Source organism: Chryseobacterium sp. BGA-UO-ETr-SB22 (assembly GCF_059567885.1).
Genome location: NZ_JCAQOV010000005.1, coordinates 1,210,968 through 1,326,310, shown reverse-complemented (window position 1 = coordinate 1,326,310; position 115,343 = coordinate 1,210,968). Strand labels below are relative to the sequence as shown.

Annotated in this window: 105 protein-coding genes, 1 tRNA gene and 1 riboswitch (2 of these 107 cut by a window edge); of the genes, 55 read left to right on the top strand and 51 right to left on the bottom strand. The window is 36.3% G+C overall.

The window, feature by feature from the left end; genetic code table 11:
* The 6 genes from AC57AW_RS13305 to AC57AW_RS13280 form a co-directional block, all read right to left on the bottom strand.
* Window positions 1-1,144, bottom strand: partial view of a glycosyltransferase family 87 protein gene (locus AC57AW_RS13305; protein ID WP_496352263.1) — the 5' portion only. Its footprint begins 26 nt before the window's first position; the window shows 1,144 of its 1,170 coding nt (coding positions 1-1,144); the start codon lies at window positions 1,142-1,144; the stop codon falls past the left edge of the window.
* 29 nt (window positions 1,145-1,173) lie between these two features.
* The gene (locus AC57AW_RS13300; RefSeq protein WP_345200933.1) at window positions 1,174-1,986 is read right to left on the bottom strand and encodes a 2,3,4,5-tetrahydropyridine-2,6-dicarboxylate N-succinyltransferase; all 813 of its coding nucleotides are present in this window, start codon (window positions 1,984-1,986) and stop codon (window positions 1,174-1,176) included.
* Window positions 1,987-2,069: 83 nt separating this feature from the next.
* A complete protein-coding gene (locus AC57AW_RS13295) occupies window positions 2,070-2,792 on the bottom strand; it encodes a methyltransferase family protein (protein ID WP_496352262.1) in 723 nt (240 codons plus the stop codon).
* Window positions 2,793-2,861: 69 nt separating this feature from the next.
* On the bottom strand, window positions 2,862-3,242 hold the full coding sequence (locus tag AC57AW_RS13290) for a DUF2255 family protein (RefSeq protein ID WP_496352261.1): 381 nt from the start codon (window positions 3,240-3,242) through the stop codon (window positions 2,862-2,864).
* A gap of 108 nt (window positions 3,243-3,350) precedes the next feature.
* Window positions 3,351-3,680: a LytR/AlgR family response regulator transcription factor gene (locus tag AC57AW_RS13285; RefSeq protein WP_496352260.1), complete on the bottom strand. Its 330-nt coding sequence runs from the start codon at window positions 3,678-3,680 to the stop codon at window positions 3,351-3,353.
* Between the two features lie 12 nt (window positions 3,681-3,692).
* A complete protein-coding gene (locus tag AC57AW_RS13280) occupies window positions 3,693-4,265 on the bottom strand; it encodes a C40 family peptidase (protein WP_496352259.1) in 573 nt (190 codons plus the stop codon).
* Window positions 4,266-4,362: 97 nt separating this feature from the next.
* Here AC57AW_RS13280 and AC57AW_RS13275 point away from each other — a divergent pair, with 97 nt between their 5' ends.
* The gene (locus AC57AW_RS13275) at window positions 4,363-5,058 is read left to right on the top strand and encodes a hypothetical protein (RefSeq protein WP_496352258.1); all 696 of its coding nucleotides are present in this window, start codon (window positions 4,363-4,365) and stop codon (window positions 5,056-5,058) included.
* A 37-nt stretch (window positions 5,059-5,095) separates the two neighbouring features.
* Here the strand turns inward: AC57AW_RS13275 and AC57AW_RS13270 are convergent, their stop codons facing one another.
* Window positions 5,096-5,464 (bottom strand): hypothetical protein, encoded by a 369-nt coding sequence (locus tag AC57AW_RS13270; RefSeq protein WP_496352257.1) that lies wholly within the window; start codon window positions 5,462-5,464, stop codon window positions 5,096-5,098.
* A 387-nt stretch (window positions 5,465-5,851) separates the two neighbouring features.
* Here AC57AW_RS13270 and AC57AW_RS13265 point away from each other — a divergent pair, with 387 nt between their 5' ends.
* Both AC57AW_RS13265 and AC57AW_RS13260 read left to right on the top strand, forming a co-directional pair.
* Complete coding sequence (locus tag AC57AW_RS13265) at window positions 5,852-6,535, top strand: hypothetical protein (RefSeq protein WP_318845949.1); 684 nt, start codon at window positions 5,852-5,854, stop codon at window positions 6,533-6,535.
* A 132-nt stretch (window positions 6,536-6,667) separates the two neighbouring features.
* The gene (locus tag AC57AW_RS13260) at window positions 6,668-7,132 is read left to right on the top strand and encodes a hypothetical protein (protein WP_496352256.1); all 465 of its coding nucleotides are present in this window, start codon (window positions 6,668-6,670) and stop codon (window positions 7,130-7,132) included.
* Between the two features lie 178 nt (window positions 7,133-7,310).
* Here AC57AW_RS13260 and arr read toward each other — a convergent pair whose 3' ends face one another.
* Window positions 7,311-7,745 (bottom strand): NAD(+)--rifampin ADP-ribosyltransferase, encoded by a 435-nt coding sequence (gene arr / locus AC57AW_RS13255; protein WP_496353885.1) that lies wholly within the window; start codon window positions 7,743-7,745, stop codon window positions 7,311-7,313.
* 603 nt (window positions 7,746-8,348) lie between these two features.
* Here arr and AC57AW_RS13250 point away from each other — a divergent pair.
* The 11 genes from AC57AW_RS13250 to AC57AW_RS13200 all read left to right on the top strand — a co-directional run bounded on the left by AC57AW_RS13250 (window position 8,349) and on the right by AC57AW_RS13200 (window position 18,228).
* Window positions 8,349-8,822 (top strand): Dps family protein, encoded by a 474-nt coding sequence (locus AC57AW_RS13250; protein WP_496352255.1) that lies wholly within the window; start codon window positions 8,349-8,351, stop codon window positions 8,820-8,822.
* Window positions 8,823-8,853: 31 nt separating this feature from the next.
* Window positions 8,854-9,621 (top strand): alpha/beta fold hydrolase, encoded by a 768-nt coding sequence (locus AC57AW_RS13245; RefSeq protein ID WP_496352254.1) that lies wholly within the window; start codon window positions 8,854-8,856, stop codon window positions 9,619-9,621.
* A gap of 106 nt (window positions 9,622-9,727) precedes the next feature.
* The gene (locus AC57AW_RS13240; protein WP_318845954.1) at window positions 9,728-10,423 is read left to right on the top strand and encodes a LytR/AlgR family response regulator transcription factor; all 696 of its coding nucleotides are present in this window, start codon (window positions 9,728-9,730) and stop codon (window positions 10,421-10,423) included.
* A gap of 132 nt (window positions 10,424-10,555) precedes the next feature.
* Window positions 10,556-12,742 (top strand): ATP-binding protein, encoded by a 2,187-nt coding sequence (locus tag AC57AW_RS13235; RefSeq protein ID WP_496352253.1) that lies wholly within the window; start codon window positions 10,556-10,558, stop codon window positions 12,740-12,742.
* Between the two features lie 12 nt (window positions 12,743-12,754).
* Window positions 12,755-13,813 carry an NADH:flavin oxidoreductase/NADH oxidase gene (locus AC57AW_RS13230; RefSeq protein ID WP_496352252.1) on the top strand — a complete coding sequence of 353 codons (1,059 nt, stop codon included), beginning with the start codon at window positions 12,755-12,757 and terminating at the stop codon, window positions 13,811-13,813.
* A gap of 23 nt (window positions 13,814-13,836) precedes the next feature.
* Window positions 13,837-14,388 (top strand): antibiotic biosynthesis monooxygenase, encoded by a 552-nt coding sequence (locus tag AC57AW_RS13225; RefSeq protein ID WP_496352251.1) that lies wholly within the window; start codon window positions 13,837-13,839, stop codon window positions 14,386-14,388.
* A 233-nt stretch (window positions 14,389-14,621) separates the two neighbouring features.
* Window positions 14,622-15,668 carry a cupin domain-containing protein gene (locus AC57AW_RS13220; protein WP_496352250.1) on the top strand — a complete coding sequence of 349 codons (1,047 nt, stop codon included), beginning with the start codon at window positions 14,622-14,624 and terminating at the stop codon, window positions 15,666-15,668.
* Window positions 15,669-15,673: 5 nt separating this feature from the next.
* Window positions 15,674-16,366 carry a YoaK family protein gene (locus AC57AW_RS13215; protein ID WP_496352249.1) on the top strand — a complete coding sequence of 231 codons (693 nt, stop codon included), beginning with the start codon at window positions 15,674-15,676 and terminating at the stop codon, window positions 16,364-16,366.
* A gap of 4 nt (window positions 16,367-16,370) precedes the next feature.
* Window positions 16,371-16,832: a redoxin domain-containing protein gene (locus AC57AW_RS13210; protein WP_496352248.1), complete on the top strand. Its 462-nt coding sequence runs from the start codon at window positions 16,371-16,373 to the stop codon at window positions 16,830-16,832.
* 2 nt (window positions 16,833-16,834) lie between these two features.
* Window positions 16,835-17,353, top strand: a complete 519-nt coding sequence (locus AC57AW_RS13205; RefSeq protein WP_496352247.1) for a DsbA family protein — start codon at window positions 16,835-16,837, stop codon at window positions 17,351-17,353.
* A 53-nt stretch (window positions 17,354-17,406) separates the two neighbouring features.
* Window positions 17,407-18,228, top strand: coding sequence for an alpha/beta fold hydrolase (locus tag AC57AW_RS13200; RefSeq protein ID WP_318845962.1), 822 nt, complete (start codon window positions 17,407-17,409; stop codon window positions 18,226-18,228).
* A gap of 116 nt (window positions 18,229-18,344) precedes the next feature.
* Here AC57AW_RS13200 and AC57AW_RS13195 read toward each other — a convergent pair whose 3' ends face one another.
* On the bottom strand, window positions 18,345-19,142 hold the full coding sequence (locus AC57AW_RS13195; RefSeq protein ID WP_496352246.1) for an HAD family hydrolase: 798 nt from the start codon (window positions 19,140-19,142) through the stop codon (window positions 18,345-18,347).
* A 326-nt stretch (window positions 19,143-19,468) separates the two neighbouring features.
* On the opposite strand from AC57AW_RS13195, the gene AC57AW_RS13190 reads away from it, so the two are divergent.
* Window positions 19,469-19,542, top strand: a tRNA-Ala gene (locus AC57AW_RS13190).
* 226 nt (window positions 19,543-19,768) lie between these two features.
* On the opposite strand, the gene AC57AW_RS13185 is transcribed toward AC57AW_RS13190, so the two are convergent.
* On the bottom strand, window positions 19,769-22,144 hold the full coding sequence (locus AC57AW_RS13185; protein WP_496352245.1) for a TonB-dependent receptor: 2,376 nt from the start codon (window positions 22,142-22,144) through the stop codon (window positions 19,769-19,771).
* Between the two features lie 110 nt (window positions 22,145-22,254).
* On the opposite strand from AC57AW_RS13185, the gene AC57AW_RS13180 reads away from it, so the two are divergent.
* Complete coding sequence (locus AC57AW_RS13180; protein ID WP_496352244.1) at window positions 22,255-23,922, top strand: histidine kinase; 1,668 nt, start codon at window positions 22,255-22,257, stop codon at window positions 23,920-23,922.
* On the top strand, window positions 23,919-24,617 hold the full coding sequence (locus AC57AW_RS13175) for a LytR/AlgR family response regulator transcription factor (protein WP_496352243.1): 699 nt from the start codon (window positions 23,919-23,921) through the stop codon (window positions 24,615-24,617). The genes AC57AW_RS13180 and AC57AW_RS13175 overlap by 4 nt, the downstream gene beginning before the upstream one ends.
* A 341-nt stretch (window positions 24,618-24,958) precedes the next feature.
* Here AC57AW_RS13175 and ccoN read toward each other — a convergent pair whose 3' ends face one another.
* Window positions 24,959-27,220, bottom strand: a complete 2,262-nt coding sequence (ccoN, locus tag AC57AW_RS13170; protein ID WP_496352242.1) for a cytochrome-c oxidase, cbb3-type subunit I — start codon at window positions 27,218-27,220, stop codon at window positions 24,959-24,961.
* 435 nt (window positions 27,221-27,655) lie between these two features.
* On the opposite strand from ccoN, the gene AC57AW_RS13165 reads away from it, so the two are divergent.
* Entirely contained in the window at window positions 27,656-28,540 is an 885-nt protein-coding gene (locus AC57AW_RS13165) for an AraC family transcriptional regulator (RefSeq protein ID WP_496352241.1), read from the top strand.
* Between the two features lie 714 nt (window positions 28,541-29,254).
* Window positions 29,255-29,848: a Crp/Fnr family transcriptional regulator gene (locus tag AC57AW_RS13160; RefSeq protein WP_496352240.1), complete on the top strand. Its 594-nt coding sequence runs from the start codon at window positions 29,255-29,257 to the stop codon at window positions 29,846-29,848.
* A gap of 116 nt (window positions 29,849-29,964) precedes the next feature.
* Here AC57AW_RS13160 and AC57AW_RS13155 read toward each other — a convergent pair whose 3' ends face one another.
* The 4 genes from AC57AW_RS13155 to AC57AW_RS13140 all read right to left on the bottom strand — a co-directional run bounded on the left by AC57AW_RS13155 (window position 29,965) and on the right by AC57AW_RS13140 (window position 33,483).
* Window positions 29,965-30,876 (bottom strand): complement C1q domain-containing protein, encoded by a 912-nt coding sequence (locus AC57AW_RS13155; RefSeq protein ID WP_496352239.1) that lies wholly within the window; start codon window positions 30,874-30,876, stop codon window positions 29,965-29,967.
* 7 nt (window positions 30,877-30,883) lie between these two features.
* On the bottom strand, window positions 30,884-31,738 hold the full coding sequence (locus tag AC57AW_RS13150) for a hypothetical protein (RefSeq protein WP_496352238.1): 855 nt from the start codon (window positions 31,736-31,738) through the stop codon (window positions 30,884-30,886).
* A gap of 10 nt (window positions 31,739-31,748) precedes the next feature.
* A complete protein-coding gene (locus AC57AW_RS13145; RefSeq protein ID WP_496352237.1) occupies window positions 31,749-32,636 on the bottom strand; it encodes a hypothetical protein in 888 nt (295 codons plus the stop codon).
* A gap of 409 nt (window positions 32,637-33,045) precedes the next feature.
* Window positions 33,046-33,483, bottom strand: a complete 438-nt coding sequence (locus AC57AW_RS13140) for a helix-turn-helix domain-containing protein (protein WP_496352236.1) — start codon at window positions 33,481-33,483, stop codon at window positions 33,046-33,048.
* A gap of 608 nt (window positions 33,484-34,091) precedes the next feature.
* Here AC57AW_RS13140 and AC57AW_RS13135 point away from each other — a divergent pair.
* The 3 genes from AC57AW_RS13135 to AC57AW_RS13125 all read left to right on the top strand — a co-directional run bounded on the left by AC57AW_RS13135 (window position 34,092) and on the right by AC57AW_RS13125 (window position 37,596).
* Window positions 34,092-35,714: an AraC family transcriptional regulator gene (locus tag AC57AW_RS13135; protein WP_496352235.1), complete on the top strand. Its 1,623-nt coding sequence runs from the start codon at window positions 34,092-34,094 to the stop codon at window positions 35,712-35,714.
* A gap of 66 nt (window positions 35,715-35,780) precedes the next feature.
* Window positions 35,781-36,569, top strand: coding sequence for a PhzF family phenazine biosynthesis protein (locus AC57AW_RS13130; protein WP_496352234.1), 789 nt, complete (start codon window positions 35,781-35,783; stop codon window positions 36,567-36,569).
* 205 nt (window positions 36,570-36,774) lie between these two features.
* Window positions 36,775-37,596 carry an alpha/beta fold hydrolase gene (locus AC57AW_RS13125; RefSeq protein ID WP_496352233.1) on the top strand — a complete coding sequence of 274 codons (822 nt, stop codon included), beginning with the start codon at window positions 36,775-36,777 and terminating at the stop codon, window positions 37,594-37,596.
* A gap of 83 nt (window positions 37,597-37,679) precedes the next feature.
* Here AC57AW_RS13125 and AC57AW_RS13120 read toward each other — a convergent pair whose 3' ends face one another.
* From AC57AW_RS13120 to pnuC, 7 genes are all read right to left on the bottom strand, one after another.
* Window positions 37,680-38,558, bottom strand: coding sequence for a glycerophosphodiester phosphodiesterase family protein (locus AC57AW_RS13120; RefSeq protein WP_496352232.1), 879 nt, complete (start codon window positions 38,556-38,558; stop codon window positions 37,680-37,682).
* Between the two features lie 16 nt (window positions 38,559-38,574).
* A complete protein-coding gene (locus tag AC57AW_RS13115) occupies window positions 38,575-39,978 on the bottom strand; it encodes a RagB/SusD family nutrient uptake outer membrane protein (protein ID WP_496352231.1) in 1,404 nt (467 codons plus the stop codon).
* Window positions 39,979-39,982: 4 nt separating this feature from the next.
* A complete protein-coding gene (locus AC57AW_RS13110; protein WP_496352230.1) occupies window positions 39,983-43,207 on the bottom strand; it encodes a SusC/RagA family TonB-linked outer membrane protein in 3,225 nt (1,074 codons plus the stop codon).
* Window positions 43,208-43,278: 71 nt separating this feature from the next.
* Window positions 43,279-44,091, bottom strand: coding sequence for a FecR family protein (locus AC57AW_RS13105; RefSeq protein ID WP_496352229.1), 813 nt, complete (start codon window positions 44,089-44,091; stop codon window positions 43,279-43,281).
* 317 nt (window positions 44,092-44,408) lie between these two features.
* On the bottom strand, window positions 44,409-44,903 hold the full coding sequence (locus AC57AW_RS13100) for an RNA polymerase sigma factor (RefSeq protein ID WP_496352228.1): 495 nt from the start codon (window positions 44,901-44,903) through the stop codon (window positions 44,409-44,411).
* 134 nt (window positions 44,904-45,037) lie between these two features.
* Window positions 45,038-46,069: an acyl-CoA dehydrogenase family protein gene (locus AC57AW_RS13095; RefSeq protein ID WP_496352227.1), complete on the bottom strand. Its 1,032-nt coding sequence runs from the start codon at window positions 46,067-46,069 to the stop codon at window positions 45,038-45,040.
* Window positions 46,056-46,652 carry a nicotinamide riboside transporter PnuC gene (gene pnuC, locus AC57AW_RS13090; protein WP_496352226.1) on the bottom strand — a complete coding sequence of 199 codons (597 nt, stop codon included), beginning with the start codon at window positions 46,650-46,652 and terminating at the stop codon, window positions 46,056-46,058. The genes AC57AW_RS13095 and pnuC overlap by 14 nt, the downstream gene beginning before the upstream one ends.
* A gap of 25 nt (window positions 46,653-46,677) precedes the next feature.
* A riboswitch (TPP riboswitch) is annotated at window positions 46,678-46,784 on the bottom strand.
* 157 nt (window positions 46,785-46,941) lie between these two features.
* On the opposite strand from pnuC, the gene AC57AW_RS13085 reads away from it, so the two are divergent.
* The gene (locus tag AC57AW_RS13085; RefSeq protein WP_496352225.1) at window positions 46,942-47,532 is read left to right on the top strand and encodes a hypothetical protein; all 591 of its coding nucleotides are present in this window, start codon (window positions 46,942-46,944) and stop codon (window positions 47,530-47,532) included.
* 21 nt (window positions 47,533-47,553) lie between these two features.
* On the opposite strand, the gene AC57AW_RS13080 is transcribed toward AC57AW_RS13085, so the two are convergent.
* From AC57AW_RS13080 to AC57AW_RS13070, 3 genes are all read right to left on the bottom strand, one after another.
* Window positions 47,554-48,165 carry an alpha-ketoglutarate-dependent dioxygenase AlkB family protein gene (locus tag AC57AW_RS13080; protein ID WP_496352224.1) on the bottom strand — a complete coding sequence of 204 codons (612 nt, stop codon included), beginning with the start codon at window positions 48,163-48,165 and terminating at the stop codon, window positions 47,554-47,556.
* 266 nt (window positions 48,166-48,431) lie between these two features.
* On the bottom strand, window positions 48,432-49,004 hold the full coding sequence (locus AC57AW_RS13075; protein ID WP_318845985.1) for a YciE/YciF ferroxidase family protein: 573 nt from the start codon (window positions 49,002-49,004) through the stop codon (window positions 48,432-48,434).
* Between the two features lie 204 nt (window positions 49,005-49,208).
* Window positions 49,209-49,619, bottom strand: coding sequence for a low affinity iron permease family protein (locus AC57AW_RS13070; RefSeq protein WP_496352223.1), 411 nt, complete (start codon window positions 49,617-49,619; stop codon window positions 49,209-49,211).
* 384 nt (window positions 49,620-50,003) lie between these two features.
* Between AC57AW_RS13070 and AC57AW_RS13065 the strand changes: the two genes are divergently transcribed.
* The gene (locus tag AC57AW_RS13065) at window positions 50,004-52,613 is read left to right on the top strand and encodes a TonB-dependent receptor (RefSeq protein ID WP_496352222.1); all 2,610 of its coding nucleotides are present in this window, start codon (window positions 50,004-50,006) and stop codon (window positions 52,611-52,613) included.
* Window positions 52,614-52,727: 114 nt separating this feature from the next.
* Here AC57AW_RS13065 and AC57AW_RS13060 read toward each other — a convergent pair whose 3' ends face one another.
* On the bottom strand, window positions 52,728-53,309 hold the full coding sequence (locus AC57AW_RS13060) for a YdeI/OmpD-associated family protein (RefSeq protein WP_496352221.1): 582 nt from the start codon (window positions 53,307-53,309) through the stop codon (window positions 52,728-52,730).
* A gap of 205 nt (window positions 53,310-53,514) precedes the next feature.
* On the opposite strand from AC57AW_RS13060, the gene AC57AW_RS13055 reads away from it, so the two are divergent.
* Window positions 53,515-54,144 carry a hypothetical protein gene (locus AC57AW_RS13055; RefSeq protein ID WP_496352220.1) on the top strand — a complete coding sequence of 210 codons (630 nt, stop codon included), beginning with the start codon at window positions 53,515-53,517 and terminating at the stop codon, window positions 54,142-54,144.
* A gap of 48 nt (window positions 54,145-54,192) precedes the next feature.
* On the opposite strand, the gene AC57AW_RS13050 is transcribed toward AC57AW_RS13055, so the two are convergent.
* From AC57AW_RS13050 to amaB, 10 genes are all read right to left on the bottom strand, one after another.
* Complete coding sequence (locus tag AC57AW_RS13050; protein ID WP_496352219.1) at window positions 54,193-54,672, bottom strand: MarR family winged helix-turn-helix transcriptional regulator; 480 nt, start codon at window positions 54,670-54,672, stop codon at window positions 54,193-54,195.
* A gap of 2 nt (window positions 54,673-54,674) precedes the next feature.
* The gene (locus tag AC57AW_RS13045) at window positions 54,675-55,163 is read right to left on the bottom strand and encodes a GNAT family N-acetyltransferase (protein ID WP_496352218.1); all 489 of its coding nucleotides are present in this window, start codon (window positions 55,161-55,163) and stop codon (window positions 54,675-54,677) included.
* A gap of 147 nt (window positions 55,164-55,310) precedes the next feature.
* Window positions 55,311-56,726, bottom strand: coding sequence for an efflux transporter outer membrane subunit (locus AC57AW_RS13040; protein WP_496352217.1), 1,416 nt, complete (start codon window positions 56,724-56,726; stop codon window positions 55,311-55,313).
* Between the two features lie 95 nt (window positions 56,727-56,821).
* Window positions 56,822-59,968, bottom strand: a complete 3,147-nt coding sequence (locus AC57AW_RS13035; protein WP_496352216.1) for an efflux RND transporter permease subunit — start codon at window positions 59,966-59,968, stop codon at window positions 56,822-56,824.
* Window positions 59,968-61,155 carry an efflux RND transporter periplasmic adaptor subunit gene (locus AC57AW_RS13030; protein WP_318845993.1) on the bottom strand — a complete coding sequence of 396 codons (1,188 nt, stop codon included), beginning with the start codon at window positions 61,153-61,155 and terminating at the stop codon, window positions 59,968-59,970. The genes AC57AW_RS13035 and AC57AW_RS13030 overlap by 1 nt, the downstream gene beginning before the upstream one ends.
* 1 nt (window position 61,156) lies before the next feature.
* On the bottom strand, window positions 61,157-61,612 hold the full coding sequence (locus AC57AW_RS13025; protein WP_318845994.1) for a transcriptional regulator: 456 nt from the start codon (window positions 61,610-61,612) through the stop codon (window positions 61,157-61,159).
* A gap of 115 nt (window positions 61,613-61,727) precedes the next feature.
* Window positions 61,728-62,240, bottom strand: coding sequence for a GNAT family N-acetyltransferase (locus AC57AW_RS13020; protein WP_496352215.1), 513 nt, complete (start codon window positions 62,238-62,240; stop codon window positions 61,728-61,730).
* A gap of 146 nt (window positions 62,241-62,386) precedes the next feature.
* Window positions 62,387-62,617 carry a DUF2007 domain-containing protein gene (locus AC57AW_RS13015; RefSeq protein ID WP_047422808.1) on the bottom strand — a complete coding sequence of 77 codons (231 nt, stop codon included), beginning with the start codon at window positions 62,615-62,617 and terminating at the stop codon, window positions 62,387-62,389.
* 61 nt (window positions 62,618-62,678) lie between these two features.
* The gene (gene lat / locus AC57AW_RS13010; protein ID WP_496352214.1) at window positions 62,679-64,004 is read right to left on the bottom strand and encodes an L-lysine 6-transaminase; all 1,326 of its coding nucleotides are present in this window, start codon (window positions 64,002-64,004) and stop codon (window positions 62,679-62,681) included.
* A gap of 114 nt (window positions 64,005-64,118) precedes the next feature.
* On the bottom strand, window positions 64,119-65,669 hold the full coding sequence (amaB, locus tag AC57AW_RS13005; RefSeq protein WP_318845997.1) for an L-piperidine-6-carboxylate dehydrogenase: 1,551 nt from the start codon (window positions 65,667-65,669) through the stop codon (window positions 64,119-64,121).
* Window positions 65,670-65,804: 135 nt separating this feature from the next.
* On the opposite strand from amaB, the gene AC57AW_RS13000 reads away from it, so the two are divergent.
* The gene (locus tag AC57AW_RS13000; RefSeq protein WP_047375093.1) at window positions 65,805-65,954 is read left to right on the top strand and encodes an FAM210 family protein; all 150 of its coding nucleotides are present in this window, start codon (window positions 65,805-65,807) and stop codon (window positions 65,952-65,954) included.
* Window positions 65,955-66,145: 191 nt separating this feature from the next.
* On the opposite strand, the gene AC57AW_RS12995 is transcribed toward AC57AW_RS13000, so the two are convergent.
* From AC57AW_RS12995 to AC57AW_RS12975, 5 genes are all read right to left on the bottom strand, one after another.
* The gene (locus AC57AW_RS12995) at window positions 66,146-66,334 is read right to left on the bottom strand and encodes a type II toxin-antitoxin system antitoxin (protein ID WP_496352212.1); all 189 of its coding nucleotides are present in this window, start codon (window positions 66,332-66,334) and stop codon (window positions 66,146-66,148) included.
* Window positions 66,335-66,418: 84 nt separating this feature from the next.
* The gene (locus tag AC57AW_RS12990; protein WP_318845999.1) at window positions 66,419-67,285 is read right to left on the bottom strand and encodes an SPFH domain-containing protein; all 867 of its coding nucleotides are present in this window, start codon (window positions 67,283-67,285) and stop codon (window positions 66,419-66,421) included.
* A 336-nt stretch (window positions 67,286-67,621) separates the two neighbouring features.
* Window positions 67,622-70,897 carry a cytochrome c biogenesis protein CcsA gene (gene ccsA / locus AC57AW_RS12985; RefSeq protein WP_496352211.1) on the bottom strand — a complete coding sequence of 1,092 codons (3,276 nt, stop codon included), beginning with the start codon at window positions 70,895-70,897 and terminating at the stop codon, window positions 67,622-67,624.
* A gap of 275 nt (window positions 70,898-71,172) precedes the next feature.
* Window positions 71,173-71,754 (bottom strand): Crp/Fnr family transcriptional regulator, encoded by a 582-nt coding sequence (locus AC57AW_RS12980; protein WP_496352210.1) that lies wholly within the window; start codon window positions 71,752-71,754, stop codon window positions 71,173-71,175.
* A 278-nt stretch (window positions 71,755-72,032) separates the two neighbouring features.
* Window positions 72,033-72,671: a cysteine hydrolase family protein gene (locus tag AC57AW_RS12975; RefSeq protein WP_318846002.1), complete on the bottom strand. Its 639-nt coding sequence runs from the start codon at window positions 72,669-72,671 to the stop codon at window positions 72,033-72,035.
* Between the two features lie 374 nt (window positions 72,672-73,045).
* Between AC57AW_RS12975 and AC57AW_RS12970 the strand changes: the two genes are divergently transcribed.
* The 4 genes from AC57AW_RS12970 (at window position 73,046) to AC57AW_RS12955 (ending at window position 78,805) form a co-directional block, all read left to right on the top strand.
* Window positions 73,046-75,625 (top strand): FtsK/SpoIIIE family DNA translocase, encoded by a 2,580-nt coding sequence (locus tag AC57AW_RS12970; RefSeq protein WP_496352209.1) that lies wholly within the window; start codon window positions 73,046-73,048, stop codon window positions 75,623-75,625.
* Between the two features lie 63 nt (window positions 75,626-75,688).
* Window positions 75,689-76,336: an outer membrane lipoprotein periplasmic chaperone LolA1 gene (lolA1, locus tag AC57AW_RS12965; RefSeq protein WP_318846004.1), complete on the top strand. Its 648-nt coding sequence runs from the start codon at window positions 75,689-75,691 to the stop codon at window positions 76,334-76,336.
* Window positions 76,337-76,446: 110 nt separating this feature from the next.
* The gene (locus tag AC57AW_RS12960) at window positions 76,447-77,904 is read left to right on the top strand and encodes an LptF/LptG family permease (RefSeq protein WP_496352208.1); all 1,458 of its coding nucleotides are present in this window, start codon (window positions 76,447-76,449) and stop codon (window positions 77,902-77,904) included.
* Window positions 77,905-78,013: 109 nt separating this feature from the next.
* A complete protein-coding gene (locus tag AC57AW_RS12955; RefSeq protein WP_496352207.1) occupies window positions 78,014-78,805 on the top strand; it encodes a hypothetical protein in 792 nt (263 codons plus the stop codon).
* A gap of 90 nt (window positions 78,806-78,895) precedes the next feature.
* Here AC57AW_RS12955 and AC57AW_RS12950 read toward each other — a convergent pair whose 3' ends face one another.
* Entirely contained in the window at window positions 78,896-79,957 is a 1,062-nt protein-coding gene (locus AC57AW_RS12950; RefSeq protein ID WP_318846007.1) for a 3-oxoacyl-ACP synthase III family protein, read from the bottom strand.
* Window positions 79,958-80,187: 230 nt separating this feature from the next.
* Window positions 80,188-80,742: a ribosome recycling factor gene (gene frr / locus AC57AW_RS12945; protein WP_318846008.1), complete on the bottom strand. Its 555-nt coding sequence runs from the start codon at window positions 80,740-80,742 to the stop codon at window positions 80,188-80,190.
* A gap of 681 nt (window positions 80,743-81,423) precedes the next feature.
* On the opposite strand from frr, the gene AC57AW_RS12940 reads away from it, so the two are divergent.
* Window positions 81,424-81,681 (top strand): hypothetical protein, encoded by a 258-nt coding sequence (locus AC57AW_RS12940; RefSeq protein WP_496352206.1) that lies wholly within the window; start codon window positions 81,424-81,426, stop codon window positions 81,679-81,681.
* A gap of 26 nt (window positions 81,682-81,707) precedes the next feature.
* Here the strand turns inward: AC57AW_RS12940 and AC57AW_RS12935 are convergent, their stop codons facing one another.
* Complete coding sequence (locus AC57AW_RS12935) at window positions 81,708-82,070, bottom strand: hypothetical protein (protein ID WP_496352205.1); 363 nt, start codon at window positions 82,068-82,070, stop codon at window positions 81,708-81,710.
* 691 nt (window positions 82,071-82,761) lie between these two features.
* Between AC57AW_RS12935 and AC57AW_RS12930 the strand changes: the two genes are divergently transcribed.
* Complete coding sequence (locus tag AC57AW_RS12930) at window positions 82,762-84,099, top strand: lipase family protein (RefSeq protein WP_496352204.1); 1,338 nt, start codon at window positions 82,762-82,764, stop codon at window positions 84,097-84,099.
* Between the two features lie 79 nt (window positions 84,100-84,178).
* Here AC57AW_RS12930 and pyrH read toward each other — a convergent pair whose 3' ends face one another.
* The gene (pyrH, locus tag AC57AW_RS12925) at window positions 84,179-84,886 is read right to left on the bottom strand and encodes a UMP kinase (protein ID WP_318846010.1); all 708 of its coding nucleotides are present in this window, start codon (window positions 84,884-84,886) and stop codon (window positions 84,179-84,181) included.
* Window positions 84,887-85,052: 166 nt separating this feature from the next.
* On the opposite strand from pyrH, the gene porQ reads away from it, so the two are divergent.
* The 5 genes from porQ (at window position 85,053) to AC57AW_RS12900 (ending at window position 88,143) form a co-directional block, all read left to right on the top strand.
* Window positions 85,053-86,045 (top strand): type IX secretion system protein PorQ, encoded by a 993-nt coding sequence (porQ, locus tag AC57AW_RS12920; RefSeq protein ID WP_496352203.1) that lies wholly within the window; start codon window positions 85,053-85,055, stop codon window positions 86,043-86,045.
* An 84-nt stretch (window positions 86,046-86,129) separates the two neighbouring features.
* The gene (gene cmk / locus AC57AW_RS12915; protein WP_496352202.1) at window positions 86,130-86,804 is read left to right on the top strand and encodes a (d)CMP kinase; all 675 of its coding nucleotides are present in this window, start codon (window positions 86,130-86,132) and stop codon (window positions 86,802-86,804) included.
* Window positions 86,805-86,899: 95 nt separating this feature from the next.
* Window positions 86,900-87,247: a YtxH domain-containing protein gene (locus AC57AW_RS12910; RefSeq protein ID WP_318846013.1), complete on the top strand. Its 348-nt coding sequence runs from the start codon at window positions 86,900-86,902 to the stop codon at window positions 87,245-87,247.
* Window positions 87,248-87,330: 83 nt separating this feature from the next.
* A complete protein-coding gene (locus AC57AW_RS12905) occupies window positions 87,331-87,639 on the top strand; it encodes a phage holin family protein (RefSeq protein ID WP_318846014.1) in 309 nt (102 codons plus the stop codon).
* A 3-nt stretch (window positions 87,640-87,642) separates the two neighbouring features.
* Window positions 87,643-88,143, top strand: a complete 501-nt coding sequence (locus AC57AW_RS12900) for a phosphoribosyl-ATP pyrophosphatase (RefSeq protein ID WP_318846015.1) — start codon at window positions 87,643-87,645, stop codon at window positions 88,141-88,143.
* Between the two features lie 56 nt (window positions 88,144-88,199).
* Here the strand turns inward: AC57AW_RS12900 and AC57AW_RS12895 are convergent, their stop codons facing one another.
* Window positions 88,200-88,925 (bottom strand): TrmH family RNA methyltransferase, encoded by a 726-nt coding sequence (locus AC57AW_RS12895; protein ID WP_496352201.1) that lies wholly within the window; start codon window positions 88,923-88,925, stop codon window positions 88,200-88,202.
* Between AC57AW_RS12895 and tamL the strand changes: the two genes are divergently transcribed.
* Complete coding sequence (gene tamL / locus AC57AW_RS12890; protein WP_318846017.1) at window positions 88,911-91,520, top strand: translocation and assembly module lipoprotein TamL; 2,610 nt, start codon at window positions 88,911-88,913, stop codon at window positions 91,518-91,520. The genes AC57AW_RS12895 and tamL overlap by 15 nt on opposite strands.
* Here tamL and AC57AW_RS12885 read toward each other — a convergent pair.
* Complete coding sequence (locus tag AC57AW_RS12885; RefSeq protein WP_370647742.1) at window positions 91,517-92,074, bottom strand: SanA/YdcF family protein; 558 nt, start codon at window positions 92,072-92,074, stop codon at window positions 91,517-91,519. The two genes, tamL and AC57AW_RS12885, sit on opposite strands and share 4 nt — an antisense overlap.
* Window positions 92,075-92,130: 56 nt before the next feature.
* Window positions 92,131-93,255 carry a 2Fe-2S iron-sulfur cluster-binding protein gene (locus AC57AW_RS12880; RefSeq protein WP_496352200.1) on the bottom strand — a complete coding sequence of 375 codons (1,125 nt, stop codon included), beginning with the start codon at window positions 93,253-93,255 and terminating at the stop codon, window positions 92,131-92,133.
* Between the two features lie 33 nt (window positions 93,256-93,288).
* Between AC57AW_RS12880 and AC57AW_RS12875 the strand changes: the two genes are divergently transcribed.
* The 15 genes from AC57AW_RS12875 to AC57AW_RS12805 all read left to right on the top strand — a co-directional run bounded on the left by AC57AW_RS12875 (window position 93,289) and on the right by AC57AW_RS12805 (window position 107,669).
* A complete protein-coding gene (locus tag AC57AW_RS12875) occupies window positions 93,289-93,849 on the top strand; it encodes a TlpA family protein disulfide reductase (RefSeq protein ID WP_496352199.1) in 561 nt (186 codons plus the stop codon).
* Between the two features lie 25 nt (window positions 93,850-93,874).
* Window positions 93,875-94,846 (top strand): FecCD family ABC transporter permease, encoded by a 972-nt coding sequence (locus AC57AW_RS12870; protein ID WP_318846020.1) that lies wholly within the window; start codon window positions 93,875-93,877, stop codon window positions 94,844-94,846.
* 252 nt (window positions 94,847-95,098) lie between these two features.
* Window positions 95,099-95,476, top strand: a complete 378-nt coding sequence (locus tag AC57AW_RS12865; protein WP_496352198.1) for a GxxExxY protein — start codon at window positions 95,099-95,101, stop codon at window positions 95,474-95,476.
* A 100-nt stretch (window positions 95,477-95,576) separates the two neighbouring features.
* On the top strand, window positions 95,577-96,500 hold the full coding sequence (locus AC57AW_RS12860) for an ABC transporter ATP-binding protein (protein WP_496352197.1): 924 nt from the start codon (window positions 95,577-95,579) through the stop codon (window positions 96,498-96,500).
* Window positions 96,501-96,665: 165 nt separating this feature from the next.
* The gene (locus AC57AW_RS12855) at window positions 96,666-97,118 is read left to right on the top strand and encodes a MarR family winged helix-turn-helix transcriptional regulator (RefSeq protein ID WP_034694513.1); all 453 of its coding nucleotides are present in this window, start codon (window positions 96,666-96,668) and stop codon (window positions 97,116-97,118) included.
* Between the two features lie 54 nt (window positions 97,119-97,172).
* Window positions 97,173-99,566, top strand: coding sequence for a 3-hydroxyacyl-CoA dehydrogenase/enoyl-CoA hydratase family protein (locus AC57AW_RS12850; protein ID WP_496352196.1), 2,394 nt, complete (start codon window positions 97,173-97,175; stop codon window positions 99,564-99,566).
* A gap of 82 nt (window positions 99,567-99,648) precedes the next feature.
* Complete coding sequence (gene tnpA / locus AC57AW_RS12845) at window positions 99,649-100,113, top strand: IS200/IS605 family transposase (RefSeq protein ID WP_496352195.1); 465 nt, start codon at window positions 99,649-99,651, stop codon at window positions 100,111-100,113.
* Between the two features lie 107 nt (window positions 100,114-100,220).
* On the top strand, window positions 100,221-101,399 hold the full coding sequence (locus AC57AW_RS12840) for a thiolase family protein (RefSeq protein ID WP_318846024.1): 1,179 nt from the start codon (window positions 100,221-100,223) through the stop codon (window positions 101,397-101,399).
* Window positions 101,400-101,455: 56 nt separating this feature from the next.
* Window positions 101,456-101,824, top strand: coding sequence for a four helix bundle protein (locus AC57AW_RS12835; RefSeq protein ID WP_496352194.1), 369 nt, complete (start codon window positions 101,456-101,458; stop codon window positions 101,822-101,824).
* Window positions 101,825-101,932: 108 nt separating this feature from the next.
* A complete protein-coding gene (locus AC57AW_RS12830; protein ID WP_496352193.1) occupies window positions 101,933-103,708 on the top strand; it encodes an acyl-CoA dehydrogenase FadE in 1,776 nt (591 codons plus the stop codon).
* Window positions 103,709-103,784: 76 nt separating this feature from the next.
* Window positions 103,785-104,348 carry a hypothetical protein gene (locus AC57AW_RS12825; protein WP_496352192.1) on the top strand — a complete coding sequence of 188 codons (564 nt, stop codon included), beginning with the start codon at window positions 103,785-103,787 and terminating at the stop codon, window positions 104,346-104,348.
* A gap of 59 nt (window positions 104,349-104,407) precedes the next feature.
* Window positions 104,408-104,719, top strand: coding sequence for a hypothetical protein (locus tag AC57AW_RS12820; RefSeq protein WP_496352191.1), 312 nt, complete (start codon window positions 104,408-104,410; stop codon window positions 104,717-104,719).
* 28 nt (window positions 104,720-104,747) lie between these two features.
* On the top strand, window positions 104,748-105,083 hold the full coding sequence (locus AC57AW_RS12815) for a YegP family protein (protein ID WP_496352190.1): 336 nt from the start codon (window positions 104,748-104,750) through the stop codon (window positions 105,081-105,083).
* Window positions 105,084-105,163: 80 nt separating this feature from the next.
* Entirely contained in the window at window positions 105,164-105,610 is a 447-nt protein-coding gene (locus tag AC57AW_RS12810; RefSeq protein ID WP_047375800.1) for a phosphohydrolase, read from the top strand.
* A 10-nt stretch (window positions 105,611-105,620) separates the two neighbouring features.
* Window positions 105,621-107,669, top strand: a complete 2,049-nt coding sequence (locus AC57AW_RS12805) for a M48 family metallopeptidase (protein WP_496352189.1) — start codon at window positions 105,621-105,623, stop codon at window positions 107,667-107,669.
* On the opposite strand, the gene AC57AW_RS12800 is transcribed toward AC57AW_RS12805, so the two are convergent.
* Both AC57AW_RS12800 and AC57AW_RS12795 read right to left on the bottom strand, forming a co-directional pair.
* Entirely contained in the window at window positions 107,666-108,382 is a 717-nt protein-coding gene (locus AC57AW_RS12800; protein ID WP_318846031.1) for a DUF2490 domain-containing protein, read from the bottom strand. The two genes, AC57AW_RS12805 and AC57AW_RS12800, sit on opposite strands and share 4 nt — an antisense overlap.
* A gap of 71 nt (window positions 108,383-108,453) precedes the next feature.
* A complete protein-coding gene (locus tag AC57AW_RS12795; protein ID WP_496352188.1) occupies window positions 108,454-110,265 on the bottom strand; it encodes a TonB-dependent receptor plug domain-containing protein in 1,812 nt (603 codons plus the stop codon).
* 646 nt (window positions 110,266-110,911) lie between these two features.
* Between AC57AW_RS12795 and uvrA the strand changes: the two genes are divergently transcribed.
* On the top strand, window positions 110,912-113,704 hold the full coding sequence (uvrA, locus tag AC57AW_RS12790) for an excinuclease ABC subunit UvrA (protein WP_496352187.1): 2,793 nt from the start codon (window positions 110,912-110,914) through the stop codon (window positions 113,702-113,704).
* A 127-nt stretch (window positions 113,705-113,831) separates the two neighbouring features.
* A complete protein-coding gene (locus tag AC57AW_RS12785; protein ID WP_496352186.1) occupies window positions 113,832-114,599 on the top strand; it encodes a methyltransferase domain-containing protein in 768 nt (255 codons plus the stop codon).
* A 191-nt stretch (window positions 114,600-114,790) separates the two neighbouring features.
* Here AC57AW_RS12785 and AC57AW_RS12780 read toward each other — a convergent pair whose 3' ends face one another.
* A protein-coding gene (locus AC57AW_RS12780; protein ID WP_496352185.1) for an NAD(P)-dependent oxidoreductase crosses the window boundary here: on the bottom strand, window positions 114,791-115,343 show its 3' portion. Its footprint extends 89 nt past the window's final position; only the last 553 of its 642 coding nucleotides appear in the window; its start codon lies off the right edge, out of view — the gene reads right to left on this strand; it ends in the stop codon at window positions 114,791-114,793.

Genomic DNA, 115,343 nt, shown 5'->3' with positions numbered 1-115,343 from the left:
AATCTTTAGTCAGAAGCTCATAAGTCACTCTCAACCAGATTACAATACAAGGTACAGCTTTTAATGAATATTTGATGATATAGTTTTCTTTTACAAATTTCGGGAATAGATCCGAAGTTGAAAAACAAGTGAAAATAATGACAAAAACCAACAGTCCAATAATCAACGGTGTTCTTTCTTTCTGAAGGAAAAACCATATCAATACTCCTACAACTGCAATAATGTAAGTTGGAGATTCTGAACTGGAACTGAACAATACTAAAAACAGTAAGGTTGAAGCCAGAATCATCAATTGGAAAGCATAGTGTTTGTATTGTTTAATTCTGATATAAGGTAAAGCAAAAAGCGGTAATCCACCTGCTAAAAAAACAAGGTTGGAAATAGATGCATCTCCTAAAACTCTTCTTACAAAGCCCATCAACGAGATATCCTGCATATTTCCTAATACCTGATTTTCACTGTTCTTTTCTACAATAGACTGAAACCAGTCCGAATAACACTGAATGACAAACTGCGGGCTTGAATATGCCATCGGAAGCACGAAAAATAAAACTGCAATGGCAACTCCCGAAAGAATAAATTTGGTTTTGTTTTTAATAAAGAAAAACTGTGTCAATCCTACAATTCCGTAGATTTTCACAAATATTCCTATTAAAATTGCGGTTACAGACTTTACTTCTTTTCTTTCGTAAATATAGACTGCGGATAACAGCAAAAGGCCTGTCAATGCTACATTAAACTGCAAACTTAAAGCTGCTGTAATATATTCCTGAAGGCAAAGCAGTCCGAAAATTGCTTTTTTACTGTCTGAAAACGGCAGTTTATAAATTCCGTAGATAAAGATAAAAGTATTGGCAACATTCCAAAGTGAGATTCCCAGCCAATCCGGCATCATGGCAAACGGAACAATTAATGCACTGAAAAATACGCCATAATGGTTTAAATCAAAATAAAGATCTGGATAATGGATGAATAAGTTTTTCTGATGAATGGTATTAAAGAATACATTTTTAAAAATCAGATAATTATTAATCGCATAATCTCCTCTCAGATATTTGGAAATTGCTGTAACAACCGATATAATAAGATAAACCCCAAATATATATTTAGGGTTTAATAGTATTTTAAGAAATTTTTCTTTCAAGATTGTGGTATTAGCTTACAATATTAATCTTATACTGCTACATTATTATCTCTCAATGCATCATTCAGAGATGTTTTCTTGTCTGTAGATTCTTTTCTCTGACCAATGATCAATGCACATGGAACCTGATATTCTCCAGCTGGATATTGTTTTGTATAGCTTCCAGGGATTACTACTGAACGTGCAGGAACTCTTCCTTTGATTTCAATAGGAGTATCTCCTGTAACATCAATAATTTTTGTAGAAGCTGTCAATACTACGTTTGCCCCCAATACTGCTTCTTTTTCTACGTGAACTCCTTCTACAACAATACATCTTGAACCGATAAAACAGTCATCTTCAATGATTACCGGAGCAGCCTGTAACGGTTCCAATACTCCACCAATACCAACACCACCACTCAGGTGAACATTTTTACCGATCTGTGCACAGCTTCCTACAGTCGCCCATGTATCTACCATTGTTCCGGAATCTACATAAGCACCAATATTAACGTAAGAAGGCATCAAAATCACTCCAGGAGCAATATAAGCACCTTCTCTAGCAATCGCATGCGGTACAACTCTCACCCCTTTTTCAGCATAATTTCTCTTTAAAGGCATTTTGTCATGAAATTCAAACGGACCTACTTCAATAGTTTCCATTTTCTGGATCGGAAAATACATTACCACTGCTTTTTTCACCCATTCATTTACCTGCCATCCGTTTTCAGTAGGCTCTGCTGTACGAAGTTCACCTTTATCAACCAAAGAAATAACCTCTCTAATTGCCTTTTGGCTGTCTTCATTCTGCAATAAATCTCTGTTGTCCCAGATATTTTCAATAGTTTGTTGTAACGACATGTTTCTTATTTAAATTAGTTTGAAAAATTATACCGGCCAAAGATACAAAAAAGTTCAGCAAAACGGTTTTTAACGTTATGCTTTTAATAAAGGCTCAGCATACGCTTAACCCTATTTTTATAGGCCAGGTAAATTTGTCCGTGCTCTTTCATCAAATACTCTTCTTCAAGCCGTATCTGAATCTGTATCAAAATACTTCCCATCAAAAAGAAAGTCAGGGCAATTACAGTGGGGATAACAAGAAAAAAACCAATAAGACTTATTGTCATTCCCAGAAAGATAGGGTTTCTGGAAAATCTGAATAATCCTTGGGTTATCAATTCTGTTTTTGTTGTATTATCAATCCCGATCCGCCAGGAGTTTTTCATCTGAATCTGAGCTGTGATGACCCAAATCAAAGCCACAATCATTAAAATAAACCCAACACACTGAAAAACAGCTTTATTGAGAAATGAAATTTTAAAAACGGATAAAATATGTGGAAAAATTGAAAGAAGCATTACATAGATAAACAATGTAAAAAGTATCAGTTTAAAATAAAATCCTACAAGACCATATGTAGAATCGTCTCTGGGGAGCACATTAGGGTTTTTACCAATCCGTTTTGCGACTCTGTAACTGATCCCGATAAACGAGATGGCAAAGAAGAGAATGAAGTATAAAGGAATAAAGAATCTGGTGAAATCTGTCATATGGAATAGTTTTGGACAAATTTCCGGAGTTTCAGAATGCAATGCTATTGCAATGACAGGAACTTCATTAGGTTTGCAGAAATTCCCCTCCTTTGGAGGGGTGCGAAAATTCAAAGAATTTTTGACGGGGTGGTTAAAGAATATGATTATATAAATTTTGGCTAAAAACCCGTTCCTATTAAATTACAAATAGTAATCTCCGATTATAAACTCCATTGTTCTGGCAATATGTTTGTCCTGAGTAATCCCTTGCGAATATGGGATATTGTGGCCTGTATTGTATTTTGTCAGATATGCCTGATTAATTTCTTCAGTAAGTTCGTTGATGTCATCAGGAATGACAGCTTGTATAGGATAAATGGCTTCGCCACATTGAATTTCTCCTGCTGAATTTTCTAAAAAGGCAGTATACCAGCTTCTTTGGGCAAGTCCCCAGGATCTAGCAAATACTCTGTTCCGGACAACAACCATCCATATTTCAAGAAACTCAGGTCTTTGCTGTCCTGCTTTTATTCCAATAATATTATTGGTTTTGATGTAATGCAATGCATTGTCTTTATTCATTCTGTAAGTTTTTGGTAAAACTAGAATAAGAAAACAGGAATAAAAACTTTTTTATGTACAGGGTAAGAAATAGAATGCAGATGAATCTTTTTCTGATGTTGATAAGATTTAAAGCATCATTTTACTGAGAACGGAATGGAGACAGTCTTTATAGCTTTTGGCCACTGTAATTTTTAATTCACCACATATGAGGTGATTGTCTTCAAAAGATTCTATATTGGTAAGATTGACAATGTATGAATTGTGAACCCGCATAAATTCGTCCGGAAGGCTTTCAATGAGGTCTTTAAGTGTTTTGTAGTAAATATATCTTTTATGATCTATGGTATGAACTTCTACATAATTCCCGAGCCCTTTGATAACATTAATATCTTTAAAGAAAAGCTTGATCAGCTTTTTATCTGTTTTAATGAAGGCAAATGTTCGGTTTTCTATCATGTTGAAAGATATTTACAGCACTCTTTGGGCATGCAGGTATGCCTTATTCCAGTATCTTTCGTTCAGGGATGAAATCATCACTCCTTTTGAGGTAGAGGCATGGATGAACTTCACTTCTCCGTCAGGACCAATATCATGTACAATTCCTACATGAGAGACTCTGCTTCCTCCTGCTGTTGCAAAAAACAAAAGATCACCAGGTTTTACTTCTTTGATATCAATATTTTTTCCGGCTTCAGCCTGATCAGAAGATCTTCTTGGAAGGTTGAAATCATTTTCCTCAAACACTTTTACGGTAAATCCGGAACAGTCAAATCCTGATGACGTATTTCCTCCGAATTTATAAGGAGTTCCGATGTATTTTTCAGCATCTTTCAGAACATCATTGATTGATCTGGATACACTCCCATCAAATTTTGAATCCAGTTTTCTGAGATTTTCAGACTTGGCAACAGTTTTCGTATTTGACTTTTTACTGCCGGAAACACTTTTCGATGATCCGCAGGAAACTACAAAAGCAGATGCAATCAGTAAAACAGACCACTGCTTTATTCTCATTTTTTGTTCAAATAATCCCAATCCCATATTCATCTGATTTATACTTGATTAAGTAATTCTTCAACAAATATACATTTTATATTTTAATTATAATATAACTATACTACAACTATATGATAAATATATGTTAAAATTTTGTTTTCAGGTATTTATTGGTATATTTGATTTCTATTTAGAAGATATGGCAACCTATGAAAGTCTCATCAAGATCACAGGCGCTGTAGGCGACCTGGTATTTTATAATCTGAACGGTAAGAATGTGGTTCGGAAGAAAAGCGGGTTCAATAAAGCTGCTTTTAAAAAGAGTCCGTCGTACGAGAAAGTACGGCAGAACAGTTCGGAATTCGGGCACTGCTCCAAAATCGGAAAGATTATCAGAAATACGCTGGAGCTATACATTAAAGAAGCAGGTGATCCCCTCCTCTACCAGAAATTCGCAAAGCTTATGACAATGATCAAAGATCTGGATAAGGTTTCCGAAAAGGGAAAACGAACGGTTGAAAATGGGTTAAAGACTGAAGAAGGAAGAAAGTTTTTGAGAGAATTTCAGATGGGTACGATCCCTAATGTTTTAGATTGTATCAGAATTCAGGATCAGCTCCTCTATAAAAATGATGAATGTATCGTTGATAAAGCTGTAATCATCACTATAAAGTTAGATTCGGAAAATTACAGCACAGAATATGCTGAAGAAATAATCAGCTGGAAGCAGCAACAGGAAGGTACTTTTAAAAAGTATTTTTCAGAAAATGATCTTCTCCTTTATTTTATGGTTCTGAAGAATGATCACGATGAGATTACCCATATGGGATTTGTTTAAATAAAAAAAGTCTGCAGAATCTGCAGACTTTCTTGTTTTATTTCTTTTCTCCTTTCCAGCTTCCTGACTGTGCTGGTGTTGGAAGTGTGTTGGACCAGTTTCCGTTTCCTTTTTTCTCCGTTGTTAACGTTCCCTTGAAATCTCCTTGTGAAGGAAGTCCCACTCTTGCGTTAAGATCTCCCGATTCACTTAAATTTCCGGTAATGCTGTAATTTTCATTATTAACATCGGAATGCATTGTTCCTACTACTTTACCACCCTCATCTACCACGAAGTTCCAAACTCCTTTATCATTTCCTTCATAAGAACCTGACCATGTTCCTACATAATCATAGATGGTATCATCATTAGAGCTGCAGCCGATAAATAAAAACGCCGTTAATAAAAGTAAAAAAAGTTTCTTCATAGTTTCAGTAGTTTTATAACCTAAAATCCTATTATTCCCGATGTACTTCCTTTTAAAAATTCCGTCACAGAGAATAGTGCTTAATATTTATTATTTTTTTTGTTCCGTGCAAATCTACTAATTTTTTCATTCAAATTATCTGAATTTTAATTAGCACCTAATATGTTTATTAAAAAACAACATATTTTGGCTAAAATACAAATATTTTTCAAACAAATACATAGTGTATAAACTTTGAGTTATTTTTAAAAAAGATATTTAAAATTTGATATTACTCTATTTAATATCCGTTTACAATTAGTTTATATGAGATTTCAGGCGATTTCTACAAACGTTTTAAAGTTATTTCCTATATTAGTGAAAAATTTAACCTTTTCAAAAAATAACATGAAAACAAAAACATTCTTTTTGGCAGCAATTGCTATTGGTGGGAGTTTAACAGCACAGGTTGGGATTAATACATCTACTCCTTCTCATACGTTGGATGTGAATGGTCTGGTAAGAGTAAGAGGACTGTCAAATGCTGAAAAAAAAATTGTTGCGGCGGATGCACAAGGAGTTTTAACCCTTATATCTCCTGAAGAAATTTTTGCTCCGAAAGCTTTATTGAACACTTCTACTTCTTCCAGTGAACAAAGGCTGACCATCTATGAAGGAAAATGCTTTCAACCTACTGATAATGCTTCTTCGTGTACGGTATCTGTAAACCACTATACTTCTTGCGCTGGTTTTACTAATCCTGTCGATACACAAATCATTGTAGGACAAGGCATTAATACAGGTAACGGACAGTTTTTAGGAACCTGGGCAGCCCGTTATGTTGATAATAAAGGATTCAGCGGAACAACTCCTATTGCCAATCAGACAGCTCCAGATTATCCAAGAATCTCCTATCCCGCTACTAATACTGTAAACTATTTAGGAAACGGTAATTTCGGTGGGCAATGCAATACTGATCTTGTAACAACGATCAACCAGACCACCGGAGACATAAAAGTAGAGTCTGTGAAACGAAACATGTTTGCACATCTTGTGTATCTTATCAACATTGCCCGTTCCAGATCTTTATAATACCAATATTTGATTTCAAAAAAGACAGCCACAATTGAATTGTGGCTGTTTTTTAGTAAGATTTCGTAAATAATCAATCTTTTTATTGAAAGGAAAAGAAATACATTACTTAAAAAATCGTACTATTATCATATGAAACAGATACCGACTGAAGAAACTTTTTCCTCCCCGAAATGGTTAAAAATAATTTGTTATTTTTTCGGACTACTCTTAATCTTGGCTGGATTTGGTCTTCTCATACAGAAAGACCTTCCACAAGAGATTATTTTCTTGGTGCCATTACTTTTGCTGATTGCTATAAGTATGTTGATGTATACCCGGCTAAGACTAATCATTTCAAATACGGATATCCGTTTTACAGGAGGTCTGAGACAACATCAATTTCTTTGGACTGATATTACAAGAATAGATATGAGAAAGGTTGGTAAATATCAGACCCCCATCTGCACTTTATTCTATGGCAAAAAATCACTGCCACTCCATAGAGGCTTTTATTTAAAAGGACAGTTTGATAGAATTTTATCCCTGTTGGAAATGAAGGCTGCACCGGAACTATTCTCTGAGCAATATCAAGCAATCCGTCATCAGATCAATTAATCAGTAAGATTATTCCAATAAAAAAAGCCCCCATCGGGAGCCTAAAACTATTGGATGAATGAAAAACTTATCCCAAATGTATGAAATATTCATTCCGCCTTTTATGCGTACAATCATAATCAAAGATTTTCCTTGTACTTATTATTTGATATCGAGTAGATGAAAGCGAATAATAGGGTTAATTGATAATCTCCCCTTTGCTGTCATCTAATTTTTCACGAAACCTTTGAAGATCTTCAGGATTAGGTTTTGTCCATTCTTTAGCCTCTCCAATAATTTTTAAAGCCATTTCGGAGCGATAAGAACGGGTGGGATTCCCTGGGAATTTCTTATCTGTTACATTGGGATCATTTTCATAAATTCCCGTGGGCTCTACAATATATACACGCTCTACTCCATCTCCTTTTGCTAAGGCTGCAGCAAGTCCAGCTCCATTAATCAAAGCTGTGAAGTAAATATGGTTCATTTTTAATTCTGACTTATAATTGGAGATTCCGCCTGCGGTCAAAACATCTCCAATATGCAGATCGGCTTTTGTTCCATGGTAAAAAGGGCCTTTATCAGAAGGATGATTTTTTAATAACAACGATCGTTCAGCGTTCTTTTTTGACATTTCAGTATCTCCCGAATCCTCATAGCATTTGGAAATATTCAAATAAAGAGCAGGCAACGCACTTTTAACCGTATCATCATTGACTTTTAAAGCAAAGTCCAAGGCTATTTCGAGCCATTTTAACCGATCAGCAGCTGTTTTTTGATGTCGTGAAATATAATGGGCTGCAAGAAACTTCTCATGGTCATCCGTAGCTTCTTCCCAGGCTTGTAAAAATAATCTTTCTGCCTCTTCTAGCATTTTATTCTCTTCCATGCTCATCCCTTGCAGACATAACTTAACTACATTATTAAAAGGTGAAAATTCCATACTTTATTTTTTACTTATTTCTGAATGCACTTTATCCTAATTGAGCAAATTTATACAAAATACAACAATGCTGGTCGCCAATGAACTGAAATTATATTAATGTTCTCTTGATAACAATATTACTATGATAAGCTTATTTATCCGAATTTCCAGCTATTAATAATCATTTGAGAAACGGAGCTTTTCAACGATTGCTTATGCCCGTTTATCGAAAACCGAGGCCGTTTTACTGTATTATGCAGGACCTTTACATCAGGAAAAGAGCAATAATGCTCAACTATAAATACCATTATTATGAAAACAAAAATCGGAATTACAGAAAAAAACACAGAGGCAGTCGCAGAACAATTGGCAAAATTATTAGCTGATGAGACACTGCTTTACATCAAAACAAGAAATGCACACTGGAATGTAACGGGAGACAACTTCCACGCCAACCATATTTTCTTTGAAGAACAGTACAAACAACTGGATGAACTGATTGACAGCGTTGCAGAACGTATGCGAAAAATAGGACATTATGCTCCGGCAACCATGAAAATCTATCTGGAACTTACTCATTTAACTGAATATAGTGAAAGAACCAATGACGGACTTGGCTTTATGAAAGACCTTTTGAGTGACCACGAAAGCATCATCGAATTTCTCCGTGGAAACATCACTCCTTTTGCAGAAAAATACAAAGATTACGGAACCAGTGATTTCATAACAGGATTGATGGAAACCCATGAAGAGATGGCCTGGATGATCCGTTCATATTTTAGATAAAAAATATATTTAATTTTAAAAAAAAACAGTTATGAAAACCGCATTGAAACAACTTATAGTCATTTTGTTTACCATTACAGGAGCCTTAGGGAATTTTATGTATGGACAAAAAATGCCTGTCAAAAACATTGTTTTGGTTCATGGAGCTTTTGTAGATGGCTCCGGCTGGGAAGGAGTATATAAAGAACTTGTCAAAAAGGGATATCATGTTTCTGTCACCCAACAGACTTTGCTATCTTTTGAAGATGATGTGAAGCAGGTAAACAGAATTATTGACCAGCAGGACGGTCCCTGTATTCTGGTAGGTCACAGCTATGGCGGCGCTATTATAACTACCGCAGGAAACAATCCAAAAGTTGCCGGACTGGTATATCTTGCTGCACATGCTCCTGATGAAGGCGAATCTGAGGCAGACAACGGAAAAAAATATCCGTCAGAATATAAATCTCTAATTAAAGGAAATGACGGATTTGATTATATAAATCCTTCTAACTTTCCGACAGACTTTGCAGGAGGTGTGGCAAAAGAAAAAGCTGATTTTATGGCCATATCACAAACGCCTACACAAGATTCTGTTTTTCACGCCATTATTCATAATCCGGCCTGGAAATCAAAACCAGTATGGTATATGGTTGCTAAAGCAGATAAAATTATAAATCCAGATTTGGAACGTCTCTATGCAAAACGAGCCAATAGCAAAAAAACAATAGAAATTGCAGGTGCAAGCCACTGTGTCTTCATGACCCATCCTAAAGAAGCTGCTGAACTGATTATTGATGCCGCTAATGGGAGTAAATAAAATTTGATACACATACGATCTTATTAATTTACAAATTCAAGCATAACGAAAGAATGTCCGAAAATAATTAAGTAGTATATTTGTGTAAACAGAAAGAATTATACCTATGAAAGCTTTAATTGTGGACGATAATGACATTGCAAGAACTACTTTAGCACATCTGGCAAAACAGATTCCGAATCTCACGGTTATTGATGAATTTTCCAATGCAATTAACGCTTACAATTACCTGCAGTCCAATCCGGTCGATTTAATTTTTCTGGATATAGAAATGCCTGAAATGACTGGAATTGAACTCACGAAAACCCTTTCAGGTAAAGATACTATTATCATTTTCACGACTTCCAAAAAAGAGTATGCACTTGAAGCTTTTGAACTCAATATTGCGGATTATCTTTTAAAACCTATTATGCCGGCAAGATTCCTGCAGGCGGTAAGCAAGGCACAAACTATTCTCGAAAGCAGAAAAGAAAATGTGGAAGTAACCAGGGATGAGTTCCTTTTCGTAAGAGATTCTAATGTTACCAGGCGCTTAAAGCTGGATGATATTTTTTACGCAGAAGCCATGGGCGATTATGTGAAGTTTTATACAAAAGAAAAAATGTTTGCCATTCATGGTAAAATGAAAACCGCTGAAGAACGTCTTCCTAAAGAGCATTTTATAAGAGTCCACCGCTCTTATATTGTTTCTGTAAGTAAGATTGATACCCTTCAGGATGGCGGGATTATGATCAACGGTAAATTCATTCCCGTAGCGGATGCCTATCGTAAAGCACTCAATACAAGAATGAACGTTTTTTAACAGCCAGAGATCGTTAAACCCCTTACCCCATCTTTTGATCCTAATCCTCAATAGGCTTAGGGCTATCCCCTTCTTTTACCAATACTTCCACCTTTAATCAGATCGTTATTTATGAAAAAAACATCTTCAGTAATGAATAGTAAACGATTCAGTTATTTCATTATTCTGGCATTTATTGCGGGCTCGCTTCTATTGATCATTGTTCAGATCAATTCAGCAAGAAATACCAAAGCTCTTATTCAAAATAACAATACCCTTCTGAATGAATTGCGCTCAAGCAACCATTTACGGGAGATTGACCGGGATATTTTGGGGGTAGAAAGCAGAATCAGGGCTTCAATTGCCACGAATGATACGTCACACCTGGAAGGCATTGATCAAAAAATCAATCAGATTGAAAATTTCCTGGACTCTCTCTCCAGAGACAATGTAAGTGCCTCAGAAGAAAAGCTCATCCACAGGTTAAGTGTTCTTGCCATGGAAAAAAAGACCACCAAAGACAAATTAATGCAGCGTTACAGGTCTTTGGGAAATATGGATGACAATACCTCAATCGCCAATCCACGCGCAAGAAATATTTCTAATGAAATCACCAGGATTACTGCCAAGATCTATGAGAGCCGAAAGCTGAATATGGTTGAACTCAGCCAAAAAAGTGGAAAAATGGGTCAAAAAGCAAGGTTCTATGATATTTCATTGCTGATTTTGCTCATATTAAGCGGTTCCATTGTAGGGTATCACATTCTTCGTCAGTTCAACCGCCAGAGATTATTGATCAGTGAACTAGATGTTGCCGAAAAAAAAGCGTTGATAGCCGCACAAACCAAAGAAAATTTCCTGGCCAATATGAGCCATGAAATCAGAACTCCTTTAAGCGGAATTCTGGGATTCACCAATCTGCTTCAAAAACGTCCACTGGATGAAACTTCAGCAGAGTTTGTCTCTTCCATACAGCGTTCCGGAGAAAATCTGATGACCATCATCAATGATATTCTTGATTTATCCAAAATAGAAGCAGGAATGATGCGCATCACACCGGGAATATTCAGTATCAATGGACTGGTTAACTCTGTTGAGACATTCTTTACAGAACGGGCAAAAGAAAAAGGGCTTACCATTGCCAGTAAAATTGACTCCTCCATTCCTGATACTTTGGTAGGAGATGCAACAAGATTAACCCAGATTCTGGTCAACCTGATCGGAAATGCTATAAAATTTACCCAGCAGGGAAATATTACCATTGAAATTTATAATAAACAGCAGACTGAAAAAGAAGCCATAGTCGGATTCAGAATTTCAGATACCGGAATCGGAATTGACAAAGAAAAACTCAGCGAAATTTTTGAAAGATTCAATCAGGGAGAAGATTCTACTACCAGAAATTACGGAGGAACCGGATTAGGATTATCTATCGTGAAAAGTTTAATTGTATTGCAGAATGGAAACATTGAAGTGACCAGCGAACAAGGCAAAGGCACAACATTTCATTTTTACATACCTTACGGGATTGCTGAAGAACAGCTCACAATAGTTCCTGCAACGGATCCAAATTATTTTAAAGATACATCCAATACTCCTTTGAAAGTTCTGGTTGTTGATGATAATACGATCAACCAGAGTCTGATGAAACATCTGCTTTCCCAGTGGAATATAGATTTTCATGTGGTATCAAACGGTCTTGAAGCAGTCGGTTATCTCACCAATAATGAATGTGATCTCATATTAATGGATATACAGATGCCGCAAATGGATGGATATGCTGCCACACAAAAAATAAGAGAGGAACTGAAACTGAATATTCCGATCATCGCAATGACTGCCCACGCTCTGCCAGGTGAAAGAGAAAAATGCCTGAGCCGTGGGATGAATGAATATATTCCGAAGCCTGTAAAGGAAGAAGAACTGTTTACATTGATTTCAAAATTAGGATTTAAAGAAAACAACAGATCCGAAAAGAAAGCCGAAGATACCCCATCTGATTATCAGTACATCAATTTAACTTATATGCACACTGTAAGCGGTGGCGACAAAAGCTTTGAAAAGCTGGTCACCCAACAGTTTATTGAGAATATACCCAATCATTTACAACAGCTGGCAACAGCATATAAAAATCAGGATTTTGCAGCCACGAAACTATGGGCTCATGACCTCAAATCAAGTATTTCAATAATGGGACTACACCCCTTACTAAAAGAAAAACTGGATATTCTGGAAACGGCTTCAGAAGAAAACCCTGAGCTTCAAAAAATATTGACAGAGGTACAGGAAATTCTGTTACAGGCTGTTTCCGAAGCTCAATCATTTTCAAAATCACTTTAAAAAACTAAAAAAATGAATTTATTTTCACCGATACACATCCGCAGTCTTACGTTAAAAAACAGGATTGTAGTATCTCCTATGCAGCAATACAGTGCAAAAAACGGAATTCCGGGCAACTGGCATCTCGTTCATCTGGGAAGCCGGGCTGTAGGCGGAGCCGGACTGATTCTTACAGAATGTACTGCTGTTTCAGAAGAAGGTCTGGCCACATTATCCGATGTAGGAATCTGGAATGATGAACAGCAAAATGCATGGACAAACATTGTGAATTTCGTTCACGAGCAGGATGCAAAAATAGGCATTCAGCTGTGGCATGCCGGAGGAAAAGGAAGCCTGAAGCATCCCAATGAAAGAATGAAACCTCTCACCCCAGAAGAAGGAAGCTGGACTGTAAAATCTTCTTCTGCCAGAGAATTTAACGGCGTTTTTGCAAAAGAGCTCACCATAGATGAAATCAGGGAGCTTACCGCTAAATTCGTAAAAGCAGCACTCCGCTCTGTTGAAGCTGGTTTTGATACTATTGAACTTCATGCGGGGCATGGTTACTTATTTCATCAGTTTTATTCCGCAGTGATCAATAAAAGACAGGATCAATATGGCGGAAGTTTTGAAAACAGAATCCGGTTTTTGATAGAAACCGTTCAGGAAATCAGAAAAGTGATTCCGGTTGAAATGCCTTTGTTCGTAAGAATTTCCTCAGTTGATTATATAGAATCAGATGAAGCGTGGACATTGGAAGACAGTATCAGACTTTCAAAAATACTCAAGGAAAATGGTGTAGACTTCATTACTGCATCCGGCGGCGGATTTACCAATGTAAGCAAGGACAAAGTGTTTCCCGGATATCAGGTTCCTTTTGCAAAATCAATTAAAGAACAAACGGATGTGATGACCGGAGCTGTTGGAATGATTACAGAAACTGAACAGGCTAATGATATTATCGCCAGCGGAAATGCAGATTTGGTTATTATTGCCAGAGAGCATTTGAGAGATCCATATTTTGCAATTCATTCTGCTAAAACATTGGGTATTGAAACAGAGATCCCATGGCAGTATAAAAGAGCGTATTAAATCAAACAGAAAAAATATCAGTTATGGAAAATCAGGGCGCTTCCGTTGTTATTACCCATCATATTCAGGATGGAAAACAAAGGGAATACGAAAAATGGCTGGACGAAATTGTTCCGGTTACCAAGCATTCAGAAGGATTTATTGATCTGCAGATTGTACGTCCTATTCCTGATCTGACTTTTGTATATACTGTTATTATCCGTTTTGATACCATTAAAAACCTTAGAAGCTGGATGGAGTCAGATGACCGGAGAAATCTCATTGAGCGAGCCAACCCGCTATTCACAAAAAATGATAATTACCAGATAAAATCCGGACTGGATTTCCTTTTTAATTCAGAAAATGAAGGCAATAAAGTTCCTGTCCGCTGGAAACAGTTTCTGGTTACCTGGTCTGCCATTTACCCGTTATCAATTCTTATTCCTATTGTCGTCCTACCCTTTTTAAGATTATGCTCTATTCCTGCTAATCATTATTCTGACGGATTTATCAATTCAGGGATCATCGTTTTTCTGATGGTATTCGCAGTAATGCCCAATTATACCCGGCTAATCAAAAAATGGCTGTATAAATAAATGGACATCATAGAATTCAACTATACCAAAATCACTGGAAAATTCCGGTGATTTTTTTATTGAATAAAATCCGCATCCTCCTCCCGGCCGCCCTATTCATCGATTATCGCATTGTTTTTTATTCTCAACGACTCATTTTGCCTTTTCACCGAATGACACCTAAAAAAAGAGCGGTTTCGAGGTAGCTTTACAATAGTAAAAACAAAGAAAATTAATCCCTAAAAAACAAGAATATGAACTCAACATCATTAAGTTTCAGATACGAATTAGAAAAAAAGGAACCGCGTACCAATGATGGCGGTACAACAAGAGGAGCTTCTGTAAAAGAATTTCCTGCGTCTATAGGTATTGCCGGAGTTTCCATGAGACTACAGCCCGGAAGCATGAGAGAACTTCACTGGCATGCCAATGCTGCAGAATGGGCTTATGTGATTTCAGGAACGGTACGTACAACGATCATTCATCCGGACGGTCACAGTTATACAGATAATTTTGAGCCTGGTGATGTTTGGTATTTTCCAAAAGGTTACGGTCATTCTATTCAGGCTACAGGAACGGAAGAATGTCATTTTATCCTGATTTTTGACAATGGTAATTTTTCGGAAGATCATACGTTCAGCGTCACAGACTTTGTTTCAAGCATGCCTCCGGAAATTGTTGCACAAAATCTTGGTCTGAGTCTTGAAGAAGTAGCAGCACTTCCTCAGAAAGAGGTGTACTTCGCGGCAGGAATTGTTCCGGACGAATTATCTGCTAATGCAGCAGCCCGTCCAGAAGAGTCAGATATTGAACTGACAAGTCTTCACCGCTACCCTTTGCATTCTCAACAGCCAAGAATTATTCCTGGTGGAGGTTTGCAGAGATTGGTTACCCGTAAAGAATTTCCTATCAGCACAACAATGGCCGGATCTATACTGGAACTTCAGCCCGGAGCATTAAGAGAAATGCACTGGCATCCCAATGCAGACGAGTGGCAGTATTTCATCTCAGGACAGGCAGAAATGTCGGTGTTTTTGGCAGAAGGTGTTTCTGTTACAGAGCAGTTCAATGCCGGGGATGTGGGTTATGTACCTATGGGAGCCGGACATTACATCAAAAATACGGGTGATACGGTCTGTAAAGTATTGATTGGATTTAATAACGGTACCTATGAATCTATTGATGTAAGCGAATGGCTTGCAGGAAACCCGAAAGATGTAGTCACAACTAATTTTGGACTGAAAGAAGGAGAAATAGAAAAGTTTCCGGAAAAGAAAGTATTCATCAAACCTGGAAAATAAACACCTTGCTTTCGGAAACACAATCTCTTATATCTGACGGCTCTGTCAGGCTACAGGAGAAACTTGCAATATTTCTGGCTTTTATCGCGGGATATACCGATGCTACAGGACTGATTCAATGGAAAACTTATGTTTCTTTTATGAGTGGAAATACCACGCAGCTGGGGGCGGCTTTTTTCAATGAAAAATCCGGCATAATCATTACTTCTGTTACAGTCATCTTATTTTTTCTGATCGGAATCTATACTGGTACCTGTTTATCATTATGGAAGAAATGCAAAATTAAAAATATTACCTTCTACATCGTTTCAGGAATAATGATCTTTTACAGTATAGCTGATTATTATGAACCTATTGCCAATGTGATATCTATCGCAGTGATTGGTTTTTCGATGGGACTTATGAATACGATTGTAACATCAGTCGGCAGCCAAAAGATCAACACTGATTTTGTTACAGGAACTTTAAACAGCCTCGCAAGAGCAGCAGCTATGTTTGTAATGAATGATCATAAAGACCAGCGCAATGAATATAAAGCGAATATCTTTCATTTATTATTCTTATGGCTGGGTTTTCTTTCCGGTGCTTCAGCTGCTCCTTTCCTACTCTCATTTTTAGGAAACTGGACACTGATTTTTCCGGCAGCTTTACTGCTGATTTGCGCATTAACAATACCTATTTCAACTATTAAAAACTAACCCAATGTTACAAAAAAATACAGTTGCTCCTGATTTTACATTATTTGCAACTCCGGATCAGAAAATCACCTTATCCGAATTCAGGGGCAAAAACGTCATTCTTGCCTTTTATCCCGCAGACTGGAGTCCGGTTTGTAGTGACCAGATGGCATTGTATAACGAAATGCTGAAATATTTCAAAAAGTATGATGCTGAGATTTTTGGAATTTCTGTAGACAGTAAATGGTGTCACCTGGCATTTTCACAATCCAGAAGCCTCCATTTTCCTTTGCTGGCAGATTTTGAAGCGAAGGGAGACACCGCAAAGAAATATGGGGTTTACAACGATGAGGAAGGAGAATGCAACAGAGCACTTTTTGTCATTGATAAAGACGGCATTATCCAATGGAGTTATCAGTCTCCCACGGCTATCAACCCAGGCGCGGACGGAATTTTAGAAGCATTAGAAACCCTTAACACAAAATAATTATGTCATTAAAACCAGCAGTCAGTAATGCTGACCATACCCAAGGCAGTTTAGATGCCGATTTAGTCATTGTAGAATACGGAGATTACCAGTGTCCTTATTGTGGAGCCGCCTATCCGGTTCTTAAAGAATTAATGAAAGAATTCGGAGATCAGATCAGATTTGTTTTCAGAAATTTTCCTCTGTCAGAAATGCATCAGTATGCAAGACCGGCAGCGTTGGCAGCAGAAGCGGCTGGATTACAAGGGAAATTCTGGGAAATGCATGATGCTATTTATGAAAATCAGGAATTTCTGAATGAAGATCTGTTACTAAAGCTTGCAGAAAAACTGAAATTAAACATTCCCGAATTCCAGGAAGATATTCAAAAACAGGCATTAGCAGAAAAAGTAGATACCGATTTTGAAAGCGGTATTATGAGCGGGGTAAACGGAACTCCTTCATTTTTCATTAATGGAAATAAATTCAATGGCAGCGCTGAAGATCTTTTTCAGCTGGTACGTGAAAATACCATTAACTAAACAAAATCATTTTTAAAATAAAATCAATTCATAACATTAAAAACATAACAACAATGAGCACATTAACATTAAAAGACGGAACAGAAATTTTTTACAAAGATCAGGGAGAAGGACCAGTACTGATGTTTCACCACGGATGGCCTTTATCATCCGATGACTGGGATGCACAGGTGATCTTTTTCTTACAGAAAGGCTACAGAGTTATTGCCCATGACAGAAGAGGACACGGACGTTCAAGCCAGAACATTTATAATCATACCATTGAACAATATGCTTCTGATGCAGCCGAACTGGTAGAATTTCTTGATTTGAAAGATGTGGTTCACATTGGGCACTCAACAGGCGGCGGTGAAGTGATCCGTTATGTGAATAAATATTCTAATGGAAGAGCTAAAAAAGCAGTTCTGATCAGTGCTATTCCACCAGTAATGGTAAAAAGTGAAAGCAATCCTGATGGTGTTCCGATTGAAGTTTTCGACAATATCAGAGACCAGACCCTCAACAACAGAAACCAGTTTTATATTGATTTAACATTTCCTTTCTACGGGTACAACAGAGAGGGTGCCAACATCAAAGAAGGTATTCAGAGAAACTGGTGGAGACAAGGCATGATGGGCGGTATTGTAGCACATTATGACGGTATCAAAGCTTTTTCTGAAACAGATTTAACCGAAGATTTAAAAGCTGTTGATATTCCTGTTTTAGTTCTTCACGGAGAAGATGACCAGATTGTCCCGATTGAAAACGCCGCTATAAAATCAGCGAAGTTATTAAAGAACGGAAAACTGATTACCTATCCCGGTTTCCCTCACGGAATGCCGACTACAGAGCATGAAACAATTAATAAAGATATTCTGGAGTTTATCAGATCTTAACCCCGATCTCTATTATCCCTATACCAAGATGAGCCTTTAGGGCTCATCTTTTTTATTATTTTCAGAAAATATGATAATATTTTTCACAAAAGACCAATGATACACAGAATGCAATATTAGTTCTGTAAGTAATCTTTAATCGCTTTCAATACACCAAAGCTGTCATTCGTAGAAGCCTCAAAATTGGCTACCTGCTTCACATTTGGGTGGGCATTTTTCATAGCATAGGAATATTTGGCATTCTTCAGCATTTCTATATCATTCATATAGTCTCCGAAAGCCATCGTATTTTCGGGAGAAATCCCCAGAGACTTCTGAAGTATTTTCAGGGCATTCCCTTTATTAATATCTTTATTCATGACATCCAGCCAATGTGCTCCAGAAATGACTATTTCCAGACCCAGATCTTCAAATTTTTTAAGAACAGGATAAAGATGCTTTTCAGAACCATCCGGATGATAAACTGCAATTTTAAAAGCTGTATCATCAATTTTTTCCGTCAGATCATCTTTCTTCATATTTTTGGTATAATACTTCGAGAAAAAATCCACGAACTGTTGATCATCAGTTTCATAATAAGCATATTTCTTGGCTGATAATACAGCTTTGGCTCCTGGTATTTCACGAACAGTCTTTATGATCTCAACAATATGTTTATATTCCAGGGTATCAGCAAAAAGTTCCTGATCTTTATAAACCACATAGCCGCCGTTTTCAGCAATAAAACCGATCTCGTTCTCTATATCTCCGAAATAATGGGTAATCCCCGGCATCTGCCTTCCGCTTGCCGGTACAAATAAAATATTTCTTTTTTTCAGTTCCTTGTAAACATCCGAAAATTCAGGGCTCATTTCATGACTGGAATTGAGGAAAGTCCCGTCCATGTCGGTAACAATTAATTTAATATGCTCCATAATTTTAGTGGGAAAAGCTACATTCTGAATGAATCAGAATCACAATTGGTTTATTCTTTTTCAAAGATATTGATTTTATTATTTTTTATTGCAGTGAATAGCTGGCAGACTTTCTAATATTTATTTTTATATTGTCTTTTACTATCCTTACATCATCCTTTTGCAACATCCTATCAGGGTAATAATGTTAAGCACCTAAATTTTGAATGCGTACAAAATGTAATTCTTTTCCATTTCAAATTTTTATTAAATAAAAAACTACAAAATAGTTGCATATATTATTTAAATACTTACTTTTGTACCCGCTTCACAACAAAAGAAGACAAGGGGGATTGGCGCAGTTGGCTAGCGCGTTTGACTGGCAGTCAAAAGGTCACGGGTTCGAATCCCGTATTCTCCACTTTGTGTAATTGATGAAATCCTCAAAATGCACTAAAAACTCATAATCCTGCAAAATTAAAATTTGCAGGATTTTTTTTGTTCAATGAAATCGCAGATTTTTCAGCAGAATAATTTCTGGACATTGGTAAGCGCATGTAATTCAATCGTTTTCGAACATAAAAATCACTATAAGAATCACGTTCACCCCTTAACTACTTGCTTTTTTATTTATAGGAAAATAAAAATTAATCACGGTTAACACTTTTTGCCTGCCGGACAGCCTGGTTATCTTTCAGATTAAGCTTATAGACCAATGTTAACCGATAGCGGGCTGCATTGGGAATACTGGTTTGGTTGATCTCATAATCTGAGCCTTTAGTCACGCTACTGGATTTTCTAAGCGCAAACAGGTTACTTACATCAAATGTCACCGTTACTTTATCCTTCAAAAAAGTCTTGCTGCAGCCAAAATCAATACTATGTAGAGCATTGTTACGGGTTTGCGCAGTGGCATTGGCTCCTCTCAGATTATAAACGGTCTGGAAAGCAAGTTTATTCTTCAGTTTCAGCTGGGCACTTAACCGTGCGGTAAGCGTATTACCTGAATAATCAAAGCTTTGAGCCTGATAAGTCCCTTGCTTGGCATAATGAAATAAATTAAGCTCTGTATTTACCTGCAGCCATTTAACAGGGTTATACAATAGTGATAATTCAAAGCCCTGTCGTATTTCTTTATCAATATTAACGGGCATACTGATAAACAGTCCATTGGTATTTCTGTAGGTATAATCTTCTATTACTCCCCTATTTTGCTGGTAATAGAATGCAGGATTAAAAGTGAGGGTTTTCCAGTTTCTAAGAAAAGCGACTTCAAATACATCAGCATAAGATGGGTTGAGATCAGGGTTACCAACATAACGAGTGCTCAGATCTGTTAATTCGTTAAAAGGATAAATCATGTATAGAGAAGGTCTGTTGATCCGTTTACTGTAACTGCCCTGCAAGGTTGTCCCTTCATTAAAATGATAGCTGATATTGAATGTTGGAAAAAGACGGTTGTAATTTTTATCATTGGTATAGCTCCCTTTGAGGTCTTTGATTCCGATATGGGTCAGCTCACCGCGTAAGCCTGCCTGATAGCTCAATTTTCCTGTCTTCCCGGAAAACTGTACATAAGCACTTCCAATCAATTCTTTATACAACAGATGATTGTCAATCTGATCAATGATTTCCCATTCTGTATTATTTTGTTGTTCGGCAATAAAATCACTGGTTACACTGCGATTCTCTGCTTTCAGTCCAAATTCCAGTACAGAAGTGCTGTCCAGAGGTTGTATCATATCTGTTTTAATCATAAAATCTTTACTTCCGCCCGTTGAATTTGTTCTGATTACAGGCAAAGTAGCAGCTACCGGTAAAAGCTTACTGGTTGCCAGATTCCAATCTTTACTGCTGTTCCAGAAATCATATTGCAGATCAATGGTAAATTTCTTTCCAACCCGTTCAAAAGTACGGGTATAATTAGCTTCCAGCTGATTGAAGCTTCGTTTTTCCCATGATTCACCTTTGCGGATAAGACTGCTGTCTATCATGTCATTCTTTCCTGAATACAGGTAATTTAAGCTGGTCTTGTCATGATCATTGGTTGCGTTTCTTAAAAATGCAACAGTAAGCGTATTATGGTCGTTGATCTGATAATCTGCCCCAAGATAAAGTAATCTGGCATCATCGTGTCTGTCTTCATCCTGTCGCTGGTTCAGGTAAACCGGTGTATCCAGAAGCCCGGTAGACTGCTGCATCGTGTACAAGCCTACATAATCTGACAATCTCAATCCATAAGTTCCAAATAAATTAAGCTTATTTGATTTATAATTAAGACTGGGGCTCAGACGGGTTTCATTGGGAATACCACCAACTACCCGAAGCTGGCCGCTAAATCCTGACTTCTTATTCTTTTTCAGGATAATATTAATTATTCCAGCCGAGCCTCCGGCATCAAACCTTGAAGAAGGATTGGTGATCACTTCCACCCGTTCCACCTGATCTGCAGGCACCTGCTCAAGGGCATTCCCTTGGGTTAATCCGGTACGTCGTCCGTCTATCAATACCAATACATTCGTATTTCCCCGAAGACTGACAGCGCCTATAGGACTTACACTCACCGAGGGAACCATATTCAACAGATCTGTGACAGCTCCCGATTGTGAGAGAACATCTTTCCCCACTTCGAAAACTTTTTTATCCAGTTTCAGACTGACAGATGCTCGTTGAGAAGTCAGTGATACTTCTTCCAACAATTTTGCATCAGGCTCTAAAAGGATTGTCCCAACCTTTACCGAAGTCCCAGAGCTGACCTGTATAGGCTGATTAATGGTTTTAAAACCCATAAGACTGTAACTGATATGGTAATTTCCTGCAGGGATATTTTCCATACGGAACATTCCTTTACTATCTGTGATAACAACGGCAAGTTGTTTTTCCTGATTTTCTTTAAGTATTACAGTTACATACGGTATAGGCAGAGCCGGTTTTTCATGCACTGTACCTATTATTTCTGATCCCTGTGCAAAGCCGTATTGAGCAGTAATCAGTATGACAAAGATTAATATTATCTGTTTCATAATGTAAATGTAAAGCGAGGAGCCAGGCACTTTACTTAAAAACATGTGAACGGCTCTATCAGCTTTTAAACAGTCATCAGATTTTGGGTATTCCGTTGTATATTTACATTATGCAGCATCTGTTATTTTTATTAACGTTTCTTGGTTTCCTGGTTCCGGCTGTTATCAGCAATGAAAATCCCATACCTGTCTACAAAACCGGTGACAATACGGCATGGGTAGCAAAAAACTTCAATGATAAAGACTGGTCAGAATCCCGGGGAAATACTTCGGACAAGATATTCTGGTCGCGAACGCATTTAGAACTTCGTAAAGTAGAAAAAGATGTCCTTCCTCTTGGCCTCCAGATACAATCCTTTGGTGCTTTTGAAGTCTATTGGGATGGAATATTAATCGGTAAAAACGGACAGGTTCCTCAAAATGGAAGACCTGAAGTACCCGGTACCGAGGGCAGCTATTACAGAATTCCGGATCATTTAGTTTCACCGGGTCTTCATACGGTTGCCTTGCGAAGTTCACAATCTTCGCTTCCCCATGTACAACGGAGCATTAGTTTTAGTATAGAAAACTATCCTACATTATTGACCAATCCATTGATTACCATGTCTTATATGAACTTAATGGCCGGAGCCTTCCTCACTGCAGCCATCTATTACTTTTTCCTTTATGTGAACAGCAAACGTAAACAATGGGATATCCTGATTTTCGGAACCATTTGCCTGCTTTTTTTTGCTTTACTAATAATGGAATACCTGAAGTTCCATGTGGTTATCCCTTATTCCAGATTTTTTATCCGGCTGGAAATCATCGGCTGGCTGACTTTTGCCAATGCACTACTCGTTCCCTTGTATTTTATCATCCAATTCAACTTTAAAAAAGGAGGCTGGCTCATGGCAGCTTTATTGGTAACTCTGCTGTTATTGTATGGGTTTAATTATGGGCATTATGACCTGACTGCCCGGCTCTACAGTCTTGCTATGCTTGTCACTGCTTTTATTGTGGTACTGAATAGTATTATCCAAAAAGAGAAAGGTAGTTTTATCGTACTGACCGGACTTTTACTCAGTGCTTTGGTCAACAGATATATGGTATATGATTTCGGACTGTTCGTGAGTTTTACCGTGATCGTCTTATGTATGCTTTACCTGCATTCCATCCGTACCAGTGTTATTGAGGCTGAGCATCAGAATTCTTTACTACTTTCTTCAAGACTGCAGCTGGAACTGATCAAAAAAAATATCCAACCCCATTTTTTAAGAAATACTCTTACTTCTATGATGGATTGGGTGGAAGAATCTCCCAAAGAAGGATCACGCTTCATCCAGGCATTAGCGGCAGAATTTGATATTATGAACGAAATCTCTGAGCAGACCCTGATCCCAATATCCAAAGAACTGGAACTCTGCAGACAGCATCTTTCTGTGATGGGATTCCGAAAGGAAATCAATTATATCTGGGAACAAACCGGGATTGACGAAACACAGTTTATACCGCCTGCCGTTATTCATACTTTACTGGAGAATGGTATTACTCATAGTGAACCGATGTCCGGAAATACTGTTAAATTCATCCTCCATTATTCGGTTACGAAAGAGGCTCATCAGTATGTTTTTGAAACTATCGCAAAAAATCGGCGGGTACTGACAGACCGTACGGGTGGTAACGGTTTTAAATATATCAGAGCGCGTTTAACGGAAAGCTATCAACAAAACTGGACCTTCAATTCGGGAGCTACAGAAAGCGGCTGGGCATCTACTATTCAAATTTTACGACCATGAATATACTCATCATAGAAGACGAAGCCCGTATTGCCAGACGTTTAGAACGAATGACCACTGAGTTTTTCGGGAATGAGCCTACCCGAATTACGATCTGTGATTCTCTACAAAAAGGGCTTGATGAAATTGCCAGTCAAACTCCGGATCTACTCCTTTTGGATCTTAATCTTAATGGTGATAACGGTTTTGAGATATTGGAGCAGATGGTTGCAGCTTCTTTTCATACAATTATTGTTTCCGCCAATATCGACAAAGCGATCCACGCATTTGCCTATGGTGTGCTTGATTTCGTTCCCAAACCTTTTGATCAGGACAGGCTTTTTCAGGCTTTGAACCGGTTTATCAGTCCGGCAATAAAACATGATGAAGCTATTAAATACCTAGCAGTAAAAAGGGCCGGACAGATTCGGCTGGTGAATATTGCTGAGGTCATCTACGTCAAAGGGGCCGGAATTTATACTGAACTGCATCTTAAAAACGGGCAGCAAGAATTACATGATAAATCACTTGAGCTTTTGCAGCAACTCCTTCCTGACCGGTTTGAACGTATTCATAAATCTTACCTTGTTAATCTTCAACAGGCTGAAAAGATATTGATTAATCCTGGTTCCCGGTATGAATTGCTGCTCCTGACAGGGGAAATCTTACCAATAGGACGTTCAAAATACAAGGAACTTAAAAAAAAGATAATCTGATGCATGATATAAGCTGAATCATCACCTTCAGAGTTCACTACCTGCCAAAAATTCCGTTTCTGTATTTTCATCATTAAAGTGCTACCCTGGATGAGATCGATACATTAAATAAATAGAAGAAAAACAGGGTAGCACAATTTTAAATAATAAGCCTTAGCTTACTCATCTTCTAATGGTAAACGTGATACTTTTATATAATCATTTTTAGATTTACTAAATACAACGATAATTAATAAGCTAAAGAAAAAGATAAAAAATAGCAGTGTTATACTTTGATATAATTCTTTGTTTTCAATATTGAACAAAAAATCTTTAAAATTTTGTGGTATCATTTTATGTTGTTAATTGTTACTAACAGTTTTTATTTCTGTTGTTTTTATATCTGTACCTAACCTTTGAAGGTATGAAATAAGTGCTACAATTTCTTTCTTCTCCAATTCTCCTTTAGGTTTTTTAGAATATGCTTCTTTTAAGTCATTCGCTTCAGAAAAAATATCTTTTACAATTTCAGATGCCTGATGATCTGCCCATACTTCAGCAGAGTCAATTTCAGCTTTACTATATGGAACATCATACATTTTTTTCATAAAAACAATCTTATCTACCATTTGAGACCTATCAAGATCATTCGTAATAAGCCATGGATATCTCGGCATTATTGAACCTGCAGAGGTAGATCTGGGATTATACATATGTTTATAATGCCATGAACTTGGATTCTTACCGCCTTCTCGATGTAAATCCGGGCCGGTTCTCTTTGAGCCCCACAAGAAAGGTCTGTCATAAACAAATTCTCCAGCTTTAGAATACTCCCCATTTTTCCCATTAAATCTTACTATTTCGTCTCTAAAAGGTCTTATCATTTGGGAATGACAAGCATTACATCCTTCACGAATATAAATATCACGCCCCTCTAACTCAAGTGGTGAATAGGGTTTTACTGCTGAAATAGGTGGAACACTCTGTTTTAGAGATAATGTTGGAATAATTTCAACGGCACCTCCTATAGATATTACAATAAAGGATAAAACACTTAATAAATAAGGCATCCTTTCGATCCATAAATGTACTCCCTCACCGTCTTTTCGGCGATTGCTTATAACTGCCAGTGCAGGGGCTTCAGCATGTACAACTTTTTGAAATGATCCTTTTCTAACGGTTGCAATAACATTTATAATCATAAGAATAGCTCCAGAAATATAAAAAGTTCCTCCAATGAATCTCATTTTATAATATGGAATAATAGCCGTCACTGTATCCAGCCAGTTTTTCCACATTAATGTTCCATCAGGATTGAATTGTTTCCACATCAAGCCTTGGGTAAACCCAGAAATATACATGGGAACTGCGTAAAAGATTATCCCTAATGTTCCTAACCAAAAATGCCAGTTGGCCAGTTTAGCAGACCATATTTTTGTTCTCCACATAATAGGAACTAAGTAATAAATCATCCCAAAAGCCATAAATCCGTTCCATCCCAGTGCTCCTAAATGGACATGACCAATAACCCAGTCTGTAAAATGTCCAATTTTATTAATATTCTTGGTAGCTAATAAGGGACCTTCAAAAGTTACCATTCCATAGCAGGTTACTGCAACGACAAAGAACTTTAATATCGGATTTTCTCTTACCTTATCCCAGGCACCTCTTAGTGTCAAGAGTCCGTTTAGCATTCCGCCCCAAGACGGAGCAATAAGCATAATGGAAAAACCAGTTCCCACTGCTTGAGCCCATGCAGGTAAAGCTGTATACTGCAGGTGATGCGGACCCGCCCATAAATAGACAAATATCAATGACCAAAAATGGATAATTGAAAGTTTATAGGAAAAAACAGGTCTTTCAGCAGCTTTAGGAAGAAAATAATACATTAACCCCAAAATAGGAGTTGTTAAAACAAATGCAACAGCATTATGACCATACCACCATTGTACTAAAGCATCTTTCACACCGGAATACATAGAATAAGACTTCCACCCTGTAAAAGATAAAGGAATCTCCAGGTTATTCAAAATATGGAGCATTGCCAACCCAATCCAGGTTCCTATATAAAACCATATTGCCACATAAAGATGCCTAACCCTTCTCCTGGCAATTGTCATAAACATATTAACGCCAAAAATAACCCATGAAAAAGTAATTAAAATATCAATTGGCCATTCATGTTCTGCATATTCTTTAGAAGTATTTATACCCATAAAAAAGGTGATAAATGTAGCTACAATCATTATTTGCCACGTCCAGAAGTGAATCCAGGATAATGTTGCACTTGCCATTGGTGTCTTTAAAAGCCTCGGTAGAGAATAATAAACTCCGGTATAAATACTATTGCAGACAAAGGCAAAAATAACCGTATTAGTATGCAGCATCCTGATTCTTCCAAAACCAAAAGCTCCGTGTGTATCAATTAAAGACTGAATTCCTCCTGTCTTTAAACTTTGAATTGTTGTATCATCTGTTCCAAATAAGAACTCAGGAAGTTCAGGATAAAAAAGCATTAATGCTGCTGTTAAACCAAACGTAAATCCTATTATCCCAAATATTATCGTAGCATATAAAAAAGCCCGGACAATATTGTTATCATAACTAAACTTTTGTGACTCCATATCAACTATCTATTTTATTTTCCACTTTTCAACCTTATCATACCGCTTTAGTGCGCTATTTCTTAGCCTTAAAATAATTTTCAAATTTATAAAGTCCACTGAGTCTATCTATGGTAATAATTATGGAAAATATTGCTTTAATGAAAGAATTAATGAAGTTATTATTCTAATTATATAGGGTAAAGATTTAGACTTTAGAAAAGATGATTGTTAACCAACACATCGTAAAACGCTCATTGTTATGAGTAATTTGTACAGTATTTTGTACAATTAGTCCTATTATTTCATTTAAAGATTGGCTTACATTTGATAAAATAATTAATCCTAACCATTGTTATAAAAAGTTCATAATAATTCTACGGTCTAAAAGAATAAACAATAACCTTGAACATTTTACTTTTAAACTATTGATGAAATAAAAACATAGAAAATTAGATGGAAAAACCATATCCAACATTTGATATTTGCCATTTGATAACTCATAAATTATCAAACGATCTTTTCAATGCAGACAGATTTGAAGGATATTTAGCAAAGAATCCCCCCATAAAAAACATTCACAAACACAATTTTTATCATCTGGTCTATTTTACGTCTGGTACAGGAAATCATACTATTGATTTTACAAATTATCCTATTGAAGCAGGCAGTATTTATTTTATGTCTCCCGGACAAGTTCATCATTGGGATTTTGAAACTGATGTTCAGGGATATGTTATTAATTTTTCCGGGATTTTTTTTGATCAATTATTTCTAAGCTCTTCCATTCTTGATCAGTTTGCATTTTTCAATGTATTTTCTCGTTGTCAAATGTTAAAGATCAACGAAACTAACCGATCAAAGGTTATTGATATTTTTGAAAACATTCTTGGAGAATTGACTAACGATGATCAATATATACCATTGATGATCGCTTCAAAAATGCTGCAACTTTTTATCATTGTGAGTAGAGAATTACAAATGGAGATCCCTGTTCTAGGTACAACCCATCATAATTCTATAATATTAAAGCAGTTCTTTTCTCTTATTGAGGACAATTTTAAGGATCTTAGGCTTCCAAAAGATTACGCTGCATTACTCTACATAACTTCAAATCACTTAAATTTTTTATGTAAAGAACACCTCAATATATCATCTGGGGAAATAATAAGAAACAGAATATTACTTGAAGCTAAAAGAATGCTTGTGAATTACAATGTATCAGTCGCCAATATAGCACTGGAATTAAACTTTTTTGATACTTCTTATTTTATAAAATTTTTCAAAAAATATACAGGGCTTACTCCTGAAGCATTTAGAAAACAACATTATACAGCGTAGTTTTTAATTCTTAAAAAACAGCTTTAAAATGATGAGCACAAGGTTTCCCTTTCAAGTATTAATCGTCTGAAATGCAAAGCCAATAAAGAAAAAACATAGTGGATGCAGCAAACTGAAAGTCAAAAAAATCTGCAAAGAAGATAACCTTCACTCTTCTTACAAATGAGCAATCTATAATACTGTATATTTTTCGTAAAATGGAGCAACCCTTGTTCTTACAATAATTAAAGTAACTAAATCATTATCTATTAAACAGGATATAATAATGGTCCTGTACCATTTTTTAATTGTAAAGGTAATCCAGTTACCCTTTTCGATCCATTGGTACATTTTTTTCTTAAAATACCGCATAATATGATCCTTCCTCTTCCCTTGTAATGAAAATAAGTCTTTCATAATCTTTGATAATCTTTGATAATTTTTAGTCTAACAAGTTTTTATGTTATCCTTATTTCATGGATTAGTTTTATTATTCCAAAAATAGTGAAATACGAGTCACAACATTATGATTAAAATCATAATATTCATGTTAAAATATATTAAATCCTTTCTGGCAGGGAATTTCCAATTGTAAACAACAGTGAAGGATTCAGAAAAAAGAGTAAAAAATGTGGTACTTTTTTTTACAAAATTTGATAAATATGGTTTGTTTTTTGTTTTGCGTTTGATGATTTTTTTAAAATAATTCATTATTAACTTATAAAATTTAAAGACATGATAATAAGTGAAGATTTATTATTAGCCTACGGTGCAAATTATGAAAGCTTTGAAGCTCATCAAACGATTTTTCATGAAGGAAATTTGCCAAAGTTTTATTATCAGATTATTAATGGTATTGTTGAACTAAACAATTATCACGAAGACGGCAAAGAATTTATTCAAAACATTTTGTATGACGGGGAAAGTTTTGGAGAATCTTTTCTCTTTGATGAAAAGGCCTACCCTACCAATGCTGCAGCTAAAACTTCCTGTACTGTCCTCAAACTATCCAAAACGGATTTCTTCAGATTACTGAATCAAAATCCTGAAGTGTCTTCCAAAATGTTCAAATGCCTGGCTGAGCGATTATACTACAAGTATGTCATGTTATTTAATGTTTCCTCACCTGATCCCTTAAATAAGCTCAAAACGGTAATGGATTATCTTAAGGGTGATAATAACCATAACAAATATTCATTCCAGATTCCCCTTACCAGACAACAGTTAGCTAATTTAACAGGGCTGCGCGTGGAAACAGTGATCAGAACAATAAAAAAAATGCATAATGCACATTTAATAAAAGTTCAGAACAGGAAGATATTTTATTAAAAATCAGAAATTCAGTAGTATCACATAAAAAAATGAGAGGCTCCCTGAACAAAGGAGCCTCCCAGCATATATTAAGACATTTGTGTATTGTATATATAAATCATGAATCAACAGCATTATTGTTCTACGATCGTCAGTGAATTGTATGCTCCGCTTCCTGATATATCAAATTGGCTTATTGTACCGTCAAATGCCACTGTAATCCAGGTAAAAGGTCTCAACCGATCTCCTTTATTCAAATAAACACTTACAGTACATGCGGAACCTACAGGTACAACATTGGGACTGGCTCCTGTATCAGAAGCATATCCATTATTTGTTTTTACCCTTTGAGTAATTGTACCTCCCGGATTTCTGACCTCCCATATGGCTTCTGTCTGGTTATTTCCTCCGGTATTTACCTGGCTTGGCTGCAGCGCAAAAGTAAAGGTTGCAAAGTATACTCCAGTTCGGGGAGCAATAAACTCTCCTGTTGCAGGATCAAAATTATTTGTAGCCACTCCTGAATCTGAGTCAAGTTTTTCTACCCAATTGGTTAAATAAGACGATCTACGCTGTACAATACCGGATTTAGTCCCTATTTCTGAAGGGGTTGCACTTTCAAACACATAGGTATCCTGAGTCATTTTATTGGCCATTACTACAATACGGGGCTTACCTTTAGGAAAAAAACTTACCCAGTTGGTACCATCAGAAAATTCTAAATAGCCTTTTACTCCGATGGCTGGACTTGCAACATACCGCAAAGCCCCTGCCCCTGCCTGGCTGGCTGTTTTATCCGTATTGCCTATCGCTACGGAACCATTATTTCCACTGCGTAAATCTACAGCAACCTTAGGACTGGGAACCAGTACTCCCAACCTGCCCGTATTGTCTATAACCACCTTACCTGCATCAGTATTGATTTCAACTGGATTTGTCGGGTTACCTACTCCGAATCCTATTTGTGCATTAACATGAAGAGTTCCCAAAAGCAGAAGAATGAAAACGAAGGGTGTATTTTTTGTTTTATATAGCTGTATCATCATTGTATTTTTATAGCTCACTAATACTTAAATTATTTAATTTTCCATCATTCAGGGTATTTCTTGCAGCCCCTAAATTATGTTTAACACTGAATTTAATCGTGTTCCCAGTCTTCAGGTTGAAAATGGCATTACAGTTTCCGCTTATAAAATTGCTTACTGCCCCTGCCTGAAATGCAGGATAAGAGTTTACTGTTTTAAATACGGGAATGTTTTCAGCATTTTGGTTACTTTCTATTGCCGTTTCTATAAAGGTATTTTTAGGAATATTACCATTGGCTAACGTAATATTAAATGACACCAGATAAAATCCGTCACGGGGAGCAGTAAACGTCCCGTTAGAAGGATCAAAATCACCATTCGGAACCGCTGTACCCAAATCAACAGTCTCATTCCATCCTGATATTGAAGTGGTTGTATTGTTTCCGATGCTTTGCGCTGATGTTTTATTGGCATTAACAAGTGCTTTGGTTGGAGCTTTAAGAGGAAGCGCAATCCATTGTTCTCCATCAGAGTATTCTAAAAATCCACCTGTATTGTAGCGTATAGCACCGGCACCCGCTTCTATTGCGACTTGTGTGCCTGTTCCTAATCCGATAATTCCTTTATTATCTGCAGAACGAAGATCAAGCTTGGTAACCGGATTCAGCAGACCAATTCCCATATTGCCTGTTGTGCTTACAACAATATCATTAGATAATTTCAAAGCATCTGGTGTATCACCATTGTCTTTGGCTGCATCTATGTGTAAAGTCTGTGCAGGGTTATGAGTAAAAATACCTACCTGCGCAAAAATGTTACCCGAGGAAAAACATAAAATATAGGCAAGCAGTATGTATGGTATATTCCTATTCTTTTTCATCATATTCATTTTTTTAATGTTCGATAATTGTTAAATTATTAAACCCATCATCCGGATTAGTGGGATCTGTAGAATTGCTTGTGACCCTGAGTGTAACGGCTCCGCTCGAAATGAGATTATGCCAAAGCCTCGTCACTACTTTTGTACCGGCACTCAACGTAAGGGTAACTGTACTTGATCCCCCGGCTTGGGTAGACCGGGTTGCATTAGCATCATCTGAAGTACCTGTCATAGATTGCCCGAAGGTTTTATACACACTTGCCAGCACAGTGTTTGTTGTTGTATTGTAAAATTGTGATTCAACTCTGGAACCGTCATTTATAACCACTCCATTAAAATTAAAGGTTAATAGAAAAGTATATGTACCATCACGGGGAGCTGTAAAAATGCCTAAAGCAGCATCAAAACTATTGCTCATATCACGTACTACATTCCAGTTACCAATATTGGTCGCCGAGCCCTGTGTTATAGACTGGCTTGTAATTTTGCGTGCCACTACCACTGATTTCTGGGGAGCAACATAAGCCTTGCCCCATACTGAACCATCTGACACTTCAATCTTGGCTCCTGCGGGTGCATTGATGACATCATAGCGTACGGCTCCTGCTCCGGCCGAAGCAGCACTCATTGTAGTGGTATTTAATCCCAGAGCATTTTCCAAGCCTGCAGATCTCATATCAAGCTTTACTTTAGGTTCAAGAACTCCCAATCCTAAAAAACCGGTAGTCTTGTTGATGATAACATCATTTGCAGCCTGAGCTGCAGTTGGTATTCCGGTAGCAGCATTATCCCTGGCACCATCTACATGTAAAATGCCTTGAGGATTTGAGGTTCCTATTCCTGTTTGGGCATATACCGGAGAAAAAAGGCCATGTACTCCGCCCAGTAGTACTATTATCATTTTTTTATTCATCTGTTTTATATTTTTTAAGTGAACTATTGGAGTATCATCATAGCAGATCTGTCAAAAGGGTAAGAAATATTAGATAGGAAAAAGAGTTTTCCATTTAGTAACAGTATTCCTGCTTAGTTTAAAATGCCCGGCAAGTTGAGAATTGTTCAGCCGGTTCTTTTTCTGATATTCTAATATTTGATAAATCGCTGATTCATTATAAGAGCGGTGTGTCTGGTTAAAAACACTATTCTCTTTGGAAGAATTTCTGAAAAGAAGCTCATTGAGGTCTATAATATCAAGTATTGATAAATGGGACTTATCTAATAAATGGCTGCATATTTCTTTTTTTTCAGGGAATTTTATATTGATTATATCGGTAAAAATTTTTTTATAATCAGGCGTGTTTTTCATTTAATTAATCTTTCTTTTTTGATTGTGCATATTTGTTCACCCATTTGTACAAAGTAGATCTCGGAATTCTGTACTCTTTTACGATTTGCATTTGTGTTTTATTTCCATTTCCAATTTGTTCCAAAATAAAGTCTACCATCTCTTTTGTATAGATGTTTTTCCGGTATTGAGGAAGAGCGGTTTTTTTTTCAGGATCATTTGAAATGGTTTGAGGAGCATAAAGGATCAGATACTGAGAATAAAGTCTGAAAAAATCATATTCCAGCAGTGTACTTAGTTTCAGGATGATTTCAGAATCCAAAGACTTTTCAGAGAAAATTGAGGTTAATTCTTCTTCTGTACATTTTAGAAATTTACATATCCGGAGTACATTGATATTCCGTTCTTCAATACGCAGTTTTATCAGAGATCCTATATGAATGTTTTTAAGATCCAGCATCATTGGCGTAAAGCTTTTACAGTTATTTTTTTCATCATTCAGTTTTTTTTGTTTAGAGTTTTGTGTTTATATCAAAGACTATTTTATTCTACAAACATTAGATTTAACTAGTGTAATTTTTCAAATCCTTGTCGCAGCGTAAAGCATTCTTCAATCGCAAATGTAGATGATTGGGATATAGTAAATGAGAGTATATAGTAAGAAATTCGGTTTATATTACTGAAAACTGATGCCCTAAAATCTTCATATTACAGCATATTTGGTGGTCTTTGACTTTTGTGTTTGAGAATATTTTTGACCAGTAAATACATTCTTTTTTATCTATAATTCTGCTACTCACTTTTCCTCTATTATGAATAATTTTAATGTCAAAAATCTATTGAATGAAAAATATCACATTCCCAGAACAGGCAAAATACAAGGTTAAAATCACATAATTGGATAAGAAGGGAATACAATGTATGAAAACACTTATTAATACGGATGAAATTAATAATCAAATATTTATCTACAAAAACAGCATTATAATTTCCGAAATAATTACATTTAAATGACAGATAAATACTTAAAATAGCGCTAAAATTGCAAACAGAAAAAACAACTTAATTAGGATGAAAAACAACATTATTCTTTTGTTCACTTGTATCATTTTCGGTTTTTATCACGCACAAATAAATAACCAAACTATTACAAAGCAAAGTATAGAAAAGAAATTAGCATCAGCTAAAAATACATCTCTTGATCCCAAAAAAAAGATTCAGCTTTATTTACAAATATTCAAGGATGCTAAAGACATTAATGACAGAGAATCTATCCTTACAAGTGGGAAGAACCTGATGATGCTCTATCATAATATTGGTGAAAATGAAAAATCTATTGAATACTCGTATGAAGTAGAAAAGGCGGCCAAAGAAGCTGATGATAACGAATCTATTGCCATGGCATATATTGAGAGAGGGACTGCCCTTTCGGCACTTGGCCTTTTTGATGAAAATTATAAAGAACTTCATAAGGCAGAATATTATGTCAATAAACTTACTGATGAGAACAAAAAACACTTTAACAGAGCTCATATTTACCAGGGGTTAACAGCTGGTTATTATATTCCCAAAAAAGCCCATCAGGATACTATTTTACTGTATTTCAAAAAAAGCCTTCAGGAAGCAGAAAGGATAAGTGATGTTGAGAACAACCGGCAGACAGACGAAAAGTATGACATGATCTCCTATCTTTATATGAATATCGGGATGCATTATGCCATGATTTCAAAGCCCAAACGGCTGGATATTGCTGAAGAATATCTTCAGAAATCATTAAACATCCTGAATCAAAGGAAATTTACCCACATGAAAGTTGATAAAATTCCCATCTTAAATTATTTGGGACATTTCTATTCGGAACAGGGTAAAAATACAGAAGCTATTGAGTATGCACAGGAAGTTTTACAATTAGAAAAGAAAACACATTCTCCTGCCAGCAGAGTGGCTGCATATGCTACTTTGACTAATTCTTTTGAAAGTCTTAAAAATAAAGATTCTACCATCAAATATATGGCTCTTTATTCAAACCTTAGCGATAGTTTAGCTCATTCTAATAAGCTGTCTGCCGATAAAACTATAAAAAAAATCAGTCTGCAACAAGATAAAGTCCATCAGGATAATATCTTACATTTCGCTGCTATTTTTTTCATCATTGCCCTGATTCTTATTGCAGGAGGATGGTGGTACTGGAAACGAAATCAGAATAAGCTTCATCAACGATATGAAACAATTATTGAAAACCTAAAAAAACAAGTTCAAATTTCTGAAAATCAACCTACTGAAATAAAAACAGAGAATAAAGGAACCGAAAATAATCTGATTATCTCGGAAGAAACTACAGCCTTATTACTAAGTAAGCTTTCAAAATTTGAAAAATCTGAAAAGTTTCTGAAAAAAGATATGACACTAACCTCTCTATCCAATTCACTTACTACCAACCCAAGGTATCTTTCAGAGATTATCAAACAATATAAAAACAAAAGCTTCAATAATTATATCAATGGGCTTCGGATTCAATTCATTACAAACAAGCTTTATGACACTCCTATTTTCAGAGAATATAAAATAAGCTATCTGGCCGAGGCTTGCGGTTTCTCTTCAAGAGAAGTTTTTGCAGTAATATTTAAAAAAGAAACAGGTGTAAGCCCTTCATATTTTATCAACCAATTGAAAAAAGAAAAAGCAGCAGAATGATTCTATCCATCAACAACTGTCTGAAAAATAGAGTATCTTCGTTAGAGACAGAAATTTTTATCAATCATGAAGTTAGAATTATATCAAATAGATGCATTTACTGAGAAAATTTTCCATGGAAATCCAGCCTGTGTCGTTCCCCTAAAAAACTGGTTACCTGATGAGGTCCTTTTAAAAATATCCCGCGAAAATGCCGTAGCTGAAACAGCTTTCTTTATTGATAACGGCAGTACAATTCATCTAAGATGGTTTACGCCTGAAATAGAAATGGACTTATGCGGACACGCTACCCTTGCCACAGCGCACTGCCTGATTTCAATCTTAAACTATCAGAGCAATAGAATTGTTTTTGAAACTAAAAGCGGTGAATTAACGGTTGAAGTTAAAGAGGACATTTATTATATGAATTTTCCTTCCAGAATGCCTGAAGCTGCAACTCTTCCGGAAAGCCTGTCCCGATCGCTCAATATTCAGCCTAAGGAAGTTTTCAAATCAAGAGATTATATTCTTGTATATGATTCTGAGGATGATATCAAAAATATCAACATTGAAAGATCCGTTTTTGACCTTATCAATCTGGATCCTGGCGGTCTTATTGTAACGGCAGCAGGTACTGACAGTGATTTTGTTTCAAGATATTTTACTCCCCAGTCATCTATTCTCGAAGATCCTGTAACCGGCTCTGCACACTGCTCGCTTATACCGTTCTGGTCTTCAAGATTAGGAAAAGACACACTTTTTGCCCGTCAACTTTCTGAGAGAGGCGGACAGCTCTATTGCGAAAACAAAAAAGAAAGAGTGATTGTAGCAGGTAAAGCCAAAACGTATTCTATGGGACATCTGTGGATAGAATAAATAATGCGGACATTATAAAAAATCATGTGACAAAAGCTTTGGGAAAAAGCAGATCAGATCATCCCAATAAAAATTTTTTATTAAATATGAACGAAATTAATCTAGTTTAATTTCAGTGAACGATAACTGTCCTACATTTGCTAAAGAATTAAGACAACAAAAAATTATTAAATAAAATAATCATTCACATTAAAAATTTAAAACTATGAGCACATTTACATTAAAAGACGGAACTGAGATTTTTTACAAAGACCAAGGACAAGGACCAGTATTAATGTTTCACCACGGATGGCCATTATCATCTGACGATTGGGATGCACAGGTTATCTTTTTCTTACAGAGAGGTTTCAGAGTAGTTTCCCATGACAGAAGAGGCCACGGCCGCTCAAGCCAGAATATTTACAACCACACTATTGAACAATATGCATCTGATGCTGCGGAACTTGTAGAATTTCTTGATTTAAAAGATGTTGTTCATATAGGACACTCTACAGGTGGTGGTGAAGTAATCCGCTATGTTAATAAATATTCTAACGGAAGAGCTAAAAAAGCTGTATTAATCAGCGCTGTTCCACCGGTAATGGTAAAAAGTGAAAGCAATCCTGACGGGGTTCCAATGGAAGTTTTTGATGGTATCAGAGAGCAGACTTTGAACAACAGAAACCAGTTTTATTTTGATTTGACTTTCCCTTTCTATGGATACAACAGAGAAGGAGCTAACATCAAAGACGGAATTCAGAGAAACTGGTGGAGACAGGGAATGATGGGTGGAATTGTAGCTCATTATGACGGAATCAAAGCATTTTCTGAAACCGATTTCACAGAAGATTTGAAAGCCGTTGAAATTCCAGTTTTGGTTTTACATGGAGAAGATGACCAGATTGTTCCTATCGAAAATTCTGCTATAAAATCAGCAAAATTATTAAAGAACGGTAAACTGATTACTTACCCAGGTTTTCCTCACGGAATGCCGACTACAGAACATGAAACTATTAATAAAGATCTTTTGGAATTTATCCAGTCTTAATAACAGAATATACTCATTATGAAGAAAGGTGGACTATTGCAGTCCACCTTTTGTTTTTGATCATATTATAAAAACTAAATTGCTCAATAATAAAGCTTTTTACGTTTTAGATAATTGATAAGCTCTTTCGGTCGGTCGGTCTGAATAATGTTGACTCCTTTATTAATGTACCAATCATATACCTCTGGATTATCCAGAACCAGATCATCATTATTTCCGGCATTATGATGCGGCCACAATGAATTGACCCATATTTTGACCTTTTTTTCTCTTAAAGATTTAAAATCAATCAGATTTTTCTCGGTTATTCCTACTGTAAATTCAAAACCGTAGATTTTATAGTTTTTGATATAATCTGATATTTTTGTAAGATCATCGCTTTTACCTAACTGGATAATCGGCATATAATGAATATCATTTTTTATATCGCCGTATTTCCGATTAAACTCCATGTAAGATTCATGACCTTTAAACAAAATCTGATCAAGCATATTTCTTTTTTTCACCAAAGGATATACCTGTTTGATGTAATCAAAACCTTTATCCAGATTCAGAAGAATTTTTCCGTCTGAGATTTCCAGAATTTCCTGTAACGTGGGAACTTTCATTTGTGTTTCCACCCCAAGTCCGTCTCTCAGATGCAGTTTTTTAATTTCGTCCAGTGTAAAATCAGACGGTTTTCCTTTTCCTGTTGTCGTTCTGTCTATGGTATTATCATGCATCAGGATTAAAATACTGTCTTTGGTCATGGCAAGATCTATTTCAGCCATATCCACTCCTTTTTCAATGGCCTTTTTTACTGCCCACACTGAGTTTTCCGGCGCTTCTCTCCAATCGCCTCGGTGGGCAACCACCATTACTTTATCATCAGGAAAATCAGAAAGTGAAATTTTCTTTTGTTGCGCAATGAACAGTGAAGAAAAACTCAGAAGAAATATTTGTAATAATTTATTGTTTAGCATAATTTTAAATGTTTAATTAATATCCGGGATTTTGTTTAATAGCTGGATCTGTATTGATCTGTCCCTGCGGAACAGGCATAAGAAGATGATAGGATTTAATCTGTGCAGTACTGTAACCCTGGTTATTAGCAAAATGAGCAGTCATCACCGGGATTGCTTTTCCTGTTCTCAAAAGGTCAAACCAACGGTGCCCTTCTCCTACAAATTCAAGCCTTCTTTCGCGGTCAATTTCATTCAGTAAAGCATCTTTTGTTGAAAGGTTTACGGCAGTAATTCCTGCTCTGGTTTTAATTTTATTCAGATATAGATTCGCATTGGAAATGTCATTCTGTTCCGCAAAACACTCTGCCATCATCAGGAAAACATCGGCTAATCTCAGCACCACAAAATTGCTTCCTCCATCGGCAATGGTATTGGATGTTTTTACCAATTTCTTACTGAAAGGAATTCCGTTTGAAGTGAGCCCAATGTATGCAGAACGTCTGGTATCCCCGGCTGAATAAAGATTGTAAACTTCTTTGGTCGGAAGATTGTGACCTTTAGCTCCTGAAACCGATCCGGAAGGACTGAACATCTGAAATGCCGTACTTCCCTCCGAATTTCCGTTCAATCCCGAAGTAAACTGTACATCGAAAATAATTTCAGCATTATTTTCATTGGTGACATCAAAAATTTTATTGATATCAGGCAAAAGCTGGTAACCTAAAGATTCAATCTGATTTAAATAAGTCAGTGATTCACCAAATTTCTTCTGTGTTAAAAGCACTTTTCCCATAATTCCCAACGCAGCTCCTTTAGTCACTCTCCCCTTTTGTGAGGTTGTTGTTGGCAAAAGATCAATAGCTTCTTTCAAATCCTTTTCTATAGCAGAATACACTTCAGCAACAGGAGTTCTTGGCTGCCCGAAATAATCGTTAACATTCGTGGTTTCTTTTAAAACCAATGGAACATCACCATAAATTCTTACGAGGTTAAAATACATCAACGCACGAAGAAATTTCATTTCCCCTATTCTTGTATTCTTCAGAGCATCCGTCATATCAGGAATTTTCCCAATTCTTGTCAGAATAATATTTGCCTGCTGAATACCGATATAATGGTCCTTCCAAGCACTTGCAATAAGACTGTTATTGGGCTGAATTGTGAAAAAATCCATTTCACCATACGTAAAAGAATCATTGGCAGGAACCTCATCATAGGTATTGTCTGAAGGTAATTCTCCCAAAGCCGGCATTGCCAGCTGATATTGTCCCGTATACTGAAGAGCGCTGTACACTGAAATGATACCCTGCTCAATTTCAGAGGAATTGGTATAAAATTGTGAGGATACTTTCTGCGCCTCAGGATTAACGTTCAAAAGATCAGACGAGCACGAACACATCACCGAAAGGCTGAATATTGTAATGAATATTTTTTTCATGATTTTAGAATTTAAGGTTAAAGCCCATAGAATAAATTTTAGCGACCGGATAATAAGCCTGATCAAATCCCTGCGTAAGAACATTGTCTGAAGTAGCATCGATGTTCATTCCCTTGTATTTTGACAGGGTAAAAAGATTGTTTCCTACCAGATAGATCTGTGCGTTTTCTATCCCGATATTTTCAAGCATAGATTTAGGGAAATTAAAAGCCAGACGAAGCGATCTTAATCTCACATAATCTGCATTTTTAAAGTATAGATTAGAAGTTCTGGCTTCTTTTCTGTTGTTGGAGAAGTTCATATTTGGCATCCCGAAAAATCCATTGGGATTGGTTGCGGCGTTATAACGATTGTCAAAATAATACTGTGAAGCCATTCCGAAGCCTTCTCCTGATTCTAAAGTTGTCACTGCATCCGCATTATAGATTTTCTTCCCAATTTCACTGTATAATGAAAAGCTCAACTCAAAAAGTCCGTATCTGAAATTATTATTGAAACCAAGAATATATTTCGGAACACCGCTTCCAAAGCTTCTTTTATCGTTGACATCAATTTTTCCGTCACCATTCAGATCTTCCATAATATAATCTCCAACCATCGTTCCGGTAATGTGCGGTGAATTGTTGATCTCTTCCTGAGTTTTATAGATTCCAAGGATATTATAGCCATACATTTCACCAATTGAACCCCCTACTTTGGTTACAGAGAAGTTATTTTCTCCCGTGATAATCTGGTTCTGGCCGTTTGCCAATGCCAACACTTCATTTTTATTGGTTGAAAAATTAAAACTTCCGGAATACGTAAAATCTTTAGCGATGGTAAACGTTTTTGAGGCAATCTGTAATTCAAAACCGGAATTCTTGATCTTACCGATATTCTGAAGTGAGGTACTGAAACCGGATTGCTGCGGAACAGGAACATCCAATAACAAACCATCTCTGTTCAGGATATAATAATCTGCGGAAATGTTCAGGATATTTTTAAACAAAGAAAAATCGATCCCGAAATTGTTTGATCTTGACTTTTCCCAGGAAATATTCGGATTGGGCGCTGTTGCCGTTGTGTATCCCGGTACTAAAGCTCCCCCAAAGTTATAATTATCAGGATTCATCAATGAAAGTGCCCCGAAATTAGGAATCTGATTATTTCCATTGCTTCCCAGACTGTATCTAAGTTTCAAATCCGTCACGAAATTATTTTCAGGAAAGAAATTTTCATTACTGACGGTCCAGCCTGCAGAAAATGCATAGAAATTCCCCCATTTAGAGTTTTTCCCAAAACGGGAAGAACCGTCTCTACGATAGGAAGCCATCAGGTTATACTTATTGTCGAATGTGTAGTTGACTCTGGTAAAATAAGACATCAGCCGCCATTTGTATTGCGTTAATGTATTTTTAAATGATGTTCCTCCTGCTATATTCCGGATGCTGTTATCAGGAAATGCGGTGGCTTCAGTTAAAAGCTGTGTATTATCTTCCTGCTGGAAAGACTGTCCGGCAATGGCATCCACTCGGTGAGCACCCCATTTTTGATCAAATGAAAGTAAATTTTCTATTAAATAATTTTTGCGGATATATTCTGTTCTGTTGGCAAAAGTCACATCCGGAGCTGCTGCTCTGTACGCTCCTACCGTAGAAGGATCGAAGAAATTGTATTCGTAATTTGAATAATCTCCACCTACCGACAATCTGTATTTCAGGCCCTTTAACAATTCAAGCTCAGTAAAAATATTTCCGAATGTTTTAAATAAAGTATATTTTCTGTTGGTCATTTCCTGAACAGCCACGGGATTTTCTACCAAAGCTCCGTCCGTTGCTGTATTTCCCAGGATCTGTTGAGAAATGGCAAGACTTCCGTCATCATTGTAAGGTTTAAAGAATGGATACATTGCAGTAGCCATCTGCAAAGGATTATAACTTCTTGAATTTTCTGAGGCATTGATCGTACCCGTTGCATAAGACGGCGTCATTGTTACCCCTATTTTCCATTTATCTGTAAGCTCAGTTGAAAGGTTAATACTGGTAGAAAACTTTTCGTAATCGGTCCCGATAACGAGCCCTTTTTGTTTAAAATAACTCATGGTAAAAGCATATTTGCTCTTATCGCTTCCTCCGGTAATATTCAGTGAAGTCTGGCTGATGGGTGCTGGTTTCATGACCGTATTCAACCAGTCGGTATCGGTTAATCCCGGCTCCTTTGCAAGGTAAGGTGCTAAATAATCGGGAATTAATTCTCTTAAAGAAGCTCCCTTGCTTATTCTTGTCGCATTATTATCGGAAATGCTTCTGTTGCTGCCTTTAGAAAGATAATTATTGTCTCGGGCTTCCTTTAGAAAAGTGGCCATGTCATAAGCATTGACCAGTTTTACATTATCGCTTCTCATCTGCATTCCGTAGTAGGAATCGAAAGAAACGGCCATCCTGCCTTTTTTCCCTTGCTTTGTTTCAATGATGATTACACCGTTTGCTCCTCTGGAACCATAGATTGCAGCTGAAGCGGCATCTTTTAAGATATCAATTTTGGCAATGGAATTAGGATCAATCGCATTCAGATTAGAACCTTCAGTTAACGGAAGTCCATCTACAACGATCAAAGGATTGGACCCTGCCGTCAACGTTCCAATACCTCTCACTCGTATTGAGGGTGAACTTCCCGGACTTGCATTCGCCTGAGTAATCTGAACTCCGGTTGCTTTTCCTGCAATAATATCCCCAAAATTACTGGAAGCCACTCCTTTCATCTGCTTCTCGTCAATAGAAGAAATAGAACCCGAATTGTTTTTCTTACTCTGCTTGCCATAGCCCACCAAAACAACCTCATCAATATTTTTTTCTCTTGATTTTACCGTGTCATTAATTGGATTTATATACTCTGCAGATTGTTGAGCATTGATTCTCTGAATTTTTGCCATCGCTCTTGCATTGAGACGAACGGTTACTGTTTTTTGATCTACATTAAAATCGAGACCGACATTTTTTTTCAGATAGTCTAAAGAGGCTGATAAAGACTGATAGTTAACCTGAGATTCATCCACCTGAATATCTTTCAGGTCTGAAACCGAATAAAAGAATTTTACGCCATGCTCTTTTGAAAGTTTTTCAAAGATTTTAATCAAAGGCGTTTTCCGCTGAATAACGGACTGTTGAAAACATTTGTTAGCCTCTGCGTAGGTAAACTGTGGCGCACACAAAAGACCCAACAACATCATGCTAATTGTTGTTTTTTTCATAGCTTTGCTGAAATTAGTTGTTATTTGACTGATTTATATTCAATGCATCGGTAACCCCAATTACTGGTGCATTATTTTTCTAAAATGATATGATTTGCTGATTGTTTTCCTGCAGTCAGATTAAATGGAAACCCTATTGTTTTAATAACCTTATCCAGATCTCCGGTGATGTCTCCGTCTATTACATTCTCTTTGTAATCCTGAGGATATGCTATGGAAACATTGTAGGTCTTCTCCAATTGAGAAATGGCCTGCCCGAATTTCATTTCATTAAAATCGAATGTTCTTACCACATCCTGATCGTAGAAGTGTTTCTCGGCTCCGTCTTTTTCAGCAAGCCAGGTTTCTTTAGGCAGAAGGAATGTTGTATTCCCTTTGTAATCAATTTTTACTTTCCCTTCTTTCAGATAGACTTTCTTATCTGCGGATCTCTGATCAAGCAAAAACTGAGTTCCCAATACTTTTACTTTAAATCCATTGGCATCAATGATAAACGGCAATGCTTTATTTTTAGCAACACTGAAAAAAGCTTTCCCTTTAAAAGATACATTTCTGGTCTTCTTTCCGAAATCATCCGTCAGTTTCAATTCACTTTCAGGTTCCAGGGTAATAATACTTCCGTCAGATAGTATAAATTCTTTTTGAATCTTTTCTGTCCTGAAAACCATTTGCTGGTGATCCGGAGATTTCATTTCATTTCCAGTAGAAAACAAAGTAATCAGTGTAAATAAAGGCAAAAGAACAGCCGCAGCCCATAAAACCCGTTTTGTATTCTTTCTGAACCTGATTTTATTTTCAAGTCCATTCCAGATTCGCTGATCTGCGGAATCTTTCATTTTCCGGTTTTCATCTTTGACTGATTTCCATTGATTGTCGAAATCCATATGCTCCTATTTGATCTTTACTAGAGAATACGCAGGAAGTGTAGAATCGTCAACCTCTATTTTTTTGATTTAACGATTTGTTCATATTCATTCACATTCGGTTAAAATTAATTAAGGTAGTTAGATACAATTTTACATTAATCCTGCTCTCTTATTATTATGACGCTGTCATTCAGAATGTAACGCAGTGAAATGAAGAATCCAGGCTTTACATGATGACAATGAGGTAAGTTGTATATAGCTGCCTTAATTAAAACTAATAAACAATTGATATACAGATCTGAAGTGAAGCTTGTTATCAATATAAACGGAAAAGGTTAAAAGAAAAAATTCAAATTTGCTCTTAGAAATTTCAAAACCTTATTGACATGTTTTTCAACAGCAGTTTTGGAAATATGATTTTCCTGAGCAATGGTAAAAAGACTGAGATTCTGAATTTTATTTTTGATGAAAAACTCACGGCTTCTTTCGGGAACCTGTTCCAGAAGGTTTTCTATCTTTTTGAGCTGATCTTCCTGCTGCAGCTGTTTTTCGATTTCAGAGGTTTCTTCATCCTGATTTTCTGGGGAATTTTCCAGCGGAACAAAGATCATTTTCCTTTTACGGTAAAAGTTGGAGATTTCCTGTTTGGCAGATTTAAAAATAAGTGCTTCAATTTCTGAAGGTGAATTGGTTTTGGATAAATATTTCCAGACATGCATAAAAATATCCTGAACAATTTCTTCAATATCTTCTTCTTCCGAAAGGTATTTTGCCACAAAAAAATACACCCTGTGCTTGTAACCGGAATATATTTCTTTAAAATGATCCATCCTTTAAAATATCTTTGAACCTACAACTCAATGATGCAAAAGTATCTAAAAGCAATGTCAATCATATTAAATTCATATTAAGTTTAAATTCATAACCATAATGCAGTTTAACTTTTGAAAGACTTACATCTACCTCAAAAAGAAAAATCTAACTCATCAGCGGAAGGTCTGAAATTGGAATGCATCGTTGCTGTAAAATAATCACAAAACACCTGATATATTGCAGAATCAGTAGCTGTTGCCCGGATTCCAAGCTGAGTGTAAACAGTAAGTATTTGATGGGATAATTGACTTGTTAATGCTGTTCCATAAGTATGAATCTCATTTTGCTGATCCGCTGAAATCTCTTTGTTATCAGCAAGAATATTTTCAATATTTCTGGCCATACCTAACACCTTTTCCAAATGTTTTTCAACAGACTCAGCAAAGTTTTTGAAATTGATCTGAGGACGAATAAGCTCTGCTTCTTCAATAAAATGAGAAGCCATTCCAAGATAATTCACCAAAAGTGTCAGATCAGCAAAAACCCGAAACGGAATGCTGTCCAGTATATCATCCGTGAAGAAATGATCATACACAAAGCTGTACTCTTCGCTGACGATAACATTTTCAATGGTAAAGGAATAAGTTCCGCTGGCTTTCATTCCCATTGATTTCCAGTTGGGGATAATTTCAGCCTGTTCTCTCGGAATAATAAAAGAATGAACCATTTCGTTGCCTTCATTATCTAACATGGGTTTGCCCTTTTCTGTAATCCTTGCATTGAGAGTAAAATGAGTCAGATGGGGAGCTCCTGTGGCAAAATCCCATAATCCATTGATGATATAAGTGTTATCATTTTGCTTTTCTGCAGTTCCGCCCACCATTCCGCTTCCTCCAAAACAGGTTTTAGAATCAGTGAACAGCAATTGAGCCACATCGGGTTTTATATTTCTTGAAAAATAATTGGCTCCGGCACAAAGTGTCAGCATCCAGCCAAAGCTTCCATCGGTTTCAGCCCAGCCAAATAATGCTTTAAGTCCCTCTTCAAAAAGATATCCTAATCCTCCGTATTTCTTCGGTACCCAGATCTTAAGCCATCCTTCTTCATGAATATGCTGTATCACCTTATCAGAAATTACAGAAGCTCCTTGAAGTTCTTCTCTGATGTCTTTAGTATTGAGCATTGGCTTTGGTTTTAATAAGTTTCTGCCATTCCATATAACCGGAGATTGCCACTAAAAATAAAAATGACGTCAAAACAGCATAGAGATATAATTCCTTATGAATCATTAAAGGGATAGAAATAATATTACTGACATTCAGTATCACCCAATTTTCAATTTTCCGTCTTGCCATCAGCCACATTCCTGCCCATGCAAAAGCACTTACCAGAGAATCCCAGACCGGAACATCCGAGTCTGTAAAATGAGTGAGAAAGAACCAGAACAGACTAAAAGTTCCCAGTACAATTCCTCCGGTAATCCATTTTTCTGAGGTTGAGGTAACAGAGATTTCCATTTCGGATTTCTGTTTCCCGAATTTCCAATACAGCCATCCGTAGATGCTCATGATCAAATAATAAAGATTTAATGTAAATTCAGCATACAGTTTTGAGGTAAGCATCACATACAAAGTAAGCAGAATACCAGCAATACCGAAAAGATAGTTATTGACATTGTTTTTACGAGCCAGTAAAACCTGAATGACTGAAAATAAGACTCCGAACCATTCCGGTAAGGTAATTTGTTTTAAAATGTCCTGCATCATATTAATTGTTAGAAATCAAATGATGAGATGATAAGTAAGCAATCCCTACGCCGGCATTATCCGGATCAGGTGTGGAAGTAAATTCCTGGGTATCATCTCAGCCACTGTTCTGTAGCACCCCATTGTTGGGGCAAAGGTGCAGCTTTTTTCCGGAAAAAGAAAACACATCGCAGCTTTTTATTCTGAAACACCATTCATGTATAAAAAAGGAGCAAAAGATATTTTAAAAAGTCTCAGAATAACCAATAATTTTTATATTTGTCAGATAATACCTTATAAAAACTACCCCATGAGCTTCTTCAAAAAGATTTTTTCAAAAAATAAAAATACCACAGATCAGCAGTCTGCAGATCCAAGAATAGACGGAGCTTATACAGACGAATATTTTAGTAACCGATATACTGAAGATCCGCTTTTATCAGATGATGTTCTGATGGATGGCTCATTCAGAATGTTGAACAGCTATTTTATGGATAACAAAATAGCACAGGCTCTTGAAAATCCTATTTATCATCCCATGAATTTAGATAAAGCCGTTACTGTAGAACCTGGATTTTATGAGTATTGTAAATCATTTGATCAGGATGATAAGCAGATTGGACTGATGTTGACAGTAGCATTTTCATACTATATGGTCCATGAATTAGGATTTAAATTGTATAGAGATAAAACCCCGGAATTTCCTTTACGATTTATGAGTCTTAAATACAATAACAATGGGGGTGTTATTTCTTTATATCCATTCGAATATTCATTGAAGGTTTTAAACGGAGAAGCTTTATTCAATGATCTTTTGGAGAGAATTAAAAGCAATTTAGAGAGTATCCCCAGTGCGGAGGATTTTATCGCTAATTTTAAACAGAATCTGTCTCAGGAATAAGGCTTATGAAGCTTTTAATCATTACGCTTCTCTTACTAACCGAAATGTAAGATTAATGCGTTCTTTCATAGAGGTTACAGATTTAGCAATCCGATGTTCCCAATGTTCCTGCAAGTCTCCTTTCATGATCAATAATGAACCATGAGGAAGAGGTAGACTGTATTTACTCTGATGATGGTCTCTTTTACGGAAATCAAAGTTTCTGGTCTGTCCTAAACTTATTGATGCAATCACCGGTCGGTTTCCATATCTGCTTTCCTTATCCCGATGCCAGGCAACAGAGTCATTGTGATTCCGGTAAAGATTAAGCAATACGGAATTGAACTGATAACCAAATGTTTCTTCTATTCTTTCTTTTAAAGAAAACAGTTCAGGTGTCCAGAGATGAGTCTCCACTTCACCATTTCCTAATGGATAATCCGTTTTCGGATCTCCATACCATGCCGTTAAGCGCGGTGTCAGCACCATTTTATCATACATTTTCTGGGTTCTTTGTTTCCAGGGAGCTGTTTCAAGCAAATGAGCCTTAAGTTTGTCAGCTTCTTCCTGATTCAGGAAATATTCTCGATACTCCAGAAGATCTTTGGGAAATTCATACAATTCTTCTGAGTCGAACAGGCTGAGCTGGGTCATATTTTTTAATTTTTAAATAATAGAATTATATTCCTAAGCATAGCAACCGTTACTAACACGGAGCACTCTTGAAGCTTTTATTGGCTCTTTGAATATTATACGATAGAAGGAAATTACAATTGATACAAATAATATCTACAAATACATTAAAAACGATACAAAAATAACCAAAACTATTACCACTTCTTTCTTGAATCTCTGGGATCTCAACATAAAAAAGGAGATCAAATTGATATCTGATCTCCTTTCTATAATTGAATATTGTTTTATATTGCTTTGCTGTTAAGATTAGTATCAGCAATTTTTGTTAACAGATCATCACATTTTTTTTCTTCTTCTAGTGTGCTCAAAAGATTTTTAAGACAATCCTTCTCTTTCAATACTTTTGCAAAGGCTGCAAGTGTACCATAGGAAGCAATTTCATAATGTTCCACTTTTTGTGCTGCTGCAATGATTCCTGCATCTCTTACCGCTCCCGGCTCTGTTTCTTCTATAATGCTTTTCCCCTCATCCAGCAGTCCCTGCATCGCATCACATTTCTTTGCCTGAGCTTTCTTACCGAGTGCTTTAAAACATTTTTCCAGCCTGTCAACATGATCTTCCGTTTCCTTAATATGTTTGTTTATTGCTGTTTTAAGTTTTTCACTGGTCGCGTTTTTCATCATTCTTGGCAATGCTTTCAAAAGTGCTTTTTCAGCCCAGTAAAGATCTTTCAGTGCCTCTTCAAAAAGGTCTTCCAACCCTTTTGCCGCACCTTTTTTAGCCGGAGTCTTTGCAGATGCTTTCCGTGTTGCTGCTTTTTTTACGGTTGCTTTTTTTGTTGCTGTTCTAGTTTCCATAATATACTATTTAGTGTTTGATTGGTGATAATTCTACAACTATAAGACCATTTTTGCCTGAAATACTGAGATGTGGTATCTAAAAAATTTAAGGAATATAAGTTATTTTAAGACTGATATTTCTTTACACAAACGGTTATAGATATCAAAATAATTGATCTGTCACTATGTGCAGAAATTTTCAGGCTCCCACCATATCGACAATTATTTATATCGTTGCTGCTGCTCGGTAGAATCTAATGAAGGTCTTGGTTTATTGGAAAACTTCCCTAATTTTTCATAATACTTATGAAGCTGGTCAAGTTCTTCTTCCGTTAAATCTTCAATATCCACCAGCCTGTTACTGGCTTTTTCATAGGATGCTATAAGTTCATTCAGCTTTATCTGGATCGCTTTAGAGTCTTTATTCTGAGTTTTTTGAATCAGAAATACCATTAGGAAAGTTATAATAGTAGTACTTGTATTGATAACCAGCTGCCAGGTTTCTGAATAGTCGAAAACAGGTCCGCAAACCGCCCAGATAACAACAAGTAAAGTTGCACCGATAAAAGCTCCGGGACTTCCGGTAATATAGACAACACGATCTGAAAACTTTTCAAAAAAATTCTTTTTCATACTATAAATACGGTTTTAAAATAAAATGATAATACAAGGTATCAAAACAACAGTATAAAGTTTATGACTCTAGTCAATTACCAAACGTTCTATCACTAAATGGATGAATAATTAGAATATTTTAAAGAAACAGCGGTCGTTATAATGAAAAATATAAGGAACTGCATAATTATTTTATGCAGTTAAACACATTTCCTGTTTTTGATAATTCACTTTTATAACAAATTGTAAATTAAATATCTGAATTAATTAATACACTTAAAAAAATGAGTAATAACAGATCATCCGGATGCTTTCTGAAATCACGTAATGAAGATTTAATACTTTATTAAAAAATAAATATCCATCTTTGCAGCCTTAAATTCAAAAACGCTAGTTTATTTCATGAGCATTACTTTTAAAAAGCGACTAATTATAGCGCTTGTATTACCTACGGCCGCCATATATTATGGGCAGAGTACGAAGGATTCTTTAGACAAATCAAAATCTATTGATGAGGTTATGTTGGTAGGTAGAAACCTTTCCCAAACAGCCAAAGAGAGAAAAACACCTGTTGCAGTTTCCAACATCAAAGCAGCAGAGATTCAGGAGAAACTGGGAAACAGAGAATTTCCTGAAATTATGAAGTCTACTCCATCCGTTTACGTGACCAAAGTAGGTGGAGGATTCGGAGACAGCAGAATCAACATGAGAGGTTTTGACGGTGCTAACATTGCAGTTATTATCAACGGGCAACCCGTGAATGATATGCAGGGAGGTACTGTGTACTGGTCTAACTGGACAGGATTAGCTGACATTGCCAGCAATATTCAGATTCAGAGAGGATTGGGAGCTTCTAAATTTGTTGTTCCCTCTGTAGGAGGAACCATCAACATTGTAACCAAAGCTACAGATTCTGAGCAGAAAGCAATGGTGAAAGGAGAAGTTGGTAACGACAACTACTCCAGAATATCTGCAATGTACTCTTCAGGGTTAAAAAACAAATGGGGAACAACCGTATTGCTTTCCCGTTGGCAAGGGGACGGTTATATCAACGGAACACAGGGAGAAGGTTATTCCTGGTTTTTCTCTACAGGATTTAAGCCTAATGAAAAACATGCTTTCAATTTTATCGCAACCGGAGCACCACAGGTACATGACACAAGAAGATCTTCTGCTACGGGAGCGAATGTGGCTACTTTGCAGCAACTTGATACTTATGGAAGAAGATACAACCCACAAACAGGAATGCTGAATGGTTCTCAATTCAATTTAGCACCTAACTTCTACCACAAGCCTATTGCTTCATTAAACTGGGACTGGAATATTAATGATAATCTGAAATTATCTACCGTTCTTTATGGTTCATGGGGACGTGGCGGCGGTGGTACCGGACTTAACGGTTCTATCAAAAACGCAGCAGGACAAACTATGAATTTCATGAATTCTGGTGCGGGCGGAGACGGTACGATCAACTGGGATATGATTTACCGTTATAACAGAGGCGGTATGGTAACAGATTATAATGGAAACAGCTTCCAAAAATCAACCTTTACAGCACCTGCAGGCTCTCCTACTGATTACAACGGAAAATACGTAGCTACTCTGAACGGAACCAATGGTATCGTTAGAAAGCAAAGCATCAATGCTCATGACTGGTATGGAGTCATTGCAGACCTTAATTACAAAAAAAATAACTGGACCTTTAACGGAGGTATTGATCTTAAAACATATAAAGGAGCTCTGTATGACATTGTAACTGATATGTTAGGATCAGATGCATTATATGTTCCCAATACAGCCAATGCACCAAAAGGATATTTTATCAATCAAACTGTAAAACCAGAACCACTTACCAAGCTTAAAGATGCTCAGAAAGTATCTATCCACAATGAAGGTTTGGTAAAATGGGCAGGTATCTACGGAATGGTTGAATACAGTTCTGAAAAGCTAAGTGCATCTGTTCAGGGGTCCGTTTCCGAGCAATACTATAAGAGAGTAGATTATATGCTGTATACACCAGGAAACCAGGAAACCAAATGGTACCACAAAACGGGATATATCGTAAAAGGAGGAGCCAACTATAATATAGATGATCATCATAATGTATTTTTCAATACAGGAGTGATCTCAAGACAGCCGTTATTCAACGCTTTATTCCCATCCAACCAGAATATTTATAACGATGCAAAGAATGAAAGAATCTTCTCTGTAGAATTAGGATATGGTTTCAAATCGCGTTATATAGATGTAAACATTAATGCTTACAGAACGCAGTGGGATGACAGATTTATTTCAAGAACATTCAATGCTACAGCAGCGGATGTTGCAAAATTCCCTCAGTTAAGCCTTGGAAATGCTTATTTCTATAATGCACTGAACGTTGGTCAGGTACACCAGGGACTTGAACTGGAGACAAAAGCAAGACCTTTTGCTAATCTTAAACTTAGAGGAATGGTTTCTTTCGGGAACTGGAAATACAAAGGAAATGCTAACTTCAACATTCTGGATGTTCAAACCAACCAGGAAATATCCGGAGCTACAGGAGTGATCAATATCAAAGACCTGAAGGTGGGAGATGCTGCACAAACAACAGCAAGCATTGGAGCGGATTATAATATTACCAAAGCTTTCAGTATTGATGCAAACTGGGAATATTATGACAGACTGTATGCACAGTTCAACCCGATTAACTTCCTTACTGAAGCAGCAAGAGAAAAAGGAATTGTAAAATTGCCAAGCTACCATTTATTTGATATAGGTGCTTCTTACAAATTCACATTGGATGCGAAAAAATCTTTAACATTGAGAGCGAATGTATACAACTTATTCAACAAATATTATATTTCTGAATTAAGCTCCAATATTTTCGCAGGTGATAAAATTGCTAATGGTCCGGATGCAGGGAAAACCTATCAGGATGCAGGCAGAGTGTATCAGGGTGTTGCAGATGGCAATACAGGATTCCTTGGTTTTGGAAGAACCTGGTCTGTTGCAGCCACTTTGAGATTCTAAGACAATATTATTTCAATAATGAATCAATTGAATCGGCTGGCCCAAAAATGGGTCAGCCGATTTTTTTATCTTACTCCGAAATCTCGAATAAAAGAATACGCTGTCTTTTACCGATTAAAAGTTTTTAGGTTTTTTATTCTGAGCAGCGTGTGTCGCTATTTCATTTATACGGTTTTTCCTGGTTTCGGGTCTTTTGGCAAGTATGACCCACTGCAGCAACATTTTTTTAATGGATTTGCTCAAACTTAGAAAATACACTTCTGAACCTTCATGAATTTTAAATGCCTCCATCAGATCTTCAGGAATGGCAAGGTCTTCCACACTATCTAAAATATTCCAGGAGCCATTTTCTTTAGCAATTCTAATGGTTTCAAATCCGGCTTTTGTCATCAGCTCATTTTCAATCAGTCTTCCAACTTTCTCTTTATTGATTTTTGACCATGTACTATTAGGTTTTCTCCTGCTGAATAACTGCATAAAAGAACCTTCATCAATGGTTTTTCTTGTGCTGTCAATCCAGCCAAAACAAAGAGCTTCATCTACCAGCTCAGTCCAATACACCATGGGTAAATTAGATTTTCGTGTATTGCAGACAAGCCATATAGATTGTAATTTCTGATGGTTCTCTTGTAACCATGCCCGCCATTCTGCTTTTGTATTTATATATACAGTTGGTCTTTCTGGAGTTGTTCCCATACTATCTGCTTTTACACGTTTTGATCGTTTAAAATTAAGAAAGATGATTGACAATAGTTTGTCAGTAAGAACAATTAAAAAAACTATTAGAATCAAAATATATTTAATAATTAATCCCTTTATAAAAATTATCATTAGTGAACGAAAATAAATGATAAATTAGAGAGAATAAAAAACTAAAAAATCATTAATTTTTCAGTGAAATATGGACAGAGAAACGACAGCTTATATTATCAACTATTTCAGTAACTTAATGACTAAACATGAAAAGTTAGCTCAAAAACATCAGATATATTCTTTCAAGAGTAATGAAAATCCAAAATTCCGAAAGATAATGATAGATAAGGGCTGGATAAGTTCTGATCCTGAAATCATAAATCTATTAGAAAATGGTTATGAGGTCTTTGAACAAAACATTGTCACGCGTATAATGACTGAAACTCCAGAAAAAGTTTTTTTCAACGATTGTCCGAAATGCAACAAACTTACCCGTACTCCATATGCAAAACAATGCAGACACTGCGGACATAGCTGGCATCATTTAACTGTTGCCCAATTTAAGCTTAACGATACTTTTCAGATTACAGAAAGACAATTTTTCTTAATAGGACAAATTATAGAGGGCGAAATCAAAGAAGGACAACGGATAGATCTGAGAATACTGGGGCTTAATAAGAAAATCAAAATCGAATCCATTGAATTTGCTCTTAAACGTCAGAATGGTAAAGCTTGGGAAGATATTGCACTTGGAACAAATGAATTAACGGAAGAGGAAAAAGAATATTTAAAATGTAGGATATCATCCATAAGATCATTGGATATAGTACTAGAATAAAAAGAGTTGTATCCTAATACAACTCTTTTATCGGAAAAATAATCTATTCTATTTCGAGTTCTTCACCTGCAGCGCCCTCTGATAAAAAGACTGGCTTTCAATTTTCTCCTCGGCCTCATCAATAGCTGCCAGCAGATTATTATTGTTATCAGTAATTTCCCCCAGAATCTGTGACATCAACTCCCAGACCGGTTTCATTTTATCAATGAGTTCCTTCCCCTTTGGAGTTAATTTAAACATCCTTTTTCGTTCATCCTGTTTATCCTTTTCCCATTGTATCAACTCCAGTTTTTCGAGTTCTTTGAGCAGGGTTATGGTGGATGGATGGGTATACCCTATCTCATTGGCAATTTCAACAACGCTTGCGATTTCTTTTTTATAAATGGTAAAGATCACCGGAAACCATTTAAGCTCAAAATCGATTCCAAATGCTTTATAGATCAGGGCTCCGTCTTTTCTCAGTTGTTCACTCAAACGGTGCAATCGGGTTGATATGGCAAGAATTCCTGCTTCGTTGATCACATTCATATTCAGTCAATATTTAAATGGTAAAAAATATCATCAGCACTCATTAAAGGGAATTTCTCAGGGAGATTTCCTTTTTCAATCTTCACAAAGTGATTCCTTTCGTAGAAACGCTGTGCTGCTTTCAGGACCGTTATGGTTCCCAAATACAGATCATCAATTGCTGTTTCACGGCAGAAAGAAATTAACACTTCCAATAATTCCTGAGCAATATTCAGTTCTTTCCCTCTGAATTCTTTTTTAACAAACATCTTTCTGATCGCTCCTGCCCTTTCATCAAACTTAACCAATGCAATGGAACCTACCAGTTCACCATCTACAAAAGCACCCCAAAAGTTACCTCCTGCTTCCGTATAAAAACTTTCAATCTGCAAAAGATCAGGCTGATCTTTAATGGTGATCGGAATATTAAACTCCTTCTGCTGAATATTCAAAATCAAGTCAATCGCCTGTTCCGAATAAGAATTTCCTATGGGCTGTATCTTTAATTTCATAGTGTTTGAATTTTAAAGTACAAAACTACGTAGTTGAATACATATATCCAAACTAAATTTATTCTTTAAAGAATTTTAACATAGAACAAATAAAAAACGTATGCCATTACTGACATACGTTTTATCGTCTATACTGTTAGAATACGGTTACTTCCAGCCTCCTCCTAAAGCCTGGTAAAGCTCCACAGCTGCCTTCATTTTACTGTATCTCGCATTGGAAATATTAAGTTCTGCGTTCAATGAATTTACACTTGCATTCAATACTTCAAGATAGTTTGCCATACCGTAGTTCACCAATTCCTGGGAATAGTCAACCGATTTTTTATAGGCATTCAGTTCTTTTTGTTTCAACTCAATAAATGAATCCTGCACAGAGAAAACTCTGATGGCATCTGAAACTTCTTTTCCTGCAGTAAGAACTGTCTTTCTGAAGTTGAGATAAGCCGTTTCCTGATTGGCAAGACTTACATCATAGTTGGTCTTGATCTGTCTTTTGTTCAAAATTGGCTGAGCCAGTCCTGCTACTACATTCGCAAATAATGAATTGACACTGAATAAATGGTCAATATCCACAGACTGAAGACCTCCGCTTCCTGTCAGTTTTAAAGTAGGATAAAACTGAGCTTTGGCAGAATTCGTCAGTTCGAATGCATTCATTAAGCTGTATTCTGCTCTCATTACATCCGGACGGTTAGCCAAAAGCTGAGTAGGATAACCCAATTTTAAATCAATCGGAAGGTTTTGCCCTTCTAATGTAGATCTTTCAATAGAATGAGAAGATTCTCCCATTAAAAGACTCATGGTATTTTCAAGAAGCTGGATCTGTGTATCAATATCAATCAGTAATGATTTGGCATTGAAAACAAGTGCCTCACTTTGCTGTACAGCAACTTCAGTAACTGTTCCTGAAATTTTTAAAGCCTTTGTAGCTTCTAAGTTTTTCTCTCTTACTGCAATAGTTTCTGTAATAATTCTCTTCTGTGCATCAAAAGTTAACAATTGATAGTAAGCCGAAGCGATGGAAGATACAAGACTGCTTTTAACAGCTTTGTGGGCAGCAACAGTTCCTAAATAAGTAGCGACTTGCGCTTTCTCCTGAGCTCTTAATTTCCCCCAAATATCTGCTTCCCAGCCAATACTTGCTGTGATATCAAACTGGTTTACATAACGCCTTTCTCCAATAATCTGCCCAAACTGGGTATTGATAGACTGCGTCTGGAAGGTATAGTTGGGTCCTATAGAAAGTGTCGGCTGATAAGCTGCTTTACTTTGTTTCAGGTAAGCTTCCGCAGAATTGATGCTCTGCAGTGCGATTCTGATATCTAAGTTGTTTTCCAATGCTTTAGAAATATGCCCCTGCAGTATTGGATCTGTAAATATCTCTTTCCATGAAATATCTGCGATATTGGTACTGTCTGAAGGAAGCATATCTGTACGAAAAAGCTTTTCGTCCACAATGCTCTTCGGTCTTTCATACTCTTTTCTTGCCATACAGGATGAGATGGCTCCGAGTATGAAAACTGAAAAAGTGATTCCTTTTATGATGTTTAATAAACTCTTCATTATAAAAAATTAGAAATTAGATGTTAGAGGCTAGAAGTTAGATATGGTTTTAGACTGATTTCTAAATATCTAACTTCTAACTTCTCTAATTAATTTTATTCTGCTAAATTGATATCTTCTTTTTTGATAGGTTTAATTTTTTCCTGCAGTGTTTCAAAAATCACATACAGAACCGGAATTACAAATAATCCCAAAATAGTTCCTATCAATAGTCCAATTGCCGCACCCGTAGCGATAGATCTGTTCCCTACTGCTCCAATTCCACTTGCCAGAACTAGCGGTAATAAACCGAAGATAAAGGCGAATGATGTCATTAGAATAGGTCTCACCCTGGCTTTCGCTGCATTGATGGCTGACATGACAATAGTTTCACCATGATGCCTTCTCTGAACAGCAAATTCAACGATAAGGATTGCATTTTTCGCCAGTAGTCCTACAAGCATGATCAGGGCAATCTGGAAGTAAATATTATTTTCCAAGCCCATAATCTTCTGTCCGAAATAAGCTCCCATTACCCCAAGAGGAAGAGAAATAATAACGATCAGCGGAAGGATATAACTTTCATACTGTGCAGAAAGAATAAAGTAAACGAAGATCAAACTTAACCCGAAAATCAGAAGCGTCTGAGATCCTGAATTTAATTCTTCTCTGGTTAACCCGGTAAATTCTACTGCGTAGTTTTGATTCAATGTTTCATTAGCTACCTGCTGTACAGCGGCGATTGCATCCCCGGAACTGTATCCGTCAGAGTTGGCTCCTGTCACTTTTACTGAAGTAAACAGGTTATAACGGCTAACAGATTGTGGTCCGTATGCTTTTGTCAATGTTACAAACTGTGAAATCGGAGACATGATGCCTGATCCTGTTCTTACATAAAGCTGATTCAGATTTTCAATGTTTTTTCTGTTTTCAGGAAGAGCCTGAACCATCACTCTGAACTGTTTTCCATACTTGGTAAAGTCGGCAGTATAAATACCTCCAATATATCCCTGCATGGTAGCCAGAATGTCATTGACAGAAACCCCAAGCTGCTTGCTCAGAGGAACATTAATTTCCATCTGATATTGCGGATATTTGGTATTAAATGAAGTCTGCGCAAACTGAATTTCAGGTCTCTGCATCAGCTTACCGATGAATTCATTGGTTTTATTATCCAGATCTGCATATTCTCCACCAGATTTGTCCAGCAATACCATTTCAAAACCTGCACTGTTACCAAAACCTGGTACACTTGGCGGCTGGAAGAATACTACTTTGGCATCAGGAACAGCTCCTACAATTCCAAATAACTTTTTGGTGATATCTTCAGAAGTCTGCCCGTCTTTTTTCCTTTCTTCGAATGGTTTTAGCTTAACAAAGGCAAGACCGTTATTACTTCCGTTTCCGGATAGGAATCCTCTACCTGTGGAAATTGTTACGTTCTGTACTCCCGGAACTTTCAATGCTTTAGCCTGAAGCGTTTTCAAAGCGTTGTAAGTTCTTTCCATAGAAGCTCCCGGAGGAAGCTGAACATCTGTAAAGATAATTCCTCTGTCTTCTGTAGGTACAAACCCTTTCTTCATACTGCTGCTTGCCCAGAATAAGATACCTCCGGTAACAGCAAAAATAATAAGGGTTACCCATTTGTGTCTTAACAGGAATACAAATCCTCTTCCGTAACGTTCAGTAGTTGTTTTAAAAGCAATATTAAACTTATAGAAAAACTTCTGTAACAGATTTAAATTTTTATACTCTTTATGGTGCTCTGCATGAGGTTTTAAGAATAATGAACATAAAACCGGGCTCAGCGTTAATGCATTAATAGCAGAAATGATAATCGCTATAATCAGCGTAATACCAAACTGTTGGTAGAATACCCCTGTAGGACCTGTAATGAAGGTTACCGGGATAAATACTGCTGCCATTACCAACGTAATAGAAATAATAGCCCCTGTAATTTCATCCATCGCTTCTACCGTTGCTTTTTTAGCATCTGAAATACCATGCTCCATCTTGGCATGAACAGCCTCGACGACGACAATGGCATCATCCACTACAATACCAATCGCAAGAACCAATGCAAAAAGGGTTAGCAAGTTTAATGAATATCCGAAGAGATTCAGGAAGAAGAAAGCCCCCACAATAGATACCGGAACCGCAATGGCCGGGATCAGCGTAGATCTGAAGTCCTGAAGGAAAATATATACTACAATAAATACCAAAATGAAGGCCTCAATCAGGGTATGTACTACCTTTTCAATAGAAGCTTCCAGGAATTCGTTGGTATCAAAGTTGAAAGTATACTTCACACCCTTCGGAAAAGTTCCTTCCGCAGATTTCAGATATTCTTTGATATTTTTAATAATCTCCTGTGCGTTGGATCCCGGAGTCTGGAAGATCCCCATACTGATGGAAGGATTGTTTCCATTCTCCCCGATTCCTGTATAAGACTGTCCTGCCAGTTCTACTTTAGCAACGTCTTTCAGCATCAGGTTTTGTCCGTTTGCAAGAGATTTGATGATAATATTATCGTACTGTTCTTTATCATTGAATTTACCTACATATTTGATGATATATTCAAAAGAACTTCCGCTGTTTTGTCCGATAGAACCTGCTGCAGCTTCTCTACTCTGCTCGTTGATGGCATTGGTAACATCGGTAGGAGTTACGCTGTAGGCAGCCATTTTTGCCGGATCCAGCCAGATTCTCATTGAGTAGTTTTTACCTCCGAAAACGTTGGCATCCCCTACACCATTTACCCTTTTCAGGTTTGGAATAATGTTAATATTCAAAAAGTTCTGAAGGTATACATCATCAAGATCTTTATTTTCAGAATAGAAAGACATATACATCAGGGCACTGGTCTGCTGCTTCTGGGTTACAACACCTGAACGCGTTACTTCAGACGGCAGAAGAGGTGTCGCTCTGGCCACACGGTTCTGTACGTTTACTGCTGCAATATCCGGATCTATTCCTTGTTTGAAGAAAACCTGGATCTGCGCAGAACCATCATTCCCGGCACTGGAAGTAATATAATCCATTCCTTCCACCCCGTTGATCTGTTCTTCCAAAGGAACTACCACACTTTTCATCACCGTCTCCGCATTGGCTCCCGTATAGTTGGCGGAAACACTCACTGTGGGCGGTGCAATATCCGGATACTGTGTAACCGGTAACGAGATCAGTCCTAGCACACCGAGAATCACAATCAAAATTGAGATTACGGTAGATAAAACCGGTCTGTTAATAAAGTTTTTTATCATTAGAATTTCGGTTTTATTGATTGAACAAGACTATCCATTTTGATGGGCTTCGGTTTCACTGCTGTTCCCGGTTTTAAACCTCCGATACCAGCTGCAACAACTTTTTCACCCTTATTAACTCCAGATTTGATAAGCGCTAAATTGTCAATTCTGTCAATAACATTTACAACAACGTTTCTGGCAGTATCTCCTTTTTCTATTTTGTATACGTAAACAATACCTTGTTGTTCGTAAGTAGCACTTTCAGGAACTACAAGAACATTATCATATTGATGAGGGAATCTGATGGTTCCACTGTTACCATTACTTAATAATTTCTGAGCATTCGAGAAAGCAACTCTGAACTGGATGGTTCCTGTTGTAGGATCAATCTGACCGGTAATGGCTTCAATTTTCCCTTTTTCAGGATAAAGACTTCCATTCGCCAGCTGAAGCTCAACCATTGGTAAGTTTTTGATTTTCTCAGGCATAGAAGCTCCCGGAGACTTTTCAAGGAAATCAAAATACTCTTTTTCATTCATTGCAAAGTAAGCATAAATCTCAGACGTATCAGAAATCGTTGTCAGAGGAGTCTGATCAGATGGTCCTACCAAACTTCCTACTTTTAACGGCAGTCTTCCGATCACCCCTGAAATAGGAGCACGAATGATGGAATATTCGATATTGGCTTCTACTCCTTTATAATTGGCTTGTGCCTGTCTTTTGGAAGCATTGGCCTGTTGTAACTGAGCCTGTGCCTGTGCCAGCTGAGCCTGTGCGGTCTGTAACTGTACGTTGCTGATGATGTTTTTCTGAACCAGAGGTTTTAGTTTGTTAACTTCAACCTGAGCAGCATTTACAGAAGCCTGAGCAGCGGCAATACTGGATTCAGCAGCACCGATTCCTGCTTTGGAAGCAGCTGCAGTTTCGTTCAGGATATTGGTTTCCAAACGGAACAAAGGCTGTCCTTTTGTAACATATTGTCCTTCATCTACCAATACCTGGGTAATATATCCCTGTATTTTTGCACGTACATCATTGTTTACTCTACCCTGGATGGTAGCCGGAAACGTCTGATAACCCACTATATTTTTTGACTCCACGGAAACAACAGGATATGGCTTGGCACCATCCTGTTTCGGAGCTTCTTTTTTGCAGGCAGTCAGTGAAAGCGCTGCAATGGAAAGTATAACTAGCTTATTATTCATTTTATAGTTTATTAAGAGATTCCTGAATATTTTCTATGTTTTTGTTTAAGAGTGCTTTGTAAACTTCTATTCTTTCATTGTATCCATCGTCTTTACTTTTTTTAAAATTGTTTAAATCATCTAATAGTTTCATTTCGTCCTTCATTTTCTGGACAATTTTTTCGAATCGTATTTTTTTGTATTCATCATTGATGAAAAAATACCGCTTCCGCTCATCCATTTTGTTATGATCAACAATAAGCTGAGCATTTAACAATAATGAAATACTGGTAGAAACGGAGCTTTTGCTCGCGGAGAGCACTTCAACAAATTCGTCAAAAGTAATTCCTACTTTCTCATAGTCAAAAAGAAGGTAGGAATAGATTTTTGATGCTAAAGGGGGTAAGCTGAACACGGTGCCATAAAATCTTACGGCATCCTGAAAAATTTTCTCATCAATTTCTATACTCTGGTGCATATATAAAAATTTGAACAAAAGTAAAAATTAGTTCAGAACCAAACGAACAAACCTGATAGAGTTTATAAATACAGGGCGGTTTAAAAATTCAATGAAAGATGATTTAACTTTTTGCTTAAATTATAATCTTCTCAAAAGCCTTTCTCATGCCATCTCTTAAAAGAACCTCTCCACAATAAGAATAGCCTCTGCCTTCAAGGATTTTCAACATGGCAATATTGTCATGATTGGTATCTACTTTAATACTCTGAATGTCATGGGATTTGGTAAACTCTTCGATATGATCAAAAAATTTCTTTACCATTCCCTGTCCTGCAAATTTTTCATCCACAGCTACTCTATGAACCACCACGAATTCTCCATCACTCAGCCACGCTCCTTCAATGGTACTGTAAGCTGGTTCATCATTCAGAATCAGGGCTCCATAAACTGCAATTTCGCCGTCTACTGTCAAAACATGTCCGAAACCTTTGGCAATATCACTTTCCACAGTTCCCAGATTAGGATATCCGTTCTGCCATTGGGTACTTCCATCCTGTCTTCTTCTTTCAATTGATTGCTGGATAATTTCCCAAATTCTGTTTCTGTCTTCAATTTCCGATTGTCTTAGTTTGATCTCTGGGTTCATGTTATAAAATTTGATTAAAAATTAAAAGATTGAATGATTAAAGAATTAAATTAATCTTTTAATGGTTTGTAATTAATTAAAAAACCGAAAATTAATGAGAATTAATTTTCGGTTTGAAGTAGTAAAATTTAAAATTATGAAATTGTTTATTGATTTTCACTTTGTTGAAGGTAAGCATCAATAATTTCAAATGCTTTTTTTTCTTCTTCCAGATCTACCATTACCTTCAGCGAAGTTGCTGTTGGGGTTGTGGTAAACGTAAGATAGTTATTTTCAACGGTATTTGTAATTTGCGCGTCATCCAATTTAGACTTAACCAACTGAATTTCTGAAGGGTTATCACTTTCATAAACTGATACTCTCGTACTTCTTTCCATATTCTAATTGTTTGAGTATCTAAATATACGATATATTTTTCAAAATTACAAATCCCGGGTTTTAAATTTTATTAATATTGCTTTCAATTTTGTCTAAAGCAAGTTGAATTTCTTCCTTTGTCACATTCAAATGAGGTCTGAAACGAAGAGACTGATCTCCACATGAAAGAATGATTAATCCATCGTTGAAAAGCTCATTCATCAAGTGATTTCTTTGTTCTCCAGATGGCAGGTCAATAGCGCACATCAAACCTCTACCTCTTGCATTTGAAATTTTTTCAGGATATTTTTCAGCAATAGCTTTCAAGCTTTCCAATAAGAAGTCCCCAACCACTCTTGCATTCTCAACCAGGTTTTCTTTTTCAATCACTTCCATTACCAGTTGGAAACGAAGCATATCAATAAAGTTTCCTCCGAATGTAGAATTGATTCTTGAACTTTCTCTGAAAACATTGTTCGGAACTTCATCAAATTTTTCTTTATTGGCTAAAACACCACAAACCTGTGCTTTTTTACCGAAAGAAATGATGTCCGGTTTTGCTGTAAAGTGTTGGAATGCCCACATTTTTCCTGTAATAGCGATCCCTGTCTGAACTTCATCAAAAATAAGTAAGATTTCGTTGTCATCACAGATTCTTCTTAATCCTAATAAGAATTCGTCTCTGAAATGGTTGTCACCTCCTTCTGCCTGAATAGGTTCTATGATGATACAAGCCACTTTATCAGGGTGCATCAAGATAGCCTCTTCAATCTGAAGTAAAGCAAGGTTTTCATTTTTGATTGTTTCTTCAAGGTTTTCTTCTGTAATCGGGAATTTTAATTTCGGGTTTAAAATTCTCGGCCAGTTAAACATTGGGAAATATTGGTACTTTCTTGGGTCAGAAGTATTGGTTAAGCTTAAAGTATAACCGCTTCTTCCATGGAAAGCCTGTTTGAAGTGAATGCAGATTCCTGCTTCTGTTTCTAATCCTTTTGCAAAATTTTTGCGGGTCTTCCAGTCGAAGCATGCTTTCATCGCATTTTCAACGCCCAGAGATCCACCTTCGATAAAGAAAGCATATTGTAATTCTTCAGGAATAACCACTCTTTCGAATACTTCAAGGAAATGAGCATATTCTTCCGAGTAAACGTCAGCCAAAGTAGGTTTGTTCACAGCCATTTTTCCCAGCCATTCTGATCTTTCTAAAAGGTAAGGATGATTGTATCCGATAGATGCTGATGCAAACATAGAAAACATATCCAGGTATTCTCTATCTGTAAGTTTATCATAAAGCCATGATCCGTGTGATTTTTCAATATCCATCACAAAATCGAAACCGTCTGCCAACACATGTCTTCCTACTATTTCTTTTACTTTATTTGCTTTTATATCTAATATCTGTTCCATAATAAATTGTTGTGTGATTTAATAAATGAATGATTAAATGATCCACAAAGAATGAATCATTTAATCATTCAGGTTATTAAGTTTTATGTTTTTTGAGTGTTTTAAGTAAAGCTTTTATAAATCAAATTTAATCCCTTGTGCTAAAGGAAGCTGTGCGGTGTAATTGATAGTATTGGTTTGTCTTCTCATATAGTATTTCCAAGCGTCTGATCCAGACTCTCTTCCTCCTCCTGTTTCTTTTTCACCTCCGAAAGCTCCACCAATTTCTGCACCGGAAGTTCCGATATTTACGTTAGCAATACCACAGTCTGAACCTGCATGAGAAAGGAATAATTCTGCTTCTCTTAAGTTCTGAGTCATGATCGCAGAAGACAACCCTTGTGGAACATCATTCTGAATAGCAATAGCTTCCTCTAGTGTTTTGTATTTGATCAGATACAAGATCGGTGCAAATGTTTCATGCTGCACAATCTCGTATGAGTTTTTCACTTCTGCAACGCAAGGCTTCACATAGCATCCGGATTCGTAATCTTTTCCAGTTAAAACTCCGCCTTCAACAGCGAATTTCCCACCTTCTTTTTTACATTTCTTGATAGCTTCTTCGTATTGATTTACTGCATCAGTATCAATCAGTGGACCTACATGGTTATTTTCATCCAGTGGATTTCCGATTTTCAGCTGCCCGTAAGCTTTTGTCAATCTTGATTTCACTTCATTGTATACACTTTCGTGGATAATCAGTCTTCTTGTTGAAGTACATCTCTGGCCTGCAGTTCCTACAGCTCCGAAAACAGCTCCAATGATAGACATATCAATATCAGCTTCTTTTGTAATGATAATAGCGTTGTTTCCACCTAATTCAAGGATAGATTTCCCGAATCTCTCTGCTACTTTAGAAGAAACCATTCTTCCTACTCTTGTAGATCCTGTGAAAGAAACAAGGGCTACTCTTTTATCATCTACCAATTTCTGCCCGATTTCGTGGTCTGATACCAATACACTTGAAAGTCCTTCAGGAAGATTGTTTTCCTTTATTACTTCCATCATGATATTCTGACATGCAATGGCACAAAGTGGTGTTTTTTCAGATGGCTTCCAGATCGTAACGTTACCACAGATCCAAGCCAATGCTGTATTCCAAGACCAAACGGCTACCGGGAAGTTGAATGCAGTAATGATTCCTACAACCCCTAGCGGATGATATTGCTCATACATTCTGTGTCCAGGTCTTTCAGAGTGCATGGTGTATCCCTGAAGCTGCCTTGAAAGTCCTACAGCGAAGTCGCAGATGTCAATCATCTCCTGAACTTCTCCAAGTCCTTCCTGTAATGATTTACCCATTTCGTAAGAAACAAGTTTACCAAGATCGTCTTTATATTCTCTTAATTTTAAGCCCAGCTGTCTTACGATCTCTCCTCTTTTTGGAGCCGGGATCAGCCTGAATTCCTGAAACGCTTTTTGAGCAGTTTCAATTACTTTGTCATAATCACTTTCTCCGGAAGTTTTTACTTTAGCGATCAGCTTTCCATCTACAGGAGAAATGCTTTCAATCACCTTTCCTGAAGCGAAATATTTCCCGCCTGTTGAGGTACCTTTATTTTCTTCTTTAATACCTAAATTTTTCAGCGTTTTTTCGATTCCGAAATCCTTTACTTTTTTTGACATAAAATCTTACTTTTCGTTCTCTCTAAAGATAAAAATATTATGTGAACCTCAAAACTTTAATTTTTAATGTGTTTTTTATTTGGACTAATTATAAACATGTTTATCTTTGCAGGGTAATCATTTTGATAATCACCAATGGAAAATTCACAAGAAAATAACTCAAAGCTTAAGAAGTGGTTCAAGCGTGTGGGATGGGCAGGACTTGCTTTCTTTACCATTAAAGGCTTGATTTGGCTCGTCATATTCTACGTTGGAGCAGACAGTCTTCAAAGTTGTATAAAATAAAAAAGCAGAGAATATTTCTCTGCTTTCTTTTTGGTATAAGGTTAATTGAATTGTTATTTATTTATTGAAAAGCTAAAAAAAGAATCCTTTTTTATATTTTCTGCAATTTCAAAAAGAGAAGAAATACTATCTTTTGGCAGATCTGCTCCCTAAAAAAAGCATTTATACTCCTCAATTCTTCCTTTTTAAAACTACTCCTTCTTCTTCCTCCCTGCGTTGATCAGGCTTTGATGCAACAGGTATTCTATCTGTCCGTTTACACTTCTGAAGTCATCATTGGCCCACTTTTCAAGGAGTTTATAAGTAGACTCATCTATCCTTATCACAAAAGATTTTTTGCTTTTGTTTTCTGAAGAGTTCTGAGCTTTTTCTGATTTCATTTTCTAAAATTCTCTAACATTATTTCTGACTATCCCAGCGTAGATAAGATCTGCACTAGAATCTATTTGTTAATTTTTCACTTCTTAATTATAAAGTGTTCCCGCATTTAATATTGGTGTAGCTGCTTTTTCTCCGCAAAGAACTACCATTAAATTGCTTACCATTGCCGCTTTTCTTTCATCATCAAGCTCAACAATGTTTTCTTCTGAAAGCTTTTTCAATGCAAGATCTACCATTCCTACAGCTCCTTCCACAATCTTGGTTCTTGCTGCTACAATAGCTGTTGCCTGCTGTCTTTGAAGCATTGCTCCTGCAATTTCCGAAGCATAAGCAAGGTGCGAGATTCTCGCTTCCTGAATGATAATTCCTGCTTTTGAAAGACGGTCTGTAAGCTCCTGCTCCAAAATAGAATTGATTTTATCTCCTCCTTCTCTAAGGGTAATGGGAGCATGATCATCTTCTAAATTATCATAAGGAAAACTCATCGCCAAATGACGTACCGCTGCCTCACTCTGCATTTTCACAAAGTCTGAATATCGCTCTACATCAAAAGCTGCTTTATAAGTATCTCCCACTTTCCATACCATAACAACTGCAATTTCAATAGGATTTCCCATTTTATCATTTACTTTCAAAGTCTGTCCTTGTAAATTCTCAGAACGTAAAGACATTTTCTGTGAAGAATATAAAGGATTGATGAAGAATAATCCGTTCTCTTTTACACTCCCTACATATTTTCCAAAAAAGTTCAGCACTCTTGAGTGGTTGGGCTGAATGATCATTAATCCTTTCAGAAAAAAGCATGAAGTAAGGAAACAAAGCATCGATAGTACCACGAAAGTAATGCTCTGATCTACTCCACTCACAAAGAAATAAACAGCGGCCACAAACAAAATGAGACAAATCACTAATGTCAGATAGCCGGACATAGGTTTTAAGATTTTTTCCATAATTGAATTTTAATTTGATATTATTTTGATATCATAAAGATGGTGATAAATTTTGAATTATGAGTTATGAATTATGAATTTTTTACGGGCTTCGTGATTCGAGGTGTTTAACTAAGCGCAAAGTTCGCAAGGTCAATTTGTTTTATATTGCGTTTTATTTTTTTTCGCAAAGGCACTTCGTTTTGCTGAGTGAAACGCCTTTGCGAACGATCAATCAACACAATAAAAAATCATTGCATACTTAGCGTTAAAACAGCTTACCCCAATGTCAAAAAAAATAGAAATAAAAAATCCCGGAAAGTAAATTCCGGGATTTTAATTGATATGTTGAACGTTTTATTTCTTTGTTAAGGTTTTAAACTTGAAATAAGAAACAGCTGATAAAAGAATCATTGTTCCTATTCCGATGTATACCCAAGCCGGTACTGGCACCGGATCTCCCGCTGCATACGAGTGAAGTCCGCTTAAGTAGTAGTTTACTCCAAAATAAGTCATTACCATTGAGCAGAACGCAAACATTGTTGCTACGTGGAATGCCCATCTGCTTCTCAATCCAGGTACTAATCTCATGTGCAGTACAAATGCATATACCATGATGGAAATGAAAGCCCATGTTTCTTTCGGGTCCCAGCTCCAGTATCTTCCCCATGATTCGTTTGCCCAGATTCCTCCTAAGAAGTTTCCTACTGTTAATGCAAACAATCCGATGGTTAATGACATTTCAGAAACGATTACTAATTCCTTCAATGTAGTATCGTGGTGAATTTTATACGTTTCTTTATTAGAGATAATATAAAATACCAATGAGATCACAGCAATAATCATCGACAGGGCGAAGAATCCGTAACTGGATGTAATAATCGCTACGTGAACAATTAACCAATAAGACTTCAGTACCGGAACAAGCGGCGTGATCTGCGGATCAAGAGCTGAACCTCCGTGAGCAAATCCCATCATGATAACAGCTACCATAAACCCGGCTGCAGGAATTAACGCATTTGAGTTTCTATATAGTAATAAACCTGCTGTAATACCTACCCAAGAGATGAAGATAATTGCTTCATATCCGTTACTCCATGGTGCGTGTCCTGAGATATACCATCTTGCTACAAGTCCTAAGAAATGACATAGATATCCTACTAGACCAATCGCAATAATTACTTTAATAATTTTATTTAAAATCTTATTAGATTTAAACAACTCAACAAATCCTAAGATTAAAAGAAGCCCTCCAACAAGAGTATAGAAAATCAATAATTTGAAATTAATATCTGCTTTATTCATGAAAACCTCAAGATCAACTTTAGATTTTGCAGGAACTACTGCCTTACCCCATTTCTGCTGGTATTCTGAAAGCTTCGCCAATTCTGTATCTGCTTTGCTCCAGTTCCCTGTCTTCTGTGCAGTAAGTGCTTCTGCAAAGTAAGGTCCCATCACTTGCTGAGATTCCATATCCGGTTCGAATTTCTGATCTAACCATGAATGCCATGTATGATTGGCATCATTTTTCACAGGAACAATTCTCATAAACTGACCACTGAAGAACTCATTGAAGATCTGTACTCTTTCGTTTACAGCAATGATTTCTTTATCATAATTAGTCTGCTCAGCCGGTTTTTTACGGAACGCTGTGTTATAATCGTGTTCCAGAATATAAGTTAAGTTTCCGTTAGCATCTGCCGGGAAAAGGTTCATCAATGAAGTGTACCCCTCTTCATCAGCCTTTGTTTTATTTTTCAGTTCATCACCACCTTTAGGTCCCACTTTGATCATTGGAACCATTGTCCAGCTTGGTGTATCTGTATTGATAGAAAGGAACCACTGGTTGGCAGTAAGAGACTTTCCGTCTGTTCCTTTGAATTCGTCTTTTTTGTATAGTTTTCTTAAAACATCCAATGCTTCTGTATTGATAGGAACAATTCTTCCTTCAAAACTTTGTACCAAAAGATATCCGAATTTATCAGCATGTTCTTTACTGATTTTGTTTCTTGCAATAATTTCATCAGCAGAAATAGATCTCATTTTCCCCATTGGAGTTGCCAATGAATTCTGTTTTGGAGCAGCGCCATCAAGCGGTTGAGCAGATGGAGCCGGAGCATGGGTATGATTATCACCTTCTACATGAATATGTTCTCTGCTTCCGTCAGTAGTTCCATGAGTTTCAATTTTCTGTGCATTTAATCCTAAGCTTAAAAACACTAAAAGTATTGTTGCTGCTTTTGTCTTCTTTTTGTTTGCATCAATCAGCATTTTATTCAGTTTCCAGAAGTGAGTTCCTTTCCAAAAGAAGATTACAAACATTCCTAAGAATAAAAGAGTGTATCCGATATAAGAAATTAAAGTTCCCCAGTAATCATGGTTTACAGAAAGAACAGTTCCCATTCTGTCCGGATCAAAACTTGACTGGAAGAAACGGTATCCACCATGGTTTAGAACGTGGTTCATATAAATTTTATAAGGCGTTTCTTTTCCTCCGTCAATGATCTTTACATGACTTTCATAAGCACTTGGAGATGAACTTCCCGGATAAGTTTCCATAACGAAGTCATCCAGTTTTAATGCAAAAGGAGTATTGTATACTTTAGGTCCGAATCCAACCATAATGTTTAATCCGTCCATAGTAACCTGTTTGTAGGCGTTAGGATTTCCTTTTTCAACAGAAAGGTCTACCAGCTGCTTTGTTTTTGGACCCTGCAGCTCTATCTGAAGCATATCCGGAACATTAGCATCCTTCTTTCTGTCACCTTCAATAGCCATCAGTCTTCCTTTTTTAAGACCTTCAGGAACTACAAGTTTCAGTTCGTTGATTGTATATAAACTTCTTAATACCAAAGGCTGGAACTCATTTTTCACAGTACTTCCTGTTGCCTGAGTAGCCATGGTCATAAAGCTTGCATCTACAGGTGTTTTGATAAATAATTGTCCTCCTTCATTTTTGAATTCAACCGCTCCTTCAATAGCTCTGTTGAATGTCACCAAAGTTCCGTTGATCGATTTTGTATCACCCGGTTTGATGTAAATATTTTGTCTTCCGGTACTTCCGGTAGATACCAAATGAAGATATTCTGCTCCGTTTGGCTCAGCGATAAGGCTGTCTTTTTTTCTTTGAATGTATTCCTTAGCAAACACTTTCACTTCTTTTCCGTGGAAGTCATAGGTTGCTTTAAGATCTTTGTTCAATGGAGACATCAAATAAGGAACATCCTGATAGTTAAGAACATCACCTTTTTCTTCGATCTGGATTTTAAAGAAATTTTTATCCGTTACGATCTCGTTGGAAGTTTCGCCTTCTCTGATGTGCATAGTCCCTTCGAAACTGATGTATCTAGTGATGGCACCACCGATAAAAATAAAAATAAAGGCAAGGTGAAAAACAAGAACCGGCCATTTCTCTCTTTTCCATAGTCTGTATCTTCCGATATTTCCTATGAAGTTAAGAATGAGCAGGACCATGATCAGTTCGAACCATTTGGCCTCATAAATTAATGCTTTTGCTGTAGGAGTTCCGTAGTCGTTTTCTAAGAACGTTGCATAAGCCATTGCAAATGCGTACACCAGCAGCAATACAGCCATTGTCCTGGTTGAGATAAGAATATCTTGGAGCTTCTTCATGATTTAATTGTACTTGACATGCAAAAATAAGCATGATAAACCATAAAGAGCTTAAAAAAAGCTGTTTTTTGTCACTTTGGCCTCTGTTTTGCTTATTTTGAAAGATTCTTAATAAGCCTGAAAATATTAAGGAAAATTCAATTCCTAAAACCGAAAAAATAGAGATTCATAATACCTATATCCGTAATTGAAGGCTTCTATTTTTAATTTCAATCATACTTTCCGAAACCACCCCGAAAATAGTCAATATTCTGAATTATTTCGAAAACCAATTTTCAACTATTCTTAACGATTTTCTTCCTGATTTTACTTAAAAATTCATGAGTTATTCCCAAATAGGAAGCAACCTGCTGCTGAGTAAGCCTCTGCTCCAGTCCCGGATACTTTTCAAGAAATTCAAGATAACGTTTATCTGCCGTTTTACCCGTTAATGAAAGAATCCTTCTCTGCAATGCTACTGAAGATTTCTGGTTCATGATCCTGAAAAGTTTTTCTATCTGAGGCATGATCTCGTACAGATGTTCTTTGTCTTTTTTGGAAATTATCAGTACTTCGCTGTCTTCAAGGGCTTCAATATTCAGAATGCTCGGAACACTATTGATAAGACTGTCTATATCTGTAATCCACCATCCTTCTACAGCGAAATATAAAGTCTGCTCGAATCCGCTTTCATTGAGGTAATAGGTCTTAAAACAGCCACTCAGAACAAATCCTTCAAAAATACAATAATCACCTTCTTTGAGAACGACTTCTTTCTTTTTAAATTTTCTGAATTCAAAAGGCTTTACAAACCGGTTGAAATCTTCTTTGGAAAGATTCACATAGTTGCAGATGTTTTTATAGAGCAGATCAGACATTCTATTATTTAAGCAAAATAAAGGTATCAAAATTATTGACACCTATATTGAATTAAGTTATGTTAAGTTATTTTTGTTTCTAAACAATGGAACTTCAATTTTTTGTTGGGTAAACGCAAAGGCGCAAAGTTTTATTATACATTTTGTTTATTTTAAGACGCAAGAAAATCGAAGATTTTCAGCAAAGTGAACCTATTAAATTTTATCGGAGATAAAATCTTCGCGTCTTATAGCATAATTTTAAATATCATTTTGCGCCCTTGCGTATCCAAAGAAGCCTACTTGCTTAAAAATTCATTTGTATTCATTACGTGGGCATAAAGATTTCCAAGAGCAGAAATTCCCGCTAAAAAAGATCTTTGAACCTCTGCAGCCTTTACCACTTCCCCATTCAGTTCCCGGTTTCTGGTTGCCGTGGCATCTCCAATTATCGTATTATTAAATCCAAAGTCGAAAGCAGCTCTCGTAGTTGCCTCTACACAAACATCCGTCATCATTCCTGTAATGACCAGATTTTTGATTTTCTTTGATTGAAGATAACTCAAAAGATCAGTTTCCCTAAAGCTGTTCGGAAAATGCTTGACAACTACTTTTTCATCTTCTTTTGGTGAAACCAGATGATTGATTTTAGCACCTTCTGTATCCGGGAGAAAAAAAGCAGCTCCCTCATTGTCAGAAATATGTTGAATATGAATAACAGGAAGATTATTTTTCCTGAAATATTCTAAAACCTTTTTGCTATTTTCTCCAGCCTGCTCAGCTTTTTCCAATGTCATTTTTCCTCCTGGGAAATAATCATTTTGTACATCGATAATTAATAATGCAGTGTTTTCCATTTTTTGTTTTTGTGCGTTCATTGTAATCAGTGAAATAAAGATCAGACCTAAGGTCAGGATAGTTTTGAATCTGTTTTCCATATGTGAAATTTTCTGAGACAAAATTATAGCTGTTTAAAATCCTGACCTTTGAACTAGTTCAAAAAACGCATCTGATCTTTAATAATATCAATCATAATTTTTAATAGTATTATTTTTTTCATTTCTATATATTTAAATCAGAAATTTTATTATCTTTTTTTAAAGAAATACAAATATGATTAGTTAATATAATTTAACAGCATCAGATTTGCATAAACAAAAAAAATAGCCCTATTTTTATTTTATAATTGCGAACAATATTTTTTAATCAAATTTTAAATAATCGTTGTAAAAATCGGGATTTCCAAAATATTTTTTGGAGAAAAAAGATTCTTTTAGTGTTGAAAAAACATTAAATTTGCGACATTGATATTATGGATAAAAAGACACAAAAAAAACAGACTGAATCGCCTGAAACAGGCAAAATCTTATCTAAGCCGCGTATTTTTTCCGGGCTTACTTTTATACTTTTATCGGCTGTTCTTGCATTCTCATTCATTTCTTATTTAATGAACTGGAAAGCAGATCAAAGCCAAGCGGGAACGATGCTGGACAAGAGTATAAAATCTTCCAATATCTTTGGCAAGGCTGGTGATTGGCTGGGGAATATTTTCATTTTCGAAAGTATTGGTATTGCTTCATTCATCATTGCATTTTTATTTCTTGTAGTGGGTACGCTGATCCTTAAGAAGAAAATCTTCAAACCATGGAAAACTTTTGGGCACTCTTTATTTTTTATCTGCTGGCTTCCGATTTTTATGGGAGCACTTACTAAAGGGCAAGGTGTTTTAGGAGGAGTGTATGGATTTCAGATCATGGATTACCTTAATTCTATTATCGGAACGGTAGGTCTATGGACTGTATTGGCAGCAAGTATCCTTTTATATTTTATTCTTGAATTTAATCTTCGTCCAAGTTCTATCAAAGCAAAACTGGATAAGATCAATGAAAATACTATTGGAAAAGTAAAATCTATGATTCCTGATTCGGATGATGATTTTGAAGCAGATGAGGAATTGAAAGAAGAAGCTGAAGAAATTGAAGAGGCAGCCCCATCCCGCGTAACGGTAAGTGATATTACCAACGGTACTTCCAATAATTCAATCAATACAATGAAAGAACCAGAAACTGTAAGTATTCCGAAAGGATTTCCAGAAGTTCCGGTTTCCACCGATATAGAAACCATTACCACTCCTAATCACACTTCTTTTGAAGCAGAACCAAGAGAGGTTGCTCAACCGGTAAGTTTAAACCTTTCTACAAAACCTATTGTACCGGTTTCTAGTCCTGAAGAAGCATTTGATATCAGACCATCTGCTCCATCTTCTGGTGTAACCACTGCACCTGCACAGGAAAACATTAAATTCAATATAGAAGTAGCTCCTGTAATTGACATTCTGGATGATACGGATAAAAAATCTCAGGAACTGATAGAAAAACATGGTTTGTATGATCACAAACTGGATTTGGCTAAATTCCAAATGCCGCCTGTAGAATTACTGAAAGATTATGGCAGTGAAGAAATTGCGATCAATAAGGAAGAATTAGAAGAAAACAAAAATAAGATTGTTGGACTTCTGAAGAACTTCAACGTAGGAATCGCAGAGATCAAGGCAACAATTGGTCCTACTGTAACCTTGTACGAAATTGTACCAGAAGCAGGAATCAGGGTAGCTGCAATTAAAAAACTACAGGATGATATTGCACTGAACCTTTCCGCTTTAGGAATCAGGATTATTGCTCCAATGCCTGGAAAAGGAACAATAGGTATTGAAGTGCCAAGAAAAAACCCTACTATGGTTTCTATGCGTTCTGTAATTGCTTCTCAGAAATTCCAGAATACGGATATGGATCTTCCGGTGGTTTTCGGAAAAACGATTTCTAATGAAGTTTTCATGGCTGACCTTTCAAAAATGCCTCACTTATTGATGGCTGGAGCAACGGGTCAGGGTAAATCTGTAGGGATTAATGCAATTCTTACTTCCCTTCTTTACAAAAAACACCCAAGTGAACTGAAGTTTGTAATGGTGGATCCTAAAAAAGTAGAGCTTTCATTATATTCAAAAATTGAAAGACACTATTTAGCAAAACTTCCGGATGCAGAAGAAGCGATCATTACGGATACCAATAAAGTAATCAATACGCTGAACTCTCTTTGTGTTGAGATGGACACGCGATATGATCTTCTTAAAAACGCTTTCTGTAAAAACTTAAAAGAATACAATAAGAAATTTGCAGAAAGAAAATTAAATCCAGAAAATGGCCACCGTTTCTTACCTTATATTGTATTGGTAGTGGATGAGTTTGCAGATTTGATCATGACCGCAGGAAAAGAAGTTGAGTTACCGATTGCCAGACTGGCACAGCTTGCAAGAGCTGTAGGTATTCACCTTATTGTAGCCACACAGAGACCATCTGTAAACGTCATTACAGGTATGATCAAAGCCAACTTCCCTGCAAGAGCAGCCTTCAGAGTAATCTCCAGTGTAGACTCCAGAACCATTCTTGATTCTCCGGGAGCTGATCAGCTGATCGGTAAAGGAGATATGCTTTATTTCAACGGAAATGAGATTTTAAGACTTCAGTGTGCTTTTGTAGATACGCCGGAAGTAGAAAGGCTTGCAGAATTTATTGGAGAGCAGAAAGGATATGCTTCAGCATTCTTGCTTCCTGAATATGTTTCTGAAGACTCTACAAGTACAGTAGGTACTTTTGACCCGAACGAAAAAGATGCCCTTTTTGAAGATGCCGCCAGAATTATTGTTTCTACTCAGCAGGGATCTACATCTATGCTTCAAAGACAATTGAAACTGGGTTATAACAGAGCGGGAAGAATTATGGATCAGCTTGAAGCCAGCGGTATTGTTGGAGGTTTTAACGGCGCTAAAGCAAGAGAGGTCCTGATCAGTGATCCTCATTCTTTGGAACAGTTTTTGGAAGATCTGCGTAGTTAAGGGAGAAATCGAATGGTTTAACCTTTCAAAATTTAAAATGTCTAAAGATTATTAAATAAAAAAATGAAAAATATTATTTCAAAAGTTATATTAGGAAGTTTTGTTGTAGGTGCAGTAGGTATGGCCAATGCTCAGAAGATTGATGCTAAGGCTAAAAAGATATTGGATGATATTACAGCCAACTACAATTCTAAAAAGAATTCTTACTTCAAATTTTCTTTTGGAAGCGGCCTTAACGGGCAGGTTACGAAAACAGAGCCAGGTATTTATTATGCTGCCGGAGAAAAATACAAACTGAAGATCATGGATACAGAACAGATCTTCGACGGAAACAAAATTTACAACATCAATGCAGATGATATGGAAGTAACCATCGCTAAACCTAACGGAAGCGGTACCATGTTCTCCCCTATCAACTACCTGACCAATTACAGAAACGATTATAATGTAACGTACAACGGTAAGAAAATGGTAAATGGTGTGAATGCTGATTTTATTAAACTGACTCCTGTAAAGGCAAACGGAATACAGTTCGTATATCTTTTTGTAGATTCTGCTAAAAAGCAAATGGTAAAACTGGAACAGCACGGAAACAACAAAGATGTAGCCGTAATTGCGATAAAAGAATACAAAGAAAATCAGCAACTGGATCCTAATATGTTTGTTTTTGACAAGAATAAGTTTAAAAACTACGTAATTACAGAACTTTAAAAAGCTGAAAGTGAATTGCCAAATAAGCAAATTTGCTTTTTAAGTTAAAAAAATAACAAAATATAAAAAGCCACAAGTAAACTTTGTGGCTTTTTGATTAATTTTGGCGCATGTTAAAAATACTAGACCGATATATCATAAAAACCTTCTTTGGACCGTTTTTCTTTATATTCAGCGTATTGTTTTTCATTTTTATTGTAAACATTATCTGGGTTCAGTTAGGACAGTTTATGGGAAAAGGATTAAGCTACTGGCAGATCCTCAAACTTCTTTTTTATCTTGGGGTAAACGTCATCAGTATGGTTCTCCCCCTTACCATTCTCCTTGCGAGCATCATGTCGTTCGGGGAATTTGGGGAACGGTATGAGCTTGCAGCCATGAAAGCGGCAGGAATTCCTTTGACCAGGGTAATGACTCCCCTGCTTGGAATTTCAACGATTCTTGCTATCATGCTGTATTTTTTCTCAAGCAATATCATTCCCGATTTTCAAAAGAAAGCTAAAAACATGCTTTTCAATATTGCACAGACCAAGCCTGCTCTTAACTTTACACCTGGCCAGTTCATCGATCAGATACCTGGTTATATGGTGAAATTTGATAAGATACATGGAGAAAGCGGAGAAAATATTGAAGGCGTTTTTGTGCATAAAAAAGCCAACGCTTATGAAAACCAGCAGTCGATTGTAGCAGAAAAAGGAAAGTTTGTTCCGGCTGCCAATAAGAATTTCCTGAAACTTGTACTGTATAACGGATATGTATTTGAAGATGCTTTCGCCGGAAAAGGAGATAATGTGAGACAGAAACAGCCCGATCAGGCCATTAAATTTGACACATTAGTTTCTCACTTCGACATCAGTGAAATCATTAATAAAGCAATCGAAAAAGAGCAGATCACAGATGATTACCGTTTTGAGAATTTTAATCAGCTGAACAAAACCATTGCTAAAAATAAAAAGGACAATAAGCAGTTCTTTGACAATATTGGTTCGGAGGTTCTTAACCAGACCAATTCTGTTGTTACTTATATGGATAAGGGCAATAAGCACAAGGTAGCTCCAAAAACACAGATAAAACTGGATACAGTAAAAGGAGACAAAAAACTGGAAATCATTTACAACTCTTACAACAGACTGGATAATCTGAAATCCACCCTGGAGTCTAAAAAGAATGAGTACAGCTCCAATGTAAAGTACTTCAGTAAAGTTGTGATTTACCAGCAAAGAATGGTTGCCTATTCAGTGACCTGTATCATCTTCTTCCTGATTGGAGCCAGTTTAGGTTCTATCATCAGAAAAGGAGGAATGGGACTTCCTGTAATCATCGCTATTGTGATTTTCATTATATTTTATGTAATGAATGTCGGGGTAGAAAACATGTCGTGGAGCGGAAAAATGAATCCTTATCTTGCGGCCTGGCTTCCTAACCTGATCCTTCTTCCTTTTGGAGTATGGATGACGTATAAAGCCCTTACAGACTCACAATTATTTGATGCTGAAAAATACAAAGCATTATTCAAACCCATTACCAGGAGGTTTGCAAAAAGTAAAGAACATCAGAGATATCAATAATTCTGATATACAGCATAAAAGTAGAAAGCTCCGATTTTTTTCGGAGCTTTTTTTGTTGAGTTATTTTGAATATAAAAAATTATATTTGCTAAAATTTAAAAACAATACCATGAAGAAATTACTACTTATTGGCCTATTCGGGCTTGTTTCCCTGAACACATATGCTCAGGAGCAAGATGAAAACGGAACCTACAACGGTGAAAAATACGGATACATTATTGATAAAAGCGGAAAGAAAACTGAAGGTGTTGTCCATTTGCACGGAGGCTACTCCAGCCCATGGCAGAATCAGTTAAAAGTAAAATTTGCAGCCACTGCTGATATTGATAAGGTAAAGAATAAGATCAAATTCAAAACCTACGACACAGGCGATATTAAAGAATATATGGTGTATGAAGGTGATACTCCAAGGATTTTTAAATCAGTAAAATATTCGAATATGAGAGAAGCGTTAAACAGTTCTGAAAGCTCAACAGGGTTGTCAGCGGGCTTTAAAGCAATCAATAATCTTTCAAGAACAGATCAGTTTGCAGAAGTAGTAGCAGAAGGTAAAGTAACCGTTTATAAACTCTATGGTTATCCTACAGCCCTTTCTCCCAACAGCACACAGGCAATTACACAGGCAGAAACAGACCGTTTAAGAGAAAATCCCAATTACATCTTTTCTAAAAAAGGAGGAAAAGTGGAAGAACTCACTCCTGCAAAGGCAAAAGTCATCCTTGCAGACTGTCCGTATGTAAAAGCAAAAATTGCAAAAGGAGAATATGGTTCTCTAAAAAATGAAGAAAAGAAAAGATCCGGTTTCGGAAAATTTATCAGAGATGAAATCAGCAATGCTACAGTAGATAAACTTTCAATTATCAATGAAGTGATCTATGATTACAATGAGAATTGTAAATAAAAAAATAGGCTTCCCTCGGAAGCCTATTTTTTTATTTTAAGACTGAAATTATACTTTTCATAATTTCAGTTTTTTTTACTCAATATAAGTTTAAAACTGGTAAACGAAGGCGTTAATATTCATTCCTGCCCCTACAGAAGCAAATAAAACCACATCATCTTTCTGGATTCTATGATGTTCCAGTTCATCCTTTAAAATCATCGTCAGTAAAGTAGGAATGGTTGCTACACTGCTGTTTCCCAGTTTATGAATGACCATAGGCATTATATTCTCAGGAACCGGTAAATCATATAGCTGATAAAACCTGCTAACGATAGCCTCATCCATTTTCTCATTAGCCTGATGAATAATAATTTTATTTAATTGACTGATTGAATATCCACTGCTGTCCAGACATCTTTTCATGGCATCAGGAACATTCACCAGCGCAAATTCATAAATTTTTCGCCCATCCATTTTGATGTATTTTGTATCCGGACATTTCTCATTGTTGTAAGATTTTCCAAAATACAGATAATCCTTTTCCTCAAAGGTATAAGAAGCTGATAAATGAGCCTTTATTCCTGAGTCATCATCATTGTTAACTTCCAGCACAGCTGCTCCCGCACCATCAGCATAGATCATACTGTCTCTGTCATGAATATCCGATACACGGGAAAGAGTTTCACCACCAATCACCAAACATCGTTTAGCCATACCGGCTTTAATAAATGCATTAGCCTGTATCACTCCTTCAATCCAGCCGGGACATCCAAAAAGAACATCATAGGCCACGCAGAAATTATTTCTGATTCCTAATAAATGTTTCACCCTTGACGCAAGACTCGGCACCGCATCAGACTGAGCTGTTCCAAAACGAACATCTCCAAAATTGTGGGCAAAAATAATATAGTCTAATGTTTCAGGATCTATTCCTGCATTTTCAATGGCAGCCTTGGCTGCGATAAATCCAAGATCTGAAGTAACCTCTGTACTATGGGCATATCTTCTTTCTTCAATGCCTGTAATTTTTTTTAACTTGTCTGTAATAGATGTATTATTTTCTTTTAATAATATCCCCTTTTCATTAAGAAAAATATGTTTATCAAAAAATAGATTGGTTATCGTTTCAGATGGTATGTAGTTGCCTACACCAATAATCTTCGTCATCACTTTAAAATGTTTAACTTCCTGTTTTTAAATTAAGACTGCAGGAATAATTCTATAAATATAATGAATTAACGCAAATACTCATCAATATATTATAGAATGAAGCCTATTTACGATAAAATTCTAAACAAAAATACCAAATACACGGTTCAAAAGCAATAGGACATGCTTATATAAAAGAAAAAAAGAGGCTACCCATCGGAAACCCCTTTATTATTTTCAAAAACTGAAAATTATACTTTCATAATTTCAGCTTCTTTTGTCTTAAGATGCTCATCACAAAGCTTTACATATTTATCAGTAAAACCTTGAATTTCTTCTTCCACTCCTTTTACAACATCTTCAGAAACTCCTTCCAATTTTTTAAGTTCTTTCAAACCGTCCTGTCTTGCGTTTCTTACCGTTACTTTAGTGTTCTCAGCTTCTACTTTAGCCTGTTTTGCAAGCTCTTTTCTTCTTTCTTCTGTCAAAGGCGGAACATTCAGAATAATATTCTCTCCGTTATTAGAAGGAGCAAAACCTAAGTTTGAATTGATGATCGCTTTCTCAATCGCATTGATTGCAGTTCTGTCCCAAGGTTGAATAGAGATTGTCATTGCATCCGGAACAGAAACATTCGCAACCTGGTTGATAGGAGTTGGTGCTCCGTAATATTCTACCATTACATCCTGAACCATTGCCGTAGAAGCACGTCCTGCTCTAATTCTTTGAAATGCATGATCCAAGTGCTTTACAGCTGCATCCATGTCTTGTTTTACAGATTCTAATATAAGATCTAATTCTTCCATTATTATATTAAAGTTTGATAAATTACACATCTATTAATCAATCTGAATATCAATTAGTTAAAATTCACAAATCCTGTAAACATCAGTGTTCTTTCACTGTTTTAAACTATTTTTTTCTATTCAGTGCTGCAAAAATAATGATTATTTCCATATTTTGGTAAGACTGCATTCTGTATTTTATGAAAACATTGATATTTTTAGATATGATAGTATACAAAATTATTTTATTACCAGTCGTTACTTGTTTCTTGTTTTGTTCGTAGCGGATTTAAGTTGATCAATTTGCGAGGTTATTTCTATCCTTTAGACGCAATATTAAATCCTCAAACATTTCTATTGTCATAATATGCATTTTTTAATTTGTAATTCAATGCATAGTCTCTAGTTTCGAAAAAAAATAATTAAAACCCTAACTTATCTTGGCATCTTAATTATAAAGGGAATAGCTGAAAGTATGCAAAAGTGTTAACCCAACATGGACATATAATGCACGGTAATTTAGTAGATATTATTGAGAAACTTACAAACGAAAATGGGATATTTATAATCTCAAGGAAAAGCAACCAAAAGCTATTGTCAATTTTCTTAGCACTTAAAGGAAAAAATTTAATGGAAATACATTACGGAAATCCGTAAAAAAGCTTATAAGAAAATAGCTTTCTTTGGAAGAAAATTAATTATATGAAAATTGAAATCGGCAACACTGTTTATGAGTTCCCATGTGGGGGGCCTCTTGACCTTCTTGAACCAGACGAAAGAGAAATGTTAAATGAATATGAAAAAGCTATTGACATAATTGATAAAATCAATTCCAATCCCAATTTCAACTCACCGCTGGAGTTTCGTTATAGAGAAAATAAAATAACCTATACTGCTGAAGAGGTTAGAAACTTAGGTGCCATTTATCATTCCGAAGATGAAGATGCTATTCTCCCATAAAATTTAGCCCCAATTAAGGGGCTGTTTTATTTAGCTTTATAATTTCTGGAATTGCCATTTATTAGTAATACTTCCAGGATATTTAGTGAAATATTTCTAATTATCATATCTTCAGTGTGTAACGGTTCAAATTCTCCATTTTCAATGGATCCCAGTTGTCCCTCTTTTCCTTTGTATCCTACAACAAAAACTTTGGGGATTCCAGTTTCAAAATAGGTTGCACCTAATTCCGGAACAGTTAATACTTGTATTTTAAACACTGCGCCTGAATATTCTTCACTTCCTAAATTTTTTATTGAATCTAGTTCATCATTATTTAATGATGTAATAATACCTTTTACAGGCGTTCCTTCCAGTTGCAATTCAAATGTTTTGTTGATTGTTTCCATTATTTTCAATTTTAGCAAATATAACAAAAAGCCCTCTCAAAGAGAAGACTGTTAACTAGTTAATTTTAGTAAAAAATATACAATCCTTAGTAATTTTGGGCCTTAATTTATAATGCCATGATTCATCTTTTACCATCTCCATGAAATCTTCGCTATTAATTGCAAATTTTTCACTAATTTCTTCATAAGAAATTCCCATACACTCATTTTGATTGATTACTTTTAAAATGTAATCAAAAACTATCTGCTTCATTTTATTCCTTGAGCATTAGAGCTCTTTATCTCTAATATAATGATTATAAATTAAATATCAAATTGTTACACGATATTTTTACAATTTCTTTTTCCAGAGCATGTATTTATTTCTTAATCTACGCTTACATATTAGTCCATGTGCTTGATACTTGTTTTCTTCATTATATTGTGTACTTATCTCCTCTTGAAAAAAGAAACTTATTTTTTACCTAAAAATTCAACTGAAAGCAAACACCTCGGGTACAAATACCTATGGAACATTTTGGTTATTTCTACTTAGTGTGATATGATTTTTTATAGCTTCCTTTACTATGTCTTTTAAACAGAACATTAGCAGGTATATTTAGATATAATATATGCAATAATAAACAAAAAGTCCTGGAGAAGACATTTCTTATTAATTGAAAATTTAAAACTAATTTAAACCAATCACATTATGACAAATCCATCTTTAGATGCCTATCAACAAGTATTTGGTATGGCAGGTCTTGCAAACCGCGCGGGAGGCTACAACGGCCTGGGTATCCAATTGCAATTACAGCTTCAGTATGACTTATCTTTTTATTTTAACAATGTTCCTCCTGTTAAGATAATGGGTCAGAAAGCACCTTCAACAGCTGATCCTTCAGTTCTTCCGGTATTAGGAAACTGGGATCTTGTCTGGGGACCTGCCCTAGTCGAAGAAGAGAATAATCATGTTCCTACAGGAGTTGCAGATAACGCATTATACGTAGTTAAATGTGATGCTGTTGCATTTCCGGGAGGCCCTACATTGCCTGCTTATGTGGTGGCTGTTGCAGCAACTAATCCATCATCACTTTACGATTGGGAAACAGAAGATTTCGCAGTTTCAGAAGTGGTAAACTGGACAACTTATAACCCTTCCAATCCCACTACATCACCATATAATGGCACAGATCCTTACATTTCAAAAGGCACTGCTACCGGTGTAGGTATCCTTCTGGGACTTAAAAGCCCTGATTTTGCGGCCTCACCTAACACGACACTGCAACAGTTTCTTGCAGGTTTAAATCCGGAACCGGGCACAGCCATTATATTTTGCGGACACAGCCTTGCAGGAGCATTATCACCTACCCTTGCCCTTTATCTGAAAGAAAACAAAAATCTGAATGCTTTCGGGGTAACCCTTGTATACCCTACTGCCGGACCAACTCCGGGTGAAGCAGCATTCGCCAGCCTGTTCAATAGTAAATTTCCACCATTACCGCCAGGATGGGAGGAACAAAAGGGTACTTACCAAAGCTGGAATACCATGCACTGGAATGATCTGGATGTAGTGCCTCATGCGTGGACAATATCAGAACTGGAGAAAATTGCAACTATATATGGTCAGGCTACTAGCAATATGACTCCTTATATATTACAAACTTTACAAAAAATGGCTATTGATGACTCTTCAAAATCAGGAGCAAGTTATACAAGAATACAAAACCAGTCGCTTCCAGGCCAACTCCAAACCACTATCAAAACGCCTCCTGCGACTTTACAAGATTATATGCTTCAGCTAGCCGTACAACATGTTGCCATGTATAATGGTATTCCTGCAACAGGGCCTAATCCTCAGGTAAATGGCCTTATTTTACCACAGCCATTACCCAAACCGGATGTTGTAAATCTGGTACCAGGAGTAACTGCTGTCACTGAATCTGAGATGATTATAAAAATAATAAATCAGATCATTGAATGGATTTTGTCCCATTACACTTTGGTTGAAAAGGAAAATGCCACGCAAAATATTGAAGCAGATAAATAGGTATTCGAACTGCTATAAAAACAAAACACCTGTCACGATTATCGTGGCAGGTGTTTTTATATTTTTCTACTAAAATTGATTACAAATCAACCAAAGTACCTACAGTTTCTCCGTCTACAATTTTTGACAGGTTACCATCTTTATTCATATCGAATACAATGATTGGCAACTTATTTTCATGGCTCAAAGTAAAAGCAGTCATATCCATTACTTTAAGGTTTTTTTCAAATACTTCATCGAACGATAATGAATTGTATTTTACAGCATCAGCATTCTTCTCTGGATCACTGTCATAGATTCCGTCTACTCTTGTTCCTTTTAAGATCACATCAGCTCCAATTTCGATTGCTCTAAGTGTAGCAGCTGTATCTGTAGTAAAATAAGGGTTTCCTGTTCCTGCTCCGAAGATCACTACTCTTCCTTTTTCAAGGTGTCTTACGGCTCTTCTTTTGATGAAAGGCTCAGCTACTTTATCCATCTCGATAGCAGACTGAAGTCTTGTCTTGATTCCTGCATCTTCCAGCGCTCCTTGTAAAGCCATACCGTTGATTACAGTTGCCAGCATTCCCATATAGTCTCCCTGTACTCTGTCCATCCCTTTTGCGGCTCCTGCAACACCACGGAAAATATTTCCTCCTCCAATGACGATCGCAACTTCACAGCCTTTTTCGACTACTTTCTTGATCTCAACAGCATATTCCTGCAGTCTTTCGGTATCAATACCGTATTGTCTGTTTCCCATTAAGGCCTCACCGCTTAGTTTCAGAAGGATTCTTTTATATTTCATCTTTTATTTTTAATAACTTTTTACTAGTAGGGATTTCCCCAGATTTTGATTTTGCAAATATAATCATTAAAAATTTTGATAAAAGAAAAATATTAAATAGAAATAATGTAAGAAATATTTTGAAAAGTACGAAAAAGGATTATTTTTGCATTAATTATAAATTGAGTTGAAGAAAATTATCATTTTTTCATTATTTCTATCAGGAATTGTTTCTTATGCGCAAACAGGAACAAATGTTTATCCGTTCTTAAATGTACCTGTATCTGCAAGACAGGCTGCTTTGGGTGGAGATGCAATTTCGATAAGAGATTATGATGTTTCCTTTGCTATTGCAAACCCTGCTCTATTAAATAGAGATTCTGACAAACAGCTTTCTGTAAACGCAACAGCTTATCTTGCCGATTCGAAATACGGAACTATTGCTTATGCCAAAGACTTTGAGAATGGCCATATGGCTACTATCAATGCGAGGTATATGAGCTATGGAAGTATTCCGAGAACGGATGAAAGCGGGTTCGAAAACGGAGAATTCAAAGCTTCAGATGTAGCCATTGGTGCAGGTTATGCCTACCAGTTTGAAGAAGACTGGACAATTGGTGGAGGGCTTAATTTTGTCACCTCAAAAATTGACAACTATACTTCTTCCGCCATTTCAGGAACAGCGGGAGTTACCTATCATAATAAAAAAACCAAAGAAGTACTTTCTCTGGTCATGAGAAATTTTGGTTTCCAGCTGAAATCATTCAATGGAACAAGAGAAAATCTTCCTTTCAGAATTGATCTGGGATATACCAAAATAATCAAGAACTTCCCTCTTGCGATTACTATTACTGCACACGATCTTCAGAAATTTGACATTTCTTCAGAATACAATCTAGATGGCCAGAAAGTGAATGCAGGCAGAAAAATTGCAGACCACTTTTCATTGGGAGCTGAGTTGTTTCCAGAGAAGAATTTCAACATCCGGTTGGGTTATAATGTAAAAAGAGGAAATGAACTGGCAGTTTCAGAACAAAGAAACTTCTCAGGACTTTCTGCAGGATTTGGAGTGAAAGTTTCCAGATTTCGCATAGACTATGCTCATGTAAGATACCACAACTCTTCGAACGTCAATCAGATAGGGATTTCCATGGACCTTTCCAGCCACAGAGGAGAGTAGTCTTTCCGGCTGAAATTTTCTTAATTATTCTGAAATTTTCTTACTTCCTCTTGATTTTTAAGAAAAAATCTTGAAATTTGCAGTATGAAAAAACCTGTAATTGCTATCGATGGGTACTCGTCTACCGGAAAAAGTTCTATCTCTAAAATCATTGCTGATAAACTGGGACTTATTCATATGGACACAGGAGCTCTGTACCGAGGAGTTACCTGGTATGCATTGCAGCACTGTCTGAACAAAAATGAAGAGATTGATCTGAACACACTATTCTCTTCTTTAAATCAAATCAGACTTGAGTTTAAAAACAACGACGGAACACTTATTCTTTTCCTTAATGACACGGATATCTCTAAAGAAATCCGCACTAATATCGTATCTGACAATGTAAGCCTTGTTGCCAAACAGAAAGAAGTAAGAGACTTTTTGCTGCAGTCACAACGCATTTTGGCAGAAAAAGGAGGTGTCATTATGGACGGACGTGACATTGGGACAGTAGTTCTGCCAAATGCAGACTATAAATTTTTTCTAACTGCCAGTATTGACGAAAGAACCAACAGAAGGTTTCTGGAACTGCAAGGCCTGGGAATTGAAGCAGATAAAGAGCAGGTAAAGCAGAACCTTATAGAACGGGATAAGATTGACAGTGAGCGGGAAATAGCCCCATTAAAGCAGGCTGAAGACGCTATCGTTATTGATAACTCAGCATTGACCAAAGAAGAAACTATAGAACTTATTTTATCTCACATCGAAAAGATTTAACAATTTTTAATAGGCTTAAAGCCTCCTTTGGTATACAAATTGTAAGTTTTATTACTGTAAAAACTAATCTATTATTAATTATTAAAAAACTTAAAATGTCTAGAAAAGGAAATAATACAGCAGGTATATTGGCAGGACTTCTTGCAGGTGCTGCGGCAGGTGTAATCTTAGGAATGCTTTACGCACCGGAAGAAGGTAAAGAAACCAGAAAAAAAATAAAGGATAAGGCAAATGATCTTAAAGATCAGGCTAAAAATAAATACGGAGAGGTTTCTGAAAAAGTAAAAGACCAATATGGCAATATTTCTTCTACTTTCAAAGAAACAGCTAATAGCGTAGCACATACTGTGAAAGACGGATATGATAAATACAAAGATCAGATAGTTTCTAAAACTGCAGATGTAGTAAAGGATGTAGAAGCGGAACTGAACGATCTAAAATAATAAGTAATTTATCTTTTTCAGGTAAATTACAGAAAGGAACTTTTGTGCAAAAGTTCCTTTTTTTGTAACTTTAAAAAAAAACAATGATAGAAACTATTAAAGAATATGCCTCCAAGAGAATAGATCTTCTGAAAATTGAAGCGACTGAAAAGTCGTCTCTTTCTGCCGGGCTCATTACTTACTTTGTAGTACTGCTTGTTGCTTTTGCTTTTTTTATTATCCTTTTCAATTTTGGAATCGCTTTCCTTATCGGAAAAGCACTGGATAATTACTCTTACGGATTCTTAATTGTTGCTGCATTCTATGCAGTGGTAATGGCATTTGTCGTTGCCTTCAAAACTAAGATTGTCAATACTGTTGCAGATCAGGTTATTAAATTTTTAAATCATTAAACTATGGGCAGAAATTACGAGAGCATAGAAGAATTAAGAAGAAAGAAAAAACTGCTTCAAGGTGAAATAAATGATCTTGAAAATCTTCTTACCTTCAAGAATACGAAAGAAAGTCTTAGTGCATTTACCAATGGGTTAAGCGATCAGTATCTTCAGGAAAAGATAGATGAAGACGGTGATGAAAAAGTAGTTCTGAGAAAGGACGTCATTGCCAAACAGCTTACCTCAGAAGTAAAAGATTTACTGATTAATAAAAATACTGCTGTAGGGCTTGCAAGTTCCGCTTTTAAAGGAGGAAACATTACGGACAGCCTTGTTAAACTGGGAGTTACTGCTATTGTAGGAAACTATGCCAAAAAGAATATGAAAAGCTCCAACTGGAAGAAAAAACTGATTGGTGCGGCATTGATCTACCTCGCTCCTATAGCACTGAAGTATGTCAGAAAAAAGATGGAAGTATATCAGAAAAATAAAAGTGTTTCCAGTATGGAACAATTGATTTAAGGAATTAGGGCTTAGAAAATAGTTTTACATTTTTTCTAAGCCCTAATTCTTATATTTTATTTCGAAAATAACTGTCCTAAAATAATCCCGGCAGCCATTGATACATTCAGGCTTTCTGTAGATTGGGATTTTCCAAACCTCGGAATGCTGATACTTTTTTGTAAAAGTTTTTCGGTTTCCGGTCTCATTCCGTTTCCTTCGTTTCCTAAGATCAGGTTGATCTTTTCCGGTTTCTCAAACGTGTAGAGGTTCTCCCCTTCCATATCTGTTCCGATATTTACATTTCCTGTTGCAGAAAGATATTCCACAAGATTTGTATAAACAACATTAACTCTGGTAAAAGAGCCCATAGTCGCCTGAATCACTTTTGGATTGTAAACATCTACGGTATCTTCACTGCAGACAATCTGCTCTATTCCGAACCAATCTGCCAGACGTATAATTGTTCCTAAATTTCCGGGATCCTGTATTCCATCCAAAACCAGCTGTATATTCTTCTCCGTCATTTTTTCTTCCTCAGCGAGATAACATACCGCTACGGAATCTTTTGGCGTTTTAAGAAAACTAATTTTTTTTAATTCATTATCAGAGATATGGGTAACAGGAGCATCATTCCGGTCCAGTTTTTGTGGATCGGTTGATAATATTTCTTTAACTTTAAAGTTAGAATTAAAAAGTTCACAAATGATTTTATTACCTTCAACCAAAAACAAATTGTATTTTTGTCTGAACTTCTTTTTATCTAAAGATTGTAAAACTTTTATTGTATGAGCTGTAAGCATTATAAGAATTCTCCTCAAAAATATTATAAAATTATCTCATTTGCAACATTTGTTGGTCTCCTTTATGCTTGTAGTACAACAAAAAAAGTTCCTGAAGGCGAATATCTGCTTACTAAGAACAGTTTAGGGTTCGAGGATAAGAAAGAATTTTTCGATGAAGAACTGAAAGATTATATTCAGCAAAAGCCCAATAAAAAGCAATTTCTTTTCATGCCATTAAGTCTCCTACTGTACAATATGGCTGATACGAAATACGATACGATACTTAATGAATACATGACCTATCCCGGTGAGATGAGAAATCAGAAACTGAGAGACTCTTTATTCCTTAAATACAATATGAAAAGCAGTGTTGGAAAAAGCCTGCTGTTTGATCGTTTATTGCACAACTGGGGAACACCACCGGTAATTCTTGACCAGACGAGAAGTGAAAAAAGCGCTGAATCTATTAAAAAAAGACTTACCTACAGAGGATACTGGGATGCGGATGTAACGTTTAAACATACCTTAGATTCCGCTTCTAAAAAAGCAGCCGTTAATTATTCCATCAAGCATAACGATCCTACCCGGATCAAGGATTATTTTTATAATATTCCGGATCAGGGGATCAAAGGATTCTACAATTATAATCTGAACAGAAGTCTTGTGAGATCCGGACAGATTCTTGATCAAACCGTTCTTGAAAGAGAGGTAACCCGAATTACTGATCTGATGAGGGAATTTGGGTTCTATAGATTCAATGCCTCCAATGATGAAGTTTATTTTGTAGCGGATTCTCTTAAAAACAGAAAGCAGGTTCCTTTGACACTGGAAATCCATAAAGACTCGCTGGATACTCCCTATAAGATTTCTACTTTCGGAAATATAGATGTGGCGATTGTAGATGAACCGGGCGATTATCCTAAAAATACAAAAAAAGACAGTTTAAGAAGAATAAGATTCCATACGATGAATGATAAATATAAACTTTCATCCATATGGAGAGCTATTATTCCGGACAGTAAAAAGGTTTTCGACCAGACCAAACTGGATGTAACCAAGAGGAACCTTTTGGCAATGAACAATTTTAGCATCGTTAAAGCAAGAGACTCTCTGAGACAAGGAGGAATGGCTTCTCCTAACGACAGTATTGTTGATGTTTTATATGTATTGAAACCACTTCCGAAGTATGAGTTTAAACTGGGAACAGATATTAATTATTCTCAGATTCTAAATCTTGGGATCTCTCCTTCCGTAGATCTTACTACCCGAAATGTTTTTAGAGGTGCAGAAAACCTTTCCACGAGCCTTTCAGGGACATTTGGTTCTATCAGAAGTACTAAGGATATTGATAAGAGAGTTGCTGCCTATGAAATATCAGCTCAGGCATCCTTGAATTTCCCAAGGCTTTTGCTTCCTTTTAATTATTATAAATTCATTCCTAAACGATATACGCCTACTTCATCTATTTTATTGGGGGCATCCATACAGAACAACATCGGTTTGGGAAGGTTGATTTTCAATACCGGGCTGAACTATCAAGCCAGTGTAAATGATCAGGTGTATCATAAGCTTACTTTATTCAATACCCAGGTCAGTCTGACAAAAAATAAAGATGCTTATTATGATTACTTTGTGAATGACGGAAGGGTAAAAGATGAAGTTTTCGGGAATTATTTTATGTTTAACCCGGAAACTCAGCAAACCGGACAAGATTATAAAGATGGAAAACTTAGTGTAGATGAGGTTTCCAAAAAGATTATTGAAAATGATGCTTACCGTGGAAGTCTTAATCAGCAGGGAACAGATCTTTTGACAGCATTCAGAGGAACATTGGTGAATAAAGACAGGCAGACGCAGGATGTCCTTATTTCTTCCATGATCTATAACTTTGTATACAGTGAAATCGGGAAAAAAGAATATCCAAACGCATTTTATTTTAATGGGAAAGTGGAGCTTGCAGGCAACATTTTAAGCTTATTCAACAAAAAAGATAATAGCGGAGGGGTTGTTACCGGTCCTCAAAAAACCATTTTCGGATTACCCTATGCACAGTTTGTAAAATTTGATATTGACGCCAGAAAATATTTCAAATTCAATGGAAACCAGACACTGGTACTTCGTCAGTTTATCGGGGTAGGAATACCCTATGGAAATTCTCAGGACATGCCGATCATCAAGTCTTATTTCAATGGAGGTTCCAACGATATCAGAGCCTGGGTAGCATTTGGAGGATTAGGTCCTGCGGATTCTCAGGTTGATGAAAGAGTGCGTACTTATATGACCGACAATTTAAAGCTTACCACCAATATTGAATACCGAATTCCATTCAATAAAACTTATGAGGGAGCTTTGTTTACCGATATAGGAAATACATGGAGTCTTCGTAACTATAATGATGGATATGGAGATGAGTTTAAATTCAATAAGTTCCTGAAGCAGGTAGGTATCGGAAGTGGATTCGGATTAAGGGTTAATATCGCCTATGTAACTGCCAGAATTGACCTTGCATACAAGATCTATGACCCAAATAAACCTGATGGAGACCGATGGAGATTCAAATATTTCCAGCCTTTTAAACCTACTGTTAATATCGCGTTCGGATATCCGTTCTAATCCGGAGAAACGCCTAAAATAAAATATACTACAGCAATCACACGGGCGAGGATTTCCCTCGTCTGATTTCTGTAGAAGCTTTCAGATTTTGTGACATCCTGAGCATCAAATCCCAAAGCGTTCATATCATTATTTCTCGCAAAGAACAAAGCTCTCAGGTTGTGATATCCCTGAGATACAATAATGACATTTTTCTTTTTATACACATCCTTACAGCGGAGAATACTTTTATAGGTATTGAAACCTTTAGGATCTTCCACAATAATATCTTCCGGAACACCTTCCAGATAAACCAGATAATTTTTCATTGCTCTCGGTTCATTATAGCCTTTACTCTTCTCCCCGCTTACTATGATTTTTTTGATCTTCCCATGATGATAAAGAAGAGCCGCAGCATCCATTCTTTTCGTAAAATAGGGATTGGATTTTCCGGATCTCATTTTCGGAGATGTTCCCAGAACAAGGGCAATTTCTCTGGGTGGAATTTTTGAGATTTTGGTATAGGTTCTCCCATTGGTAAGCCCGAAAACCCACACATTACAGAAACATATCATCAGAATTCCCAATTCCAATGATATAAAACCCAGGTTAAATATGTTCCTAATAACTCTCAACTAAGATCAAAGTTAAGCTTTATTTTTTTACTTTTCACAATAGACATGCAAGCTAATATATGTCCCTGCTCTTCCTCTTTTTCGGTAAGATACTCATTTTCCAACAGTTCCACCTCTCCTTCTTCCAAAGAACACTCACAACTTCCACAAATTCCGGACTTACAAGAATAAGGAACCGGAAACTTTTGAATCAGAAGCTGTTGCAGGATTCTATCCTTATTATCAGAAAGTTGAGTAGTATATTTTTTTCCGAGCATGGTAAATTCAACCTCTATATTTTCAATCAGAGGAAATTCTTTTTCTACTGGATAAATATCATCATTAAATTCCTCAAAAAGTTCAAAATGAATATTCTTTTTCGGAATCCCGTGGTGATAGCAAGCATTGGCTAGTGTCTTGATCATTTCTCCTTTTCCACAGATCAGCACTTCATCCACAGCATCCCAGATCGTAGATTCTTCGTCCGTATCGTCCAGATGAAGAATCTGATTGATGATAAGATTTAGTTTCTTGGCATCCAATCTGCCATAAAAAAACTGATCCCCTGTATTCTCCTGCGAAAAGAAATAAAAAATCTGAAGCCTGTCACCACATGTTCTGGCAAGATTATCCAACTGCTCCCGATACACCAGATCGTCAGAACTTTTATTTCCAAAAAATAAAAATAACCGTGTTCTGGGTTCGTTGTGAAGAATATTTTTAAAATGACTCAAAATCGGGGTAATTCCAATACCCGCGGCAAAAGCTACAATCGTTCTGAACTCACTGGGTTTGGAAACCAGGGTAAATCTACCTCCTGGATCACTCACCCACAGATCATCACCTGCATTATAGTTTTGAAATAACTGTGAAGCAGCACCTTCAGGGGAGTTGATCTTTATTCCCAGGCATATTTTTCCCTCATAAGGCGCCGAAGTCATTGAATAATCATTAATAACCTCTTTACCATGTGCTTGAAATCTTACACTAACGAACTGCCCTGCTTCAAATCTGAAATTTTCTTTTAAATTCTCAGGAATATCAAACTCCAGAGAAAAAGTATTTTTGGTCAGCTCTTCCTTTTTCGCTATTTTTAACGGATGAAACTGTATCAGTTTCCCTTTATAGATTTGTTGTTCCATAACTTCAATTCAAAAATAGATAAAAAATAATTTATGAAGAAGATAATTTTATCCACGTTACTTCTTACTGCATTGTACAGCTGTAAAAAAGAAGGTCAGAAAACTGAAAACACCACAGCTACAGACTCTCTTTCTGTATCTCAACACACAGAACCTGAAGGAAGTACAATTCTCCCAAAAGAACTTTCTCCTGAAAATATCAGCCAGCATTTAGCAAAAAATAATGATACTTTATATGTCACCAACTTTTTTGCAACCTGGTGCGGCCCATGTATGAGAGAAATTCCGAGTTTTAAAAGTAAAATGGAGGAATTAAAGGGTAAACCTGTAAAATTCACTTTCATCAATCTTGATGATAAGGCAGAATGGGCTGGTGCAGTTAAAAATTTTGCAACACAAAATAAACTAGGTGGAAATATTATATTACTTGATGGACAAAAATTAGATCAAAATTTCTTCTCTTCCAATTTCAAACAATGGGACGGAGGTTCCATTCCTTTCACTTTTATGAGAAAAGGAGATAAAACCGATGAATATCTGGGAATGATGACGGAAGATGTATTAAATTCAAAAATCGATTCTTTTTTAAAATAAAAATAGACTGAGCTCTTTCTGAATCATGTCAAAAAGATTTAAAATCCTGTGTTTGCTATTCGTGATTGCCATTATTATTAGTGCTGTCATCAATCTGAACACGGGATTTTTAAGTTTAAATTTCCAGGATTTCTTCCTGGATTCTGCTCATAATCAAATCGCCGAAATCCGTATCAACCGAGTTCTCGTCATGATGCTGGCCGGAATTTCAATTCCTACTTCAGGTTTTCTGATGCAGGAATATTTTCAAAATCCGCTGGCAGGACCTGATATATTGGGAATCACTTCGGTAGCCAGCCTGTCTGTCGCCTTTTATATTTTCTTTTCGCATAATATTTTACTTCCTGAATTCTTACAAAACAGTTTTCTCAGCTTATCAGCTATTGGAGGAAGTTTACTCCTGATGCTGATATTATTATCGATGTCTAATAGATTTCAGGACAAATCTTATCTTATTATTTTTGGATTTCTTGTTTCTGCCTTTGCCGGGGCAATTGTATCACTGCTTCAGTTTTATGCAGAGAATCAAAGTTTAAAAAACTATATATTATGGTCATTCGGAGCCAATAATATGGTGACCAGAAACCAGATTTATGTATTACTTGTCTTGGTTTTAATTGGAATATTCATCTGTTTCCGGGCTATAAAACCTCTCATTGGAAACTCTCTTGGGAATTCCTATGCACAAAGTTTAGGAGTAAACCTGAAACAGCTGAAGCTTTTAATAATAATCGCTTCCTCTCTCCTTTCGGCTTCTATTACTGCATTTCTAGGACCTATTCTCTTTGTCGGAATTATTGTTCCTCACTTTTGCAGACTCGTTTATAACCCTTCAAAACTTTGGCAGCAGTGGATTCTTAATATGTTTCTGGGAATGCTGATCATGTTGCTTTTCTCAGTGATTGCAGAAAAAACACAAATACCTCTGAATGTGATAAGCTCTGTATTTGGAATTCCTGTGATTCTGATGATGCTTCTGAAGCAGAATAAGGTATAACCTTTTGTTGGAAAACGCAAAGGCGCAAAGATTTTATCTGCGATAAAATTTAACACTGCATATTCTAAACCACAAACATCTTTAAACACTTGCTGAAAATCTTTGATTTTCTTGCGTCTTAAAATATGCAAATTGCATAAAAATCTTTACGTCTTTGCGTTTACCCAAAATACTTTAATAAATAAAATTATAATTACCTCGCTACATGCTTACTTAACAATTCTTATATTTAAATTCAATAAAACACTACAAATGACAGAAAACGAAATTTCAAAAATTGTTTTTGAAACAGGATTAAAGATTCATAAGAAACTTGGAGCAGGACTATTTGAACATGTGTATGAAGAATGTCTGTTCTATGAATTAACAAAATCAGAGCTTTTGATAGAAAAACAGAAATTACTCCCAATCATTTATGAAGATCTAAGAATAGAAAATGCCTTCAGACTCGATATTATTATTGAAAACAAAGTAATTCTGGAAATAAAAACAGTAGATTATATCAGCCCGACTCATAAGGCACAGCTTTTAACCTATTTAAAAATAACAAACTGTAAATTAGGACTGCTGCTCAATTTTCAATCTGATATTTTCAAAAACGGTGTAACTAGGGTTGTAAACTATTTATAAATTAAAACAAATATAAAAATTTGACTTTGTCAAATTCTTTGCGCCTTAAAAACATTATTTTTGCAATAATCTTGCGCCTTTGCGTACAACCAACAAAAATATGCACCTACAGATCAAACAGGCAAATATCGGCTATAATACAACCTTAATCTCCAATGCTAATGCGGACTTGAAGCTTGGTGATGTATGCCTGCTGATTGGTAATAATGGTGTGGGAAAAACAACGCTGATCAAATCTATTCTGCATCAGCTTCCTTTACTGCATGGAGAGATTTCTATTAATGGGAAAAATGTAAAAAATCTTTTTGTAAAAGAAATTGCGGAGAATATTGCTATTGTTTTTTCAAAGTCGGTGATTCCGCAGCATTATACGGTTGAAGATCTTATTTCTCTTGGAAAATACATCTACTATCCTTTTTATTTTGAGCTTAAAAAAGAAGACCGTGAGGAAGTTGCCCATATCATTGAAGAACTGGATTTAAATCAGTACAGGTATACCCTTCTGAAAAATCTATCCGACGGAAACCTTCAAAAAGCATTCATCGGGCGGGCAATAACCCAGAATTCTCAGATCATTATTCTGGATGAGCCAACTACCCATCTGGACGAAAAAAACAAAATCATTATTCTTAAAACCTTGAGAAAACTGGCTAAAGAACAGAACAAACTTATCCTATTTTCTTCCCATGACTGGAGGCTGGCTAAAGAATTTGCAGACAAGATATGGTATGTAAAAGAAAATCATCTGTATTCAGGAATTGTTGAGGATATTCTTCTCCAACATGATGAACTCACCAATGCATCGTTATTTCAAATCAATGAGACTTTTATTCCGCCTTTCATCTTGGCACCGCAGTTTCATAAAGAAATGCTGTATTCTCTGCTTCAAAAAAACTTTCCAAAAGACCTTTCTACGCTCAATTTTCACTTTCAGAATGGTTTTTGGGTTATTACTAAAGATTCAAGCAAATACCAATGTGAATCTTTTGAAGAAATCGTTAATTTGATCCAAAACATTCATTAATACTGGGTTTTCTTTGATTAATCCACATACTATGCATGCATAGTATTATGCTAATCATACAATTTAACCTATTTATTCTCAGGTTATTAACAAAATTTAACGTTAATAAATACTATGCATGCATAATATTTACTACATTTGGGTAAAACCATTGGCGCAAAAATGATGGATAATAATAAGGAAAAAATAGAAAACGTAGATTTAATTTTAAAGCAGACCTGGTTGGCTGTTTCTAAAATGTACACAGAACTAGCCCAGGAACATGATTCCACAGCGGTACAGGCGCTTACTCTTCTTAAAATTGATCCCAAAGAAGGAACCCGAAGTACCAATCTTGGTCCAAAGATGGCTATTGAACCCACTTCATTAACGAGAATCATCAAACTTCTGGAAGATAACGGATATATCTATAAGGAAAAGACAACCACTGATAAAAGGGAGGTTATCATTAAGCTTACAGATAAAGGATTAAACTCCAGAAATATGTCAAAGGAAGTCGTTGTTAACTTCAACAAGAAGGTAATGGAAAAAATTGCTCCCGAAAAGCTGGATGCTTTCAAAGACGTGATGACCGAAATCATGAAAATAGCAAACGAATTATTAAACAACAGAAAATAAATTATGATGGGACCTTTGGGTGTCATATAATCTTATAAAACTAAAAATTTACATATGAAAAGAAGAATCAAACATGTAACGGTTCTTGGTTCAGGAATTATGGGAAGCGGTATCGCAGCTCACTTCGCCAACATCGGTGTTGAAGTATCACTCTTGGATATTGTTCCTTTTGAACTTACTGAAGCTGAACAGAAAAAAGGTTTGACCAAAGATGACAAAGTAGTAAGAAACAGAATTGCTTCTGAAAACTTTGAAAAACTTAAAAAAGCAAGTCCTGCACTTCTTTATTCACCAAAGTTTGCAGACAGAATTAAAATCGGAAACTTCGATGATGATTTGCCGAAAATAAAAAATACGGACTGGATCATTGAAGTGGTAGTAGAAAGACTTGATATCAAAAAGTCTGTTTACGAAAAGATTGAACAGTTCAGAAAACCGGGAACATTGATTTCTTCTAATACTTCCGGTATTCCCATTCACTTCCTGACAGAAGGAAGAAGCGAAGATTTCAAAAAGTACTTCGCAGGAACACACTTCTTCAATCCGGTTAGATACCTTCCTCTTTTAGAGATTATCCCTACCAACGATACAGCTCCTGAGATCATTGATTTCTATATGAATTACGGAGCGAAATTCTTAGGTAAAACGACTGTTTTAGCCAAAGATACCCCGGCTTTCATCGCCAACAGAATCGGAGTATTCTCTATGATGGATCTTCTTCATAATGTACAGAAATTAGGCCTTACCGTTTCTGATGTTGATAAATTAACAGGTCCGGTGATCGGCCGTCCAAAATCTGCCACGTTCAGAACAGCTGACGTTGTAGGTCTTGATACTTTGGTTATGGTTGCCAACGGAGTTCGCCAGAGCGGTGCCGAAGCCAATAATTTCAATGATGTATTTGCACTTCCAGCTTATATCCAGAAAATGATGGATAATAAATGGTTAGGTTCAAAAACGGAACAAGGTTTCTATAAAAAAGTGAAAAATGCAGAAGGAAAATCTGAAATTCACGGATTAAACCTTGATACTTTAGAGTATGAACTTCAAGGAAAATCATCATTTCCTACTTTAGAATTAACAAAAGCGATTGATAAACCAATTGACAGATTCAAAGTTTTGATCGGAGGTAAAGATAAAGCGGGTGAATTGTACAGAAAATCTTTAGGAGCATTATTCGCTTATGTTTCGCACAAAGTACCTGAAATTTCTGACGAAGTTTATAAAATTGACGATGCCATGAGAGCTGGTTTCGGATGGGAAAATGGTCCATTTGAAATCTGGGATGCTGTAGGTGTTACAAAAGGTATTGAGCTTGCGAAAGATGCAGGATACGAAGTTTCTGACTGGGTGAAAAACGTAGAAACCTTCTATAAAGTAAATGATGAAGGCCAAAGTATTTATGTTGATAAAAACTCAGGGGAATACAACAAAATTCCTGGTCAGGATGCATTCATCATCTTAGACAATATCAGAAAAAACAAAACACTTTGGAGCAATTCCGGTGCTTCTATTGAAGATTTAGGAGACGGAATCATCAACTTTGAGATCCGCTCAAAAATGAACTCTCTTGGAGGCGAAGTTCTTGACGGGTTAAACAGAGCGATTGACTTAGCAGAAAAAGAATATGACGGATTGGTTGTAGGAAACCAGGGAACAAATTTCTCTGTAGGTGCTAATCTTGCGATGATTCTCATGATGGCTATTGAGCAGGATTGGGATGATTTGAATATGGCAATTGCTTACTTCCAGAAATCTATGATGAGAGTACGCTACTCCTCTATCCCTGTTGTGGTTGCTCCTCACGGAATGACTCTAGGTGGAGGATGCGAAATGACGATGCATGCAGACCGAGTGGTTGCAGCAGCAGAAACTTACATCGGACTAGTAGAAACCGGAGTGGGTGTCATTCCTGGTGGTGGTGGAACTAAAGAATTGACTTTAAGAACTTCCAGAGAATTCCACAGTGATGATGTGAAAAATAACAGACTTCGTGATGCTTTCATGAATATTGCAATGGGTAAAGTAGCCACTTCAGCATATGAAGCTTATGACATGGGTATCCTTGAAAAAGGAAAAGACATTGTTTCCGTAAGCAAAAACAGACAAATTGCTGAAGCTAAAAAAGTAGCAAAATTATTAGCAGAACAAGGATATACTCAACCTATCGAGCAGAAAGTAAAAGTTCTTGGTAAAGATGCATTAGGAATGTTCTACGTAGGAACTGACCAGATGCTAACCGGAAACTTCATCTCTGCACACGACAAGAAAATTGCAGATAAGCTAGCTAATGTAATGGTAGGTGGAAACCTGTCTGAGCCAACAGTTGTTACAGAACAATATTTATTGAACCTTGAAAGAGAAACCTTCCTTCAGCTTTGTGGTGAAAGAAAAACTCTGGAAAGAATTCAGTATATGTTGCAAAATGGAAAACCTTTGAGAAACTAACAGGCAGCTCCGTAGGAGCAAACTGTTAATAGCATGAATAATTTAAAAATTGGAGAGCCTCGTAGAGGCGGCCTGTTAATTTATGGCAAATACCTACACTCAGATTTATATTCAAATTGTTTTCGCTGTAAAAGGAAGACAAAATCTGATTTCAAAAGAAAACAGAGAAGAGTTACATCGGTTTATTACAGGTATTGTTTCCAATAGAAACCAAAAATTATTCGCAGTTTTTGCAATGCCAGACCATGTCCATATTCTTGTAAGTATGAATCCGACACTATCGGTTTCAGATTTAATAAGAGATATTAAAGCTGGTTCTTCAAAATTCATCAATGAAAAAGGATGGATAAATGGAAAATTCAATTGGCAAGAAGGGTACGGAGCTTTTTCTTATTCTAAAAGCAGTGTTGACTCTGTTGTAAAATATATTTTGAATCAGGAGGAACATCATAAAAAGAAAACTTTTAGAGAAGAATATCTGGATTTTATGTCAAAATTTGAGATAGAATATGATCCAAAATATTTATTTGAATGGGTTATTGATTAACAGGTCGCTCCTACGGAGCTCCACAAAGAAAGCATAAACAAATACTATGAACAGTTTACCTCTACGAGGCAAAAAATTCTTAAAACAATTTAATTAAACAAAAAAAAATGAAAACAGCATATATAGTAAAAGGTTTCAGAACTGCCGTTGGAAAAGCTCCAAAAGGAAGTTTAAGATTTACAAGACCTGATGTCATGGCCGCTACCGTTATTGAAAAATTAATGGCTGAGCTACCACAATTAGATAAAAACAGAATTGATGACCTTATCGTAGGAAATGCAATGCCTGAGGCAGAGCAAGGATTAAACGTTGCCCGTTTGATCTCCTTAATGGGTTTAAATACAGATAAAGTTCCAGGAGTAACCGTAAACAGATACTGTGCTTCAGGGAGTGAGGCAATTGCGATTGCTTCTGCAAAAATTCAGGCTGGAATGGCAGACTGCATCATCGCGGGTGGTACAGAATCGATGTCATATATTCCGATGGGAGGTTACAAACCTGTTCCAGAAACGGATATCGCAAAAACTAACCCTGATTACTATTGGGGAATGGGTTACACGGCGGAAGAAGTTGCTAAGCAATATAATATTACAAGAGAAGAACAGGATCAGTTTGCTTTCGAATCTCATATGAAGGCTTTAAAAGCAAATCAGGAAGGAAAATTTGCCAACCAGATTGTTTCGATTCCTGTAGAATATAACTTTCTGGATGAAAATCAGAAAATGCAGACTAAAAAGTTTGATTTTTCAGTAGATGAAGGGCCAAGAGCTGATACTTCTCTAGCTGGTTTAGCAAAATTAAGACCTGTATTCGCCAACGGAGGAAGCGTAACAGCCGGAAACTCTTCTCAAATGAGTGATGGAGCAGCTTTCGTGATGGTAATGAGTGAGGAAATGGTCAAAGAATTAGGATTGGAGCCCGAAGCAAGATTAGTTGCTTATGCTGCAGCCGGATTAGAGCCAAGAATCATGGGAATGGGACCTATCTATGCTATTCCAAAAGCTTTAAAACAAGCAGGTTTAGAATTAAAAGATATCGAGTTGATCGAACTTAACGAAGCTTTTGCTTCTCAATCTGTTGCTATCAAAAAAGAATTAGGGTTAAATCCTGACATCTTAAACGTAAACGGAGGAGCCATCGCCCTTGGACACCCACTGGGATGTACTGGAACGAAGCTAACCGTTCAACTTCTTGACGAAATGAGAAGACGAGGCAACAAGTACGGAATGGTTTCTATGTGTGTGGGAACCGGACAGGGAGCGGCTTCTATTTTTGAACTACTTTAATAGACAAATAGAGAATAGACGGATAGATAATAGAAGGTAAGAGACACAAGAAATGCATGAATGATTTTAAAAGGCACAATTTTAAGAAGCTTAAAATTTGGCAAATGAGTATGGAGTTGTCAAGATTAACTTTAGATCTTACAGATACTTTTCCAATTTATGAAAAATACGGATTGAAAAGTCAAATAGACAGATGCTCAATCTCAATTCCATCCAATATAGCTGAAGGTTCAAGCAGAACAAATAAGTCTTTTAGTCATTTCTTAGATATTTCTTTAGGTTCATCCTTTGAATTGCAAACACAAATATTGTTGGCAAATCATAGAAAATATTTATCTGATGAAAAAACCGAAATCTTTGAAACTAAGATTGAGGAATTTCAAAAAGCAACAATGGTATTTCAGAATACTTTAAACAGAGACTAATAAGAAAAAAGATAAGGAGATAATAGACCGAGAGAAAATAGACAAGGATGAAAGTCTATCATCTATTATCTAAATGTCTTAAAAAAAATTTAAATAACAAAATAACATATGGCTACATTAAAAGGCGGAGAATTCCTGATCAAACAAATTCCTGCAAACGAAATTTTCAGTCTTGAAGAACTGAGTGAAGAACAAAAAATGCTTCGTGATTCTGCGAAAGAATTTATAGACAGAGAAGTGATTCCACATCATGACCGTTTTGAGAAAAAAGACTATGAATTGACCGAAAAAACAATGCGTCAGTTAGGTGAAATGGGACTTTTGGGAATTACTGTTCCCGAAGAATATGGTGGTCTTGGAATGGGATTTGTGAGCACCATGTTGGCTTGCGATTATGTTTCAGGGGGAAATGGCTCATTAGCAACAGCTTATGGAGCACATACCGGAATCGGGACTCTTCCAACTCTTCTTTACGGAAGTGAAGAATTAAAAAAGAAATATCTTCCGGATTTAGCTACAGGAACAAAGTTTGGAGCTTATTGCCTGACTGAACCGGATGCCGGATCTGATGCCAATTCAGGAAAGACAAGAGCAAAATTGTCTGATGACGGAAAACATTACATCATCAATGGACAAAAAATGTGGATTTCCAATGCTGGTTTTGCTGATACTTTCACTTTATTTGCTAAAATAGATGATGATAAAAATATTACAGGTTTTGTTATCAACCGTTCAGAATTAGAAGATCCAAACAGCTTAACTTTTGGTGAAGAAGAACATAAATTAGGAATTCGTTCCTCTTCAACTCGTCAGGTTTTCTTTAATGATATGAAAGTTCCTGTCGAAAATATGTTGGGAGAAAGAAACAATGGTTTCAAGATCGCTTTGAACGCATTAAATGTTGGTAGAATTAAATTAGCTGCTGCCAATCTTGACGGACAAAGAAGAATTTTAAACCATTCTATTCAGTATGCAAACGAAAGAAAACAATTTGGAGTTTCCATTTCAACTTTTGGGGCCATCAGAAAGAAAATTGCTGAAATGTCAACCGGAGTTTTCGTAAGTGAAGCCGGTTCTTACCGTTTAGCAAAAAATGTAGAAGATAAAATTGCAGAATTGGTTGCCGGAGGAATGGATCACCAACAAGCTGAATTGAAAGGTGTTGAAGAGTTTGCAGTGGAAGCTTCTATCTTAAAAGTTTTTGTGTCTGATCTTACTCAAAATACAGCTGATGAAGGAATTCAGATTTATGGTGGAATGGGATTCTCAGAAGATACTCCGATGGAATCTGCATGGAGAGACGCAAGAATTGGAAGAATCTATGAAGGTACCAACGAAATCAACAGGCTTTTAGCTGTAGGAATGCTTATCAAGAGAGCAATGAAGGGTGAATTGGACCTTTTATCTCCTGCAATGGCAATCAGCAAAGAATTGATGGGTATTCCTTCATTTGAAGTTCCTGATTATTCAGAATTTATGAGTGAGGAAAAAGCAATTATCGCAAATCTTAAGAAAGTATTCTTAATGGTTTCCGGAGCTGCTCTTCAGAAATATATGATGGATATTGAGAAACAACAGCATTTGCTATTGAATGCATCTGAAATCCTAAACCAGATCTACATGGCAGAATCTGCAGTTTTAAGAGCTGAAAAACATTTCTCTGCTGATTCTGTAGAAGCTGCGATGGCTCAATTAAATCTTTACAAAGCTATCGACAAAATCATTTCTTCAGCAAAAGAAGGAATTGTTTCTTTCGCGGAAGGCGACGAACAGAGAATGATGCTTTCCGGATTAAGAAGATTCACAAAATATACTAATCAGCCGAATGTAGTGGCTTTAACTGAAAAAGTTGCAACTCACTATATTGAGAAAGGAGCTTATTAGTCTTTAACAACATAAATTTGATTCAAAACGCCTCATTTTGGGGCGTTTTTTTTATATTTAAATGATAAAACTAAACATGAAATTAAAATTATATTTTATCATTACTATTTTACTACCCGTTATTGCTTTGTCACAGCGCAGACAGAGTGATACTTTAGCCTGCAATGGTATTCTTGAAGATCATGTTTTAAACAAAATATTGGGTGCCTATCATTCCAAACCAGAGAAACCCAAAAAGGTATTTGTAGATCGCAGGATAGTCGTTTGTGGTACTGAAGCGATGCAGGAATTCGAAGAAAGCAGATGTAACGATGCCCGCATGATTTTGAAAAAATATCCTTTTCTGATCGATGAAATAAAGAACCTGACCAATGATTATCCTGGTTATTTAAAGATGGATTTATTTTGGATGGACAGGAAAAGAGATGAAAGTGATGAAAGCCTGCAAATATATAGAGATACGGAGTTTGAAAAATGGAAATCGAAAGGAAATCATTCTTATTTCTCCATAGCTATTATTTCCGATAAAAAGGATGATCACCATGAAAATATACTGCTTAAAATCTTATTTCCTAAAAAGATCATTACAAAAAGATATCAGTTATCATTAAAAGATGAATGGACATTTAAAAAACTTTAAATATCAATAATTTTTGCTAATTTTATTATAACTAAAAACCATAAAACGCAAAACATAACATGAAGACATTATTTCCCCTACTCCTTTTATCTGCTGCTCTGACGGCACAACAAAAGGACAACTTACTTCCTATTCCCAAAACAGATACCGTAAAAATTGTCAGCAAAGGGAAATTCCCCGGATACTTTGCGTTGAAATCGGATCAACCCCGGACAGCATTTTATAAGATGTTGATTAAGAAACCTAATGATACTATGATGTATCTGGCTTTGAAAGAGCCTGCAAAGGATTATTCGCAATACAAAATTTTAAACGCTATTACGCCCGACAAACTCCAGGTAAGTCCAAAAAAACTCATACCCTCTAAATAACACAACACCAATTCAAAAAACAATAAACATGGGAAAATTTATTATCTCTAAAAGAACAAACGGAGACTTTCAGTTTAACCTCAAAGCCGGAAACGGACAGGTTATCTTAACCAGCCAGGGATACAGCACAAAACCTTCCTGTGAAAACGGAATCGGATCTGTAAAGACCAATGCACAGGAAGATTCAAAATTTGAAAGAAATACAGCCAATGACGGCAGATGTTATTTCAATCTAAAGGCAGGAAACGGGCAGATCATAGGAACCAGCCAGATGTATGAATCTGATAACGGCATGGAAAACGGAATAGAATCTGTAAAAAACAATGCTCCACACGCTCACGTAGAGGATGAAGCCAGTCTTTAAAATGAATTGAAATAATCTTGATAAAAATGTCTTATTTTTTTAAGGCATTTTTTATTTTTGTACTCTATTTTTCATTAGAAATGACAAAAGAAGAATTACTGAATAGAGCAATTAAAATTGCAGACAAAGCCCATAAAGGACAAACCGATAAATACCATGCCCCGTACATTGCCCATGTAATGCGTGTGATGAATTATGGTAAAACACTGGACGAAAAAATTGTAGGTGTACTGCATGATGTAGTAGAAGACCATCCGGAAGAATTCAGTCTGGATTATTTAAGGTCTGAAGGGTTTCCTGAATATATCATTTTCGCTATCAGCTGCCTTACCAAGTTTGATCCGGAAGAAGATTACGATGATTTCATTAAAAGAACAGAAAGATCTCTTCTCTCTGTTGCTGTAAAACTAAATGACCTTCGTGACAATATGGATCTTAGAAGAGTCAACAGAGAACTTACGCCTAAAGATATTAAAAGATTCAACAAATATCTGAAAGCGTATCGCTATCTGATAGAGAAATATTAATAAAAAACACATGACTAATAACCTCCCTAAAATTTCATCAGCTTATCAATCCAAGCTGGTCTCTGCTATTGTATCTATTTCAGTTTTTTTCCTGATTTATCTGATACTTATACTCGCTTCACTCCTGATGATCTTCTTATTAGGATACGGAGCAATAAAGCTGTTAAGTATTTCTCTCAATTACTTTACAGTTTTTGGTGCAGCAGGATTGCTAAGTGTTGGAGTTTTTGTGTTTATATTTCTCGTTAAATTTATTTTCAAAAAGACGCATTACAGTACCCGTCATCTGATAGAAGTCAACAGATCCCACCAGCCTGAGCTGTTTGCAATTATTGATGAAATTGTAGCTGAAACCAAAGTAAATACACCGCAGAAAGTTTTTCTTTCACCTGATGTGAATGCCAGTGTAAGCTATAATTCTATTTTCTGGAGTATGTTTTTGCCGGTAAAGAAAAACCTGACGATAGGGGTTGGACTTATCAATTCAACCAGCGTGGGAGAATTAAGATCCATTTTAGCTCATGAGTTTGGACATTTCTCTCAGAAAAGCATGAAGGTAGGCGGCTATGTGAATCAGGCTGAAAAAATAATCTTTGAAACTGTTTACAATAATAAAGAGTATGAAAATTTCATATTGGAATTTTCGGGAGGCAATGCTGTTTTTAAAATTTTTGGTCTGATTTCGGTTAGTTTCATCAATGCATTTCAATCTGTTCTTAAAAGTATATCAAATTTTCTTTTCAAAAACCATGCTTCTCTCCAAAGAGAAATGGAATATCATGCAGATGCTATTTCAACCTTTATTACCAATCCTGAAGAGCAGGCTTCATCGCTGTTAAGACTGGAATTAAGTGATGCTGCTTTTAATTATTCTTTTAATTTTTATATTGAAAACCAGCAAAAATACCTTCCAAAGGATCTTTATAAGAACCAGATTTCTTTAATGAAAATCTTATGCGAAAGAAATAATCATCCTTATGTAAACGGACTTCCTAAAATAGATCCCGAAGATCTTACCCGGTATAATAAATCCAGAATAGAAATTGAAGACCAATGGACTTCACATCCGGATATCCTAAAAAGAATTGAGAGGATTAAAACAAACGAAACCAGGAATACAGCTGCAGACCACAGATATGCGAAAGAAATCATCAGTGGTTTTGATAGTATCTGCGAAATCATGACATCAAAATTCCTCACTTTACGCAGTGTAAAAAATGTAGGTGAAGTGATAGATGATGAAAGCTTTATACAACTCTATCTGGACAACAGTACCTATAAAACGTTCAGTTCAGATTTTAACGGATATTACGAAAGGCATAATCCTATTGTAGAAAATATTGAATCTGTAATTTCAAGCTCCTCACCTCATCATGCTTCTGAACTTTTCAGTGACAAGAAAGTATCTTTAGTCTACGAAAAATCCGGAATAGAGAGTGATATACAGACTCTGCAATATCTGGCTTCCTATCCGAAAGAAATAAAAACCTTCAGATTTGATGGCAGTCTGTACAAAGCAAAAGATGCCAGAAAACTTATTCCTGATCTTGAAAATGAACTGAAAAAAGTACAGGAAGAACTTCTGGAAAATGACAAAGCGATCTTTCAACACTATTATCATATTTCTAATGAGGACCTTAAAAAAGACCTGCTTGGCAAGTATAAAAAACTGGCCGTCATAGACAGAGAATTTGATGATTTCCAGAAAAGTCTAAATGAATTTACGGTATATCTGCAGTTTATGGCAGTCACTTTACCTTTTGAAGAAATCCGTAAACATAGAGCCAAGCTGTTAAAAGCAGAAGAACCTTTTAAACAAAAGACCAGAGTACTTCTTGAAAACTCAGCTTATAAGGAAGCCTTAAGTGATGAAGACAAAAACCTTTTTCAGGAATTTGTAGATTCCGAATACATTTACTTCAACAAAGACAAATATCTTGAACATGAGGTAAGTGCTGTATCCCTGCTGATTGAAAAATACCGGGCATTACTTAATGATCATTATCTTAATTCTAAGCTGGATTTATTAAATTTTCAGTCAGGTTTAAATAAGAATTAATCCGCCCCCGGGAAATCATAGGTTTTTGTGTGATGATTTGTTCCATCAATGTTGATGTTTAACGCAAGGTAAACAAAATGTAAATTTTTATTCCCTTTTGCTTCAAATTCACGCTGCCAAAGATATCCGCTTACTATCCCAAAGTAATCATCTATCTGATAGCCGAAACCGCCATAGACTCTGTTTCTGGCAAAACTAGGCTTCATCGGGCTTACAAAGAAGATTTCGTCATATGCATTAGCGAAAACAGTTCCTTTTTTAATGGTTTTGGAGTTTAAAGGGACACTTACATTCAGACGGTATCTATAGCGCATTCTCTGGGAAGTAAGATCCGTTTTAGGCTCATAGAACCAGCTTTTTTCAACACGAAAACGGTTTTCAAACTTTACAATGCCTTTTTTAATATCAATAACATCCTGAAGCCATACTCTGAACTCCTCTCTGCTTAAGCTGTGCTCTTTATAGTTAACATATCTTCCCAATCCCACAAAAGGCTTGTGATTCTGGGTAAGATTGTATCCTAAGCCCCCTTTTATCTCATAATAATCAGGATAAGTGTACTCTTCATTACCACGCATCTGCCCTTCTGCATAAAGGAAAAATTTCGGATGAAACTTATAGGTCAGAGTCACTGCATTGAAGCTGGAAATATGTTCCTGTGCTTTAAAAAAAGAAATTCCAAGTAGTAAACCTAAGCCTATAAGACGTTTCATAAAAAATTTTTGCAAATGTATATTTTTTAACAATTTGTTAATATTAACTTTCATTAATATTAAATTAACACCTACTTAATATTAATTGTGTAAGAAAACCCAATGTGGAACCACCTTTGTGGCATTGCTACCCCAAATGCTTCCGTGTAGTTTGTATTCGTAATATTGTTAATCAAAACATAGACTGAGTAGTCTTTTTTAGCAAAACTCAGCTTCTCATCAAGAAGATTATAAGTTCCCAGATTTACTCTTTCATTGTAACGGTAAACAAGCTCGTTGGTAAAGTTTTTCAGGAATTTCACCTCTAATTTGGAAACCAGCTGGTGCTTCAGATTATCCAGAATATATCTTGAAACCAAGCCAGTTTTTTCTTCATATTTACTGTCGATATAAGTATATCCAACCGTATATTTCAGCCAGTCTAAAGGCCTATGGCTCCACTCTGCTTCAATCCCTTTGGTTTTGATATCTCCTACATTTTCTGCAAACCAGACTTTGTCTTTAAGGTCATTTTTAACCCAGTCAATAGAATTGCTGGAGTTCCTTAAAAACCCGCTTATTTTAGCTAAAATTTTGTTATTCTGATATTGATATCCTACCTCGGATGAAAGCGCATTTTCAGGCTGTAAATTAGGATTTCCCTGTTCCGTTCCGCTTACATAATAAAGTTCGGTAAAGGTTGGTATACGGTGTACTTTTGCAATATTTCCGTAGATTTTACTATTAGGATTAAAGTTATAACCGACATCTAAACCTGGATAAAAGAAATTTCCTTCTTTAGAATAGTTGGCCCATGAAATTCCCGGGCTGATGTTCAGTTTTTTATCCAGTAATGAAAAATGATGTTCAAAAAAAACCTGAGATACAAAGCGGTTTCTGTTACCCAGATTACTGCTCACCAAAAATTCTTTTCTCAATTCTACCCCAATTCCGGTTGTTCCCAATCCCCATTGGTAGCTGGAATTTACTTCGCCACCTACATTATTTCCAATGTGCATATTTCTGTAAAAATCAGGATCCCATCTGTTATAAAGATACATATCCTGTCCTCTTCTCCAGTATGCATTTGAATTCAGTTTCAGTTTCCCAAACGTCTGCTGATGAGCTACACTTACAATAGATGCCTGTGTCTCTTCATACTGTTTTGTTGCAGCACTGGAAGCATAAAAACCATTGGCCCCGAATTTCTTTTCCGAAAAACCTGCCTGAACCTTTACGTCCCCGTTTTTAATGTTCAGTTTTCCCTGATAAAAGACATTCCTTATCTCATAATCAGTATTGAACATATACCCTTCTGAAGAGGAAGAGTTGGCCTGAAGGGAATTGGTGAATTTTTCATTTCCTATCTGCGCATTGAATCCAAGCCCATACGTACTGAAATCTCCTCCATCTGCACTGATTTTCACTTTCTTTCCGGGAACCGTTTTAGTAATGATATTGATCACACCTGCATAAGCATTTTGTCCAAAACGTCTGGCAGCCGGCCCTTTTATGATTTCTATTCTTTCTACGTCATCCAGATCAACGGGAATATTCATATTGTTATGTCCGGTCTGGGAATCATTCATCCTGATTCCGTTCAGAAGCAGAAGAACCTGCTCAAAAGAACTTCCCCGGAAACCGATATCACTCTGTACCCCATTGGCTCCTCTCCTTCTGATATCCATTCCGGGTACCTGCTGAAGAATTTCGTCTATACTTTTAGCCGGAGAATTTACAATATCTTCTCTGCTGATAACGCTGATATTCTGGTTGGCACTTTTATAAGGTGTAGAGATAAATTTTCCCTGAAATTCAATGCTTTCAATGTCTGTTGTCTTCTCCTGTGCATTTACCCAAAGTAAAGATCCCAGAAAAAAAGCACTTCCTATCTTTTTGATCATAATCGTTTCCGTAGTTTTTTCTTTTATAACAGATTCCAAAAGTAAGGGAGTTCACCAAGACAGGCAAATGATAGTTGTCATAAAAAAAGATGCAGCGTAATGCTGCATCTGTGTGTGAGGGAGTAATTCTATCTTTTCTTCATTAAATGTGTAACCAGATCTCTGAATAATTTTCTCATATCTATATTACATATTTACTGGTACAATTTTAAATAATTTTAAAATACAAAACAATAGTTTCATGAAAAAATTTAACATAATTTCTAAAACTATATAAAGTACAGTAAAATAAACAATAAATGAAGAATAAATCACAAAACCCACTTGATTTTATCATTTTTCGATGATTATTTTCCAATTTTAATTGTGTGATTTACCATTTATAATAATAATTTTTAACAATAATATATGCATAAAATTTTCACTAAAAATTCGTAATTTTGTGGGTCTTAATTTTATAATGAAATTATTCTTTTTCAACTGTATTTTTTAATGCATTCTTTTAAAAAATGAGGCTAAAAAGATCAGACAGATTCAAGAATAGAGGAAAAATTCAATTGATGACAGCCTTGGAATATTCTGTGGCAAAACACCATTATACTGGCAGCCTTAATGCTGTACAGTCACTTTTATGAATAAACAAAATATGGCTAATACAACAGAAATAGACATAAAAAAACAGATTTTCGTTAAGAATGCACATCTTAACAATCTGAAACATATAGATGTTCTGATCCCGAAGAATAAACTGATTGTGATTACAGGAGTTTCAGGAAGCGGTAAGTCATCTTTAGCCTTTGATACCATTTATGCTGAAGGGCAGAGAAGGTACGTTGAAAGTTTAAGTTCTTATGCACGTCAGTTTTTGGGGAAATTAGAAAAGCCAAAAGTAGATGACATTAAAGGACTTGCGCCGTCTATTGCGATCCAGCAGAAAGTAATTTCTTCCAATCCGCGTTCTACGGTAGGAACCTCTACGGAGATCTACGATTATATGAAACTTCTTTTTGCCAGAATCGGGAAAACATTTTCCCCTGTTTCGGGAGAAGAAGTGAAAAAAGACTCGGTTTCTGATGTCGTAGATTTTATCAAAGCATCCAAAAAAGATACTTCTTTCTTATTGACAGCTCCTTTAGAATATGATGCTGACAATTTTAAAGAAACCCTGAATATTTTAAAACTGGCAGGTTTCACAAGACTTGAAATCAACGGAAACTTAGCAGGAATCGAGGATCTGGAAAGCTTTGGATTTGTTCCTGAAAAAGGAATGACGATCAATCTTGTCATTGACCGTTTCTCCTATGAAGAAGACGAAAGCTTTTTGCAAAGGCTTGCGGACTCTATCCAGATGGCGTTTTATGAAGGACGCGGCTATTGCTCGTTAAAAAATACAGATACTGAAAAAGTAAAAGAATTCTCCAATAAGTTTGAACTGGACGGAATGGAATTTCTTGAACCGAATGTTCATTTTTTCAGCTTCAATAATCCATACGGTGCATGCCCTGCATGTGAAGGATATGGAAAAGTAATCGGAATAGACGAAGATCTTGTAATTCCCAATAAAACATTATCCATCTACGAAGATGCCGTTGTCAGCTGGAGAGGTGAAACCATGAGTGAATGGAAAAAAGACTTCATTAAAAAAGCAGGTGACTTCCCTATCCATAAACCTTATCACCAATTAACAAAAGAACAGAAAAATTTCCTTTGGAAAGGTGATGGAAAAAGCAGTTTCCCATCCATCAATAATTTCTTCAAAATGCTTGAAGAAAACTTATATAAAATCCAGTACAGGGTAATGCTTTCACGTTACAGAGGAAAAACCCTTTGTCCTACGTGTGAAGGATTGAGACTACGTGAAGAAACAAGCTGGGTAAAAGTAGACGGACATAATATCCAGTCTATGATAGAGCTTCCTTTGGATGAACTGGCTCCTGTAATCAATGGATTAAAGCTTTCAGATCATGACAAAGAGGTTGCTAAAAGGCTGATCTATGAAATCACCACCCGCCTGGAATTTTTATTAAAGGTAGGGTTAGGTTATTTAACACTAAACAGGACTTCCAATACCCTTTCAGGAGGAGAAAGTCAGAGAATCAATTTGGCAACAAGCTTAGGGAGTTCATTGGTAGGATCTATTTATATCCTGGATGAACCTTCTATCGGCCTTCACTCTAAAGACACGGAAAACCTGATTGAAGTATTGAAAAATCTTCGTGACCTTGGAAACACTGTAATTGTGGTAGAACACGATGAAGATGTCATGAGAGCCGCTGATTATATTATTGATATTGGTCCGGAAGCGGGCTACCTTGGTGGTGAGCTGGTATTTGCAGGAGATTATAAAGATCTGAAAAAAGCCAATACCCTTACTTCGGAATACCTTACCGGAAGACTGGAAATTGAAGTTCCGAAGAAACGAAGAAAAGGAAAAGAATGGATCCATATTAAAGGAGCCCGTCAGAACAACCTTAAAAATATAGATGTAGATGTTCCTCTGGAAAGTCTGGTTGTTATTTCCGGGGTTTCAGGAAGTGGAAAATCTACTTTGATGAAAGAAATCCTTACGAATGACATTCAGATCCAGCTTGGAATGGGTGGTAAAAAAGGAGACTATGATTCTGTAGAATTCCCGAAAAAACTGATCAAAAACATTGAACTTATTGATCAGAATCCGATTGGAAAATCATCCCGTTCAAACCCTGTAACCTATCTGAAAGCTTATGATGACATCCGTGATCTTTTTGCCAAGCAGAAAATAGCGAAAATGATGGGTTATAAGCCTAAACACTTCTCTTTCAACGTAGATGGAGGAAGATGTGATGAATGTAAAGGAGAAGGAGTGATCAGCGTTTCTATGCAGTTCATGGCAGACATCGAGCTTGAATGTGAGGTTTGTAAAGGAACACGATTCAAAAACGAAATCCTTGAAGTAAAATTTGATGAGAAAAACATCTCGGATATCCTTCACATGACGGTAAATGAAGCACTGGACTTCTTTAAAGATAATAATGAAGAAAAGATCGTAACAAAACTGAGACCTCTTCAGGAAGTTGGGTTAGGATATCTGCAGCTGGGACAAAGCTCTTCTACCCTTTCCGGTGGTGAGGCACAGCGTGTAAAACTGGCTTCATTCCTCGTAAAAGGGGTAACGACAGATAAAACCTTATTTATCTTTGATGAGCCTTCCACAGGATTGCACTTCCATGATATTCAGAAGCTGTTGAAATCATTGCAGGCATTGATTGACCTTGGGCATTCCGTGATTGTTATTGAACATCAGCCTGATATCATCAAATGTGCCGATTATATTATTGATATTGGTCCGGAAGCAGGAAAACACGGTGGTGAAGTTGTATTTGCAGGAACTCCTGAAGATCTGACAAAAAATAAAAAGTCTTACACCGCAAAATACATCAAGGAAAAACTTGAACAATAAAATGAAAAGCGACTGTTTTAGAAACAGTCGCTTTTTTTTATGCTGATTTAAATAATAACGGGCTGCATTTTAACACCTGTTTTAAAATAGATTCTTTACCTTTATATATCATTTCAAAATTATTTTTATGCCTTGGAATCCGGAATTATACGATCAATACAAAGATGTACGCTACAAACCCTTCTACGATTTATCAGCATTAATCAAACCTGAAAACGATATAAAAGCCATTGACTTAGGTTGTGGTACCGGAGAACAAACCTCCATTTTAGCCGAAAAACTGACAGGTTCTACATTTTTAGGAATTGATTCTTCAGCAGAAATGCTTGAAAAATCAAAAAAATTTGAAAAAGACAGTTTACACTTTAAGCTTCAGAGCATTGAAGAAACAGTACAGTCTGATCAAAAGTGGGATCTTGTTTTCAGTAATGCGGCTTTACAATGGGCAGATGATCACGAAAATTTATTTCCTAAAATCATTGGATTGCTATCACCTGCAGGACAGCTCGCTATTCAGATGCCTGTTCAGAAAGAAAATGTTCTCAATCAAATTCTTACGGAAATGGCAGACGAAGAACCTTATGTATCACAGTTAAATCATTTCAACCGTGATTCGCCGGTGCTTTCCATGGATGATTATGCTCAGATTCTCTTTGATAACGGAATTCAGGATATAGAAATTTTCCAGAAGGTTTATCCTATTATTGCAGATGATCATGAGGCTTTATATGAATTTATTTCAGGAACAGCCTTATTACCTTATCTGGAACGTCTGGAAGGAGATCAAAAAGAAAGTTTTATTACTGAATTTAAATCACGTATCTCACAAAGGTTTACAAAATATCCGGCCATCTATGCCTTTAAGCGAATATTGATGTATGGCCGTAAGAAATAAAAAGATATAAAAACAGAAACAGCCATCTCAGAATTCAAATAGTTTGAACTTTGTCATTGACTACGTCGAATCTTTGATTTCTGACGAAGGAAGAATCTCATTGATAACCAATATATGAGATTCTTCACTACATTTCATTTCGTTCAGAATGACATTTCTGAAACGACTGCTTCTGTTTATTAATAAAATAGTTACTCTTTCAGATTATACAAAAACGGACTCTTTCTGATGTATTCAGAATTGTTAATCTGAGAAACCAGAAACTCGGCCAGATCTGTGGCACTGATGCTTTCCCCTTTGCAATCTGTAAGACAAGTTTCCGCTGCAAAACTTTCTTCTGTAAGATGAATGAGTGGCAATCTTACCAACGTCCAGTCCAGATTACTTTCCATAAGAAGTTCATACTCTTTTTGCTTATCAGCCGTTGTTTCAGGATAGTTCTGATACATCCAGTCTGTAGCCATTTTTACCCTTTCATTTTTTTGATCCAATAAGGTATTCACACTCAAACCTGTGGTTGCGATATAACGACTGATCCCATGATGATTCATCGCCCTGATGATATTTTTCGCTGCATCACTGAATATAGATCTCTCTCCTTTGGGCTGCCCCAGAGTGCTCATTACAATATCAGTCCCTTCAATCAATGAACGGACAGCTGCTTCATCTCTTACATCTCCTTTTACCACTTCAATTAAGGAATTTTGAATGGTAAAATTTTCAGGATGTCTTACTAAAAGTTTA

What these genes read in the sequence shown, in the direction of transcription:
- AC57AW_RS13300 (WP_345200933.1), bottom strand. Translation starts at nt 1,986, where the DNA reads ATGTCGTTACAACAAACTATTGAAAATATCTGGGACAACAGAGATTTA.
- AC57AW_RS13290 (WP_496352261.1), bottom strand. Translation starts at nt 3,242, where the DNA reads ATGAATAAAGACAATGCATTGCATTACATCAAAACCAATAATATTATT.
- AC57AW_RS13285 (WP_496352260.1), bottom strand. Translation starts at nt 3,680, where the DNA reads ATGATAGAAAACCGAACATTTGCCTTCATTAAAACAGATAAAAAGCTG.
- AC57AW_RS13280 (WP_496352259.1), bottom strand. Translation starts at nt 4,265, where the DNA reads ATGGGATTGGGATTATTTGAACAAAAAATGAGAATAAAGCAGTGGTCT.
- AC57AW_RS13275 (WP_496352258.1), top strand. Translation starts at nt 4,363, where the DNA reads ATGTTAAAATTTTGTTTTCAGGTATTTATTGGTATATTTGATTTCTAT.
- AC57AW_RS13270 (WP_496352257.1), bottom strand. Translation starts at nt 5,464, where the DNA reads ATGAAGAAACTTTTTTTACTTTTATTAACGGCGTTTTTATTTATCGGC.
- AC57AW_RS13265 (WP_318845949.1), top strand. Translation starts at nt 5,852, where the DNA reads ATGAAAACAAAAACATTCTTTTTGGCAGCAATTGCTATTGGTGGGAGT.
- AC57AW_RS13260 (WP_496352256.1), top strand. Translation starts at nt 6,668, where the DNA reads ATGAAACAGATACCGACTGAAGAAACTTTTTCCTCCCCGAAATGGTTA.
- arr (WP_496353885.1), bottom strand. Translation starts at nt 7,745, where the DNA reads ATGTCAAAAAAGAACGCTGAACGATCGTTGTTATTAAAAAATCATCCT.
- AC57AW_RS13250 (WP_496352255.1), top strand. Translation starts at nt 8,349, where the DNA reads ATGAAAACAAAAATCGGAATTACAGAAAAAAACACAGAGGCAGTCGCA.
- AC57AW_RS13245 (WP_496352254.1), top strand. Translation starts at nt 8,854, where the DNA reads ATGAAAACCGCATTGAAACAACTTATAGTCATTTTGTTTACCATTACA.
- AC57AW_RS13240 (WP_318845954.1), top strand. Translation starts at nt 9,728, where the DNA reads ATGAAAGCTTTAATTGTGGACGATAATGACATTGCAAGAACTACTTTA.
- AC57AW_RS13235 (WP_496352253.1), top strand. Translation starts at nt 10,556, where the DNA reads ATGAATAGTAAACGATTCAGTTATTTCATTATTCTGGCATTTATTGCG.
- AC57AW_RS13230 (WP_496352252.1), top strand. Translation starts at nt 12,755, where the DNA reads ATGAATTTATTTTCACCGATACACATCCGCAGTCTTACGTTAAAAAAC.
- AC57AW_RS13225 (WP_496352251.1), top strand. Translation starts at nt 13,837, where the DNA reads ATGGAAAATCAGGGCGCTTCCGTTGTTATTACCCATCATATTCAGGAT.
- AC57AW_RS13220 (WP_496352250.1), top strand. Translation starts at nt 14,622, where the DNA reads ATGAACTCAACATCATTAAGTTTCAGATACGAATTAGAAAAAAAGGAA.
- AC57AW_RS13210 (WP_496352248.1), top strand. Translation starts at nt 16,371, where the DNA reads ATGTTACAAAAAAATACAGTTGCTCCTGATTTTACATTATTTGCAACT.
- AC57AW_RS13205 (WP_496352247.1), top strand. Translation starts at nt 16,835, where the DNA reads ATGTCATTAAAACCAGCAGTCAGTAATGCTGACCATACCCAAGGCAGT.
- AC57AW_RS13200 (WP_318845962.1), top strand. Translation starts at nt 17,407, where the DNA reads ATGAGCACATTAACATTAAAAGACGGAACAGAAATTTTTTACAAAGAT.
- AC57AW_RS13195 (WP_496352246.1), bottom strand. Translation starts at nt 19,142, where the DNA reads ATGGAGCATATTAAATTAATTGTTACCGACATGGACGGGACTTTCCTC.
- AC57AW_RS13185 (WP_496352245.1), bottom strand. Translation starts at nt 22,144, where the DNA reads ATGAAACAGATAATATTAATCTTTGTCATACTGATTACTGCTCAATAC.
- AC57AW_RS13180 (WP_496352244.1), top strand. Translation starts at nt 22,255, where the DNA reads ATGCAGCATCTGTTATTTTTATTAACGTTTCTTGGTTTCCTGGTTCCG.
- AC57AW_RS13175 (WP_496352243.1), top strand. Translation starts at nt 23,919, where the DNA reads ATGAATATACTCATCATAGAAGACGAAGCCCGTATTGCCAGACGTTTA.
- ccoN (WP_496352242.1), bottom strand. Translation starts at nt 27,220, where the DNA reads ATGGAGTCACAAAAGTTTAGTTATGATAACAATATTGTCCGGGCTTTT.
- AC57AW_RS13165 (WP_496352241.1), top strand. Translation starts at nt 27,656, where the DNA reads ATGGAAAAACCATATCCAACATTTGATATTTGCCATTTGATAACTCAT.
- AC57AW_RS13160 (WP_496352240.1), top strand. Translation starts at nt 29,255, where the DNA reads ATGATAATAAGTGAAGATTTATTATTAGCCTACGGTGCAAATTATGAA.
- AC57AW_RS13155 (WP_496352239.1), bottom strand. Translation starts at nt 30,876, where the DNA reads ATGATGATACAGCTATATAAAACAAAAAATACACCCTTCGTTTTCATT.
- AC57AW_RS13150 (WP_496352238.1), bottom strand. Translation starts at nt 31,738, where the DNA reads ATGATGAAAAAGAATAGGAATATACCATACATACTGCTTGCCTATATT.
- AC57AW_RS13145 (WP_496352237.1), bottom strand. Translation starts at nt 32,636, where the DNA reads ATGATAATAGTACTACTGGGCGGAGTACATGGCCTTTTTTCTCCGGTA.
- AC57AW_RS13140 (WP_496352236.1), bottom strand. Translation starts at nt 33,483, where the DNA reads ATGATGCTGGATCTTAAAAACATTCATATAGGATCTCTGATAAAACTG.
- AC57AW_RS13135 (WP_496352235.1), top strand. Translation starts at nt 34,092, where the DNA reads ATGAAAAACAACATTATTCTTTTGTTCACTTGTATCATTTTCGGTTTT.
- AC57AW_RS13130 (WP_496352234.1), top strand. Translation starts at nt 35,781, where the DNA reads ATGAAGTTAGAATTATATCAAATAGATGCATTTACTGAGAAAATTTTC.
- AC57AW_RS13125 (WP_496352233.1), top strand. Translation starts at nt 36,775, where the DNA reads ATGAGCACATTTACATTAAAAGACGGAACTGAGATTTTTTACAAAGAC.
- AC57AW_RS13120 (WP_496352232.1), bottom strand. Translation starts at nt 38,558, where the DNA reads ATGCTAAACAATAAATTATTACAAATATTTCTTCTGAGTTTTTCTTCA.
- AC57AW_RS13115 (WP_496352231.1), bottom strand. Translation starts at nt 39,978, where the DNA reads ATGAAAAAAATATTCATTACAATATTCAGCCTTTCGGTGATGTGTTCG.
- AC57AW_RS13110 (WP_496352230.1), bottom strand. Translation starts at nt 43,207, where the DNA reads ATGAAAAAAACAACAATTAGCATGATGTTGTTGGGTCTTTTGTGTGCG.
- AC57AW_RS13105 (WP_496352229.1), bottom strand. Translation starts at nt 44,091, where the DNA reads ATGGATTTCGACAATCAATGGAAATCAGTCAAAGATGAAAACCGGAAA.
- AC57AW_RS13100 (WP_496352228.1), bottom strand. Translation starts at nt 44,903, where the DNA reads ATGGATCATTTTAAAGAAATATATTCCGGTTACAAGCACAGGGTGTAT.
- AC57AW_RS13095 (WP_496352227.1), bottom strand. Translation starts at nt 46,069, where the DNA reads ATGCTCAATACTAAAGACATCAGAGAAGAACTTCAAGGAGCTTCTGTA.
- pnuC (WP_496352226.1), bottom strand. Translation starts at nt 46,652, where the DNA reads ATGATGCAGGACATTTTAAAACAAATTACCTTACCGGAATGGTTCGGA.
- AC57AW_RS13085 (WP_496352225.1), top strand. Translation starts at nt 46,942, where the DNA reads ATGAGCTTCTTCAAAAAGATTTTTTCAAAAAATAAAAATACCACAGAT.
- AC57AW_RS13080 (WP_496352224.1), bottom strand. Translation starts at nt 48,165, where the DNA reads ATGACCCAGCTCAGCCTGTTCGACTCAGAAGAATTGTATGAATTTCCC.
- AC57AW_RS13075 (WP_318845985.1), bottom strand. Translation starts at nt 49,004, where the DNA reads ATGGAAACTAGAACAGCAACAAAAAAAGCAACCGTAAAAAAAGCAGCA.
- AC57AW_RS13070 (WP_496352223.1), bottom strand. Translation starts at nt 49,619, where the DNA reads ATGAAAAAGAATTTTTTTGAAAAGTTTTCAGATCGTGTTGTCTATATT.
- AC57AW_RS13065 (WP_496352222.1), top strand. Translation starts at nt 50,004, where the DNA reads ATGAGCATTACTTTTAAAAAGCGACTAATTATAGCGCTTGTATTACCT.
- AC57AW_RS13060 (WP_496352221.1), bottom strand. Translation starts at nt 53,309, where the DNA reads ATGGGAACAACTCCAGAAAGACCAACTGTATATATAAATACAAAAGCA.
- AC57AW_RS13055 (WP_496352220.1), top strand. Translation starts at nt 53,515, where the DNA reads ATGGACAGAGAAACGACAGCTTATATTATCAACTATTTCAGTAACTTA.
- AC57AW_RS13050 (WP_496352219.1), bottom strand. Translation starts at nt 54,672, where the DNA reads ATGAATGTGATCAACGAAGCAGGAATTCTTGCCATATCAACCCGATTG.
- AC57AW_RS13045 (WP_496352218.1), bottom strand. Translation starts at nt 55,163, where the DNA reads ATGAAATTAAAGATACAGCCCATAGGAAATTCTTATTCGGAACAGGCG.
- AC57AW_RS13040 (WP_496352217.1), bottom strand. Translation starts at nt 56,726, where the DNA reads ATGAAGAGTTTATTAAACATCATAAAAGGAATCACTTTTTCAGTTTTC.
- AC57AW_RS13035 (WP_496352216.1), bottom strand. Translation starts at nt 59,968, where the DNA reads ATGATAAAAAACTTTATTAACAGACCGGTTTTATCTACCGTAATCTCA.
- AC57AW_RS13030 (WP_318845993.1), bottom strand. Translation starts at nt 61,155, where the DNA reads ATGAATAATAAGCTAGTTATACTTTCCATTGCAGCGCTTTCACTGACT.
- AC57AW_RS13025 (WP_318845994.1), bottom strand. Translation starts at nt 61,612, where the DNA reads ATGCACCAGAGTATAGAAATTGATGAGAAAATTTTTCAGGATGCCGTA.
- AC57AW_RS13020 (WP_496352215.1), bottom strand. Translation starts at nt 62,240, where the DNA reads ATGAACCCAGAGATCAAACTAAGACAATCGGAAATTGAAGACAGAAAC.
- AC57AW_RS13015 (WP_047422808.1), bottom strand. Translation starts at nt 62,617, where the DNA reads ATGGAAAGAAGTACGAGAGTATCAGTTTATGAAAGTGATAACCCTTCA.
- lat (WP_496352214.1), bottom strand. Translation starts at nt 64,004, where the DNA reads ATGGAACAGATATTAGATATAAAAGCAAATAAAGTAAAAGAAATAGTA.
- amaB (WP_318845997.1), bottom strand. Translation starts at nt 65,669, where the DNA reads ATGTCAAAAAAAGTAAAGGATTTCGGAATCGAAAAAACGCTGAAAAAT.
- AC57AW_RS13000 (WP_047375093.1), top strand. Translation starts at nt 65,805, where the DNA reads ATGGAAAATTCACAAGAAAATAACTCAAAGCTTAAGAAGTGGTTCAAG.
- AC57AW_RS12995 (WP_496352212.1), bottom strand. Translation starts at nt 66,334, where the DNA reads ATGAAATCAGAAAAAGCTCAGAACTCTTCAGAAAACAAAAGCAAAAAA.
- AC57AW_RS12990 (WP_318845999.1), bottom strand. Translation starts at nt 67,285, where the DNA reads ATGGAAAAAATCTTAAAACCTATGTCCGGCTATCTGACATTAGTGATT.
- ccsA (WP_496352211.1), bottom strand. Translation starts at nt 70,897, where the DNA reads ATGAAGAAGCTCCAAGATATTCTTATCTCAACCAGGACAATGGCTGTA.
- AC57AW_RS12980 (WP_496352210.1), bottom strand. Translation starts at nt 71,754, where the DNA reads ATGTCTGATCTGCTCTATAAAAACATCTGCAACTATGTGAATCTTTCC.
- AC57AW_RS12975 (WP_318846002.1), bottom strand. Translation starts at nt 72,671, where the DNA reads ATGGAAAACAGATTCAAAACTATCCTGACCTTAGGTCTGATCTTTATT.
- AC57AW_RS12970 (WP_496352209.1), top strand. Translation starts at nt 73,046, where the DNA reads ATGGATAAAAAGACACAAAAAAAACAGACTGAATCGCCTGAAACAGGC.
- lolA1 (WP_318846004.1), top strand. Translation starts at nt 75,689, where the DNA reads ATGAAAAATATTATTTCAAAAGTTATATTAGGAAGTTTTGTTGTAGGT.
- AC57AW_RS12960 (WP_496352208.1), top strand. Translation starts at nt 76,447, where the DNA reads ATGTTAAAAATACTAGACCGATATATCATAAAAACCTTCTTTGGACCG.
- AC57AW_RS12955 (WP_496352207.1), top strand. Translation starts at nt 78,014, where the DNA reads ATGAAGAAATTACTACTTATTGGCCTATTCGGGCTTGTTTCCCTGAAC.
- frr (WP_318846008.1), bottom strand. Translation starts at nt 80,742, where the DNA reads ATGGAAGAATTAGATCTTATATTAGAATCTGTAAAACAAGACATGGAT.
- AC57AW_RS12940 (WP_496352206.1), top strand. Translation starts at nt 81,424, where the DNA reads ATGAAAATTGAAATCGGCAACACTGTTTATGAGTTCCCATGTGGGGGG.
- AC57AW_RS12935 (WP_496352205.1), bottom strand. Translation starts at nt 82,070, where the DNA reads ATGGAAACAATCAACAAAACATTTGAATTGCAACTGGAAGGAACGCCT.
- AC57AW_RS12930 (WP_496352204.1), top strand. Translation starts at nt 82,762, where the DNA reads ATGACAAATCCATCTTTAGATGCCTATCAACAAGTATTTGGTATGGCA.
- pyrH (WP_318846010.1), bottom strand. Translation starts at nt 84,886, where the DNA reads ATGAAATATAAAAGAATCCTTCTGAAACTAAGCGGTGAGGCCTTAATG.
- cmk (WP_496352202.1), top strand. Translation starts at nt 86,130, where the DNA reads ATGAAAAAACCTGTAATTGCTATCGATGGGTACTCGTCTACCGGAAAA.
- AC57AW_RS12910 (WP_318846013.1), top strand. Translation starts at nt 86,900, where the DNA reads ATGTCTAGAAAAGGAAATAATACAGCAGGTATATTGGCAGGACTTCTT.
- AC57AW_RS12905 (WP_318846014.1), top strand. Translation starts at nt 87,331, where the DNA reads ATGATAGAAACTATTAAAGAATATGCCTCCAAGAGAATAGATCTTCTG.
- AC57AW_RS12900 (WP_318846015.1), top strand. Translation starts at nt 87,643, where the DNA reads ATGGGCAGAAATTACGAGAGCATAGAAGAATTAAGAAGAAAGAAAAAA.
- tamL (WP_318846017.1), top strand. Translation starts at nt 88,911, where the DNA reads ATGAGCTGTAAGCATTATAAGAATTCTCCTCAAAAATATTATAAAATT.
- AC57AW_RS12895 (WP_496352201.1), bottom strand. Translation starts at nt 88,925, where the DNA reads ATGCTTACAGCTCATACAATAAAAGTTTTACAATCTTTAGATAAAAAG.
- AC57AW_RS12885 (WP_370647742.1), bottom strand. Translation starts at nt 92,074, where the DNA reads ATGATATGTTTCTGTAATGTGTGGGTTTTCGGGCTTACCAATGGGAGA.
- AC57AW_RS12880 (WP_496352200.1), bottom strand. Translation starts at nt 93,255, where the DNA reads ATGGAACAACAAATCTATAAAGGGAAACTGATACAGTTTCATCCGTTA.
- AC57AW_RS12875 (WP_496352199.1), top strand. Translation starts at nt 93,289, where the DNA reads ATGAAGAAGATAATTTTATCCACGTTACTTCTTACTGCATTGTACAGC.
- AC57AW_RS12870 (WP_318846020.1), top strand. Translation starts at nt 93,875, where the DNA reads ATGTCAAAAAGATTTAAAATCCTGTGTTTGCTATTCGTGATTGCCATT.
- AC57AW_RS12865 (WP_496352198.1), top strand. Translation starts at nt 95,099, where the DNA reads ATGACAGAAAACGAAATTTCAAAAATTGTTTTTGAAACAGGATTAAAG.
- AC57AW_RS12860 (WP_496352197.1), top strand. Translation starts at nt 95,577, where the DNA reads ATGCACCTACAGATCAAACAGGCAAATATCGGCTATAATACAACCTTA.
- AC57AW_RS12855 (WP_034694513.1), top strand. Translation starts at nt 96,666, where the DNA reads ATGGATAATAATAAGGAAAAAATAGAAAACGTAGATTTAATTTTAAAG.
- AC57AW_RS12850 (WP_496352196.1), top strand. Translation starts at nt 97,173, where the DNA reads ATGAAAAGAAGAATCAAACATGTAACGGTTCTTGGTTCAGGAATTATG.
- tnpA (WP_496352195.1), top strand. Translation starts at nt 99,649, where the DNA reads ATGGCAAATACCTACACTCAGATTTATATTCAAATTGTTTTCGCTGTA.
- AC57AW_RS12840 (WP_318846024.1), top strand. Translation starts at nt 100,221, where the DNA reads ATGAAAACAGCATATATAGTAAAAGGTTTCAGAACTGCCGTTGGAAAA.
- AC57AW_RS12835 (WP_496352194.1), top strand. Translation starts at nt 101,456, where the DNA reads ATGAATGATTTTAAAAGGCACAATTTTAAGAAGCTTAAAATTTGGCAA.
- AC57AW_RS12830 (WP_496352193.1), top strand. Translation starts at nt 101,933, where the DNA reads ATGGCTACATTAAAAGGCGGAGAATTCCTGATCAAACAAATTCCTGCA.
- AC57AW_RS12825 (WP_496352192.1), top strand. Translation starts at nt 103,785, where the DNA reads ATGAAATTAAAATTATATTTTATCATTACTATTTTACTACCCGTTATT.
- AC57AW_RS12820 (WP_496352191.1), top strand. Translation starts at nt 104,408, where the DNA reads ATGAAGACATTATTTCCCCTACTCCTTTTATCTGCTGCTCTGACGGCA.
- AC57AW_RS12815 (WP_496352190.1), top strand. Translation starts at nt 104,748, where the DNA reads ATGGGAAAATTTATTATCTCTAAAAGAACAAACGGAGACTTTCAGTTT.
- AC57AW_RS12810 (WP_047375800.1), top strand. Translation starts at nt 105,164, where the DNA reads ATGACAAAAGAAGAATTACTGAATAGAGCAATTAAAATTGCAGACAAA.
- AC57AW_RS12805 (WP_496352189.1), top strand. Translation starts at nt 105,621, where the DNA reads ATGACTAATAACCTCCCTAAAATTTCATCAGCTTATCAATCCAAGCTG.
- AC57AW_RS12800 (WP_318846031.1), bottom strand. Translation starts at nt 108,382, where the DNA reads ATGAAACGTCTTATAGGCTTAGGTTTACTACTTGGAATTTCTTTTTTT.
- AC57AW_RS12795 (WP_496352188.1), bottom strand. Translation starts at nt 110,265, where the DNA reads ATGATCAAAAAGATAGGAAGTGCTTTTTTTCTGGGATCTTTACTTTGG.
- uvrA (WP_496352187.1), top strand. Translation starts at nt 110,912, where the DNA reads ATGGCTAATACAACAGAAATAGACATAAAAAAACAGATTTTCGTTAAG.
- AC57AW_RS12785 (WP_496352186.1), top strand. Translation starts at nt 113,832, where the DNA reads ATGCCTTGGAATCCGGAATTATACGATCAATACAAAGATGTACGCTAC.